This window comes from Fibrobacter sp. UWB16 (assembly GCF_900215325.1).
Lineage (GTDB): Bacteria > Fibrobacterota > Fibrobacteria > Fibrobacterales > Fibrobacteraceae > Fibrobacter.
The window spans coordinates 1,095,761-1,211,103 of sequence record NZ_OCMS01000001.1; the positions used below are offsets into that span (position 1 = coordinate 1,095,761).

97 protein-coding genes and 4 pseudogenes (2 of these 101 running past the window's edge) are annotated in these 115,343 nt (G+C 45.6%); 51 read left to right on the forward strand and 50 right to left on the reverse strand.

The window, feature by feature from the left end; genetic code table 11:
• Positions 1–2,363: the 5' portion of a cell surface protein SprA gene (sprA, locus tag CRN95_RS04485; RefSeq protein ID WP_097020299.1), read on the reverse strand. The gene continues 4,843 nt to the left of window position 1, outside the view; 2,363 of the gene's 7,206 nt are visible here — the first part of the coding sequence; it begins with the start codon at positions 2,361–2,363; its stop codon lies beyond the left edge, outside the window.
• Positions 2,364–2,485: 122 nt separating this feature from the next.
• Positions 2,486–4,378, reverse strand: coding sequence for an AIPR family protein (locus tag CRN95_RS04490; protein ID WP_088631098.1), 1,893 nt, complete (start codon positions 4,376–4,378; stop codon positions 2,486–2,488).
• 253 nt (positions 4,379–4,631) lie between these two features.
• Here CRN95_RS04490 and CRN95_RS04495 point away from each other — a divergent pair, with 253 nt between their 5' ends.
• From CRN95_RS04495 to CRN95_RS04505, 3 genes are all read left to right on the forward strand, one after another.
• Positions 4,632–5,384 (forward strand): leucine-rich repeat domain-containing protein, encoded by a 753-nt coding sequence (locus CRN95_RS04495; protein WP_088631097.1) that lies wholly within the window; start codon positions 4,632–4,634, stop codon positions 5,382–5,384.
• Between the two features lie 152 nt (positions 5,385–5,536).
• Positions 5,537–6,844 carry a S41 family peptidase gene (locus tag CRN95_RS04500; RefSeq protein ID WP_235002874.1) on the forward strand — a complete coding sequence of 436 codons (1,308 nt, stop codon included), beginning with the start codon at positions 5,537–5,539 and terminating at the stop codon, positions 6,842–6,844.
• A complete protein-coding gene (locus CRN95_RS04505) occupies positions 6,793–8,169 on the forward strand; it encodes a S41 family peptidase (RefSeq protein ID WP_097020192.1) in 1,377 nt (458 codons plus the stop codon). The genes CRN95_RS04500 and CRN95_RS04505 overlap by 52 nt, the downstream gene beginning before the upstream one ends.
• Positions 8,170–8,179: 10 nt before the next feature.
• On the opposite strand, the gene CRN95_RS04510 is transcribed toward CRN95_RS04505, so the two are convergent.
• Together CRN95_RS04510 and CRN95_RS04520 are read right to left on the reverse strand one after the other, a co-directional pair.
• Positions 8,180–9,487 (reverse strand): M23 family metallopeptidase, encoded by a 1,308-nt coding sequence (locus CRN95_RS04510; RefSeq protein ID WP_097020193.1) that lies wholly within the window; start codon positions 9,485–9,487, stop codon positions 8,180–8,182.
• Between the two features lie 256 nt (positions 9,488–9,743).
• Positions 9,744–10,556, reverse strand: coding sequence for an FKBP-type peptidyl-prolyl cis-trans isomerase (locus CRN95_RS04520; protein WP_097020195.1), 813 nt, complete (start codon positions 10,554–10,556; stop codon positions 9,744–9,746).
• Positions 10,557–10,684: 128 nt separating this feature from the next.
• Between CRN95_RS04520 and glmS the strand changes: the two genes are divergently transcribed.
• Entirely contained in the window at positions 10,685–12,514 is a 1,830-nt protein-coding gene (glmS, locus tag CRN95_RS04525; RefSeq protein WP_097020196.1) for a glutamine--fructose-6-phosphate transaminase (isomerizing), read from the forward strand.
• Between the two features lie 91 nt (positions 12,515–12,605).
• Here the strand turns inward: glmS and CRN95_RS04530 are convergent, their stop codons facing one another.
• Both CRN95_RS04530 and CRN95_RS04535 read right to left on the reverse strand, forming a co-directional pair.
• Positions 12,606–13,196: a hypothetical protein gene (locus CRN95_RS04530; protein WP_088631091.1), complete on the reverse strand. Its 591-nt coding sequence runs from the start codon at positions 13,194–13,196 to the stop codon at positions 12,606–12,608.
• 383 nt (positions 13,197–13,579) lie between these two features.
• Positions 13,580–17,050 carry a UvrD-helicase domain-containing protein gene (locus CRN95_RS04535; RefSeq protein WP_145993959.1) on the reverse strand — a complete coding sequence of 1,157 codons (3,471 nt, stop codon included), beginning with the start codon at positions 17,048–17,050 and terminating at the stop codon, positions 13,580–13,582.
• A gap of 602 nt (positions 17,051–17,652) precedes the next feature.
• On the opposite strand from CRN95_RS04535, the gene CRN95_RS04540 reads away from it, so the two are divergent.
• Complete coding sequence (locus CRN95_RS04540; RefSeq protein WP_088631089.1) at positions 17,653–19,650, forward strand: ScpA family protein; 1,998 nt, start codon at positions 17,653–17,655, stop codon at positions 19,648–19,650.
• Positions 19,651–19,669: 19 nt separating this feature from the next.
• On the opposite strand, the gene CRN95_RS04545 is transcribed toward CRN95_RS04540, so the two are convergent.
• From CRN95_RS04545 to CRN95_RS04600, 12 genes are all read right to left on the reverse strand, one after another.
• On the reverse strand, positions 19,670–20,518 hold the full coding sequence (locus CRN95_RS04545) for a TIGR02172 family protein (protein ID WP_088631088.1): 849 nt from the start codon (positions 20,516–20,518) through the stop codon (positions 19,670–19,672).
• 11 nt (positions 20,519–20,529) lie between these two features.
• Entirely contained in the window at positions 20,530–21,387 is an 858-nt protein-coding gene (locus tag CRN95_RS04550) for a TIGR02172 family protein (protein WP_088631087.1), read from the reverse strand.
• Between the two features lie 235 nt (positions 21,388–21,622).
• Positions 21,623–22,339, reverse strand: a complete 717-nt coding sequence (locus tag CRN95_RS04555) for a zinc metallopeptidase (protein ID WP_097020198.1) — start codon at positions 22,337–22,339, stop codon at positions 21,623–21,625.
• 223 nt (positions 22,340–22,562) lie between these two features.
• Positions 22,563–23,744: an ABC transporter permease gene (locus CRN95_RS04560; protein WP_088631085.1), complete on the reverse strand. Its 1,182-nt coding sequence runs from the start codon at positions 23,742–23,744 to the stop codon at positions 22,563–22,565.
• Complete coding sequence (locus CRN95_RS04565) at positions 23,741–24,952, reverse strand: ABC transporter permease (protein WP_097020199.1); 1,212 nt, start codon at positions 24,950–24,952, stop codon at positions 23,741–23,743. Before CRN95_RS04565 ends, CRN95_RS04560 begins: the two co-directional genes overlap by 4 nt.
• Before the next feature lie 17 nt (positions 24,953–24,969).
• A complete protein-coding gene (locus CRN95_RS04570; RefSeq protein WP_088631083.1) occupies positions 24,970–25,968 on the reverse strand; it encodes an HlyD family secretion protein in 999 nt (332 codons plus the stop codon).
• The gene (locus CRN95_RS04575; protein ID WP_088631082.1) at positions 25,968–27,737 is read right to left on the reverse strand and encodes a TolC family protein; all 1,770 of its coding nucleotides are present in this window, start codon (positions 27,735–27,737) and stop codon (positions 25,968–25,970) included. The genes CRN95_RS04570 and CRN95_RS04575 overlap by 1 nt, the downstream gene beginning before the upstream one ends.
• Positions 27,738–27,863: 126 nt before the next feature.
• Positions 27,864–29,573 (reverse strand): lamin tail domain-containing protein, encoded by a 1,710-nt coding sequence (locus CRN95_RS04580; protein WP_088631081.1) that lies wholly within the window; start codon positions 29,571–29,573, stop codon positions 27,864–27,866.
• Between the two features lie 33 nt (positions 29,574–29,606).
• The gene (locus CRN95_RS04585) at positions 29,607–30,425 is read right to left on the reverse strand and encodes a polyphosphate polymerase domain-containing protein (protein ID WP_088631080.1); all 819 of its coding nucleotides are present in this window, start codon (positions 30,423–30,425) and stop codon (positions 29,607–29,609) included.
• A gap of 3 nt (positions 30,426–30,428) precedes the next feature.
• The gene (locus CRN95_RS04590; RefSeq protein WP_088631079.1) at positions 30,429–31,826 is read right to left on the reverse strand and encodes a TolC family protein; all 1,398 of its coding nucleotides are present in this window, start codon (positions 31,824–31,826) and stop codon (positions 30,429–30,431) included.
• The gene (locus tag CRN95_RS04595) at positions 31,826–32,935 is read right to left on the reverse strand and encodes an HlyD family secretion protein (RefSeq protein WP_073423609.1); all 1,110 of its coding nucleotides are present in this window, start codon (positions 32,933–32,935) and stop codon (positions 31,826–31,828) included. Before CRN95_RS04595 ends, CRN95_RS04590 begins: the two co-directional genes overlap by 1 nt.
• A gap of 13 nt (positions 32,936–32,948) precedes the next feature.
• A complete protein-coding gene (locus tag CRN95_RS04600; RefSeq protein WP_014545640.1) occupies positions 32,949–33,632 on the reverse strand; it encodes a DUF4956 domain-containing protein in 684 nt (227 codons plus the stop codon).
• Between the two features lie 449 nt (positions 33,633–34,081).
• On the opposite strand from CRN95_RS04600, the gene CRN95_RS04605 reads away from it, so the two are divergent.
• Complete coding sequence (locus tag CRN95_RS04605; RefSeq protein ID WP_097020200.1) at positions 34,082–34,270, forward strand: hypothetical protein; 189 nt, start codon at positions 34,082–34,084, stop codon at positions 34,268–34,270.
• 201 nt (positions 34,271–34,471) lie between these two features.
• Here CRN95_RS04605 and CRN95_RS04610 read toward each other — a convergent pair whose 3' ends face one another.
• From CRN95_RS04610 to CRN95_RS04635, 6 genes are all read right to left on the reverse strand, one after another.
• Complete coding sequence (locus CRN95_RS04610) at positions 34,472–37,165, reverse strand: beta-L-arabinofuranosidase domain-containing protein (protein WP_097020300.1); 2,694 nt, start codon at positions 37,163–37,165, stop codon at positions 34,472–34,474.
• A gap of 171 nt (positions 37,166–37,336) precedes the next feature.
• Positions 37,337–38,011: a hypothetical protein gene (locus tag CRN95_RS04615; RefSeq protein ID WP_097020201.1), complete on the reverse strand. Its 675-nt coding sequence runs from the start codon at positions 38,009–38,011 to the stop codon at positions 37,337–37,339.
• The gene (locus tag CRN95_RS04620; RefSeq protein ID WP_097020202.1) at positions 38,004–38,837 is read right to left on the reverse strand and encodes a TIGR02147 family protein; all 834 of its coding nucleotides are present in this window, start codon (positions 38,835–38,837) and stop codon (positions 38,004–38,006) included. Before CRN95_RS04620 ends, CRN95_RS04615 begins: the two co-directional genes overlap by 8 nt.
• Before the next feature lie 219 nt (positions 38,838–39,056).
• Positions 39,057–40,649, reverse strand: coding sequence for a glycoside hydrolase family 5 protein (locus CRN95_RS04625; RefSeq protein WP_097020203.1), 1,593 nt, complete (start codon positions 40,647–40,649; stop codon positions 39,057–39,059).
• A 219-nt stretch (positions 40,650–40,868) separates the two neighbouring features.
• Complete coding sequence (gene gltA / locus CRN95_RS04630) at positions 40,869–42,368, reverse strand: NADPH-dependent glutamate synthase (protein WP_015731852.1); 1,500 nt, start codon at positions 42,366–42,368, stop codon at positions 40,869–40,871.
• A complete protein-coding gene (locus tag CRN95_RS04635) occupies positions 42,368–43,255 on the reverse strand; it encodes a sulfide/dihydroorotate dehydrogenase-like FAD/NAD-binding protein (protein ID WP_097020204.1) in 888 nt (295 codons plus the stop codon). Before CRN95_RS04635 ends, gltA begins: the two co-directional genes overlap by 1 nt.
• A gap of 155 nt (positions 43,256–43,410) precedes the next feature.
• Between CRN95_RS04635 and CRN95_RS04640 the strand changes: the two genes are divergently transcribed.
• A complete protein-coding gene (locus tag CRN95_RS04640) occupies positions 43,411–43,851 on the forward strand; it encodes an Rrf2 family transcriptional regulator (protein WP_085491169.1) in 441 nt (146 codons plus the stop codon).
• Between the two features lie 34 nt (positions 43,852–43,885).
• Here CRN95_RS04640 and CRN95_RS04645 read toward each other — a convergent pair whose 3' ends face one another.
• Positions 43,886–44,794, reverse strand: coding sequence for a PD-(D/E)XK nuclease family transposase (locus CRN95_RS04645; protein WP_097020205.1), 909 nt, complete (start codon positions 44,792–44,794; stop codon positions 43,886–43,888).
• Positions 44,795–45,516: 722 nt separating this feature from the next.
• Between CRN95_RS04645 and CRN95_RS04650 the strand changes: the two are divergent.
• The 9 genes and pseudogenes from CRN95_RS04650 to CRN95_RS14625 all read left to right on the forward strand — a co-directional run.
• A pseudogene (locus CRN95_RS04650) lies at positions 45,517–46,326 on the forward strand (GTP-binding protein); the annotation flags it as partial.
• A 92-nt stretch (positions 46,327–46,418) separates the two neighbouring features.
• Positions 46,419–47,036, forward strand: coding sequence for a TetR/AcrR family transcriptional regulator (locus CRN95_RS04655; RefSeq protein WP_073053488.1), 618 nt, complete (start codon positions 46,419–46,421; stop codon positions 47,034–47,036).
• Complete coding sequence (locus CRN95_RS04660) at positions 47,033–47,920, forward strand: ABC transporter ATP-binding protein (protein ID WP_097020206.1); 888 nt, start codon at positions 47,033–47,035, stop codon at positions 47,918–47,920. The genes CRN95_RS04655 and CRN95_RS04660 overlap by 4 nt, the downstream gene beginning before the upstream one ends.
• A gap of 13 nt (positions 47,921–47,933) precedes the next feature.
• Complete coding sequence (locus tag CRN95_RS04665) at positions 47,934–48,728, forward strand: ABC transporter permease subunit (RefSeq protein ID WP_035769273.1); 795 nt, start codon at positions 47,934–47,936, stop codon at positions 48,726–48,728.
• Between the two features lie 12 nt (positions 48,729–48,740).
• Complete coding sequence (locus tag CRN95_RS04670; RefSeq protein ID WP_026667057.1) at positions 48,741–49,526, forward strand: ABC transporter permease subunit; 786 nt, start codon at positions 48,741–48,743, stop codon at positions 49,524–49,526.
• 58 nt (positions 49,527–49,584) lie between these two features.
• On the forward strand, positions 49,585–49,947 hold the full coding sequence (locus CRN95_RS04675; protein WP_072831146.1) for a nuclear transport factor 2 family protein: 363 nt from the start codon (positions 49,585–49,587) through the stop codon (positions 49,945–49,947).
• Between the two features lie 478 nt (positions 49,948–50,425).
• Positions 50,426–50,800 (forward strand): annotated as a pseudogene (locus CRN95_RS04680) (class I SAM-dependent methyltransferase); the annotation flags it as partial.
• A complete protein-coding gene (locus CRN95_RS14900) occupies positions 50,799–50,954 on the forward strand; it encodes a hypothetical protein (RefSeq protein WP_170861496.1) in 156 nt (51 codons plus the stop codon). The pseudogene CRN95_RS04680 and the gene CRN95_RS14900, both read left to right, overlap by 2 nt.
• 25 nt (positions 50,955–50,979) lie before the next feature.
• Positions 50,980–51,339: a hypothetical protein gene (locus tag CRN95_RS14625; protein ID WP_145993960.1), complete on the forward strand. Its 360-nt coding sequence runs from the start codon at positions 50,980–50,982 to the stop codon at positions 51,337–51,339.
• 7 nt (positions 51,340–51,346) lie between these two features.
• On the opposite strand, the gene CRN95_RS04685 is transcribed toward CRN95_RS14625, so the two are convergent.
• Positions 51,347–52,456, reverse strand: a complete 1,110-nt coding sequence (locus tag CRN95_RS04685) for a hypothetical protein (RefSeq protein ID WP_097020207.1) — start codon at positions 52,454–52,456, stop codon at positions 51,347–51,349.
• Positions 52,457–52,516: 60 nt separating this feature from the next.
• Here CRN95_RS04685 and CRN95_RS15130 point away from each other — a divergent pair.
• Together CRN95_RS15130 and CRN95_RS04695 are read left to right on the forward strand one after the other, a co-directional pair.
• A pseudogene (locus CRN95_RS15130) lies at positions 52,517–52,624 on the forward strand (KilA-N domain-containing protein); the annotation flags it as partial.
• A 213-nt stretch (positions 52,625–52,837) separates the two neighbouring features.
• Positions 52,838–53,635, forward strand: coding sequence for a KilA-N domain-containing protein (locus CRN95_RS04695; RefSeq protein ID WP_073423624.1), 798 nt, complete (start codon positions 52,838–52,840; stop codon positions 53,633–53,635).
• A gap of 14 nt (positions 53,636–53,649) precedes the next feature.
• On the opposite strand, the gene CRN95_RS04700 is transcribed toward CRN95_RS04695, so the two are convergent.
• The 13 genes from CRN95_RS04700 to CRN95_RS04760 form a co-directional block, all read right to left on the reverse strand.
• Positions 53,650–54,675 carry a tetratricopeptide repeat protein gene (locus CRN95_RS04700; protein WP_097020208.1) on the reverse strand — a complete coding sequence of 342 codons (1,026 nt, stop codon included), beginning with the start codon at positions 54,673–54,675 and terminating at the stop codon, positions 53,650–53,652.
• A gap of 1 nt (position 54,676) precedes the next feature.
• Positions 54,677–55,324 (reverse strand): energy transducer TonB, encoded by a 648-nt coding sequence (locus CRN95_RS04705; protein ID WP_097020209.1) that lies wholly within the window; start codon positions 55,322–55,324, stop codon positions 54,677–54,679.
• A 12-nt stretch (positions 55,325–55,336) separates the two neighbouring features.
• A complete protein-coding gene (locus tag CRN95_RS04710) occupies positions 55,337–55,741 on the reverse strand; it encodes a biopolymer transporter ExbD (protein ID WP_014545652.1) in 405 nt (134 codons plus the stop codon).
• Positions 55,742–55,765: 24 nt separating this feature from the next.
• The gene (locus CRN95_RS04715; protein ID WP_097020210.1) at positions 55,766–56,470 is read right to left on the reverse strand and encodes a MotA/TolQ/ExbB proton channel family protein; all 705 of its coding nucleotides are present in this window, start codon (positions 56,468–56,470) and stop codon (positions 55,766–55,768) included.
• A 48-nt stretch (positions 56,471–56,518) separates the two neighbouring features.
• Entirely contained in the window at positions 56,519–58,099 is a 1,581-nt protein-coding gene (locus CRN95_RS04720) for a MotA/TolQ/ExbB proton channel family protein (protein ID WP_097020211.1), read from the reverse strand.
• Complete coding sequence (locus CRN95_RS04725; protein WP_235002876.1) at positions 58,096–58,905, reverse strand: DUF3450 family protein; 810 nt, start codon at positions 58,903–58,905, stop codon at positions 58,096–58,098. The genes CRN95_RS04720 and CRN95_RS04725 overlap by 4 nt, the downstream gene beginning before the upstream one ends.
• A 114-nt stretch (positions 58,906–59,019) precedes the next feature.
• Positions 59,020–60,747, reverse strand: coding sequence for a hypothetical protein (locus tag CRN95_RS04730; protein WP_235002877.1), 1,728 nt, complete (start codon positions 60,745–60,747; stop codon positions 59,020–59,022).
• A 107-nt stretch (positions 60,748–60,854) separates the two neighbouring features.
• Complete coding sequence (locus tag CRN95_RS04735) at positions 60,855–63,266, reverse strand: TonB-dependent siderophore receptor (protein ID WP_235002878.1); 2,412 nt, start codon at positions 63,264–63,266, stop codon at positions 60,855–60,857.
• Positions 63,267–63,691: 425 nt separating this feature from the next.
• Entirely contained in the window at positions 63,692–65,965 is a 2,274-nt protein-coding gene (locus tag CRN95_RS04740) for a caspase family protein (protein WP_159462273.1), read from the reverse strand.
• 5 nt (positions 65,966–65,970) lie between these two features.
• On the reverse strand, positions 65,971–66,825 hold the full coding sequence (locus CRN95_RS04745) for a hypothetical protein (RefSeq protein WP_097020215.1): 855 nt from the start codon (positions 66,823–66,825) through the stop codon (positions 65,971–65,973).
• Positions 66,825–67,328: an RNA polymerase sigma factor gene (locus tag CRN95_RS04750; protein WP_097020216.1), complete on the reverse strand. Its 504-nt coding sequence runs from the start codon at positions 67,326–67,328 to the stop codon at positions 66,825–66,827. Before CRN95_RS04750 ends, CRN95_RS04745 begins: the two co-directional genes overlap by 1 nt.
• A 53-nt stretch (positions 67,329–67,381) precedes the next feature.
• Complete coding sequence (locus CRN95_RS04755) at positions 67,382–68,092, reverse strand: nitroreductase family protein (protein WP_097020217.1); 711 nt, start codon at positions 68,090–68,092, stop codon at positions 67,382–67,384.
• 50 nt (positions 68,093–68,142) lie between these two features.
• Positions 68,143–68,610 carry a very short patch repair endonuclease gene (locus CRN95_RS04760; RefSeq protein ID WP_235002880.1) on the reverse strand — a complete coding sequence of 156 codons (468 nt, stop codon included), beginning with the start codon at positions 68,608–68,610 and terminating at the stop codon, positions 68,143–68,145.
• A 128-nt stretch (positions 68,611–68,738) separates the two neighbouring features.
• Here CRN95_RS04760 and pepT point away from each other — a divergent pair, with 128 nt between their 5' ends.
• From pepT to CRN95_RS04775, 3 genes are all read left to right on the forward strand, one after another.
• Entirely contained in the window at positions 68,739–69,986 is a 1,248-nt protein-coding gene (gene pepT / locus CRN95_RS04765; RefSeq protein ID WP_097020219.1) for a peptidase T, read from the forward strand.
• 175 nt (positions 69,987–70,161) lie between these two features.
• The gene (locus tag CRN95_RS04770; RefSeq protein WP_235002881.1) at positions 70,162–71,625 is read left to right on the forward strand and encodes an SLC13 family permease; all 1,464 of its coding nucleotides are present in this window, start codon (positions 70,162–70,164) and stop codon (positions 71,623–71,625) included.
• A gap of 64 nt (positions 71,626–71,689) precedes the next feature.
• Positions 71,690–72,445, forward strand: coding sequence for a fibrobacter succinogenes major paralogous domain-containing protein (locus CRN95_RS04775; RefSeq protein ID WP_097020221.1), 756 nt, complete (start codon positions 71,690–71,692; stop codon positions 72,443–72,445).
• A 146-nt stretch (positions 72,446–72,591) separates the two neighbouring features.
• On the opposite strand, the gene CRN95_RS15135 is transcribed toward CRN95_RS04775, so the two are convergent.
• On the reverse strand, positions 72,592–73,536 hold the full coding sequence (locus CRN95_RS15135; protein ID WP_369832964.1) for a transporter: 945 nt from the start codon (positions 73,534–73,536) through the stop codon (positions 72,592–72,594).
• 690 nt (positions 73,537–74,226) lie between these two features.
• Positions 74,227–74,583, reverse strand: a pseudogene (locus tag CRN95_RS15140) (Gfo/Idh/MocA family protein); the annotation flags it as partial.
• A gap of 186 nt (positions 74,584–74,769) precedes the next feature.
• On the opposite strand from CRN95_RS15140, the gene CRN95_RS04785 reads away from it, so the two are divergent.
• Positions 74,770–75,696 carry a ketopantoate reductase family protein gene (locus CRN95_RS04785; RefSeq protein WP_097020223.1) on the forward strand — a complete coding sequence of 309 codons (927 nt, stop codon included), beginning with the start codon at positions 74,770–74,772 and terminating at the stop codon, positions 75,694–75,696.
• Positions 75,697–75,732: 36 nt separating this feature from the next.
• Here the strand turns inward: CRN95_RS04785 and CRN95_RS04790 are convergent, their stop codons facing one another.
• Entirely contained in the window at positions 75,733–76,113 is a 381-nt protein-coding gene (locus CRN95_RS04790; RefSeq protein WP_097020302.1) for a (deoxy)nucleoside triphosphate pyrophosphohydrolase, read from the reverse strand.
• A 285-nt stretch (positions 76,114–76,398) separates the two neighbouring features.
• On the opposite strand from CRN95_RS04790, the gene CRN95_RS04795 reads away from it, so the two are divergent.
• From CRN95_RS04795 to CRN95_RS04805, 3 genes are read left to right on the forward strand one after another with little or no spacing between them, the layout of a single operon-like run.
• Positions 76,399–76,941: a glutathione peroxidase gene (locus tag CRN95_RS04795; RefSeq protein WP_097020224.1), complete on the forward strand. Its 543-nt coding sequence runs from the start codon at positions 76,399–76,401 to the stop codon at positions 76,939–76,941.
• A gap of 8 nt (positions 76,942–76,949) precedes the next feature.
• Positions 76,950–77,387: a MarR family winged helix-turn-helix transcriptional regulator gene (locus CRN95_RS04800; protein ID WP_097020225.1), complete on the forward strand. Its 438-nt coding sequence runs from the start codon at positions 76,950–76,952 to the stop codon at positions 77,385–77,387.
• Positions 77,384–77,950, forward strand: a complete 567-nt coding sequence (locus CRN95_RS04805; protein WP_097020226.1) for a low molecular weight protein-tyrosine-phosphatase — start codon at positions 77,384–77,386, stop codon at positions 77,948–77,950. Before CRN95_RS04800 ends, CRN95_RS04805 begins: the two co-directional genes overlap by 4 nt.
• 94 nt (positions 77,951–78,044) lie before the next feature.
• Here CRN95_RS04805 and CRN95_RS04810 read toward each other — a convergent pair whose 3' ends face one another.
• The 4 genes from CRN95_RS04810 to CRN95_RS04825 all read right to left on the reverse strand — a co-directional run bounded on the left by CRN95_RS04810 (position 78,045) and on the right by CRN95_RS04825 (position 83,074).
• Positions 78,045–79,970, reverse strand: a complete 1,926-nt coding sequence (locus tag CRN95_RS04810; RefSeq protein WP_097020227.1) for a cellulase family glycosylhydrolase — start codon at positions 79,968–79,970, stop codon at positions 78,045–78,047.
• 89 nt (positions 79,971–80,059) lie between these two features.
• Complete coding sequence (locus CRN95_RS04815) at positions 80,060–80,842, reverse strand: co-chaperone YbbN (RefSeq protein ID WP_097020228.1); 783 nt, start codon at positions 80,840–80,842, stop codon at positions 80,060–80,062.
• A gap of 82 nt (positions 80,843–80,924) precedes the next feature.
• Positions 80,925–81,419, reverse strand: coding sequence for a hypothetical protein (locus CRN95_RS04820; protein ID WP_097020229.1), 495 nt, complete (start codon positions 81,417–81,419; stop codon positions 80,925–80,927).
• A gap of 386 nt (positions 81,420–81,805) precedes the next feature.
• Positions 81,806–83,074, reverse strand: coding sequence for a hypothetical protein (locus CRN95_RS04825; protein WP_088631048.1), 1,269 nt, complete (start codon positions 83,072–83,074; stop codon positions 81,806–81,808).
• A gap of 524 nt (positions 83,075–83,598) precedes the next feature.
• Here CRN95_RS04825 and CRN95_RS04830 point away from each other — a divergent pair.
• The 6 genes from CRN95_RS04830 to CRN95_RS04855 are packed head-to-tail and all read left to right on the forward strand — an operon-like array spanning position 83,599 to position 90,572.
• Positions 83,599–85,101, forward strand: a complete 1,503-nt coding sequence (locus CRN95_RS04830) for a PIN domain-containing protein (protein WP_097020230.1) — start codon at positions 83,599–83,601, stop codon at positions 85,099–85,101.
• Positions 85,076–85,453 (forward strand): hypothetical protein, encoded by a 378-nt coding sequence (locus CRN95_RS04835; RefSeq protein WP_088631046.1) that lies wholly within the window; start codon positions 85,076–85,078, stop codon positions 85,451–85,453. The genes CRN95_RS04830 and CRN95_RS04835 overlap by 26 nt, the downstream gene beginning before the upstream one ends.
• A gap of 34 nt (positions 85,454–85,487) precedes the next feature.
• Positions 85,488–86,492: a DNA cytosine methyltransferase gene (locus CRN95_RS04840; RefSeq protein WP_103143259.1), complete on the forward strand. Its 1,005-nt coding sequence runs from the start codon at positions 85,488–85,490 to the stop codon at positions 86,490–86,492.
• Positions 86,489–87,583 carry a DNA cytosine methyltransferase gene (locus CRN95_RS04845; RefSeq protein WP_200816178.1) on the forward strand — a complete coding sequence of 365 codons (1,095 nt, stop codon included), beginning with the start codon at positions 86,489–86,491 and terminating at the stop codon, positions 87,581–87,583. The genes CRN95_RS04840 and CRN95_RS04845 overlap by 4 nt, the downstream gene beginning before the upstream one ends.
• Entirely contained in the window at positions 87,580–89,097 is a 1,518-nt protein-coding gene (locus CRN95_RS04850) for an AAA family ATPase (protein ID WP_088631045.1), read from the forward strand. Before CRN95_RS04845 ends, CRN95_RS04850 begins: the two co-directional genes overlap by 4 nt.
• Positions 89,094–90,572 (forward strand): LlaJI family restriction endonuclease, encoded by a 1,479-nt coding sequence (locus CRN95_RS04855; RefSeq protein ID WP_088631044.1) that lies wholly within the window; start codon positions 89,094–89,096, stop codon positions 90,570–90,572. Before CRN95_RS04850 ends, CRN95_RS04855 begins: the two co-directional genes overlap by 4 nt.
• A 14-nt stretch (positions 90,573–90,586) precedes the next feature.
• Here CRN95_RS04855 and CRN95_RS04860 read toward each other — a convergent pair whose 3' ends face one another.
• The 3 genes from CRN95_RS04860 to CRN95_RS04870 all read right to left on the reverse strand — a co-directional run bounded on the left by CRN95_RS04860 (position 90,587) and on the right by CRN95_RS04870 (position 93,959).
• Positions 90,587–92,263 carry an ATP-binding protein gene (locus tag CRN95_RS04860; RefSeq protein ID WP_200816179.1) on the reverse strand — a complete coding sequence of 559 codons (1,677 nt, stop codon included), beginning with the start codon at positions 92,261–92,263 and terminating at the stop codon, positions 90,587–90,589.
• The gene (locus tag CRN95_RS04865; protein WP_088631043.1) at positions 92,247–93,350 is read right to left on the reverse strand and encodes a DNA cytosine methyltransferase; all 1,104 of its coding nucleotides are present in this window, start codon (positions 93,348–93,350) and stop codon (positions 92,247–92,249) included. The genes CRN95_RS04860 and CRN95_RS04865 overlap by 17 nt, the downstream gene beginning before the upstream one ends.
• 225 nt (positions 93,351–93,575) lie before the next feature.
• Entirely contained in the window at positions 93,576–93,959 is a 384-nt protein-coding gene (locus tag CRN95_RS04870; protein WP_088631042.1) for a hypothetical protein, read from the reverse strand.
• 9 nt (positions 93,960–93,968) lie between these two features.
• Here CRN95_RS04870 and CRN95_RS04875 point away from each other — a divergent pair, with 9 nt between their 5' ends.
• From CRN95_RS04875 to menD, 19 genes are all read left to right on the forward strand, one after another.
• Positions 93,969–94,400 carry a hypothetical protein gene (locus CRN95_RS04875; RefSeq protein ID WP_235002882.1) on the forward strand — a complete coding sequence of 144 codons (432 nt, stop codon included), beginning with the start codon at positions 93,969–93,971 and terminating at the stop codon, positions 94,398–94,400.
• 165 nt (positions 94,401–94,565) lie between these two features.
• Positions 94,566–95,648 carry a YhcG family protein gene (locus CRN95_RS04880; protein ID WP_088631041.1) on the forward strand — a complete coding sequence of 361 codons (1,083 nt, stop codon included), beginning with the start codon at positions 94,566–94,568 and terminating at the stop codon, positions 95,646–95,648.
• Positions 95,649–95,744: 96 nt separating this feature from the next.
• The gene (locus CRN95_RS14630; protein ID WP_141099877.1) at positions 95,745–95,987 is read left to right on the forward strand and encodes a hypothetical protein; all 243 of its coding nucleotides are present in this window, start codon (positions 95,745–95,747) and stop codon (positions 95,985–95,987) included.
• Complete coding sequence (locus CRN95_RS04885; RefSeq protein WP_088631040.1) at positions 95,953–96,288, forward strand: hypothetical protein; 336 nt, start codon at positions 95,953–95,955, stop codon at positions 96,286–96,288. The genes CRN95_RS14630 and CRN95_RS04885 overlap by 35 nt, the downstream gene beginning before the upstream one ends.
• 46 nt (positions 96,289–96,334) lie before the next feature.
• A complete protein-coding gene (locus tag CRN95_RS04890) occupies positions 96,335–97,678 on the forward strand; it encodes a Na+/H+ antiporter NhaC family protein (RefSeq protein ID WP_085491206.1) in 1,344 nt (447 codons plus the stop codon).
• A gap of 156 nt (positions 97,679–97,834) precedes the next feature.
• Positions 97,835–98,275 (forward strand): hypothetical protein, encoded by a 441-nt coding sequence (locus CRN95_RS04895; RefSeq protein ID WP_097020231.1) that lies wholly within the window; start codon positions 97,835–97,837, stop codon positions 98,273–98,275.
• Between the two features lie 119 nt (positions 98,276–98,394).
• A complete protein-coding gene (locus tag CRN95_RS04900) occupies positions 98,395–99,714 on the forward strand; it encodes a UDP-glucose/GDP-mannose dehydrogenase family protein (protein WP_097020232.1) in 1,320 nt (439 codons plus the stop codon).
• 9 nt (positions 99,715–99,723) lie between these two features.
• Entirely contained in the window at positions 99,724–100,812 is a 1,089-nt protein-coding gene (locus tag CRN95_RS04905; protein WP_097020233.1) for an NAD-dependent epimerase/dehydratase family protein, read from the forward strand.
• A 165-nt stretch (positions 100,813–100,977) separates the two neighbouring features.
• Complete coding sequence (locus tag CRN95_RS04910) at positions 100,978–102,099, forward strand: glycosyltransferase (RefSeq protein ID WP_097020234.1); 1,122 nt, start codon at positions 100,978–100,980, stop codon at positions 102,097–102,099.
• A 1-nt stretch (position 102,100) separates the two neighbouring features.
• A complete protein-coding gene (locus tag CRN95_RS04915) occupies positions 102,101–103,153 on the forward strand; it encodes a glycosyltransferase family 1 protein (protein WP_097020235.1) in 1,053 nt (350 codons plus the stop codon).
• Positions 103,138–104,229, forward strand: a complete 1,092-nt coding sequence (locus CRN95_RS04920) for an EpsG family protein (protein WP_097020236.1) — start codon at positions 103,138–103,140, stop codon at positions 104,227–104,229. Before CRN95_RS04915 ends, CRN95_RS04920 begins: the two co-directional genes overlap by 16 nt.
• Before the next feature lie 33 nt (positions 104,230–104,262).
• Complete coding sequence (locus CRN95_RS04925; RefSeq protein ID WP_097020237.1) at positions 104,263–105,246, forward strand: glycosyltransferase; 984 nt, start codon at positions 104,263–104,265, stop codon at positions 105,244–105,246.
• Positions 105,247–105,290: 44 nt separating this feature from the next.
• Positions 105,291–106,208: an ATP-grasp fold amidoligase family protein gene (locus tag CRN95_RS04930; RefSeq protein WP_097020238.1), complete on the forward strand. Its 918-nt coding sequence runs from the start codon at positions 105,291–105,293 to the stop codon at positions 106,206–106,208.
• 1 nt (position 106,209) lies between these two features.
• Entirely contained in the window at positions 106,210–107,379 is a 1,170-nt protein-coding gene (locus tag CRN95_RS04935) for a glycosyltransferase family 4 protein (protein WP_097020239.1), read from the forward strand.
• A gap of 54 nt (positions 107,380–107,433) precedes the next feature.
• Positions 107,434–108,393 (forward strand): glycosyltransferase, encoded by a 960-nt coding sequence (locus CRN95_RS04940; protein WP_097020240.1) that lies wholly within the window; start codon positions 107,434–107,436, stop codon positions 108,391–108,393.
• A 5-nt stretch (positions 108,394–108,398) separates the two neighbouring features.
• Positions 108,399–109,412 (forward strand): polysaccharide pyruvyl transferase family protein, encoded by a 1,014-nt coding sequence (locus CRN95_RS04945; protein ID WP_097020303.1) that lies wholly within the window; start codon positions 108,399–108,401, stop codon positions 109,410–109,412.
• Between the two features lie 6 nt (positions 109,413–109,418).
• Positions 109,419–110,975 carry an oligosaccharide flippase family protein gene (locus CRN95_RS04950; protein WP_097020241.1) on the forward strand — a complete coding sequence of 519 codons (1,557 nt, stop codon included), beginning with the start codon at positions 109,419–109,421 and terminating at the stop codon, positions 110,973–110,975.
• Positions 110,953–111,816: an SDR family NAD(P)-dependent oxidoreductase gene (locus CRN95_RS04955; RefSeq protein WP_097020242.1), complete on the forward strand. Its 864-nt coding sequence runs from the start codon at positions 110,953–110,955 to the stop codon at positions 111,814–111,816. Before CRN95_RS04950 ends, CRN95_RS04955 begins: the two co-directional genes overlap by 23 nt.
• A 2-nt stretch (positions 111,817–111,818) precedes the next feature.
• The gene (menD, locus tag CRN95_RS04960; protein ID WP_097020243.1) at positions 111,819–113,603 is read left to right on the forward strand and encodes a 2-succinyl-5-enolpyruvyl-6-hydroxy-3-cyclohexene-1-carboxylic-acid synthase; all 1,785 of its coding nucleotides are present in this window, start codon (positions 111,819–111,821) and stop codon (positions 113,601–113,603) included.
• Positions 113,604–113,735: 132 nt separating this feature from the next.
• Here menD and CRN95_RS04965 read toward each other — a convergent pair whose 3' ends face one another.
• Positions 113,736–115,109 (reverse strand): CotH kinase family protein, encoded by a 1,374-nt coding sequence (locus CRN95_RS04965; RefSeq protein WP_097020244.1) that lies wholly within the window; start codon positions 115,107–115,109, stop codon positions 113,736–113,738.
• A gap of 153 nt (positions 115,110–115,262) precedes the next feature.
• Here CRN95_RS04965 and CRN95_RS04970 point away from each other — a divergent pair, with 153 nt between their 5' ends.
• Positions 115,263–115,343, forward strand: partial view of a flavodoxin family protein gene (locus CRN95_RS04970; protein WP_097020245.1) — the beginning only. It continues 675 nt past the right edge of the window; the window shows 81 of its 756 coding nt (coding positions 1–81); its start codon is at positions 115,263–115,265; its stop codon lies beyond the right edge, outside the window.

Here is a 115,343-nt window from a genome sequence, read left to right on the forward strand (position 1 = left end):
AGGGCGCGTTCACTCAAAAGTTCAATCTGTCCAAGCTCGTAGTTGACTTCGTAGTCCGTTCCACGGATAAGCGTTGTAGAACCGGCAGTCACCTTTTCAGAACCTGGAGAAATATCCATGCAGTTGCCGCTATTGACAGAATAGCTGGAATTCGGGTCGCGAACACTGAGCATGGAATTACGGCGCTTACCAACAGATTCAAAATAGAAACGGTTCGTATAACGTGAAAGATTGTAAACCGGAAGCCTATAGAGCTGTTCCATAGCGGACGTCGTATCCAAATTGCGGAACGGTTCCAAGCAGTTTTCCTTGGCGCGGCTCATTTTTTCGGATTCGCTAGCCCCATCATACAGCTCCCAACGCCTACAAGGCACCCACATTTCGCCGGTATAGCTACCCGTAGAATCTTTCTTGAATATTGTAGCGTCGTTTATCAGAGGCGTTCCAGTCGTTGAATCAGCAAGGCCAAGCGTTTTCAGATAATTGCCCGAAATACCGGACTTGTTCTTCATGCGGAGCACAAAGCTATTTGCGCTAGCATCCGTAATACCGATGGAATAAACGTTACGAAGCATGAGTTTATCAATGTCCGTAAGTTCTCCGAGCGTTGCGTCCCATTGAATAAGGACGGCATCGCCACCATTACGCAAATCTATCCCCTTACGATCTCCATAACTATAGTTTGCCGCAATAAGCGTATTGCGATTAACGCCATTAATCTTCAGGATACCCGTTTTTTCATCATAGTCGTAGTCAAGGCGGGGAATTTCCACCATGCGGTCTACAACTTTTGTAATGGGCTTACCCTTTATCGGTGTATAAACGACAGAGACATTCTTGATGACATCGTCAGAAGTATTCAAGGAACTGCGCTTATAAAGCTTCAGGTCTTTCACCTTGTAATTCGAGGTGTGTCCACCATCAATAGCCGCTTTGATATAAGCGTCCCTCGCCTCGTGGTTCAAGAAGTAATAGCGGTACGCAAGGAACTGCTTATCCGTAACCTGGAATTCAGTGGTCGATTCATTAGCCTTGATGGAATATTCTTCTTGCTGACCGCCATCCTGGGATGCAATCGTCGTGAGCTTCCAGTCGCCAAGTTTCCAGTCTGCCTTGATACCGAAAAGGCCCTGATGGTTTTCAGAATAACCGGTAAACTCAGTACCCGTAAGCGAGAGGTTTGTCGTACCGGCTTCAACACGCTGCAAGATGTAATCTTCAAATTCGCCCTTGAACGATTCTTCGTAAACGACGCGAACTTCGTTCTGAGATCCGAGGCCTTCATCCACGTTCTTGATTTCAACCGTGATGTACGGTCCTATCTTACCCTCGACCATGAAGCTCGGGTTGTAGTCCAAGGACGGAGACGGCCAAAGACTCGTCTTGGTACTGCCCTCGGCATCGTCCTTTTCGCCATAGCCCTTGAAGCGGATATCCATGGAACCCTTCAGCATGAGTTTCGGCTTGTTAAAACCGAAGTCCTTCATCCAGGCCGGCATGTTCACCGGGATCGTAATATCGAATACAGAGCCGGTCTCGGGCGCTTCGTAACCACCATCGTTCTGGCCGACAAGGCCATTGAGCCAAAGGCGTTTGCGCCCAACATCGTACATGTCCGAAACGTAATCTGCCAGTTCAGGATAATGCGATGTCCAGAGCACCGTCGTATCCGTACGGGATACAGAATTCACGCGCTTTTCAGTCACGTCGATTTCACGGGTGGCCACATCAATATCGTGAGAGAAAATCTGCCCCTTCGAGGTATTCATCAACCCCGGACGCATGCCAATGCCACCCATCGGGAGGAGGCCGTCGAGCGGGGATGTAGACTTGGGCACCGGGATATACTTGATTGCCGGGGTCCATTCCTCTGAAGAAACTTCGCTAGCAGGTTCTACAGGCGTTTCTGCAGCTACCGTACGAGGTTCAGGCGTTGCCACCGGGGCCGCCGAAGACTTCGGCGCCACAGACGAAGACGACTTGGCGACAGAAGAAGACGACAGCTTGATTGCCGCAGAAGACAGAGCGGAACTCGATACAGGTTTCGCGGAGCTCGATGCCGGACTTACAGCGCTCGACACGGGCTTTGACGCAGACGAAACCGCCACAGACGGTTGAGACTCCTGCTTGGACGGCGCGGCACTTGAAGCTGGTGCTGCAGCACTCGATGCAGGCGCAGCACTCGAAGACGACGCTACAGAGGCAGTCGACTTTGGAGCGGGCACATCCTGGAAAAGTTCATCATCAAAAAGAGATTCATACGAGCTAAGCGTCCCATCTTGAGACCAGACGGAACTTACAGCTACAAAGCTGCATGCAGCAAAACCCCAAAGGGCGGATTTAAAAAACTTTCTAAAACGCAACGGTGTACAAAATACAAAAACGGGACGTTCAAAATTACCACCGATAACATAGAAAAAAAGAAACGCACCCATTTTACGGGTGCGCTTCAAAACCGGATTCTAGGCCCTATTTAAAGGATAAACTAGAGGAATACCTCAATGCCACCGCGGCACTTTTCCCAAGCCGGATTCTTCTTGCACAAGAGTTCAATCATCTTGTCGTAAGTAGCCGTGTTGGAGAAGCCCTTCCACAAGCGACGTTCCACAGATTCACCAGAATCCTTGTCGATCGTCGTGATGGTATCGTAGTAGTTCGTGTTGTCCTTGAATTCAGAAATCAAGATGTTCTTCAAGTCATCCGTGTAGATGCGGGAGGCGTACTTGAGGATGGAATCATTGAAATTGAGTTCGTTTTCAACGAGCCATTCGAAGTCCTGAATCGGATTGCCGTAGATGAGCCAGTGACGGAGAGCGAGAGCGACCACGAGGTCCTTCACGGCACTGCGGAAGATGAACTTGTCTTCGAGGCGGCCATTCCACGTGATGCGGGTCAGCGGGTTATCGTCGTTAGCTTCGATAGACACGCCCTTACCCGGAGTCACCTTGCGGATCTTGATCGGGAGACGGCTAAGGAGCTGCCATGCCTTCGTGAAGGCGATGGTCTTACGGACAAAATCTTTTTCCTTTTCAGGGGCAACGCGCACAAACGCACCGAAGCAGCGCTGGTAGAGTGTTTCCTTATCGAAAATGCAGTCGCTGGAGCGGCATTCGCTGAGCTTGCCATCCATCATGAAGAGGGTCTTTGCAAGTTCCGGACGCATGCGGACTTCGAGCTTACGGGTACGGGCCTTGAGACGGACACCGTCCTTATAGACGTAGGTAAAGCCTTCTTCCTGGTAACGCTGCCAAATGAAGAACTGCAAATCGTCTGCAGCACGGAGATGGTAGCTGAACACCGGATTCTGACGGTTGTTAGCCATGGTCACCTGGTTCAAGAAGTTGTCGGCGCCCTGGTACGGCACAACGACCTTCACGAGCACCTGCGGGTTCACCGGGTGCTTGCTCTTCTTGGCATACTGTTCGTACGTGAAGAGGGACTGGGCACCGTTGATGATCTTCGGGCGTTCAATGAAGAGGACCTTCTTGCCATCGCGTTCCTTGAGGCGCAGGTCATCACCCGTGAGGGTCATACCGTTGTGGAGGAACGGGAAGTCATCGACGTTCACGTTCTTGTCGTCATTCCTTTCCATGGTCTGGAAGGCATCGATAAGAGCGGCGTTCGTATGAGTGAGGTTACCGAGGTAAGTACGAATGTTGGAACTGACGATAGCCATGTTGTGCTTGGTCTTGAGGCGCTTACCAAGGGCAACGTGGTAGTCAAAAATCGTGCGGATCGGGCAGAAGCCGAGGAAGAGCTCGCCGTGATCAGATGTGAGGTGGAGCGGTTCGGAGTCCATCTCGATTTCAAGCTTGTCGTCTGCGCTGCGGAAGTCGCGGGTGAGGTCGTCATGTTCGGCAATGATTTCGAGCTTTGCCTTGACGTCAGCCTTCCAGAGCGTGAGCTTTCTGCGCATGTCCTTGAGGGTACGTTCGAGTTCGGAGTCCGTGATGTCGCGGCTTGCGCGAGTGCGGAGCACGGTGATTTCGAGCGTTTCCATGTACGGACGGCTTGCCGGAGCATCGACATCTTCTTCGGCTTCTTCGTCAGAAATCTTGTTGACGGCCCACGGGTCAGCTTCTTCGCGAAGCGAGAGGAAGAACGGATTGGTAGGATCGCTAGTGCGGAACACGGCAATCTGGAGCTGCTTCAGGTCGGCATTCAAGTGTGCAACAACCTTTTCAAGCGGAGTATCTTCGTCCAGGAAGATGAAGAATTCCATAAAGCCCTGTGAATACTGGAAGCCGTGGAAGCATCCATTTTCATCTAGGTTCAGATGCCGGAGTGCCTTAATTCTATCGTTCGGATCGTTAGGGTTTAAGCTCAAGAGGCTAGCGACAAATGCTAAGCGGCGTTCCTGCGATTTTGTTAGTTCCATTTTTTTCCTCAATAATTACACAGAAACCAATATACAATATTATTATATATTGGAATATTCGTAATTTGCACCTTAAAAATAGTTTCAAATCATAATATTTGCGTGCAAAAAAGATAAAACATTTAATTTTTTTTAATAATTTAGCAATTATTTACTGCACAGATGTATAAAAATCTGATTTTTTACATTTTTTTTTGCCAACTTTACGTTTTTTCGGACAAAAAAGCTATGATTTAAACATTAGGAGCTTTTTATGAATTTACTAGATGTTATTGCCAAAGCGAAAGCTGAAAAAGCAAAGACTCTCGACCTTTCCCAGAAGGGCCTGCGTCTCTTGCCCCCGGAACTTTTCGAAATCGAATCCCTCGAGGAACTCAACCTCGACCGCAACTTGCTCGTCGAAATTCCTGACGACATTGGCCTCCTCAAGAACTTGAAGAGCCTCTCCGTAAGTGAAAACGACCTTATGGAACTGCCGGAATCCATCGGCGAACTTACAAAACTTGAAAACCTCTACCTCGGCTACAACAGCCTTTCGGACTTGCCGGAATCTGTTGGCAAGCTCGTGAACCTCCAGACGGTGAACATCGCTAAAAACCAGCTCCTGGACTTGCCGCTCGAAATCGGCAACTGGCAGAAGGTGTTCAAGCTTTCGCTCCACGACAACATGCTCTCCGAAATCCCGCCGACCATCGGCAAGATGAAGAGCCTCGTAAAGCTTTACCTCGACAACAACGAACTTTCGACAATCCCGGCAACGCTCTCGCACCTCGAGAACCTCGAAATTCTCATGGTTTCTGGCAACCGCCTGGGCGCCATCCCGTCCGAATTCAGCAACCTGAAGAGCCTGCGTGAACTCGTGCTCGATGCAAACCAGCTCGCCACCCTCCCGGAAAGCCTTGCCGAATGCGAAAGCCTCCAGACAATTTCCGTGATCGAAAACCCGCTCGAAGGTGGCCTTCCGCGCATTCTCCTCGACAAGAAGGGACTGAGCATCGACCAGTAATTCGGAATTAGGATTTCGGAATTAGGAATTTTGAAATCACGAAATATCGAATTGTCATTCCCGGCATAGACCGGGAATCTCCTTTTTAGGAGCAATCACAAGTCAAACGTTCAAAGGATAAAGTCATGTTTCTCCGAATAATTCTAGCAGCTATGCTCTTGTGCTTACTCGGATGCTCCGACTTTATCCATCCGGTCAAGAGCACTCCAGAACCGGAATCCGAGTACGCCTTCAACTACTGGCTCCTGCAGAAAGTGTACTTGTACGAAGATAGACTCGCCGACTTGCCCAAAGACGGAGATTCCGATTCCATACAGCAACAGCTTTATTCCTTTCTCAAAGACCCATACACAACATACACGCCCCCTTCCAAAAGCGAAGCGGTCATTACCCAGATCAATACAAGCTTGATTGTCGGCGGCGATATCGGGATGCTCTATTACACCTTTAACGAAATCGAACATCCCATATACATCAAACGCGTATATGCCAAAAGTCCTGCGGGTCGAGCCGGAGTTCCTAGATACGGAAACATCATCGAGGCAAACGGCATTGACCTCACTGGGGAGCGCGCCAAAGCCATCTACGATTCCATCGTCGACTACAGTAAGACCATCGATATCCGCGTTGTCTATAACAAGGACACCAATTCGTTCACGCTCCAGAAAGAAACCGTCTACGCACCGACGGTCCTTGTCGACACCTCCTTTTATAATCCAGATAAAGGATATCCAGGCATAATCTTTGTATCGATTGACGGTTTCAAGCCCAAAACTGCAGACCAGGTCTCTGGAACATACGGCGAAATCAAGGCCTACCTGGATTCAACAACTACGGACAAGCGCGTGCGTGTTCTCGACTTGCGAAACAACCCTGGTGGCCACGTCGACCAATGTATCAAGATTGCAGACCTATTCTCAAAGAAGGGCACGCTTTCTTCAAGACGCTGGCGAGCTTTAACAGCGGACGGAGAATCCGCCTACAGGGAATCCACCAACAAGGCTAAAGCAGGCGACATCGGAGAAAACGGCAAATACATTATCCTTGGCAACCGAGGATCTGCAAGCTGCGCCGAAATATTCATTGCGGCAGTCACCGAGACCACCGACATTCCGTTTGTCGGCATGAGAACTTTTGGCAAAGGCATCGGACAGACAAGCTTTAAGACATACGCTGGCGGGCTTGCCAAAATCACCGACCTTGAATTTTTCACGCCTAATGGAAATTCTTACCACGGCAAAGGGATTTATCCCAAGTACGAATGCGAAGGCGCTGTAAACGACACCTGCGCCGCCAAAATTGCAAACAAGCTTTACGGAGTCAAAATTCCCCAAAGCAGCGAGGGGCTAGCCAAGCGTTCGATGGATGCTAAAGAAGAGAAAAAAGAGTTTGAGGGAGGAGCAATAGAATGGGCAGACGAAAAAACTTATTTGAAGTTCTTCGAAAAATCGAAGTTTTAGTTTATACATTCACATTATCATGCTGTCTTATTTTCGCCGCTTGCGATTCTGACAGCGGGACTGTCCCCCTTAACAGTTCGAGCAAAGACACAGCATCAAATGAATTCAAGTACAACTATAACCTACTTGACTATTACTACATCGATAAGAATCTGTATCTAGGCCGTCCAGAAATCTATCTCAACACGGCAACGCCGGAAGAAATGGCCACATACGTCGTTCCCTGGGACTATTATGACATCTACTACATGTATAGTCAAATGAACGACAAGTTCACTAGATACATAGACCCATCGAGATCATACAGTCTTTTCAACACATTAAATTCCTCCGAAGAAAAAATGGGGGCAGGCATCGAAATCGATTCGACGAACACTTCGGGCAAGTACATCATAAGCCAAGTTGCAGAAAATTCTCCAGCCGACAAAGCAGGCCTTAAAGTTGGTGACGAAATCATAGCCATCGAAGGAATCGAAATAACTAACGATATCATTTTCAAGAGACTATCATACGCTGCCGAAGGTGACACCATCAATTACACCATCGTGCGCAATTCCGTTCCCCTTGATTTTTCCGTAGTTCTTGCCCCATACCTGTCCCCCACTGTTGAATTGACTTTCAAGGATTCCATTCCCATCATCAAGATTTTTGAGTTTTCCTCAATAACCTCAAATGATTCAGGGACATCCGAAGAATTCTTGGACGCACTGCGTCAAACGGAAAAGTACAAAGCTACAATCATTGACTTGCAAGACAACGGCGGTGGCGACGGCGATGAATGCATCCCCATGATTACAAACTTCCTCTCCAAAGGAGACACGGCAATCGGAATTATTTCAGCCGATAGGGATTCTATCTTCAATAGACAGGTTTTCGATACCGCTTTTACAATTACCGATGTCGATGGTATTGCAAAAGACCGCTATTTCGTTTTCCTCGCCAACAACATGACTGCAAGTTGCTCTGAACTCATGCTTGCGGGAATCCTCTCCAACAAAAATTATCCTGTTGTCGGAACAACCACTTACGGAAAGGGAATCGGCCAAAGATATATTATCACGCCCTCGCTTTCGATTGCCGCCATTACCAGCAAGAGGGTTGTCGACAAGAACAGGAAATTCTACCACAAATACGGAATTGAGCCAGACTTTGCCATAAGCGACAGAGAATTGGCTATAGAAAAAGCCGTAGAACTTGCCAAGGATATGAATTACGTGCGAACCGCAGGCTACGGATCCGTAAACACCGGAAACTTCGCCAAAACAGCCGTAGAACCCGACACCATGCCAGGGTTCTACTTCATACCGAAAAAGTTTAGCTATTAGAGTTTAGAAGTTACTTCAGCACACGCATACGGACAAGCACGTCCGTGTCATTGACCTTGACCGCCGGCGATGCAAGCGTGAGTTCGATTTCCTTGCGGATATCAGCCACCTGCTTTTTGAGGCGTGCAAGACGGTTGCCTTCGAGCTTCGGTGTTGCAATCATCGTCTTCTTGGCCGGGTTCATCCAGTTGCCACGATTATCCTTGAAGCCCAAGTGCAAGTGCGGGCCCGTGCTGCGGCCAGTAGACCCCACCTTACCGATGACCTGACGCGGAGAGACCTTCGTGCCGACATTCACGCCACGCACGGAGAGGTGCATGTACCAGCTCTCGGTATTGTCCCTGTGGCGGATGGCAATCTTGTTACCGCTCAAATCATCGTAACCCGAAACCGTCACGACACCAGCTGCGACCGCATAAACCGGAGAACCCTTCGGGCTACCGTAGTCGATACCGTGATGCACCGTGCGACGGCCCGTAATCGGGTGGATGCGGGCACCATAAGGGCTCGTGATATGCAAACGGTCAAGCGGGTAACGGAGGCCTTCGAAAATGAGAGCTTCACCCTTTTCAGTGTAATGGGCGTTAAAGGTACTCTTCGGATCAGGGTCTTCGTAGCGGAAAGCTTCATGGTGTCCAACCGTATGTCCGTCAAATTCGGCATAGAGCACCTTGCCGCTAATCCAGATGGAATCCTGATAGAACTTTTCTTCGAGCAAGATACGGAACTTGTCGCCCGGACGAGCGAGCTGGAAAGAGACCTTGCACTGCAAAACGGCGCTCACAACGCCAACCATGCGGCCAGGAATACCGACCTTGTGCAAGATGCCACTCAGCGTGCTGCCATTTTCAAGAGCGCCTTCAAAGACAGACTGGCGAATCGTCACCGGCTTGTCGATACGGCTATAAGTAAAACCAGAATCGGTCTTGCTCAACATGTGGACCGTTGCCGGGTTCGGAGCAAAGCGGAAACGTTGGACATCGCCTGCAGTATCAAGAGCGGCATAGAACACCTGGCCCACACGGAGTGCCGAAAGTTCAACGGAGTCCTGCAAGGCAATCACAATCTTGCCACGTTCCTTTTCGTTGATGTTCATGCGGTAAAGCACCTGGAAGAGTCCATCGCCAGCACGGACCGTGTCGTTTTTCACAAGCCACTTCGAAGTCTCGCCCTGAGCCTTGGTAATCAACGCCTTCAAAGAATCAGCGGCGGCAACAAGCCTTGCATTTTCTTGAGTCAACGCATCAATTTTTTTCTGTTCGTTACATCCGGTAAGTGCAATCGCAACAACACACAGTAAAAAGAAGATTCTAGACATAAACACCCGCTCTTAAAATTTCAAAAGCAAAGATAAAATTTTTACGCCATCAACGAGATGGTGATCCCGCCCCGCAAGGGAAATCGCGTAAGGTGCCCCCGGAATCAAAGCAACCGAGGCGAACGCTGCGAAAATGCTTGCATTTTCATAGCTGAGCCGAAGGGCTTTGTACTTGTACAAATCCGGGGTGACAGCGCAAAAAAATACCCCGCGCGGGTGGGCGCGAGGCATTTAAAATCAAGCGGATTGCTTAAGATTACTGCTGAGCGGCAGCAGCCTTCTTGGCAGCCTTAGCAGGCTTAGCCGGCTTTGCAGGCTTCTGTTCTTCGGCAGGCTTTTCCGGAGCGATCACTTCGAGAAGTTCCATTTCGAACTTGAGGACGGAGTTACCCGGAATAGCACGATTGCCATGCGGACCGTAAGCGAGGTCGCTCGGGATCCATGCGATAACCTTTTCGCCGACCTTCATGAGCTTGAGCATTTCCGTCCAGCCCGGGATTACAGCAGTAACCGGGAATTCGAGCGGCTGGCCACGATCGACAGAGCTGTCGAACTTGGTGCCATCGAGGAGCGTACCAGTGTAGTGAACCTTGACCTTGTCTTCGTCGGTCGGAGTTGCACCTTGACCTTCAGTAACAATCTTGTACTGGAGACCAGATTGCGTAGTCACAACGCCTTCGGCAGTCTTGTTCTGAGCGAGGAATGCTTCGCCTTCAGCCTTGTTCTTGGCAGCTGCGATGCTATCCTTTCTTACCTTTTCGGCCTGACGATCAGCAGAAAGCTTGTTGAGCGTTTCCATAATGACGGAATCGTTCATCAAGAACTTTGCAGAATCGCTATTGTAGCGTTCCTTGAAAGCCTGAATGAAGAGGTCGAGATCGAGATCGATGGAATCGCGAGTCACGAGCTGGTAGCGAGCCTGGTTACCAAAATGAGCACCGAGAGCGTAGCTGTACTTGTCCTTTTCAGTCACAAGTGAGGTCTTTTCGGTAGAAGCAGATTTGCACGGTTCACAACCCGTCATAAGCATGGCAAGAGCGCCAGCTGCAATAAGCATTTTAGTCTTCATTTTTATCCTCTATGAAAAATAGACGTTCTTAAAATAGTAAAACAATCCTAATAAAGCTTACAATTATTTTCTTTTTACCTTTACTTTTAGTATATTTTCCGCTGACAATTGAAATATCAGGAATTATTATGTGCGGAATTATCGGATATAATGGGAAAGGGGAAGCATTGCCAGTCCTCGTTGAAGGTCTTAAAAAAATGGAATACCGAGGCTATGATAGCTCAGGTGTCGCTGTCATCGAAAACGGCCAAATAAAAGTTGTCCGTGCATCCGGGAAAATCAAGGCTCTCGAAGACAAATTAAAAAATACTCCGCTCAAGGGTACTATCGGCATCGCGCACACGCGCTGGGCCACCCATGGCGCCCCCACCGAAACAAACGCCCACCCGCACACAAGCTATGACGGAAAGATTTCGATAGTCCACAACGGCATCATCGAAAACTACGCAAGCCTCAAGGCGAAGCTCATCTCCGAAGGTATAGAATTCAAGTCCGAGACCGATACCGAAGTCGTAGCCCACCTGATTGCACGCTATTACAATGGCGACCTCAAATCCGCCGTACTCAAGGCTCTCAAGCAGATTGAAGGTACATTCGGCCTTGGCGTTGTCTGCAGCGATGAACCGAACGTTTTGATCGGTGCCCGCCGCGGAAGCCCGCTTATCCTCGGTATCGGCAACGAAGGCGATTTCTACCTCGCCAGTGACGTTTCTGCCATCATCAACCACACGCAGAAAGTCGTTTACCTCGATGACAATGACGTTGTCCAAATCAAGGACGGCGGCTACTCCATCGTGAACATGAGCAGCCACGAAGTGCAGCGCGAAGTCCAGGACGTGGAATTTGACGCCGACGCAGTCGCCAAGGGCGGATTCCCGCACTTCATGCTCAAGGAAATTTTCGAACAGCCCGAAGTGCTCCGCAATACCATGCGCGGCCGCTTACTCACCGCCGAAGGTAACGCAAAGCTCGCCGGCCTCGACACGAACATTAAAGAACTCCGTAACATCAACCGCATCATCATCACGGCCTGCGGCACAAGCTACTATGCTGGCATGGTCGGTGAATACATGATCGAAGACTTGGCTGGCGTCCCGGTCGAAGTCGAATACGCTTCGGAATTCCGCTACAGAAACCCGATTATCAAGCCGGGTACGCTCGTCATTGCCATCAGCCAGTCTGGTGAAACCGCAGACACGCTCGCCGCTCTCCGCGAAGCCCAGCAGAAAGGCGCAACAGCACTCGCCATCTGTAACGGCGTTGGTTCGACAATTGCACGCACAAGCGATGGTGGCGTTTACCTGCACGCCGGTCCGGAAATCGGTGTGGCCAGCACCAAGGCATTCACAAGCCAGGTGACCGTGCTCGCCATGATTGCCCTCTTGCTCGGCCGTCAGCGCAGACTCAGCTTTGAAACGGGCGCCGACATCGTGAAGGACCTCTTGGAGCTCCCGGATCTCGTGACCGAAACGCTCAAGCTCTCCGACAGCATCGCCGAAATAGCAAAGACGCTCTGCAAGGCCAACAACTTCTTGTACCTCGGTCGCCACTTCTGCTACCCGGTCGCCATGGAAGGTGCGTTGAAGCTCAAGGAAATCAGCTACATTCACGCCGAAGGCTACCCCGCTGCAGAAATGAAGCATGGCCCGATTGCCCTCATCGACGAAAACATGCCGGTCGTGGTCATCGCCCCGAAGGATTCGCTCTTCGACAAGATTATCAGCAACATCCGCGAAATCAAGGCCCGCGGTGGCAAGGTCATCGCCGTCACGACGGAAGACTGCCACCCGCTCGACGAAATCGCAGACCACATCATCACGGTCCCGAAGACCCGCCCGATGCTCATGCCGATCCTCACCTGCATTCCGCTCCAGTTGCTCGCCTATCACATCGCCGTGTTGCGCGGAAACGACGTGGACCAGCCGAGAAACCTCGCCAAGAGCGTAACGGTGGAGTAAGGGTAATTCGGAATTAGGAATTTCCAAAGCGCAAACCCCTCCCTGACGGGAGGGGCTTTGTGCTATATACAAGCTCACCAGAAAGTCAGATTCAATACCGAGGCAAGAAAAATCCCTTAATACATTCTTTATTACGAACACACACTTGGATATGATTCTTATCTCCAAATTGAGTTCCCGGATAAGCTGGAGCTCCTTCAGTAAATGCACCGCGAGCAGTATCAAAATAAGGAATATCTTCGGCAATATCCCTTAAAGAATGCAAATGTTCTATCAAAAAACAATCCAAATACCTTAGAACTCCACTAGGATTTGGTTTTCCTTTTAAATCCGTATTTTGTGGTATAGGCGCCCCCATTCGCTTTAGATCTATGAGAAATTCAGGATAATCTTTAGAAAGCAATTCAATAAAATGCTTGTCTGTCAAATCAAGACATTTTTCCAGCGTATAGACGACGCCAATTGCAAACGGTTCCTTAAATTTCGGATAATGATTACTAGCCCAATCTAAAGCTCTATCGTAGTTATTTTCCCACACATAGAATCCATGACCAAGCCATTCATAATCATGAGCACTCATGTGAATGCGATTAGGATGAAGAATTAAATCTATCCCCACTTTTTTTTCGCAACCATGAAATCCAATATATAAATTAGGACGGTCCAAGTAGATATCGTCCATAAAAAGGTCTATCCTTTAGGCGTTTGAGCCTGGATACACCTACGATAAAGAGCAGTCATTCTGCCCGTTTTAGTAAGGATACCCGCTCTTTGCAACCGTCGAAGAGCGGCCTCCCTTGAGTGATCCATCGTTTCGATGGCATGTAAAGTGTCTTTTATCAAATTTTCAGTCATAATTATACCTCTATGCCATAAATATACAATAAGGGAGAATAAGCAGTCAAGAGGGCGTAATTTCGGGGAAAAGCACCCTCATACCACCGAAAAAGGCACATTTAGAGAGTTATACCGCAAAAAAGTGCTTATAATTCTCTAAATCTCATATTTTTTAGCACATTTAGAGAATTATAGCGAGGTTTTTGTTGGATAGGGGAGAAAGCACAATCAATTACCAAACCGATTCCAAATCAACTTTTCCTTATATTCGCAAGCAGGGTAATTAGAACACCCAACAAAATAATGTCCATTATAGCCTTTCCGCTTTACAAGAAAACCACCACAATTAGGACACACTTTAGGGCTTGACAATATTGTCACGTCTCTTTGTGTATAGTGACACCGCGGAAAATTAGAGCACCCCACAAAAGTTTTTCCGTCATGTTCAACTTTCAACAAGTCTCCCGTTTTGCAAACTGGACATTTTGTCTGATTTTCGCTTGTTCGTTTTCCTGTTGATTTGAAGAATACTGATGTAGATTCCGAAAATTCCTTAAAAAAAGGCGATGGATTCTTGTTGTCCACAAGAACATAGGTTCTATTTTTTGTTCGAGTAATAGCAACATAAAACAAACGGCGTTCTTCCGCAAATCTATAATCTTCTGCATTTGTAAGGACAAAATTCAAAACAGGATCATCAATTATCTGATTCGGGAAACCGAGTTTGTCATTTCTAAAATTCAGAAGAATAACATTGTCTGCTTCCAATCCCTTTGATTTGTGAACAGAAAGGAATTGTATCGGCAACATCGGATTTTGAATGAACTCTAATGCATCAACACCATTTTTCCTAATTTCTCGGAATAATCCGGTATTTTTTGCTATTTCTATATCGTAATTTGTTCTCCCTAAAAGCAAAACAGAAGAATTCGTTCCAAAATCCAAAGCAATTTTATTGATTATCGTCTGCAAAGCATTTCTCGGATTATCATCGAATCCCCAAAAAACAAGGGGATAATCTAATTTTTTATCAGAGAGTAAACTTTTCTTGAGCTGAAGCGGATTTTGCAAAATAAAACGCGAAGCTTCATCGATCAGCTTTTGCGAATTACGATAAGTTTTCTCAATTTTTAATATTTTCGTTTTTCCAAAATACTTTTCTATACCAGTAAATAACGAGATATCGCTACCGGCAAATCGATATATAGACTGCCAGTCATCCCCCACACAAAATAGCTTCGCTTTTGTTTTATCGACAACCGCTTTCAACAAATTAAATCTAGCCTTCGAAATATCCTGATATTCATCAACGATTACATATTTATACAAAGGAATTTTGCAACCACCATTAACATTTTCTGTAGCATCATTTATCATATCTGAAAAATCAATCGATTTATTTACTATTAAGTATTTTTGATATTCTTCTAATATTACTCTTATTATATTCAAAAAGGTATAGTTTCTTCTTTTTGAGAAACAATTTTCTTCCAACGAAAGCCAATCAGTCCAATTATCAATCGTTTCTACAGTATAATTATTAGATTTAAAAAGCACAATAAATGTTTCGCATAACTGTACAAATTCAGAGAAAAACTTATTCGTTTTAGAAGCATAAACAGTATTGAAAACATCCATGAAGTCTCTTGACTTCAAAGCAATTCCATTGTGTTCTAGAAGTCCTTCAAGTTTTTGCAAGAGTATACCTTCTAAATTATAATACGAATAAGTTTCAATCAGTCTGGTATTATTCTGCTTATGAAACTCCCTTTTCCATTCAATCCCATCTAAATATTTTTGAGCTTCAATAGGAGAAAGCCACGGAACAGTATAATTTCTTGTTATTCCAAAATGTTCCAAATAAATATCGTAATCTTTCAAATAGAAGTCTGGTCTATACCCTTTTCGTAAAGGATCCTGACATTCAAACGGATAGAGTTTTTCATATTCGTAATCAACACCGTTCAAAAAAAGAAAATTTGCGATTTGAACTTCTTCGAGGCTTTTAACTTTTTCATTTTTTAAAGTTGTATGATTCTGCGCTTTCTTTATTTTTTCTTCACGAATATATTTCTCTTGATCATATTTCGACCTTAGCGTTTCTAAGTCTATACTTTTTTCAGCCTCATACAGCTCGCCCAACGACGAATAATCTTCCATATTTTTAGGGATATCAATATAGTACGCAAAATACTCAATTAAATTCTTCACTAATTCAGGATAATTTACAAGCTCTTTCTCAAAAAAATTATGTATAAATCCTTCAAATAGAGATTTATCAAGAACATCAGGCCTTTTTCCAACAGCACATTCGATTATATCAAGTCCCAATTTGTGAAAAGTCATCGATTTAACAGGGATTCCCAACTTTCCCTGAATCCTATCGGTCATTTCTTTAGCAGATTTTTTCGTAAACGAAATAAGCAGAATTTCTTCTGGATTTATATTTTTTACATCACATAGATACTTAACCTTGCCTGCAATCGTTAGCGTTTTTCCACTACCAGCTCCCGCAAGCACAAGAATTCTATTTTCATCAGTTACGACAGCTTCTCTTTGTTGTAAATCCAAAGACTTGCCATCTATGTTGGAAAAAAGAGAATCATACTTTTGGCATTCCTGTTCAACAAACGACTTGTTTGCTTTTTTTATATAATTAGAAAAGTCCCTATAGATTGTTTCAAAAAGCTTTATTTTCTCATATTCTTCATCATTCGATTTCAAATCACAAATTGCAACATCTCGAGACAATTTTTCCCACTTCTGGCGAAACATTTCTCCATCATCATCCGTAACATAATGACTTGTCAAGAAAACAAGTTCATCAAGAAAAACGTTTACACACTGTAAAAGCAATTTGAGATGTTCCTTACGTTTAATTTCTGCATTAGATTCTAAAACAAGCCTTGGAAAAACATCATATTTACTTTTAAATTCTTCCAATTTTGCATATGCTCTTACTTTTGATGAAATCCGACTGTACCCTTGCAATTCAAAATACAATGCTTGGTATTTACGAATAAAAGCATCTTTTTCTTCATCCTGAATATAATGACTAAATAATTCATCAAATTCTACTGAAAAGGCATCAACTTCTTTTAATAACTCTCTACACCTGATTTCCACATTCGATTCTAAAACAAGCCTTGGAAAATTTTCGTATTTACTTTCAAAATCTTCCAATTTTACATATGCTTTTACCTTTGATGAAAGTCGTCTGTACCCTTGCAATTCAAAATACAACGCTTGGTATTTACGAATAAAAGCATCTTTTTCTTCATCCTGAATATAATGACTAAATAATTCATCAAATTCTACTGAAAAGGCATCAACTTCTTTTAATAATTCTCTACACCTGATTTCCACATTTGAGTCTAAAACAAGTCTTGGAAAATTTTTGTACTTCTTCTTAAAATCTTCAAACTTTACGGAATTACCTACTTTTGACGAAATACTACTATATCTTTGCAACTCATGATATAGTGCTTTATACTTAAAAACAAAAGCATCCCGTTCTGCATCCTGAATATAGTGATCAAAGATGTCATCAAATTCAGCAAAAAAAGAATCACATTCTTCTATGAAACTCTCTATTTTTTTTTCAAATTCTTTAGCAAGTCGTCTCCGACGAACTGTGTAAAAAACAACAAACAAAACAAGCAATACAATTACTAAAACATACATGCTTAAAAATTCCAATGGAGGGTTAAAGATTTTTCTTAGCGAGCATTCATCTCTTTTTTATAATAATCAATAGATATCATCATGTATTTTCATATTTATTTACGCACACCCAAATTTATATAAAAACAAACAACAGATAAAACAAATAAAGGACGAAAAAATCCCCTAAGTGCCCCACTTATTTTCCCACATCGTGAAAAAATGGTCTTTTGATCAATGGTAGACGAAATTAGCCGAATAGTTCGAACTATCAAGAAATACTAGACTGTTCAAACGCCAAATAAGAGTAATATGCAATTTTTGCATTTTACTTTTTCAAACAACAACCGGATATTTCCCCAAAAGTGACATTTTTTACGAGATTTTGGGAAATTATCCATCAAAAATAGCCGATAATTCCCCAAATCTCAAAATTTTAGTAAGATTTGGGAAATTATGTATTCAAAAAATGGAAATCGCAAATTGCGATATCCATGCTTTTTTCCAATTATTTTCGATCTTTATTGGACATTTAATGGACATTTTATTGGACTTTTTATTGGACATTATTGGACATTTCCACAATAGCGCATGATAATTCGCCTAGCTCCCCCGTCTAATTTCTATATTATCGTTCAATGGTTGATTCCGAAGTTCTTGAACAAGAAGACTACGAAGTAAAAATCGGTTCGTTTAACGGGCCGATGGATTTGCTCGTCTATCTCGTTCAGAAAAAGGAAATGACGCTGGACCAGATTCCCATTGCAGAAATCGCAGACGACTTTCTCAAATGGGTGAACGAGTATTCCGAAACGGACCTTTCCAAGGCGGGCGACTTCTTGTTCATGGCAAGCCGCTTGATGGCGCTCAAGGTGCAGGAGCTGCTCCCGGCCGAAGAACGCGATCCGGAGATGGAAGAGGAATACAACGAAGACCGCGAAAAGCTCATGAAGGAAATGTTGGAATACCAGCGTTTCAAGCAGGTCGCAAGTGGTCTCCAGGAAATGGAAGCGAAGAACTTCGGAACGTATTCCCGTGGGCGTCTTGAAAAGACGCAGAGCGACGACGATACGCTCGCCGACGCAAACATCTGGCAGCTTTTCCGCGCCTACCAAAAGAGCTTAAAGACAAAGATTTCCGAGACAATCCACCATATTGAATTGGACTACGTGACCATTCAGGACCGTCAGCAGGCCATCAACAACTTCTTGAACGTGCATGGACGTGCGCTTTTTGAAGACTTGCTCGACAACGATTCGCACCCAATTGTCGCGGCGGTGACGTTCATGGCTATGCTCGAAATGATCAAGACGGACGATATCGTTTTCCGTCAGAGTGAACTTTTCGGACCAATCTGGATTTACCGCAAGAAGAACAATCCCGAGTACGCCGATGAAATGGCGCACGAGACCGTGTTCTTCAGCAAGGATCCCGAGGTCAAGGCGGGGCTTGTGGAAACAATCCGCAGCCAGGCAATCGCGCGTTCCAAGGAAAAGAGCGTGGGCGACCTTGCCGCTACGATGCGCGAAGCCGTACTTTGGACGGAACGCGGCAGGAACGTTACGGAAGAAGACCTCAACGCGATGTTGGAAGGTCGCGAAGATATTTCCGAAGTGCAGGACAATCCGTTTGCCGACATGATTGCAGAAGCGGACGCCGCCGAAGGTGCTCAGCAGGCTGCAAGCACCCCCGCTGGAGATGCACAGCAGCCCACAACTTCAGCAGACAACGCAGAAGCCGCGCCAAGTCAAGATTCCGCACCTGCAAATGACAACGCAGCGGCCCCGGTCGAAAATACGGAAGCTGTTTCGGCTCAAGAAGCTGCGCAGTCCGCAACTTTGGAAAGTGCAGAAATGTCCACTAGCGAGGACGATGCCCCTGTACTGAGCAAGAGTTCAATTCCTGAATTCGGCGTGAACGACGATGACGATTCTGAAGAACGCGCCCACACATTTGAGCCGGTCGACGAACCAATCGAAGAACTTGAAGAAGACGAACCCGCCGAAAGTTCGGACGACTCCAGTGCAGAAAGTTCATTCCAAGGTTTGAACGAACAGTCAGTTCAACAGATGAGCGACGAAGAGTTCGCCGCCTTTATGCAGAAGGCACAGGCATTCTACAACAACGCAAGTTCTGCGCAGTCTAGCAATACGCAATCAGCAACAAGCTCAACGCAGTCAGCATCAACAACGGCACAGTCAAGCGTTGCTCAGCCGACCTCCGCGGCATCTCGTAGCACGTCCTCTTACAAGTCCAACGATTCTTACAGCAGTTCCAGCAAGAACTCTTGGGATGAGCTCGCACCGGCAGCAGTTCAAACGGTTCAAGAAGAAGAACCAGAAGAAGACCGTTATTCCTCTTACAGTTTCGGCAACGAAATGACGGACGAGGAATACATCGCCTATTTGAACCGCAGCGCCCGCGCAAGCCGTAAGGAAGAATCGAAGCCGGCGGCAGGTTCCGAGAAGTCCGCAGCATCCACAAGCGCGGCTCCCGAGAAACCCAAGAAAAAGTCCTTCATGCCCGAAGACGATGAAGGCGGAATGACCGATGAAGAATACCAGGCTTATCTCGCCGAACATGGCGACGATGATGACGAAGAAGGCCCCGTTGTCTACGGAGCCGGTAAGGATTAATTCTTCGTTTACCTAAAATTTATCCAAATAATTTAGCGATATACGGGTAGGCTTCATCCGGCAAAGTGAAATGCTTTGCGATATAGAACATATAAGGAATCTTGACTGCTGCAAACGGCAAAATCCGTTTCGTGGCTTCCGCGATTTTCTGCGGGTCCGTCGTTCCCAAATAAGCAGGGAAGAAAATATTCCAATGAGCCAAAAGATTTTCTTTACTCATGTGGAAAACAAGATCCGCCTTTTGCTCATCCATTCTGTGCGTCATGCTCCACAACATCCCCAAATCCCAACCAGGGTCACCATAGCCGAAATCGCCCATATCAATCCAAAGCGTTCGCTTTCCATCGGTAATGACATTGCTGATTTGCAAATCGCCATGAAGACAATACGGAGTATCGGGAACCGTATCGATAAAAGCCAAGGCCTTTTGCTTGTAAAAGTCAGGAACTACAGCCTTTTCAAGATAAAAGCGACGGAATTTTTCCTTTGTTGACACAAGCTTCGTCGTATCTGCTTTCGTCGAATGGAGTTTCTTAGCCATCTCTGCAAAAGTCAAAGAAAGCTCTTGCAAACGACCCGGCTCTTCTGAAATAATTCTCGAAAAAGAGCGTTTGTTCCGGATAAGTTCATATTCAGCACCAAAGCGTTCGCCATCCGTTATCAAGCGAATTGGTTTTGGAGTCGGGACTCCCAAATCAAAAGCTGAGCAAGATGTCAAAAAATCTTTTTTAGCACAGTCCGCTTCGAATCCGGGGTGATAAAGTTTCGCAATCGTATCGCGTGTCTTGTGCGTGTACGAGATTGCAGTCGCACCTTCACCGGTCGCTACATAATCATCCAAATTGATTTTTTCAACTTCTTCAGACATAACAGCCTCTCTTAATAAAACTTTTCGACCAGGGAATGAACCAATCCTGCAAACAACTTCTTATAAGCTTCAGGAGTCGGCATCAAGATTGAACGGATACAAGCATCCAAAGGAGCAAACTTGCCAGCAAGAGCAGTGAAGGCGAAAATGTCCTTATTCCCCGTGTAGGCCTCAGCAAACGCATTCCAGAAGTTTTTCAACTGTTCCTGCGACATGTGGAAAATTTCCTGCGCTGCCGGGAACTGAGAATAAACTTGGCAAGTCATGAAAAAATGCCCTATATCGAACATTGGCGAACCGTGACTAAACCAGCCAAGATCAATCCAATAAGGTTTACCGTCACCAGAAATAATCAAGTTACCCATCTGGAAATCACCATGCAAGCAGGTTTTCTCGTCTTCTATACTCTGAACAAACGCCCGCATTTTTTCTCTATCATCATCTGCAACAAAATCAGACGCATCGATACCCTTCAGGGCAAGATCCTTGCGGCTTGGGAAAAACTCCGTATCGCAAATCGTCGCGTGCAGTTGCAGGCCCAATGAAGCAAGCAACTTAGCCATTTCACTGATACGAGACGGTTCATCGGAGCAAATACGCGAAAGCGATTTCTTCCCCTTAATGATTTCTACAAGCTGACCGTAACCATCCCCCACGCGCACCATATCGAACATACGAGGAGTCGGGATTCCCAAATCAAAGACATGCTGGGCTGCATCACGTTCTTGCTTTACGGTCGCCTCATCACAACGAGGCGGGTTATTCACTTTCAAAAGGAAATCAGGATGACCGGGATGCACATAAGTTTTCCCGTTACCGCCCTCGCCCACCTGCGTCCAGGTACTAATATCAATATTCTGGTATTCCATTTTTGCTCCCTAGAAAATGTTTCTCCTTATAAAGATATCGCTTTTTCTTTAGAAAAGGACAAAAAGAATTTAGCTGATACTCCAAATTATTCAATATTGGCGAGTTATTATTTGATATTGGCGAATTTTGCCGCAAAATCAGTAAAAAAAAAGCCCCGCCGAAGCGAGGCTTAAAGGAGATTCCGGCTCGTCCCCGTCAAGCGAGGACAGGTAGGCCGAAATGACAGATTGATCGTTAATCGTCGCGGCGACCGCCGAGGAGCCCTGCGCGGTATGCCCAGTAGAGCAACTGCAAGATAGACGAGATTGCTGCGGCGACGTACGTGAGGCCTGCGGCAAAAAGCACGCCAGAGACGGTATTGTATTCGCGACCTGCGGCAACAACCTCCATGCGGGCAAGAGCCTTCTTGGCTCGTGCCGAAGCGTCAAATTCTACAGGCACGGTCACAAGCGTAAAGAGCGTTGCAAGAGCAAAGAGCACCACGCCGACAACCGCGAGAGATTGACCAAGCGCCATGCCCATGCCCATAAGCATAATGCCAATAATCACGAGCCACGGTCCAAGATTAGAACCGATGTTTGCGGCAGGCACAATGGCAGAACGGAGCCACAGCGGGAAGTAACCTTCGGCATGCTGGATGGCGTGACCAACTTCGTGAGCGGCAACGCCTGCGGCACTTGCATTGCGGCCGGAATAGACTTCGGGCGACAAGTTAAGCGTCTTGTTCAGCGGATTGTAATGGTCCGAAAGAAAGCCCTGGTGCTTGAGGATTTTCACATCGGTAATGCCCGCTTCCATAAGGATAGCCTTGGCGACATCGGCACCGGTGAGGCCGCTAGAAATTGTGACTTTTTGGCCAGCGGCAAAGCGCTTCTTGACCAACAGGGAAACGGCGCCCGAAAGCACGAGCGTCACCACGAGAATCATCATGTATAAAGGATCGAACATCATAATTTTAGTTCCTTGTTATCAGCAATGTCACTAGATGGGGCAAGCCCCAACCTCTTTGGCTCGGTTATAACCATGCAAGCATGGTTGCCACACTCGCCTTTCGAGGTTGTCTTCGGCATTCGCCTCAGGATGACGACATGCTTTTTTCACTATCCAATTTACAAAAAGAATGGCGAAAGCGACTGTGACTTCGTCACTCTTTTTTGCTTATTATCGGCTGTTTTTACATGTCGCCGGTGGTGAACTTACTCTTGTCGCGCAAATGCGTGAGGAACATGCCCAGCACGAAGTAGATGACCGCCTGGATAGCAAGCAAGTAGAGTTTTGGCGCCACATCGTAAATGTCGCCACCCATCTGTTCAATCGAAAGCCATGCGGGTACGGCAAACGTACTCGGTAGAATATACGAGAGACCCACCATCCAGCTCGGCATCAAATAGCTCGGCCAGCTAAAGTTTGCGAGGAACAAGATTGGGATGGAGAGGTTCAAAAACAGCTGCATGCTCGATTCACGGTGCAAGAACACCTGCGAGAGGCACATGCCAAAGTTGATGACCGAAGCAAGGAACACCACTGCAAAAATCATCATCGGCAAGAGTTCACCACGACGCGGGAAGTCGAACAAGTTGTAAATGAAGCAATGGTAGAACAAGATGAAGCAGCAATAATGCAAGAAGTACGCAAGCGAACGCCCTAAGTAACGGTACGGCATGCTCTCGTTTTCAACTTCGGAATAGCGCTGGTTGCGGCGGAAACGGCGATGCCCGCGAGCGCCACCAAGCACGCAAATTCCAATCACAAGGGACTGTTGCAAAATCAGCACGAGCACACTAGGAACAACATAATTAGAATAGCTTCCCGTGTTGTTGAACATCGTTTGTATCGATAACGGCATCGGGTCGCGCATTGCCATCGCCTTTGCTGAAGGCACCTTCTTGCCAAGCGCAATAGCCTTCACCTTGCTCACTGCACCGACCGTCAATGCACATGTCGAAAACGCCGTTCCAATCGTACCGTGGAGCATCACGTAGGCGCCATGCGTAAAGATGTTTATCTTGGTCGACTTTTTGTTGAGCAAATCATGTTCCATGTTCTCGGGAATGACCATGAAACCGAAAATGTCTTCGCGAGCCATTGCAGATTCGGCTTCGAGCATGTCATTATAGACAGCCTTGACTTCGACCTGTTGCGTTGCCGCAGCCATTCGCGTGAGTTCGCGAGACTTTGCCGAATGATCCAAATCCACTACAGCCACAGGAACTCGCGTGACCGTCTGGTTCACGTATGCCGTCGGGTAGTAGAACGCATAGAGGATGCCGGCAACCACGAGCAACAATACTGCAGCCGGGTCCGTTACAAACAATTTCCATTCTGTCAAAGTAACTTTCAAAAGACGACTAATCATTTGCGCCTCCTGATTTTTTCGAGCAAACCTTTGAACAGCGAATCAACAGTGACAACATCCTCATCTTCAACAACGACAGGAATCTGGGAATCATGCTTTAAGCGGTACTGCCAGCGGAGCAGCATTGTAAAGCTTCCAAACAAAGTCCAGAACAAAGCCATGCCTCCCATAAGCTTGATGACGTTCCAGGATTCGGCCATGCCGACATCGCCAAGGAGCATCATGGATTGCACACGGAGCACGTGAGTGAGCGGGAGTACAAATGCAAAGCAGCGCACCGCAAAAGGCATTGCCATCACGGGGTACGTCTGGCCGGCAAATGCAAAAGCAGGGCCGCCGATCACGCCAGAAACGCCAGTTGCAATACGCATCACGCCAGTCACGCCCACAAAGGCCATGCCCGCGCCAACACAGCAAATCACCATCAAAAGTTGCGCCACGGAGACCATCACAAATTCTTCAAAGCCCATCGGCATAAGCATGCGGTGCGTGTAAGCATAGCAGCCCATGTATTCGAGCCAGAGGATAATCACCGCCGGGACAAATGATGCAATTCCAAGCGTCACCCAGGAACGTTCGGCATAGTTGTAAAATTCACGAACGCGCTTGTCACGAAGCGGGAACGAGGCTATATACACAGCCACGAGCATTCCCGCCAAATGGAACATTGCAGACAAAAGCCCAAGTGCCAAAAATCCCTGGTAATTGCCTTCGATGTTACCGACTGAATGAATCTCCGTCTTGACCGGATCATCGAACGAAGCGGTGAAAAGATCCGAGCCGATACTTGTGATGACCGCACGGATTTCCTTTGTCGCAAACATATTCGTGAGGTAGTTCTGGCCACTAGAATAAACAGGAATCACAGGCGCTTCGAGACGCAAAGCACGGCGTTCCAAATCTGTCGGGAGAACAATAAACGTCTGCAAGTCGCCGCGAATCACCGCATGTTCACATTCGCTCATGTCATGGCAATTCACCTTGACATCGAGCACGGGGCTCGACTGGAGCGCGCGTTCCAAGCGGTCTGCCAATTGGCTATGGTCCTGCTTGAGAATGCCTACCGGAATGTGCTGTACAATTTCATTCGAGAACATTTCCAGCATGAACACGGAAACGCCTACGGGGAGCACCGCAAGAATCATCCACAAGACTAGCTTGTGGCCAAAGTAAATCTTCCCGATTGTCTTTAAAAGACCTTTCAGCACGATAACCTTCTATCTAATTACTGAACATCATCGGCAGGGAGCAAAACGCTCATGCCCGGGCGGAGGTTTTCGACCTTGTGCGTCGGGCGCATGCGGACTTCGAACGTCTTGAGGTCAAAGCCAGAGCTTTCCTTGGAGCTGCGCCATGTAGCATAGTCACCGACAGAAGCGATATAGCTTACGACCATTTCGATGGTCTTGTCGAGAGCCGGGACCTGGAGATAGAACTTTTTGCCTTTAGAAACGTTCTTGAGGTAATCTTCACGGAGGTGGAATACAGCCCAGGAATCATTCAAGTCCGTCACGGCGATAATCGGCATACCGGAACCGACAACTTCACCTTCTTCGGCGAGCTTGAGGGAAACTTCACCGGTAATCGGCGTACGAATCTTGGTTTCTTCGAGATAGGCATCAACTTCGGCGTTGGCACCCTTGGCCTGCATCACGAGAGCGTTTGCTGCGGCCTTGTCTTCGCTACGGGCACCGGCAACAGCCTGGTTGTACTGAGCGCGGGCCGCATCAGCAGCAGACTGGGAAGCCTTCATCTGCGTTTCGGCTTCATCGCGCTTTTGGAGCGGAAGCACACCTTCGTTGTAGAGTTTCTGCACGCGGTTGTAAGTGTTCTTGGCAAGCGTTGCGGCTTCTTGAGCGCGATCAGCCATTGCCTTGAGCGCCGTGATGTCTTCACTGCGAGCGCCATTGCGAGCCTTGCTGGCCTGAGCCTTGGCAGCACCGAGTGCGCCCTGAGCCTGCATCTTCTTTGCTTCGATTTCCGGGCTGCTGATAACAGCAACGAGAGAATCCTTGTTGACCACATCGCCTTCGTGAACGAACAAGCGTTCGATACGGCCCGGGACCTTCCCTGCCACGAGCACGCGGCGGGCTTCCATCTGGCCTTGCAAGAACTGTTCACGCGGTTGCGTTGCAAACTGTTGGAGCTGGGAGATGCCCATAATGACGAGCACAATCAAAGCCAGAACGACAACAACTTTTCCAATCATTTTCAATGCGTTCATTATTTATTCTCCGTTTCTAAATTCTGTTCAACCGGTTGAGTTCCGGTCGGGACTTCACTGGATCCTTCGCTTTGCTCAGGATGACGAGTTGCGGAAGTCGCTTCACTGGATCCTTCGCTCTGCTCAGGATGACGATCTGCAGCAGAGGCTTCACTGGATTCTACACTCTGCTCAGGATGACTAGCGGCGACAGGCTTTTCAACTACAAGCTGCTTAGATACAAGAACTGTACCTGCGGTAGAGACTTCGCCGGCCGCTTCGAGGAGTCCAAGCCATGCAACCACGGCATCGTAATGAGCCTTGAGGTCAGCCACCTGCAAGCGAGAAAGAGCAAGCTCTGCATCGACGACATCAAGACCTGTAGCAAGCCCTGCTTCGTAAGCCTTGTTCTGGCTGCGCAAAGCTTCGTCAGCAAGTTCACGCGTCTTGGCAAGGCTTGCGAGCCTACCCTTTGCATGTTCCAGTTCACGCCAGCGCTTTTCAACCAAAAGCTTCAAATTGTCCATCGTTTCTTCTTCAAGGCTACCCAAAGAACGGTCCATCGCCTTTGCGGAGCTCACCTTAGCGCGGGTATCGCCACCCTTGAAGATATCCCACTGCATCTTGGCGCCAATAGCCCATTCCGGTTCGAGGATTGTCAAGTCCTTGGTGTAAAGTTCCTTGTAGCCAAACAACGCGATTGTCGGGAAATAATCGGCACGGGCAGCGCTAATCGCATTCTGGTTGCGCTTGCGTTCAATGCGGAGCTGACGGAGGCCCGGGTGTTTTTCCATGGCGAGAGCCTTGAATTCATCCATCGAACGGATGTCTTCCGGAGATTCAACAGGCGTTGTCGCGGTGAGGCTAGTGTCCGTGTGCAGCATGCTTGCAAGAGCCATACGGGCAAGAGACTGGTCGCGAAGGGCGTCTTCGTAAGCGTTCTCGGCTTCGGCGAGGGCCACTTCGGCGCGGAGGCGTTCGGTCTTGCTAATTTGGCCGCCCTCTTCGAGCTTCTTGGAACGTTCCAGATGTTCCGCTAAGTCCTTCTTGGTCGTTTCGCGCATGCCGACAAGTTCTTCGCAAAGGCGGAGCGTAAAGTACTTGGTCGCCACATCCATGAGCACGGTGTTCTGCGCCATTTCAAATTCGGCCTTGCGGGCATTCACATTTTCCTTGGCGGCATCATAAGCGGAATAAATCTTGAGACCAGTAAAGATCGGCCACACGACGGTCAAGCGGGCATTAAAGAACCAATCGTCTTGCACCTTCATGTTGAAGTCGGCATCGTTGATGTTCTTGGTCGCTGCAGCGCCATACTTTTCCGCATTTTGCACTGCGGCATCATTTGCGTCTTTGCTATTGACAACACCTTTCCAAATTTCAGCAGACTTGGCATCCACAGCGGCTTTTGCAGATTTATCGTCTAAACCCAGGCTCTTTGCTTGAGCAAGAGCTTCCTGATAAGCCTTGGAGTAGGCCCCATTGTACGTGGAGACATAAGCCTTGGAATAGGCGGCCGCACCCGCGATATCGCTCAAGGGCTGCTGAATGCGCCCAAGGTCGATATTAATGGGATCATTGATTTTGGTAATGCCAGCCGACAGACTCACTGTCGGGAGGAATCGGGCAAAAGCTTCCTTTTCGCCACTTTCGGCAATATCCACTTTAGCCTTTTCAGCTTTGATTTTTGAATTGTTAGCCATGGCCATGTCCAACGCATCCTGTAGAGAAAGCGATGTCGCATTAGCAGCCACGCAACCACTGAGAATAAAAGCAAAGTACCGTTTCATAGCTACAATAATAATACAAAAAGATGACAACAGCTGCAATTCCAAAACGACGCAATTCCCTCATGTAATAAAAAAAGTTCCGACAAAATGTCGGAACTTTTGGCGTAAAACTCAATTTGAGTAAATTTACTTGCCCGGAGTCGGAGCGAGAGCACTCCAGACTGCAGAACCGTAACCCGATGTGGTAAAATCCTTACGGTTCAAGCTCTTGCCCTTACCATCGGTTTCTGTAAGGCCTGCCCAGCGGTCGCTATAAAGCGTAGCATCAGAAATTTCATAATACCACTGCTTTGTGTTATCGGACTTGGTCACGTAAGAATACGGTTTCTTGACGGCAACAGTTTCACCGCGGTTAGAGAGTTTACCTGCATAGAAACGAACCGGAACTGTTTCGGCAATCGAATAACGTGCACGGAGCAAAGCTTCCTTCGCCTTGAGAGAATCGTTAAACAGGACCATCTTGCCACCAGCAGCAATCACATCGCCGGCTGCAAATTCCATGTTCACGCCTTCAATCTTCCAGCCCTGCGGAGTGTTGTTAACGTTTTCAACAAGCGTCACATCCGTTGTTCCCTTGTTCACAAGTTCAAGGAATTCCAGATCGTTCGGGTCATTTTCATTTTCGTGGTAATGGATTTCATTGATGAAAATCGGACCAGCCTTAAGCGCAGAGTTTGCGGCACCCGGAGTTTCCGTAGCCATGGCACCCTGAGCCACCGTACCGCCAGCAACTTCGACAATACCGCTAGACTGCTTACCGGCGAAAATCAGCAAGCTCGTTTCCTTACCCGTGCGAACACCGGCTGCAGCTTCGTACAGATAAATTTCATCACCATTTTCGCTCAAGTAAAGACCTTCACCAAAGACATCGGCAGAAGCGTCGAGGAGCAAATAGCCATTGGCCGGAACAACCGTATTGGCGCCACCGACAGTCCACTTTTTGCCTTTAAGCTTGGATTCAAGTTCCCAACCCTTAATATCGACAGGAGCGGTACCGTAGTTGTAAAGTTCAATCCAGCCTTCAGTTTCATTAAGAACATACGGCTTGATTTCGTTCAAGCGAACCGTAGTTGCATCGAGAACCTGATCATCACCAGAGCACGGGTTGCCATTTTCAACAGCGCTAGCACCCCAAGAGTTCGGGTCCGCTTCGTTACCGGATCCACGATACACAAGGGTACGGCCATTGCCATCGGCAAGACTCGGCCAAGGCGGCAAGTTACTGAATGCAGCACTCACGTCGCCTTCACCGCGAAGTTTCACTTCGACGACATCGCCTTCGTTCACAAGCTTTGCCACAGCATTCGTCTTGGAATCCTTATCCCACGGGCCATAAACTTTACAGCCAGCTGGCAAGTTCGAATAAGTCTGCTTGAACAGAGATACATCATTGGTAACAATAACGTATTCGCCCTTCTTCAAGGAACCATTCGGGAAACTGAAAGACACAGCACCGTCCAAGCGGAGGTTGCTGAGTTGCATGTCCGTAATATCCGGGCCTTTCTTGATATAGACTTCGACCCATTCCAATGCAGAGCCACCCGGCGCATTGTACATGATTTCGGAGACGCCCATATTCGTAATCGTAGAATCGACGACACCTTCGGCACTAGAGCTAGAAAGCACCGGATTCTGATTTTTCGCAGAAGACGACGACCCAGTAGAAATATCAGAAGAAGAGGTCGCGATATCACCACTGCTATTCGGAGTAATTGTCGAAGAACTAGACGGTTCAGAAACCGCATTGACAGGGCTAGTTTCGTCATCGGAGCAGGCTGAGAACAGGCCAAGAGCGGTGACACAAGTGCCTACAGCAAGCCATTTTTTTGTATTCATGAGCGCCTTCCTTTTTTAAATGTTAAACGTATTTTAGAAATTTCCCGCGAGAGAAGTCCAGTACGGGCTCTTGAAACGACGCGGATTTTCGTAAACTCTTTTCCATTCTGCAGCGGCGTTCCCGAACTTGGAGAATGCACCGTGCTTTAAATTCAATGCACGAATCAAGTCGAACATCCAGTACGGCATCTGGGCTGCCGGGCACTTGAGTTCGAGAACGGCATCGGCACCCGGCTGGAAGAATCGCGGGAGCCCCGTGGAGTGCATGTAGTGCGGGTCCACAGTGTAGTCAAAGCCGTTTTCTTCGCGGAAGCGCATGCCGGTGTCAATCGTCACGCGGGAGTATTCTTCGCGAAGGCCAAACCATGCACGCCGCTTGTACTGCGTAAGGAGTCGCGGGTGTGCACCATGGAGTTCCGTCTTGTACAAGAAATCCTTGAGGTACATGCGGTCTTTATCGCTCTTGCACGGCCATTCCTCGGGCTTCATATTCCAGACTTCACCGGGATTGATACCCTTGATCGTTGCACGGCTCTTGTAGCAGATGTTGCGAATCTTACGCTTGACTTCGAAATGGAACGTACCATCCTGAGCGGGGTGTTCACCGTACGTGCGGATACGCATGTTGAAACGGTCCAGGAGCTGTTTCTTTTTCCAGCCGAGGAACGTCCACGTCGGTGTGTCCAGGTAGAGGTTCGTAATCCAGTAGAATCCACCCGGAGTAATCTTGGAATAGTAGTCTTCTTCGCAATACGGCGCCAAGAACGCACCAATCCGGTCCGCCCATTCGACGGGGATATGGTACTTCAGTTCGAAGCGTTCTAGAAGACTAAATCCACGGGCTTCAGCCATAAATTACCTGATTCCTTCACGAAGGTGATTTGCAACATCCTGACGGGCAAGACCACCTGCGTAATCGAGCAAAGCCAAGTAACGTGCAAAGATGTCGTATTCGAGCTTAGCAGCCTTCAAGTCGCTTTCGAGTGCACTTTCACGGGCGCGGAGAAGAAGGAGCGGGTCGGAACCGGCTTTGTGGGCAAACTGTTCCATAAAGCCGCTTGCATTCACTTGTTCGGCATATTCCTTCAAGACCTTCCACTGGTCGATGAGCGTGAGCACTTCTTCGGTGAGGCGGGCGACCTTCTGGTTCACTTCGCGGACTTCGTCCAAGTACTTGCTTTCGGCATCGAGCTTTTCGACCTGTTCACGAAGAGAAGCATCCTTGTTGCTATCGAAGAACGGCAAGCGGAATGCGAGGTTTACAAAGAACTTGTCTGCAGTCTTGCGGTTATCCGTATCCGGGAAAAGCTTCCTTAGCTTATAAGAAGCATCGTATGAAGCGCATTCCCCTTGGACTTTCTTAGTACAAGCCTTAGACATCCACTCTGATTCGAACTCGTCATACCTGGCGCCATTCTTGATGTCCTTGTATTCCAAATCCTTGTACTTTTCCATCAAGGATTCGATCTGGAGCGAATAGCCAATACCGACATGAGAAATGTAGTTGCGGTCCTTGCTGGCGTCCTGCTGAGCCTTGGAAATATCGGAATCGCGCTTGCCCTTGGCGAGAGCCACGAGCGGGAAGTTTTCGTCAACAGTCACGCCATTCTTCAGGAATTCGGCAAGTTCTTCCATCGACGGGAGGAACGTAGAATCCAAATAGACGTTGTCATAATCCGGAGCCCAGCTCAACATCTTGAGTTCGGCATCGCGGAGCGCCGTGCTATCCGAAAGCAGGTTTGCCTTAAGCGAGGCGCTTTTTTCGAGCGAAGTCATCAAGTCTTCGGCATTGAACGAAGCAGAACCGGACTTGAGGTGGAGAACCTCGATACGGTCCTGAATAACCTGCAAAAGCTGCTTGTTGATTTCGTTAATCTTCTGGCGAAGTACATAGCGCACGCCGCGTTCGTAACGGTCGTAAAGGAGGATCGAACGTTCAACGGCAAAAGTAGCCTGCTGGTAATTCTTAACGGCCTCATAGTGTGCCTTGTCGGCAGCGCGTTCGCCAAAAGCTTGCGGAGTCACGCGAAGTTCAAAGTCATGCTTGGCAAAGCTAAAACCGTCCAGCTGGTAACGGAGTTCCACCTTGTCCCAAAGCTTGAGGTTGCGTTCTTTCGATGTCGCCTCAGCGCGCTTTGCAGCAGCCTCGTACCTCGGATCTGCCTTAGCGGATTCGATCAGGCGTTCCCATGTGAGAGGGCTTGCGATTGCCGCCGCAGTCAGTGCGAGCGTTAAAAAGGATACAGTCTTCATTACTTCTTAGCCTTCTGTTGCTGCTTTTCCAAGTTGCGCTTGCTCGTTTCGGTGATGGTCACCATTTCGCCAAGCAAGAACTTATTTTCTTCAGGGATCTTGATGGTCACTTCGCGGCCATAAACCGGAATTTCCGGCATCTTCCACATGCGGGTCGGGAACGGCACGATGCGGCTCGAAAGGCCAACCACTTCGCCAATCACGGCCTTGCCCTTACCGGTAAGAGACGTGACCTTCACGGCTTCGCCGAGGTTCGTGTTTTCGTAAATCTGTTCGTTGATGTAGCCGCGGATAAGCGTCGGGGACTTGTGGGCAAGCGTTACGATCGGAGCAAAGCTCGAGACCTTTTCGCCATCGCGCACGTTCACATCACCGACAACCCAGTTTTCCTTGGCAATTTGGGTGAGTTCCTTCTGCTGCTTGCGAAGTTCGGCAAGTTCCTTGCGGATGTTTGCAGCTTCGGTCTTGCCGCTAGACTTCTGGAGTTTGTTGCTACCGCGGAGGAGGGCAATCTGTTCGTTGGCGCTCCTGGTTGCAACAGCAAGTTCGTTCTTGAGGCTCTTGATGCGCATAGCCATGGCATCGTTGCCATCGGCCTTGGACTTGGAGTTCGAGAGGCTCTTGAGCTTGGCAGAAATAGCCTTGTTGCTTTCGTATTCCGCTTCAAGGTTGCGAATTTCAGCCAAAAGTGTGAGGCGACGAGATTCGAGGTTAGCCTTGACTTCGGCCACCTTCTGGTCGATTTCGGCAGAGCTCAAGTTGCTGCGGCCTTCGAGAGCGTCGAGTTCACGGGTGAGTTCGGCAACGCGGAGCGTAAGGTCCGGACGGTTGATAACCACGATAGTGTCGCCCGGCTTGACTTCCTGGCCCGGAACCACGTAAATCTTGACGATTTCGGTCGGAGACGGAAGGCTGATAATCGTTTCGCTGGATTCGGCAATACCACGGAACATGGCCGCCTTGCCCTGGTAGATAAAGCCGAGCATCACGGCAAACACGACGCATGCCACCCAGGCAATAGAAAGCTTGTGGGTATAGACGTAAGCGACACCCGCATTGTTCTTGTGGGTATTCCAGAAATTGTCGAGAAGATCTTCGAGCTTATTCATTTTTCAAACCTCCTTACATTTCCGTCGTAGCGTCTTGCATCATGAACTGGACATCCGAAATGCCTTCAACCTTCGAAAGGAGCGTGAGGATTTCGGCAGCGGGCTTCGTTGCGCGGAGGCGAATCTGGTAGGCGACATCCAAGCGGGCACCGCCATCGACTTCACGCATCGTAATCAAAATAAACGTCTTCAAGTTGCCCTTCATGATATCTTCAACCTGGCCACGAACCTTGGGTTCGTTCGGGAGAGCAAAGCGGAGCATGCCGTCAAAGAAGTGCTTGGTACCAAGACCCGTGCGAGAGAGGAGGAACGCGACACAGCTGAAAGCGATCGTACCGCCAACTGCAGCACCCCAGGCGTAAACACCGCAACCGATACCAGCGCCGAGAGCGGCGAAGATGAACATGATATCGCGCGGGTCCTTGAAGCTCGTACGGAAACGGACGACCGAGAGAGCACCCATCATGCCAAGACCACGACCAACGTTATCGCCGATAGCCTGCATCACCATGGCAGCGACCACTGCACTGAGCACGATGCCCTGCACAAAGTTTCGCGAGTACGAAAGTCCGAGGAACGTCTTTTCGTAAGTCCATGCAATCGTCGAAGACAGGACGAACGCGAGAATCAAGGTGTATGCAAGCGTAATAATCGTTGCGTTTGTTGAGCTGGACTGGACAGCAAGAAGGTCAAGCATAATAACTCCGTTAATTAATTCTTTTTTTAGCCCGTTTTCCCAAAATCTACTTAAAAACAAGGCTTTCACACTCGCTATTATGTAAATAATGGACTAACAAAAAAATTACAATCCGCTTGTGAATTTCGGATTTGGGCGAATTTCACCCAATTTTTTTATTCCAGGCTGTAGAACCCACGCTAAAAATAATAAAACTAGTTTTTTCATTTCTGAAAAAATTAATTACATGTTGGTTACTCTAACAACGCATTGAGCCAGTCGCAACGTATGTTTATTTTCGGTAACAGAAACGCGGTTTGTAGGCGGCAAATATCAGCTGTTCACGCCGTCTGGTTAATAGAAAGTTACAAAGAAGTCTCCGTGGAGCAATGGCGAACAGAATGGAGTGATTGAAGTATTTCGGAGTTTAAGATTCATCAACACAAGTCCATAAAATTCATATATTCAGGATGCTACCCAATTTAGCAGACACCGTCATCGCCAAATATAGCGGAGACACTTCTGAGATTATTCCTGCGGGAAGATTTTATATGATTAAGAACACGCCTCTTTCTTCTCAAGAGCAAGATTTATTAAAAGAAAAAGGCATTTTTGATTACGGCATTGTGGGCAAAGATAATGATAAAAAATTGAAATAGAAGAGGAATGTTTTACAGCAAGTATTCACATTGATTCGTTAAGTTGTCTTAGCCAAAACAATGATATTGTATTCTTTTTGATTGATCGAGGTCCACCGCTATCACTAAAAACAGCGAATGACTTTCAGAGAAAAGAAGAAATTTAAAGCGTACAAGAAGTCCTCGCGGAGCGAGGACTTCTTGGTGTTAGGAGTGAAATGTCTAAAGACCGTTTTTATTGAACAACGTGTAGCCGCGCACGAGACCGTCTTGGTATAGCCGCACAATGTAATTGCCGTTCTTGAGACCTGCGATATCAATGTTAAATTCGCTTGCACCTGCGGGGAGCATTTGCGTGAGTTTTAGGCGCCCATCCATTGAATAAATTTTTACGTTCATCGTGCGGGAAAGAGCGCTCGGAGATGCGATTTGAAGCGTCTGACGGTCTGCACGCACGCGAAGGCCCTGCTTTACAGCGGCAACCGGCTTGATGCTTATCGGCGGGTCTTCTACAACGGGCTTTGGCTTGTTGCGGAGGAGGCGCACGCTATAGATACCGCCCACCATTCCCGAGCTTGCCGTAAACGAGATGCGCACGATTTTTTTGCCCTTTACCATTTTGTCTGGAATCGGGTAAGTCACGTTCACGAATTCATCTTTTTTCCAGCGGTTCGAAATCGTTTCGGTCACGAGCTTTTCGCCGTCAATCGTGATGTCAAATGTACGCGTGCAGCCTTCGTTACCCCAGTAACGCACCATAAGGCTGAGGGAATCTTCGCTATTCGTCTCGAATTCGTAGCTGATGAGGCCGCCATCGCCGCCAGAACACTTGCCAGCATCGCGGTAGAATTCACCTTGGTGCGTGCCCGAAGTGGAATTTTCGATTTTCATCTTGTGGTCTACTTCTGGCTGCTGCTCGCCCGGAGCGACCTTATCGACAGTCTTTTCGTCAAGCGCCAAGGCTTCTTTTTGCTCTTTTTCAAGGCGGTCGAGAATGCTCGGGTCCGTAAGCACCATCCAGTACATCATGTAACGGGCGTCATGCACTTCGTAGAAGGGCTGCAAAAGCAGGTTTGCGTCTTTTTGCTTTGCGAAGAGGTAAGGCGCCTTGAAGTGCAGCGGTTCGCCCTTCACGGGTTCCACTTTCGAGGGGATATCTTCTTTTTTGCTTGCAAGCATCGGCGCCTGGTCCAGCGATTCCAGCGCACCGGAGGCAATGTGGCTCCAGCGACCATCATCGGCGACAAGGCCGTTCAAGTTAGCCGTACCCGTCTTTGCAGAGAGTACAATCGGACCGTGCAAAAGCGCCACATAATCGGTCACACCCGGCAAGTCTTCGACATGCGTGTACATCGGGTAAAGTACTTCGACGACATCGCCAGACTTCCAGGACTTCCCTGCCGAAACGTAGCTCGACGGCGTCGATTTTTTCACGACGGTATCGCCATTGACAATGACCTTGAATGCACCTTCCTTGACCCAGTACGGATGGCGAATCTGCATGTCGAATTCGCCGCTGCCCGTAATTGTGAACTTGGAACTTTCACCCTTCGGGAAGGCGGTTTCCTGCTTGATTTTTACACTCTTGTCTTTCCAATTCAAGACGGAAGCCGCAAAGAGGTTCACATAAAGCGAATTGCCATCCTTCGTATAAATAAACTGATTGTACTTGGCCGGATTTTCCATGCCCGAACCCACGCAGCACCACATGCCCGCATTGACCTTGGAATACACACGGTAATGACGTGGACGCGCCGGGGTAAAGTAAACATAACCGCCATGCGTCGGGTGAATCGTCGAAAGGATATGGTTGAAAAGGGCGCGTTCGTAGAAGTCGGTGTAATGCGCATCGTGCTTGATGTTGAACAGACGTTCCGTCAACTTGAGCATGTTGTACGTATTACAGGATTCTGGTCCTTCACGTTCTTCGATGAATTTTTTGTGATTGTTGAGCGCCGGGAAATGTTCCGAAATGCTGTTGCCGCCAATGGCGATACTGCGTTTGTTCACGACCGTCTGCCAGAAGAAATCGGAGCCCTTCTGGTACTTTTCATCGCCCGAGAGTTCTGCAATTCGCGCAAAACCCACAACCTTCGGCACCTGCGTATTCGCATGGACGTTCGTCAAGTTGTCATTGCCCTGCGACATCGGATTCAAAAGCCACTGGTGCGACCACTTCTTGGCCGCATTCAGGTACTTTTCGTCTTTCGTGAGCTTGTAGGCGTCGGCGTAAACTTCGGGCATGCCGCCGTGTTCCGTGCCGAGCATCTGTTGCATCTTGGAATCGTTCAGGCCGTTCGTAATTGAAATGCCCCAGTCGCAAAGCGCAAGGAACATCGTCTTTGCCTGTTCATAGCCTGCATAAACGTAAGCGTCACGCAAACCCGCATAAAGCTTGTGGATATTGTACCACGGCACCCAATAGCCGTTTTGTGCGCCAGCATCGCCATTTTTCATCTTGAGCCACATTTGCTTGCCGTTCGGCACGCCGCTAATGTAACCCTTGAAGTTATTGTCCTTGGAATTTTGGTCCTGAATCGTTTTAAGTTCTTTCAAGATGTATTCGAGGCGTTCCTTGACCTGAACGTCATCATTGTCGGCGTAATGCATCGCCAAGGCACTCAGGTAATGCCCCAAAACGTGGCCATCGAGACCCGCCCAGTTCGGGAACTTGCTCGCCTTCGGCTTCATGCCCGCTTCTTCGTAAAAAGGCGCGAGCAAGCGGTCCACATCGTAGCTGAGAAGCGTTTCGACGTTCAAGTCCTGGCGTTCCTTCAAGACGCCATCCAAAAGCTGTACATCCGACAACGCGAACATGTCGGGGTAAAGCACATCCTGTGAAAATCCGAGACCGCACGCAAGCCCCGTCAAGGCGAGCGCCGTGCGAAAATGTTTACCAAACCATCCTAACTTCATAAGAGCCACCTTTTTTTGCGACTTCATCTTTTTTGTCATAAAGGAGATGCCTGCTCGGCGGCAGGCATGACAAGTTCAAAGAAAAAGTACCGTCTCTGCTTAGAAAATAGATTGCAAAGCGGGCGTTAGGTATGGGGTTTGGGCAATTAGTTTTGCTAATTTGACAAAGGGCTAAATTCCAAACGAATCAATATGGACGCTGTTGTCGCCGCAGTTGGTTGTGGATTCGGCGGAAAAATCTTCCAAAAGGGTGTCAAAGACGGCAGACTCGTCAAAATAGGCACAATAGGCTTCGAGGGTTCCGCTTTCATCGCAAGCGCCACTAAATTCATCATTTGCATTTTTGAGTAAGCAAAGATATTTGAACTGTTCGAAAAGGCTGTCGCAACCGCTGCCAAAATTTTCCAATTTTATACTTCTTTCTACGCGATTGTTTGGCCCAATCTTAAACTGGGTAGAATAGTTTTTCTCATCAATTTTACAAAATGCCGAGGCGCCCTTTTCTTCGGAGTACACATCTATTTGGCCCTTATTTTTTCCATCACTCTCTACAACTTCAACTATAGTGTACGATACAGAAGCCACGTTTTCAAAAGTGACACTCAGTACTTCTTCATCTTTAACAATAACACTCTTGTATCTCACAATAAAGATTTCGCCATCAGACGAACTGCTCAAATCACCCTTTGAATCAGGCTCACCAGTAACAGAGCTGCTTGAAGAAACGCCGTTTTCAGCGATTCCCGGACCTGCATTGGGATCCACTGTTCCTGTGGCGTAATTATCATTAGAGCAAGCTGCTAAAACAAGTAAAGGAAGGACTATTAAATAGAGATTCTTAAGCACGGCTCTTCCTCGTTATTTTATTGGTGAGTGGGAAAAATTGAAAGTTTATTCGACAGACCTGATCAAAATTACAACTTTCATTCGCAATAGCAACAACCTTTTTGCAACAAGCCTTGATTTCTTCGACGATTTTATTGTAGGCATCCTGATTCACACTAAGCGTAGCACCGTTAAAGAATCGTTCACTTGTAGAATAGCGGTCTACAGCACGGGCGGCCATAATGGCCATCTCTTTGTGCATGGCGCGGATGGCAATGGGTAGCGCTTCTTTGGAACCGATAACGGTCTGTTCCGTTTGCACATAGTTTTTTTCGCCTTCCTTTTTCAGGAATCCCGCCTTGACAAGAAACTCGAGGACATCGCGGATTTCTTCGGCAGAGACATATTCCTTGCATTCTTCGGCAAGGTCGCGAGGCGTTGCTTCGGGCATCATCGGAGCGAGTTCTCGAATGACCGGGTACTTCCAGGATTCATAATATTGAAACGCATCCTTTTCAACAACGCGAACCTGGTGTTCCAACGCAATACGCTGCATTTCAAGATATGCGGCTCGCTGCGCCTCGTTGTTCTCCGCATTGCAATAAGCGACTAACTGGTAAAAGTATTCCTCTTCGTAATCGACGAGCCCCATCGATTTGGCCACCTGACTTGCCTTGATTTTGCTGAGCTTGCTTTGCCCCATGGAAACGAGCTTCAAAAAATTCGGAGACGAAAAGCCAGCCTTGCGGCAAAATTCACGCCACGAGAACGCTCCGAGACGTTTGCGTTCGTCGTAATAATCCTGCAAATAAAGGTGGTAATCGTGGTACTCAAAAATGGACTTCATAATACACAAAATAAATTTTTACAATACAAAAGTCAATATTTGTATTATACGGGAAATGTTATTTTGCCGTCAGGAAAACAATATTTTCGATTTTTTAGGAGCAGCAAAGTCTATATTATACAAAACGTATAATAGCGGGAAATAAAGGGCTTATGGCTACGAGAAAGCCCCGGCATGGGGGCCGGGGCATGTTCAATAAAAACGCGCAAGTATAGCAATTTAGCGAATCTTGACTTGCAAGACGCTATTTTTGCACTTGGCGATGTAATTGCCTTGGCGGAGACCATGCAGCTGCATTTGGACCTGCCCGGCGGACACGTTATTCGTGGAGCGGACGAGGTTTCCGTTCATATCGAACAGCATAATATCGCCGGATGCATAAAGCGTATTGCCATCGCGGTGGAATTTTACGACATCACCCGCGAGAACAGTCGGCAAAGCGATGGTCACCGAGCTGCTGGACTGAGCAATTTCACTTGAACTTGAAACGGCTACGCTAGAACTGGAGACGACCACGCTCGAGCTAGACTGCGTTTCCGAGCCACCATTGATAAAGTCTTCGACGTGCGTGACGCCATTGTTCACGTAATTGCCGAGGCTATAAACACTGCGCATGGCATTGATAACATCCGTTTCGAGAACCTTGCCCACCGGCGAGCTTTGACGGCGAATGTAAGCCATGTTGTCGTAGCCGGAATTGCTTTCGTTGCCCATATCCCAAAGAATCGGGGTAAGGCCGTACTGCTTAGCCGCCGAGACGACATCCTTGTGCCACTGCACGCGCCCCTGCTTGTGGAGATTCAGGTCGGAGCCGCTCAATTCCGGAGAGCGGACGTTTGCACCGAACTCGCCGACAATGACCGGGTAACCCTTGTTCACGTAATTCGTCTTCATCTTGGCAAACTGTTCCTGCGGATGCACGATGCTCCCGAGCTTGGAATCGACAGAGCCCGCCCAGGCGTTATAACCCGCATTGCGCTTGGGTTCGCTAGCCTTGGTGTAATCGCCATAGTAGTACTGCGGCTGAATCGGTTCGCTGGCGCCCCAGTCCTGTTGGCTCGTCATGAGTGTGTACTGGTACGGATCGTAGTAATGCACTTCGAACATCAAGCGGCCTTCGACCTTGTCTTTCGGGAAGGTGCTTACCGGAGCACTTTTGACCGACTTGTCGATGTCAGTATTGAGGCCCTGGATAATCAAAGTACGGGTTTCGTTGTTGCCACCCGTAGCACGTACTGCGTCAATGAACGTCTGGTAGTAATGCATAAGCGTAGACACATGCTGCGATGTCCACGTGTTCACATTCGGGCCGGGTTCGTTTGCGCCCGCGAAGAGCAAGCATTCGTTGTAATTCTTAAACTTGTTCGCAATCTGCGTCCAGTAAGTCTTCATCTTGTTGTCGATGGTGTTATCGACGCTCGTGCCGATGTTGCTCTGGAACCAGCCACCTTCACCTTCGTGGTGGATGTTCAAAATCGTGTAGAGGCCTGCGCGCATGGCGTAATCAACGACCGTCTTCACGGAATCGAGCCAACTTTCGGTGACCTTGCCACCGCTAGTGTGACTGTCCCAAGCGCAAGGAATACGCACCGTATTGAAGCCTGCCGCCTTCACGGAGTCAAGCAAAGCCTGAGTCGGGAAAGGGTTGCCCCAATTGGTCGGGTCGTTAGGCACTTCCATCGAGTTACCGATGTTGAAGCCCATGCCCATCTTGGCTTGAACTTCTTTTGCTGTTGGAAGTGTGGCTGCGGAAACAGAGCCTGCTAAAAATGCAACGCCACAGGTGATTCCAAGAATTTTAGACCAATCCATAACATCTCCTTAAATAACCTTTCCTTTGAATATAATCAAAAGATTTGGGAAAAGGCGATGTCACAAAAAAGGAAGAATTGACAAAAAGGAACGGGGTTAAAGGCGACCCCGGAACAGAGTCCGGGGTGACAACGCAAAAAAGGATGGCCGAAGCCATCCTCTTTTAAAATGCGTAAGGCGATTCCGGCACGGAGGCCGGAATGACAGTCCAAGCAAGAATTACTTCTTCAGGAATTCGTTGATGCCTGCAGCGGCACGACGACCTTCGCCCATGGCGAGGATCACGGTTGCAGCGCCGAGCACGATGTCACCACCGGCGTAGACCTTTTCCATAAAGGTCTTGTTGGCGGTTGCATCTTCGAGAAGGATGTGACCCTTCTTGTCGACGGAAAGTTCCGGCGTGGTGTTGCTGATAAGCGGGTTAGAACCGTTACCAATAGCAACGAGCACGGTGTCGCATTCGATTTCGAAGCTTGCACCTTCGACCTTGACCGGACGCGGACGGCCCTTTTCGTCGGGTTCGCCGAGTTCGTACTTGTCGACGAGCATGCCACGGACGTGACCGGCTTCGTCGCCAAGAATCTTGGCCGGGTTCTGCAAGACGCAGAATTCGACACCTTCTTCCTGAGCGTGGAGAACTTCTTCCTTACGGGCCGGAAGTTCGTTCATGCTACGACGGTAAATGATGCGGACCTTTTCTGCACCGAGGCGGAGAGCCATACGGGCAGCGTCCATAGCGACGTTACCACCACCGAGGACGACAACGTTCTTGCCCGGCCACATCGGCGTATCGGCATTTTCCTTGTCGTAAGCGCGCATGAGGTTTGCGCGGGTGAGGTATTCGTTAGCTGCGAACACACCGACGAGGTTTTCACCTTCGATGTTCATGAACAACGGAAGACCAGCACCGGTACCGACGAACACAGCGTCAAAGCCATCCTTTTCGATGAGGTCCTTGAGCTTGCGGGTACGGCCAATCACAAAGTTCGTTTCGAACTTCACGCCCATAGCGGCGAGAGATTCAATTTCCTTGTCCACAATCTTCTTCGGAAGACGGAATTCAGGAATACCATAGCGGACCACGCCACCGAGCTTGTGGAAAGCTTCGAAAATGGTCACGTCGTGGCCTTCGCGGCGGACGTCAGCAGCGACGACCAAGCCGGCAGGACCGGAACCGATCACAGCCACCTTCTTGCCCGTTGCTGGCTTAACAGCCGGAACGGAAGCGCCACCGTTGTTGCGTTCATAGTCAGCAGCAAAGCGTTCCAAGCGACCGATTGCGACAGCCTGGTTCACGTCCTTGTGCATCTTGCCCATCGTGCAGTTCATCTGGCACTGGCGTTCCTGCGGGCAAACACGACCGCAGATAGCCGGGAGCAAGCTCGTTTCCTTAATCTTTGCAATAGCAGCCTTGAAGTCGCCTTCGGCAATCTTTGCGATGAAGGCCGGAATGTCGATGTGCACCGGGCAGCTTTCGACACAGAACGGCTTCTTGCAGTTAAGGCAGCGGTTAGCTTCGACGATAGCCTGAGCTTCGGTATACCCCTGAGCCACTTCTTCCATCACGCGTGCGCGATAGGACGGTTCGAGCTGCGGCATCGGCTGGGCCGGAATGGCAGTCTTGTCCTTGGGCTTCAAGGGCTTCGGAAGGGCATTAATCTTTTCAAGTTCCACCTTGGCGGCGGCGTCCAACTGTTCGCGAGTCATATGTTCAGACATTATTTGCTCTCCTTAGCCTTGGCATCAGCCATCTTGTCGATGTTGCACTTGTGACCGTCATTGGCACCGAAGCGGTGCAATGCTTCCTGTTCCTGGGGCTTGAATGCACCCATACGCTGGAGCATGTTGTTCCAGTCGACTTCGTGGCCGTCGAATTCCGGACCATCGACGCAGACGAACTTCGTCTTGCCACCGATAGTGACGCGGCAACCACCGCACATGCCAGTACCATCGACCATGATGCTGTTGAGGCTAACGACAGTCTTCACGCCATACGGCTTGGTGGTAAGGGCGCAGAACTTCATCATGATCGGAGGACCGATAGCGATGACCATGTCCGGCTTGCCCTTGGTGTCTTCGCAAAGTTCCTTAAGCGGTTCGGTCACAAGACCCTTGCGGCCATAAGAACCGTCGTCGGTCATGAAAATGATGTTGTCAGCGAGAGCGGTCATTTCTTCCTTCATGAGGAAGAGGCTTTCGTTACGGGCACCCATGATAATCGTTACCTTGTTGCCAGCAGCCTTGAGAGCCTGGACAATCGGGTGCATCGGGGCAATACCGACACCACCGCAAACGCAGACCACGTGGCCGAAGTTTTCGATATGGGTCGGAGAACCAAGCGGGCCAACCAAGACCGGGATATCGTCACCGACTTCGAACTTGGAAAGTTCGGTCGTCGTCTTGCCAACCGTCTGGAAAATGAGGGTGATAGAACCTTCTTCAGTATCGGCATCGGCGATGGTGAGCGGAACGCGTTCACCGTTGTCCTTGTTCGTCTGGAGGATGATAAATTGTCCTGCCTTACGTTCTTGCGCGATCAGCGGGGCGTGGACGCGGAATTGGAATACCGCGGGAGATAACTGCTTTTTAAAGAGAATTTTTGCCATAATGCGAGGCAATATAGAAATTTTTTTTGACCACTGATAGTAAAAAAATATGTAAAGGGAGGCTGTAGAGCTGAAAAAAGCCAACTAAAGTTGTAGGAAAAAATTTACAATAATTGTAATTATATTTATATTGTAGTTCAAAGGAGTCATGAATCATGAGAGTATCAACGAAAGGTCGATACGCTATTCGCGTTATTATTGATATGGCAGAAAACGGCGAAGCCGAATTCCACCCGCTACACAACCTGGCGGAACGTCAGGGACTTTCCGAAAAATATCTCGAAGCGATTCTTGGAGTCCTCGTAAAGAACAATGTGCTCGAAGGCGCACGCGGCAAAGGCGGCGGCTACAAGCTAGCAAAGCCAGCGGCTGAGCTCACGGTCTGGGAAATCCTGAGTGTCATTGAGACATCCATTAGCCCGGTGGAATGCGTTGCTGACGGGAAAAACGGTTGCGACCGTGCAGACGTCTGCCCGACACTCCCAATGTGGAAGGACTTGGCGAAAATCATCAAGGATTACTTCACGGGAATCACCATCGAGCAATTGGCCCGCAAAGCCCCAAAAATTGCGCGCCCGCTCTGCAACGAAAAATAAAAGAGCGAAATCTAGTCACTTTCCGGACTGAACATCAGCGCTGCGCTCTGCGCTTTTTAATTTCGTCCAGAGAAATACCGGAAATAATAGCGATTTTTTCAATAGGAATATCATTAGCAAGCATCGCATCGACCATTTCAAATCGAGTCTCAATCTTGGCACCAGCCAAACGACATTCTATTTCTTCTTTTGCAATCATTTCTCGCTCCAGTTCGTTCAGAGTGGTTTTGTCCAAGTTTTCGATTTTGATACGGTTCAAGGCGTCGTTGACGATTCCATTTCCAAAGTCAGGAAGCGGTTCGCCCTCATGCGCGTGTTTGAGCACATAGAGCCAGGCGTCAACAGGATCTTTTACCTCGTCTGCGGTTTTATTAAACTTCGGCAGACTTACAATAATATACTTATTTTTGGGGAATAACGTCTCAATGATTCCTCCATCTAACACTTCCTTGCTATAAATAGCCCATTCATCAATGTATTTTTCCATGCAGTACGGCAATTCAAAATCACAAATCCAAATGGATATTGTTTCGGGAATTTCATAACGCCGGTATTCCTTTTCTTCTTTTGTGAGCGTTTTAAATTCTTCTGATTTATCCATTTCATGCTTACCTTTTATAATCAAAAACGCTTTGTACAATATGGTTCGGTCGATAAAGAAACTGTGGTCTGCCTTCTGCATTTCAATATTAAGGAAACGCTTAGAACCCGTAGTTGCGAAAGCATCCAAAATGACTTTCCGCTCTTCGGGAATCATAAATCTTAACGTATGTTCAAACGAGTAATTCAGATTCTTGATTTGGTCGTCGCCTTTCAGGTGCAAGATTCCATCAACGAAGTCCTTGATGGCATCCTTACTGGCGAACAGGCTCTTGAATCCGGTATCGGTTCTCGGGTCGATGTAGGTTTTGCCTTTTAGCTTTTCAGGAATAGATTGATTCATAATTACACCTCCATTAAGTTTGGAGGTTCTAATCTACAATAGAGAATTTTCAAAAAGCGAAACTTTGCAAATTTTGCAAACAACCGTTAGCAAAAACGTTTATTTTGTCAACTATTGATTTCAACACTTCACTAGCAAAAAAGTACAAAGCCTCCCCAAAATTGGCCCAAAATACAAGAATCTATTCAATTTTTCTGATTTTTCCAGCGTCCAACCGCTTGCGAAGCCGCATAAAATAAGGTATTTTCAAAAGTACGTCTTATAGGGGCTCTTTTTGAGCGGAGTTAAAACCTATCTTTGCGCTCGGAGCCTTAGCTCAATCGGTTAGAGCGTCGGACTCATAAAAATTGTGGCACCAGTCTGAAAGGGCTGGATGCGAATGGGAAGAAATCGGTGAAACCTAACCAGCGGTAACGCTGCACGGCAACGCCGAGCCGAGCCAGGGGTACACTCCTGGAAGGTGTAGAGACTAGCGGAGCAGTAGAGCCTGCTTAATGACCGCACAAGCCTCCCACGCCTAAACCCGCAAGGGCATGGCGAAGACATAGTCCACGGAGGTGCGAAAGCATCACGAACGTAAACCCGTTGGTTCCCGGTTCAAGTCCGGGAGGCTCCACTTAAAGAGGATGAGCTGAACAGCTCACCCTCTTTTTGTTTATCTTTAGGGTAAAGCCCTTGGAGGATTTTTATGCCCTTCGGGGCAGTAAAGGGAGGACAATCACATGAAAATAATCAATATTGGAATTCTTGCCCATGTAGACGCTGGAAAGACGACCTTGACGGAGAGCCTGCTATATGCCAGCGGAGCCATTTCAGAACCGGGGAGCGTCGAAAAAGGGACAACGAGGACGGACACCATGTTTTTGGAGCGGCAGCGTGGGATTACCATTCAAGCGGCAGTCACTTCCTTCCAGTGGCACAGATGTAAAGTCAACATTGTGGATACGCCCGGCCACATGGATTTTTTGGCGGAGGTGTACCGCTCTTTGGCTGTTTTAGATGGGGCCATCTTGGTGATCTCCGCTAAAGATGGCGTGCAGGCCCAGACCCGTATTCTGTTCCATGCCCTGCGGAAAATGAACATTCCCACCGTTATCTTTATCAACAAGATCGACCAGGCTGGCGTTGATTTGCAGAGCGTGGTTCAGTCTGTTCGGGATAAGCTCTCCGCCGATATTATCATCAAGCAGACGGTGTCGCTGTCCCCGGAAATAGTCCTGGAGGAAAATACCGACATAGAAGCATGGGATGCGGTCATCAAAAATAACGATAAATTATTGGAAAAGTATATCGCAGGAGAACCAATCAGCCGGGAAAAACTTGTGCGGGAGGAACAGCGGCGGGTTCAAGACGCCTCCCTGTTCCCGGTCTATTATGGCAGCGCCAAAAAGGGCCTTGGCATTCAACCGTTGATGGATGCGGTGACAGGGCTGTTCCAACCGATTGGGGAACAGGGGAGCGCCGCCCTATGCGGCAGCGTTTTCAAGGTTGAGTACACCGATTGCGGCCAGCGGCGTGTCTATCTATTTTTAAAATGATAATTTTAATTACTTGACCGAATCGGTTATTGGTGTTATATTATAAATAACCGATTCGGTTATTTCGTTGAAAGGCAGGGATCAAAGTGGAAAAATTTTTGGCGCTGACGGAAGAAAAGAAAATGACGATCCTGAACGCAGCACTTCAGTGCTTCGGAAAATTTGGTTATGAAAAAGCATCCGTCAATGATATTGCAGTGGCTGCTCATATCTCCAAGGCATCCATGTTTCAGTATTTCGGAAGCAAAAAACAGCTCTATATTTATCTGCTGGAATACTGTAAAAAGGTCATTGAAGAAATATTTGAAAAAGCACATCTGGATTCCAAAACGGATTTGTTCGACAGGATCCTGGCATCCAGCCGCATGGAAATGGAGAGCTTCCAAAATCAGCCCTTCACCCTGCAGTTTATTACCAGCGTCTGGGAAGAAACTTCTCCCGAAGTAGCCGATGCGCTGGTGATTCTGACAGAGGAAGCCTGCAGCTTCAGAAACGATATGGTTCTTCGGGAGGAGGACGCTTTGAAATTCAAAAACCCGGAGGATGCCCGGCCGGTATTTCAGATGCTGCTTCTGATGGGCGAGGGATATGCGGCCCGGTACCGTGGGGCAAATGCTTTTGACTTTGAGACCGTCATGGATGATTTTGAGAAGAACATCGCAATTCTGCGGAAAAATTTTTATAAGGAGGAGTATCTGAAATGAGCGAGCCAATCATTGTTTTGGAAAAGCTGACCAAGCACTATGGGAAACATCGGGGAATTGACGGACTTAGCTTCTCTGTTGACCAGGGCGAGTTTTTCGGCTTCATTGGCCCAAACGGTGCGGGAAAATCCACCACCATCCGCACCCTGATGGGCCTGATCCATCCCAGCGGCGGCAGCGCATCTATTTTCGGCCTGGACTGCCAGACCAAGGCCAGTGTCATTGCCAGAGATGTGGGCTATCTTCCCAGCGAAAACAGCTATTATGAAAACATGAAGGTGCGGGAACTGCTGCAATACAGCGCAGACCTGTACGGCATGAATTGCGAAACGAAAATGTATGAGCTCTCCGAGCGCCTCAATCTGGATCTGACCCGGAAAATCGCAGACCTGTCTCTGGGCAACAAGAAGAAGGTGGGGATCGTGTCTGCCGTCATGACCTCGCCCAAGCTGCTGATCATGGACGAACCCACCAGCGGCTTAGACCCGTTGATCCAGCAGGCTTTCTACGATATTCTGAAGGAGGAGAACAGCCGGGGAACCACCATTTTCTTCTCCTCCCATGTCCTCAGTGAGGTGCAGAAGCTGTGTGACCGGGTGGCGATCTTAAAAGAGGGCAAGCTCGTGGGCATTCAGTCCATCCGAGAGCTGCGGGAAAGCGGCTATAAAAAGGTCAGCCTTACCGCTGAAACGGCCATCCCCCGTGAGTTCTGGGGCCTGCCCGGCATTGCCAACTACACCGAGAGTCCTGACAAGACCTCTGTTTCCTTTATGTATAACGGCAATATCACGGCGATCATTGACAAGCTTCACCTGCTGCATTTGGACGATGTGCTTTTGGAAGAACCCTCTTTGGAGGCGATCTTCCTGCACTACTATGCGTAAGGAGGTGTCAGGCATGGTCATTTTGAAATATGAACTGAGAAGGCATCGAACCTATATCCTGGGCTGGGCCATCGCCTTGGCTGCGTGCATCTTTTTCATGACACCGACTTATTACAGCTTTCTGGATGCGGCCTCCGTGGAACTCTTTGAAACCATGGGCACCACGGACTTTTACAGGAGCGTCGGCGTATCGATGGAATACCTGACCTCTCCGCTGGGTATTTACGGGTTCCTGACCAGCTTTTTCATGATTGCCTCCGGCGTTTTCGGGATGCACTTCGGCATTTCCATTCACACCAGAGAATGTACGGAAGGAACCTCGGAATACCTGTTTACAAAGCCCTTTCCCCGGAAAGCAATTTATTGGGCAAAGGCATGGACGGTGTTTGTCGGCGTGGCGATCGTGGGTGCGGCGTATCTGCTGGCTTCCCTTTTCGCCATGGCAACATTCCGTTCCGGAACTCCTTGGGGAGAGTTTTTCCTGATTGCCCTGTCCCTGACCCTTGTGACGCTGTTCTTCGCTGCAATGGGGCTGATGGTGGGAGTTTTGTTTTCCCGCAACCGCAGTCCGCTGCTGACTGCCGGTTTGGTTGTGTTCGTTGAGTATTGCATTACCAGCTTCTCCAACATCGTCAGTAACCGGGCTATCAGTTTTCTGTCTCCCTACTCGTTCTTCGGAGCCGCCGAGATCTCCAAAGCCGGCTTCTATGACCTCCGGTATCTTGGGTGGTGCGTGCTGCTGTTTGCCTTGTTTTTGGTGCTTTCTTACGGTGTCTTTCTGAAAAAAGACATTCAGTTCCGCAGCTAAGGAGGTGTGAACATGAAAACATTGATTAAAAATGAATTCCGCCAAACCAGAAGACTTTTGCTGATCTGGCTGGGAATCATGCTGCTTCTGTGCGGTTTCTGCTATTTTGAGCTTCTGTCCCTACGGGACAGTCTGGATGAAATGGCAGCGATGGTCAGCCAATTTCCGAGACTGATCATGATCATGTTCGGAGTCAAAGGCGACTTGACGACATCCACCGGCTGGTATGTGTGCATCTATTTCTGGGAGGGACTGCTGGCGTTTCCTTATGCCATGTCTTTGGGACTGTCCTGTGTGGCAAGGGAAAAGAAATTCGGAACATCGGAATACCTGTTCACAAAGCCTGTGAAGCGGAAAACCATTGTTCTGGCGAAGGTGATCGTTTCGGCAGTGAACCTGCTGGTGTTCGCCCTGTTCAGCGGCGTGTGTAATTATTTCACGATCGTTCTTCCTTTGGGCGGTCTGGATCAGCCGGGAGCGGTGCTTTCCACAACGATGGGAATGTTCTTTACCCAGACTCTCTTTTTTGCCCTGGGTCTGCTGTTTTCCAGTGTGCTTCGATCCTATAAGGCTGCGGTGCGGACAGGAACAATTTCCATGCTGGCTGCCTATGGGTTGGCCTTTACTGCCGAGTACACAGGAAATCATTTCCTGGACTACCTGACCCCATTGCGTTATTTTGATGTGTACGAGGTAGCACTGCACGGTTTCCACCTTCCCTATCTCGTCTTAACGATCGTTGTGGCAGGTATTTGTGTCGCAGCTGCCCTGGATCAGTGGAAACGGCGGGAATTGTGATGTTACATGAATCGTGTATCTTGAAAACAGCAGCTAACGATATATGGAGGAAATATTTATGTTACGGCCAAAAGAAATAGTATGTAAATGGGTAGATGCCTTTAACAACCATGATGTAGAGGCAATTATGAGCTTGTACCATGATAACGCAACCAATCATCAGGTGACCAATGATCCCGTGATTGGGATAGATGCAATCCGTGAAATGTTTACAGCAGAATTTGCCACTGCCGATATGACTGCCATTGTAGAGAATATCTTTGAAGATGGACAGTGGGCGATTTTAGAATGGAAGGACCCTCTGGGACTGCGGGGATGCGGCTTCTTCCATGTTGTGAATGGTAAAATTCTGTTTCAGAGAGGATATTGGGATAAGCTGTCTTTTCTGAAGCAGCATAATTTGCCTATTGAATCGTTGTGAAAAGGTGAACAGAGCACGAAGTTGAAGGAAGGGCGAAAATGGAGCGAGGAAGAATTATTGTAATTACAGGCCCTCCGGGAACTGGAAAATCGACAGTATGGATGCCATGGAAGGAATATTCTTCTTCGTCGATGCGGGCGGCTTCCTGAAGCCAAACATACAGGTCGTTGCTCTCTGGGTTACAAGGAAGCTCTGAACCACGCCTCTGACGATACAATGCGTACAAGAGAAAAGAGGGAAAGACCGCTGACAGCATTAAAAAAGATGCAATTTTTTCACAGCATACTTTCCGAACCATGTGTGGTGTATGGCACCGCATTTCTCAGCAACACAATATACCAAGTTCGAGGCGGAGAGTCTATTGAAATAAAAAAATCCGAGGAAGAGAATATCTCTCTGCCTCGGATTTTTCGTTTCATCCCTCAATCGGCTGGTGTAGTACCTTCAATTTCAAGATGTCCCTGTGCGGACACGCCCTTCGGTTGTCGCTTTTGATTACAGCAAAAAAATGATAGAATTGGCTAAAAGACGGCAATCACAATATGCAAAACAAATTGAATTTTGTGTGGCGGATGCGACCGATAGAAAAAGTATATTAGAATTAAAAAGAAATCGAGCCTTTACGAAAGCAGTTTCTAATATGGCAATTATGGATATTACGGATATTGAACCACTTCTTATGGCTGTTTATGAACTGTTGCAGGAAAGCGGAATTTTTGTCTTTGCAACGCAACACCCTTGTTTTGTCACGTTGACTGAAAAATATATGACACCGCACAGTTACTATGATATAGCGATTGAAGGGCAACCGAAAGAGCAGATTTATTATCATCGTTCCATACAAGGTATATATGGATAAAGACTTGGAAAAGCTCATGGAAAAATATAACGTTCCATGCAAAGTCAAGAAAGTCAAAAAGCAAACTTTAGACTTGAATCCTCAAGATAAAGTCATTGACTGCGATTATGTTGACCCGGCTGGTTTTCCCCATTGGGACAAAGATTAAATCTTGAATGTCATAAAGGCCCTTTATGCTAAAGAAATTTCTTTCAGTGTATCTCCTTTTATCTGCTTGTCTTTATGCAACGGATTATGAGTGCATAGAGCTTTATGGAGATTATAGAGTTGTAATTGAAGGGACTAAAAATACAGCGAATCAAGTCAGTACAAAACGTTATTCAAGCTATAAATCCTGCAATCGTGATTTGGAAAATTACCTAAATGGTAAAAAGACTCCTATCGCATACGAGTGCATAGAACTTTATGGGGATTACAGAGTCGTGCTCGAAGGAACTAAAAATCCAGCAAATCAAGTTAGCTCATTGCGTTATACCAGCTATGGGTCTTGCAATAAAGCCTTGAATGAATACTTGTCTAAGCAAAGACAATAATCTGCAACTAGAGCTTCTCCAGCTTGCCGTTTTTTATGTAAAAAACCTCTGTTCCGATGGATTTCCACTTTTGGGCGAAGCCTAGATACTTGGACTTCGCCTTTTCTGTTAGGTCGTAAGGGAACGTCAGCGACTCCACGCAATCGACCGTCACATCGCCGTGAAATTGCAGTTCAAGATAGCTGCTGATGTTGTCGCTGCGGAATTTCGTCATGTCGTTCGTCTGCGTTCCCTTCACTGGCAGCTTGCTTTCATACATGTCGTCGTAGGAAACCGCTTTCGGGTCGGTGACGAGACTGGGCTGGTATCTTTCGCTTAGGCTGTCGCCAGCCGTCCATGTGCAGGTCACTTTGTCCTTCTTGAAACGTACCGCGACATTTCCGTATTGGGTGGCGCGGTTGTGCGTCGTCGCCTCACGTAGCTTGTCATGGTCGAGAAGGTTGCCGTACTTTTCATACTGCCAGATTTTGAGCTGGTTCGATTTTTCAGTAGAACCTAGGTCAAACAGGTTGTGCGCTGCGGAAAGTCTCGAATGGCTCTGCTTGATTGAACCGTCCGCGTTTAGCGACGGGCCGCTATACCCGCCGGAGCTTCCTGTCTCGAAGGTGTTTTTGAAATGGCTGTTGAAAACCTTTTCAAGCAGGTCGTCTTCTATGTGCATCCCCAAGTCGTGCTTCTGGAACAGCTCGCGCATCGTCGCCTCGATTTCTGCGGCGTGTTTCTTTGTCGCCGAGCCGTAGTAATGTCCCTTCTTATATTTCTCGATGGCTGTATCAAGGTGTCCGAGCGTGGGAGGCAACTTGTCGCCCTTGAGGGCGCGAAGGTCGTCGATGCTGATGTTTGTCGAGAACGGGACGCTTGAGCCGGACTTGATGCCAGCCTTGATTTTCTTGAGGCGTTCGAGTCCTTCCTTGTATTCGATTTCCTTCCTTCTCGTTTCCGCTTTCTTGAGCAGTTCCTTGATTTCCGTTTTCGCGGCGTTGTCGCCCTTGGCGATAAGCGCGTCCATTTCGGTCGTGAGCTTCTTGAGGACTGCGGACTTGGGGTGGTTCTTGAGGAATATCTTGATGGAGTCCACGCGGCCAAGTTCCGTTTCCCAGTCGATGAGGCGTTCCACTTCGGCGAGAGCTTTCTGTCTTATAGTGGCTCTTTTTGAGCGAAGTTAAAACTTTAGTAATTCCTATGGCTTTGGGAAAAGCTGTATAATCCCAATTTTAAACCACTCGAATCCGAGTGGTTTAGAAAGGAAGACGGACTCTACGCCTTTACTTTGTCGCCACCCAAAAAAACTCGCCCGTTCTGCAAAGAGAACATAAAAGAGTAGAGTTAAAAATTTCGAACATTCACGGCGGCAAAACCGCCGTTTTTTTTTGCGAACATTTTCAGAAAAATCTTGACAACCATCTCTAAAAGGATTACATTCATTAGTGAACAAATGTTCTAGTGCTCAAATTTTTCAAACACTGTGGTTTTTATGTTTGTCCGCAGGGAGGCGACGATGAAAATAAAGGTTATGGATGCAGAAATTTCCGTACAGAGAATCGGCAATGACGACTACATTTCGTTGACCGACATGGCCCATAGTCAAATGCAAGAACACATCATATTCAAATGGCTGAGCAATAAAAACACCATTGAATATCTAGGAGAATGGGAGTCTTTGTACAACCCGAATTTTAATTATACCGAATTCGGTACAATTAAAAATGCTGCAGGAAGCAACAATTTTGTTCTTTCGGCTAAGCAATGGATACTCTCAACAAATGCTCAAGGAATTGTAGCCAAAACAGGACGATATGGCGGAACTTTTGCACATAGAGATATAGCGTATCATTTCGGAATGTGGATTAGCCCCAGATTTCAACTATTATTGGTTCGCGAATACCAACGCCTCAAAGAAGCTGAACAAGCCAAGTTCGGCTGGTCTGTACGCCGTGAGCTCTCTAAAATCAACTACCACATTCATACGGACACCATCAAACAGAATTTGATCCCGGCAACACTCACAAAACAGCAAGTGAATATGGTTTACGCTAATGAAGCAGATGTTTTAAATGTTGCTTTATTTGGATTTACTGCTAAAGAATGGCGCAATGCGCATGACGATTTGCAAGGCAACGTCCGCGATTATGCAACAGTAAACCAGCTAATTTGCCTTTCGAACATGGAGTCGTTAAATTCAGTTCTGATCAAGGAAGGCTTGCCACAACCAGAGCGGTTGCAAAAACTGAATCAGATTGCGATTTCGCAGATGACCGTGCTAGAATCTATCGGAGAAAATAAACTGCTAAAATAATCCACTGCGGCCATTCACTTTCCGGACTGAATTTCGAGCAAGTCCGCCGTGAGAGTGGCGTCGTCAGGGAAATATTTTAAAGCGACATTCAAGAGGCGCACGGATTCTTCTGTGCGTTTTTGCGCGTGGGCATCGTAGGCCATATTCTTGAAACCAAAGACGGCTTCGGCATTCCCGTTTTTAGCAGCAAGCTCGTAGGCATATTCGGCGCGATCATAGAACTTGGCATCGTATGCGAGGTTTCCCATGAAGATGGCGGCATCGGAAAAAACGGGCTTGATTTGCAAAATGTTATTTAAGATTTCCATGGCGATGTAGGGCTTTTTGTCTTCGGCAAGGACATCGGCAAGCTTGTACATAATTTGCGTGTCGTCAATTTTCACGCTGAGGGCTTCGCGGTAGGCGTTGGCGCTTTCTTCAAAATTCTTGTTCAGGCGGTAAACATCACCAAGATAAACTAAGAAATCGGATTCTTCGGGATGGAGCGTGTAGCCTTCGCGAATTACGGCAACGGCTCGGTCAAAGTCATTCAGAGCAATGTTCGCTTCGGAGAGCTGGTAAACGATGCTGATGTCATTTTTGTCGAGGCGGTAAGCATTTTCGATGGCGCGGAGGGCTCCGACTTTGTCGCCGGTTTTGGAGTAAGCCTCACCGAGGTAAAGCCAGCCGGAAATGTTATCGGGGTCGAGTTTGAGCGCACGGTGGTAAACGGCAATGCATTCCGGGAATTGTTTTAAGCGGAAGTAGACGCTAGCCATATTGAAAAGTGCGGGTGCAAAATTGCCTTCGGAATAGTCCACAGCCTTGCGGTAGGCGGCGGCCGCCTCGGGATATTTGTCCATCTGGTAATAGCTATTGGCGATGTTGAAACTCACGGCAACGGGATCGGCGCCGCGGTCTTCGGCCTTGCGGTACAAGAGGATAGCTTGCTTGAATTTTCCACTGCGATAAAGGGCGTTTGCGCGTTCCATCAAGTCAAAAGACGATTGCGCCGCAAACGACGAAATTACAAAAAGCAAAACAAGAATAAACACTTTCATACTAGTCTCTAAACTTCACTTCGAAGGGTTGTTCCATGCCACAGAAAGCAACGGCTTTGCCGTCCTTTTCAGCAGGGGCAAAAGTCATACGAGCAATAGCATCCTTCCCCGCTTGCGCAAGTCCAGAGCCTGCGGGAGACTCTTCGATGACTTTGATATCATACGCACGACCGCCAACATCCACACAGAAACTGAGGCGGAGCATGGCATCTATTTCGCGGTCACGGATTTGCGGCGGCACCTGAAAATTCGGCATGGAGCGATTTTCGGGCTTTTTATCGACATCGCCTTTTTCAGTGGAAAGTGCGCCACCACGGAAATCAGCAACGAGTTCGCTGTTAATGGCAGCCCCAGCGGTACCAGAAACAGCGCCAAGAGCCATGGCAAAACGCGGTCCCGCTTTGGGCGAGCGAGAATTCGACTTTTGGCGGTTTGGCTTGCGTGCCGTGCGTTTTTTCTCAATCTTCTTTTCGACTTCTTCAACTTTTTTCACGGAGACTTCGGTCTTGACGAATTTCTTTTCGTAGAAGATTTTACCCGTCAAGAACAAGTTCGCCATCGTCACGGAGAATACGAGAACCAAGCTCGCAAGAATCGCCGCGAGAAGGATTGTAAAACGCTTTAAAAACTTTTTTATAAACTTTTGCATTATTCCACTCAGTTACTCTGCTTGGGCGGCGATGGAGACTTTCTTGACTCCGGCCAAATTGCACATATCAATAACCTGAACGAGCACGCCAGTTTCGGATTCCTTGTCGGCAATCACGACGGCTTCGCGGTCGGGCGCTTTCGCAAGAGACTGTTTCAAGATGTCTTGCAGGCTCGCCAAATCCACCTGGCGTTCATTCATGTGAATCGTCCCTTCGCGCGTGATGGCAATGAGCAAATTTTCTTTTTCAAGTTGGCTCGCCGATTGCGCCTGCGGTTTCGTCACATCCACACCCGTTTCGCGAGTGAACGACGACGTCACCACAAAAAAGATGAGCAAGATGAACACGATATCCATCAGCGGACCCATTTCAATGCCCACGTCTTTCTGTTTTCTTCTCGGTAAATTAAATTCCATAACAAATCCTTTAGATTGCTTCGCCTACGGCTCGCAATGACGTTGTCCAGCTCGGGTTGCAAAATAGTTGTCGATTACCGTTGCGCCAAGTTCCATTTCCTGCTTCAAGATTTCAATGCGTTCGTCCAAACGCTGTTTCATAAGAGTCAGCGGGAACGCAATCAAGAGCCCGCTCTGCGTCGAAATCAAGGCTTCTGAAATTCCATCCGCCATCAGCACCGGGTTCTGGTTTCCGTACAACGTGATTACCTCAAAAGTCGAGACCATTCCCGTGACCGTTCCAAGCAGGCCCAAGAGCGGAGCGGCTGCAGCCATCACAGAAACTATGTGGTTTCCTTGTTCCATGTAGCGCACACTTTTCATCATGCGTACTTGCATGTAATCGCGAAATTCGTCATAATTTTTTTGCGCAATTTCAATCGCGTAAGAAAGTTCTCTTGAAAGAAATCCACCGCGTTTGCGAAGGTTTGTCAAAGTCGTCTGCACACGCTGTTCATCAGAGGAAGATTCGATTCCAGCAACAGTTCTTTCGCCGGTCAAACCGCGCTGCATACGCCTCACGACTTTAGTGATATCCTTTCTGAAAAAATCGCTACCGATGCGAAACCAGCTCGAGAAAAGGAAATAGAATCCAACAACGCCCGACAAGAGGATGGGTAGCATCACCACGCCACCCGCCTCGTACGTATTCCGCAGGGATTCTATGAATATGTAATGAAAATCAGTCATAATTCATTCAGATGAGATTGCCGCGTTTTCAACTCGCAATGACGTATTTTACTTACTTTCCTTTCCAAAGACTTTATTCATAAGCGAAGTGCTTTGCACGTAAAGTTCGCTGGTGATTTTTTCAATCTTTTCGCTCAAAAGGCCATGCAAAATCATCACAGGGATTGCAATGACAAGACCCATTTCCGTCGTGACAAGAGCTTCAGAAATGCCCCCCGCAAGCACGCGAGCATCATTCGTCCCGACTTCGGTAATCACGGTAAAGAGCGTAATGATACCCGTCACCGTACCAAGCAAGCCCAAGAGCGGAGCAATCGTTCCCATCGCAGCCAGAAGGCCCATGCGGCGTTCCAATTTCGGCTGTTCACGGAGCAAAGCTTCTTGCAGGGAGCGTTCCGCATTTTCACGCGTATCGTTCACCTTGTTGAGCACAGCAAACAGCACCATCGCAAGGCTCGTCTCTTTCTTAAGGCAAAGATTGGCAGCTTCTTCGTACTTTTTCTCAGCGACAAGCGCATCCATCTTCTTGGTGAAGCGACGACCGAGATGACCGCGATAAGAAAGCATCACGAAACGTTCTAGGAACAAGAGGAGCGCAATGATCGCCACGAGCATTAGCGGATACATCACGATACCGCCCTTCTTGAAGAACAATTTAAATTCTTCGGTCCAAGTGAGTTCCTTCGTATCGGTGATAGAATTTTTGATGGCCTTATTCTGCAGCACATCCAATGGAATCGCGATAGTAGCCTGCGCGTCCGTTGCGTTACCTGACACCGCCCCAGCCTGGTTCACGGCAGCCTTGATGTTTGCCGCCATTTCCGTAGGCAGATTTGCATTCCATTCAAAGACCTTGCCCTGCAAAGCACCAGAGCGCAATAGCGCCTGCACATCGCCATTGTCGTTTGCAACTTCGCCGAGGAACACCGTTCCCAAGCGCAAACGATTCACGTTCACATCCGGGCGCGTACCGACCTGCGAAAGTTCAGCACCGTAAGACTGCGTGTAAGTGACTTCGTGACGGGCAAGCAAATCTGCCATATAGCCCTGCACCGCAGCAATTGTATTCGGCACTTTCTTTTCGGCTTCGGCACTGGCGCGTTTCAAGTTCAAAAGGCGCTTGTTCATTCCGACCGGATAATCGCCCGCCACATCGCCAAGCGTCTTTTCAATCGAAAGCTTCACTTGCGTGTTGAGCGCATCGAATGCAATTTCTTCGCTCTTGGACTTTTCTTCCGCTTCTTCGGTGACATTTTTGTTTGCCATCACTTCTTCGGTGACGCGGCCAAGATCTGTCGAGAGTTTGGAATAGCGACCATCCAGTTCACGCGTTTTATTCTGGTGTTCTTCGGTCAGCTGCGATTCGGCATACCGGTTGCTCCAATGCTTGGCATCAAGCTTTTCAAGGGAATCGGCTTTTTGCATGCGGATGCGGGTAAGCGTTTCAACTTCGCGCTGCAAATTGCGCACTTCGACTTGCAACAAGGAATCCTTAATGCGGGCTTCGTCTTCGGCGCTTTTCTTGTCGCTCGACCACGGCCAAGCAAATGCGGATGAGGCGAGCATTAAAACGATGACTAGATATTTCACTGGATTCTTCACTTCGTTCAGAATGACGTTTGGATTCATCTCACGCCTCCCACAACAGACAAACTTACAGGCAATTTTACAATCTGAGGTGGCTTTTTCGCCTGTTTCACGTCAATGGCAAGTTTCACGGCAGCGCGTTCCTCAAGATTCAATTCTTCATTCCATTCGTAAACAACTTTATTGTTTTCCAGCTTACGTTCCAGGCGACCGTAAGAGGCTCCGTTTTCATCGACATAGACCATCCACTGGTTCCCTATGCGAAGAATCGTTGCGTTTACAATTTCGCCATTTTTGCGAGTGAGCGGGCTATTGACTACAGAAACTTCATCGCCAAACTTGATTTCTTCATTCACGAGCGACTTCATGCGAGAAAATGCTTCTTCTTCGGTCACGTTTCCGCTTTCGATTTCACGAGTCAATGATTTTGCACGGTCAAGGCGCTTATCGCGTTCCCATGGGAGCGTCTGCGCAATTTGCGTTTCGAGTTGTTTGCAAATTTTGGCAAGTTCACTGCGCAAGGCGCGGCGTTTTGCGGCCACGTTATCGCTTTTGTTCTTTGCGCGGGCCTGTTTGTTGCGCTCCTGCTGGAGGCTTGATGCCACCTTGCGAATCTTAGCATTCAAGCTATCGATTTCCAGATTACGGCGTTCCACATCGGCCTTGTAGCGCTGTTCAAGCAACTGGCGATGTGATGCATCTGCACGTAGCATCGAATCCGTCGATGCGATTCGAGTGTTCAGATTTTGAATTTCAGAATTCAGCTTTTCCTTCTGCATTTTCAGATCGCGAATTTCAGACTCGTAGTCTGCAAAAGCTAGACCCGAAAGCGAGAAAATAAGGATCACAAAAGGCAATATATTCAATCGTTTCATAACTATTCCAAATAGGTTGTCTCTAAATTACATTATTTAAACACCTGGACCCACCAAAAGTGTCACCGTGTTTGAGAAAATTTTCAACTATTTGCATTCTACACGACCATCCTTGACACTGCACCAGTTTTCACAAATTTTTGGTTCTGCACCCAAGCCATAACACACATTCTCGACTTCGCGTTTCAAAACACTAGATTTTAATTCCTGGAGATAATAACGGCTCACAAGTGCGGACTTACACTGTTCGTACTCATCCAAATTCCAGCCACGATCCGCGCACCACAGCCACAGATATTCCTTGCAATTGGTCTTTTTCGGATTTTCTAGGCATTCGTTTTCAAGCGCAGAACAATCCGCAATTTTGTTACTTTCAAAATTACTTGCCACACAGTAGCGCTTAAGGCCATCGGCATATGCATTTGCCTTTGCTTTTTCACTGATGGAATCCGGCAAGAACAGAGACCACTTCGTCGTATCCAGCATCATTGCCGCCTTTACGTTTGATGCATAACACGCCTTCACATGTCTATTATAAACGGAATCCCGATAATACAAGGGAGCCTTTTCATTAGCACCTTGCAAGCCCTGTAAAGAAACATCTTCATCCGGCATTCCAGAGCAAGCCACATCCTGATAAAGCCTACAGGCTCGAGAATCCCAGCTATCGGCATTATCGCCTTCTGTATCCTTGCAATTACTCCAAGCTATATGTGAAAAGCCTACAGCATCACCACTAACTTCTATGTTAATTGTCGTTTTTGCCATTCCACAAAATACGCCCATTCCATTTTTAACATTAGACTTTGGAACAACACGCGAATCCGATACAGACTGTTTTACCTTTTCCACATAATCAACATACGCATCATCGGTCGAATAAAGGTCTACCGAAATTGTCCCTATCGGGAGCATCATATTCATCAGATAAAGAGTGTCAAGAGTCTTGTTGCCTGCGACTGAGCGATTCGATGAAAAGCCCAGATTTTGCTGTTCTTCCAGAGGATCGTGCATGGCAATTCCCCTATACCCCTCTTCATCGGCATCTTTCATTCCTTTGAACATCTGATTCATCGTGGTATTTTGCGATTCACCGCCTCTTATGTCGTAGTTCATAATCGAAAGAACGCCTCGTACTGTTTTATCATAATCCAAAGCGGCCTTCACAAATTCCATATCCATCGGATATTCCAAAAAGCTCACATAGAACAAATTAGATTCACTGCGATTTTCTTGCCACACATAACCACCCTTCTGTTGCGGCACATTCATACCCTTGACGGTCACTCGATTCGGAATCGTTGCGATTGCCTTATAGGTTGATTGCACAGTATGGCCTGCACTATCCCATTTAAATGAGGCGCTTAGCTCATATGATTCGCCAGAAATTCCGTAAAACATGTAAGGTGTATAAAAGCAATTCGGGTTCGATGATTTGGGTTTAAGAACCGCAGTTGTATCCAGTTCTTTAGCTTCTCCGCCGAACACAAATCGTCCGCTAACAGTCACATTTGCGCTATCGTAAAACGCAAAATCTTGCGATGAAGTTTCGTCGAGCTGATAGACTTTTGAGAAACAGACATAAGGATTTCCGTGCGCCATCACGTATCCGTACGTATAAACGCCCGTATAGACTTCGCGCTCTTCGGGATAGTATTCCCATGGGCCATGAAAATCGCAGGCAACGAGCAAAACAGACGAGAGAATCCAGACGAGAGACGAAAGGAATCGCCTACAAGATCCATTGGAGATCGCATCACCATTATCGAGACTCGCAATGACACCAGCATTATTACGTTTAAAAAAATCACTCATAACATATCCTCAAAAATTCAACTAAGTTCTAAGCTCTACCAAATAAAACATTACTGGATCCTTCAGCCCTACAGGCTTCAGGATGACATTCTCTCGTTGTCTCTCGTCTAAAAGTAGTATTCATAATTCAGCATAATCGGTAAAAAGGGGAACTGAGAAATCGAAGTCTTTTTCGGCGGGTTCTTGCGCGTATCGTAGAACGTAAAGAACATGTTGTCGTGATCGGTCAAGTTGATAATTGTCCAGCTGAAATTCCACTTGCCTTCGCGACCGATATCAATCGCTTTCAAGTCAATTCTGAAATAATCCGTCTGGCGTCCCGCATTGCGGCTTCCTGGTAGCACGACAACTTCATCAGAATATTTTTGCGATCCGATTTCCTGTTGCAAATAATATCCCTTGTATTCGCTAATCGGCATGCCCGATGAATACTTGAGAGCAAGCGATGAACGGAAATAGCGACCCTTTTTCTTGTGTTGCCATAAAGCATCTTCGTCACCTTTCCAGTTAATGCCCAAATCCATCTTCAACGCATAGGGCTGATGCCAACTCGGGAAATAAGGTTTGGATCCATCATTGGCTCGAGCAACACTTATACTTTGGCTCCAGTTGATTCCACCAAACCACCAGCCTTTATCTTTACGCAACGAAAGTTCATAACCGAAAGAATAGCCATCCGCCGTGCCAAAATTATCTGCCAGCACAAGACTCTTAGAAGAATTATCACTCGTGTCTGATTTCATAGCAAACGTGTTCAAGTTATTTTGAGTTTTATAATAAACGCCTGCGGTAAAATCATAACCTTCAAAAAGATCGCGTTGGCTATATTCCGCAGCAAAGAGCCACGATGAAGCCGGCTTGATATGCTTGCCACTCGTCGTTGTCGTTGCCGGGTAATAGAATTCGTTTAACGTTTCCTGATCGGTATAGACGATTGAATTCATGTACTGCAAATAATAGCCGCCATAAAGTTCTAAAGATTTCGTATCGTCAAGATTAATCGTTAGCGATGCACGCGGTTCAATGCCGAAATGTTCCGCAGCCGATTGATAATTGAAACGCAAACCATATTGCAATAACAAATCTGGCGAAATTTTCCAAGCATCCTGCGCATAGGCTACATGGTGGAAAGCCTCTTCGATATCGGCCACACCAATGGACGCCATCTTTTCCTGATAACGTTCATAAACGTATTCCAACTCGTAGCCAAACGTAAACGTGTGCTTATCGATACCGCGATAATTCAGCCATTGCTTACCTGCAAACGTGTAAAGGAGCATTTCAATCGACATCAAGTCGCTCACCTTCATCGTCTGATAGAACTGGCTATAGGCAAATGTGGCATTGTATTCCCAGTCACCATCAATGCGGTGGTAAATGCCAAGCGGAATGGCAACATTGCCCCAGTCCATATAAAGCGGGTCGAATTCAAGTTTATCCTTGCCAATATAAAAACTGAGTTTCATTCGCGTATCTTTGGAGAAATCGTACATAAACGTTCCCTGCAAATCCGTGAATTCATAATCCAGATCCAAATCCAAGAGGCCAATCGCATTGCACAAGTCGAGAATGTAGCCGATGTAAGTTGTACGACCTGCAAGCACCCAACGCGCTGGACCTTTATGGCCTTCGGTATGGAGCTGTGCTGCAAACGTACTGATTTTGACACTCGACTTGCTAAACCATTCTTCGACAGAATCCTGGCCACCCGCGCGACCTTCCATTTTGAGCACAGAGCTTAAGCGGTTGCCATACTGCGCCGGGAACCCGCTCTTGTAGAACTGTACATCGTCAATGCCTTCAACGAGAAACGTGCTGAAAAGTCCAAAGAAATGCACTGGAGAATAAACGACAGCGTTATCGAACAAGAAGAGATTCTGGTCGGCAGCGCCGCCGCGCACATAAATCTTGGAACTAAAATCGGAACTTGCGACAACGCCCGGGAGCGCCTGAATGCTCTTGATGACATCGGCTTCAGCAAGGCCCGGCATGCGCTTGATGGACTTTGCGGAAACGACTGATTCACCCGGCTTGCGTTTGGGGCGACGACGCAACTGCACCACGACTTTTTTGAGTTCGGTCACCTTGGAATTTGTGCCGCCCGAAGCAAGAAGCTTTTCTACATCAACATCGGAGGAATCCGACGAAGACTTCACTGAATCCTTCGACTCCGCTTGCGCGTCACTCACAATGGCACCCGCACCTCCGTTCGAAATCGTTTCTTCAACCGTGACTGCGTCGGGGCCAAGCGTTTTGCTGAATGAGCTATCGTTACCGAAATACAGGAGTTCATAACATTTTTCCTTCTCGGCACCAGAAGTATCCGAATTCGTCACGCAAATGTTCCAAAGCGTATCGGCAGGGAGAACAACGCTAAAAGGCGTCCCCACGGTCGTCTGCAAAGCCTCGCCCGTTTCAAGAATTTCAACATTCAGCTTTTCGTGAGCTTCAAACGAGTCATCCTGAACAATTCCATTGAAGATAATACTTTCGTGGGCTGCGGCAAACGCAACCATCATCGACAAAAAAACAACAATTCGCAGCATAAAATTCATTACAATTTCGGTTCCTTTCCCCAATGGAACACCTCAAGGTACAAAAAGTGTTACCACATAATAGAGAAATTTAAAAATTTATAGTAAACCCAAATTTTTCATATAAAAGGAGATGCCCTCCCCATACGCGGATCATGATCACATAAGTGCTAGTTGCATTCAAGGCGAGTGTCGCGACAGGCTGCTTGCAGACTGTCATGATTGAGCCGAAGATGCTGACGCAAAGCGTCAAAGCACTAAGTGATCAAAGAGCTCAGTGGCGGGCATGACAAACTATTATAGGAAATGCCCGCGCGATGGCGGGCATGACAGCAGATAATAGGAGATTCCCGATTATCCCCGTCAAGCGAGGACAGGCGCGAGGACAGGCATCGGGGATGACAAAGTAACTAGAATCGTCCGACGGTAAGGCCTGCGTAGAATCCCGGCCACCAGCGACCTTTATGGTCTTTGTAGCTCACGTCATCGTGATAATCGCCAAGCGGCTTGAGCAACAACTTGTTCAGATAGCCCTCGCTCGTCAAGTTCAGCGTGCCACCCACCGAGAGGCCGAAACCTGGGAACACCTGATAAACATAGCCGACGCGACCGCGATGGTGGTATCCAGACTTCCAATCATCTTCGTCCACTCCAAATTTATCGTAGACGTTGAAGAAGGTGTATTCCAATTCCCAATGGCTACCGTACTTTCCGAACTGGGTACCAACACCCACACCGTGTTCATAGAACTTTTCGAATTCCTTAAAGATATGCCCTTTCTTGAAGAATGTCGCCCATTCAATGTTGGTATAGAAGTAGGCAGTACCCAAATGAAGGGATCCTCCAAGTGCACCCATTTCGTTCATGTAAGGGGTTGCGCTCCATACGCCGTTTCCGATAATATTGACGATACCCACCGGAGACTTTTCGCAATGCGCACAGATATTGACAATACCCCACTGGCGACCCTTTTCATTCGTGGCATAGTTGACAACACCAATTTGCACCTTTTCGTTAACGTGAGAAGCATTTACCCCCGCAGCCACCTGAACTTTCGACTTTGTCGCATAATTGACACCAGCAACCGCTTGGCTTTTTGTAGTTTGTGCAACATTCACGCCTGCAGTCACCTGCAAATCCGTAGCCTTCGCATAGTTCACACCGGCAGAGACCTGCAAACCATTAAGCGTATCGACCGCTATATTCACAATACCAATCTGTGCACCCGAAGATTTGTCCTTAGAAATATTTACGGTAGAACTAACCTGCGCTCCATCAAAAGACCCTGCGTAGTTAGCCACAGAAGAAAGCTGAGCGCCTTCAAAATGATCTTTTGCCACGTTCGCTATCGTTGTTGCCTGCAAACCGTGCATTTCCTTTTGGGCAATGTTCGCAATCAAGCTCACTTGCGTACCCAGCATGTAATCCTTCGTGCGAGCGACAAACAAGCCCAACTGCAAGCCCTTACGCGGATCGCTATCCGTATCCACGAAGTTAAACGTCGTACGGAACTTACCGTTATGATCCAGGGAATCAAGCGAGCAAGCAATCGTATCGCCGCCCGGGCAACTTCTATTGCCGCCAATTTCACCGCGGAACACCGTCTGTTCAGCCATAACACTCTTGAAATTGCTAATCGAAATCTTTTCGCGTTTGCCGTTCACCAAAGCAACCGTTGCACCCATGTAATCCATCTTCTGCTGGAGATTCACCGTGTAGTTACCGGCCGGGAGGCCAAGGCTCATCGCATGTCCCTGCTTTTTATTGAGTTCTGCGACGAGTTCGCCATCAGCATCGCGAATGTAAAGGCGACCACCCACGCTTTCGTCCAAATCGAGGCCTGCGCTTGTTGCACGCAAATCGGTCATCACCACGTCACCCGTACCCGCAAGATTCATGTCGCGGCTCGGATGCTGAGCGCCACCCAGCGTTGTTTCCGTTTTCTGGAGCGTTTCGTTAAATGCAAACTGGTACGCTTCCGAGAGCGTCACGCGGCCATCGTTGCTCAAGTCGCCTGCGCCACGGAGACCGCTCACAAGCGAATGCGTAAAGAACGAGCCCTTGAGTTTATCGCTTTCCTGGCTAGATTCATCTTGCGTGCTGCTCGTGATAAACGCATAGCCCTTCATGTCACTGCTCTGATCGACCATAAAAGCAGGCACCGCCTTACCACCTTTCACGCGGGTAATTGCACCAGAACCGCAAGCATCAATCACTGCAATCTTTACATCGGCACTGAGCGCGTCAATGCGATTGCGCAAGTCCTTCCAGGCATACGTTTCTTCGCCCAAACGGAGACCCTTTTCGTCGGCGTGACCGCTGTAATAGACAAGCACTTCGTCGCGGCCGTTAGACGCTTTATCCTGCAAAATTTTTGCATCGAGATTCGCAAATTCCTTTTGCAAAGCAACAACAGACGGTTCCTTCACGAGTATCACGTTCTGCGGAAGCACGCCACCCATTTCCTTAAGCACTTTGGCAAACGAACGGGCATCACTTTCCGCATAGCGAAGCATTGGACGGCCAGCACCACCGTTATTGGCACTCACGGCCACAACGTAGCGATTGATACGGCCCTCTGTCGTCGCATTTGCGGCATTCGCATTAGATGCAAGAACCAACAAAATGAGCATAAACGCAAAAGACAAACCAGACAACACCCCAAAAGCCTTATTCGAAATCATAAACATTATTTACCCGCCTTCTTGAGAGTAAAACCAATCACCTTCACGTCGCTTCTCTTAAGCAACTTATCGACATCATTTTCTTCAACCGCAAACTCCTTGGGAGAAGTCACGAAGAAGAACTTTTCAAAGTACGGAGCATCATCAAGCTTGTACGCAAACGGGAGAGAATTCATCTTGCCCGGAGCAAGTTCAATCGCCTTCACGCCATCGCCCATGTGGAGAGTCAGAGCGCCATTGCCGTCCATGCTAAAAAGGAGTCCAAAGCATTTTTCAGGAACGGCATAGCGCAACTGAATTTCATCACCTTCGCCGACAGAATCAAGATCGTTCAGCTGGACAATCCCGACAGGCGTCTTCTTCCAGACTTCCATGCGGGCGTCAAGTCCCTTGATTCGCGTATCAGACTGGGTTTCGGCAAGAGCAACCTGCGTATTTTGCGAGCCATTAACATTAGCAACATCGCTACCCACGCGTTCGTTCATCACGGAAGTTTCGCTTTGGGCAAAGAACGCCACCAATGCAACTGCAAAAACGAACATCGCCGCAGCCGCAAATTTCACGAGCGTGAAGCGCACCGCATTTTTCGCAGCATTTTTTGCAGCATTTTTCGCAGCATTCCCGGCGGCACCCGTTCCAAGATTCGCGCGACCTTCCTCAGCAACATCCGTTGCATCGGCGATTCGTTCGGCAAGCGTTTCAAACGGCAACTTGCTCAAAATCGCCTTGTTGTCTTCACGGAGCATTTTTACGCGATTTGCAAATACCGCATCATTCGCTTCAAGCTCGCGAAGCTTACTCATTTCTTCTTCCGGCAAGTCGCCAGTCAGGAATCGTTCTAATTTCCAATCGGGAATCATCACTGAACCTCCAGAGTTTTAACTTTGGCCTGTAACCCGCGCAAACGCTTGCGCACACCGCTTACCGAGAGCCCCACTTCACGGGCAGTCTCTTCGAGCGTCATTCCATCGACAAAATGGAGGACTGCCATTGTGCGGCTAGATTCGGGTTCCTTAGAAAAGAGCTTTGCCAGCACATTTTTCGTTTCGTAATCGTCATGCTCGTCTTCGGCACAGGCGATGCTCAAAAGCAGGCTAGAAGAATCTACGTCAAGTCCACGACGGCGCTTGTCACGAATGCGGTTGAGGCAAAGTCTTGTTGCCGTATTCCACAAAAGGCTGCTCGGCGACTCCATATCCAGACGTTCCGATGCAGAGTAAATCCGCAAAAAAACATCTTGCATGAGGTCGCTAGCTTCAGCGTCATCGCGAAGAAGTTGCAGGCAGCGCCTATAGACCATAGGCGCGTACTTCTCGTAAATCTTTGCAAATCCTGCTTTTTTTAAGGGTTCTAGGCTTTTCACGTTTATGTAACACCGGAGGTATTCAAAAGTGTTACCATAAAATTTAAAAATTTTTAAATCGTGTCTGAACTGCGCAAAGTTTGCATGGAACGGCGGAAAATTTCCTTGCCAGAGCCAATTTCAAAGAAATACTTGAAAATTCCAAGATCGACCTTGCTAAAAAAGCCCAAACGCGGCTTTGCAAAAACACGGCCACTTTCATCAACGCTAAATTTAGCCTTGAACTGGTTCAAAGCCGACGGCGCAAGCATCACATAGTCAATCCCCTTCTTGAACCAGTCGGGAGATTTATCGTAATCCGGCGCGATTCGCGTCACAGGCTTCATCGGGTGCTGCACGCCCTGCGTCTCGCCATTGCCAATCGCAATCACGAGTTCCAGCTTTTCGCCATCGTCAATTTCAATCGTCGGAGTCTTCTTGAACGTAAGCCCGACCACGCAAGTATTGAGCCCAATCATCTGCGCCAAAAGCACAATATCCGCCGTCGCATACCCCACGCGTTCATCGAGCGAAGCTTCGCACCCCGCCACAGACTTTTGCCCCGCAATCGCAATGTAATTTTTCACATTTCGAAACGAGCCGTAATGCGCCAAGCGACCGCTAAATGCCACATCGTCATTTAAAACAAGCTGCATGTGGAGTGCAAAATTTTCATTCAACCGACGAATCCGCGACTGCAATTCTTCGACTTGCTCCTTAGTCAAAGGCGTCGAAGCATACCTACGCACAGAATGTCGTGCTAAAACAGCCTCTTCAATAGTCATAAATTCTCCTTCTCAAAAGCTCCCAAAAATTACTATTCTAAACTACAATTTTACAGCTCAATTGTCTCGTCATCGCTCTTGATAAAATCAATTAAGCGCTCCAACGTGAGGGCTGCCCCCATATTCCCCGCATCGGCAACACCTTCCGCCCGCAAGGAGCACTCCCAGACAATCGCCACGCGATACCCCAAGAGCGAAAGTTCATGTTGCGTTTTAATATCGCGCACAATGTTGCGGTCAAACTTGTCGTTCCAAAATGCAGAATTCGACTTCGGACGGCTCGTGAGCTTGCAACCGTGCTGGTGCCAGAAACACCCGTTCACAAAAATCGCAACCCCATACCTTTGTACGAAAATATCCGGCGTCCCCGGCAAATCCCGACGGTGAAGCCGATAGCGGAACCCAGCCTCAAAAAGCGCCTTGCGCACAATCATCTCGGGCTTTGTATCCTCCGAATGGACCGCCTGCATCATCTGCGAGCGGGTCATCGGCTTGCGAGCCCTGCGCCTTTTAGCCACCCTTTTCTTGGCACTCGTTTTTTTTGAAACTTTATCCACTATCGTGTTCCCAATTACGTTAAAAAAGATAAATTTAATTGCGTAACAACAGTGTAATTTATTTTGATTTTTTTAATAGCAGGCACAAAATGAAAGTTCAAGACCGCTTTTTAAAATACGTGAGCTTCACCACCACCTCCGACGAAGAGAGCGAAAGTTGCCCGAGCACCAAGCAACAACTTGAACTCGCCAAGTTCTTGACCGAGGAACTTGAACAAATTGGGCTTTCACAAGTGAAGATGGATGAGAACGGCTACGTCTACGGACTCCTGCCCGCCACCGAAGGCCGCGAAAGCGACACGCCTATTGGATTCATTAGCCACATGGACACGTCACCGGACTTTTCGGGCGTGAATCCAAAACCGCAAATCATCGAAGATTACGATGGTGAAGATGTACCCCTCAAGGGCTCGGGAGCTGTGCTCAAGGTCGAAGACTTCCCCACGCTCAAATGGCTCAAGGGCCGCACGCTCATCACGACCGACGGCACAACGCTCCTCGGCGCCGACGACAAGGCTGGCATCGCCGAAATCGTGACCGCCATGGAAGAGCTCATCGAAATCGACCGCCACGCTGAAAGCCGCGGTTACGAGAACCTCTCAGGCCACGGAGACATCTGGGTCTGCTTCACTCCAGACGAAGAAATCGGACGCGGCGCCGACCGTCTGGACTTGAGCTATTTCACGGCAAAATACGCCTACACCGTCGACGGCGGATACGAAGGCGACATCGCTTACGAGAACTTCAACGCCGCAAGCGCGACCTTCAAGATTCACGGCAAGGGAGTGCATCCCGGCGAAGCCAAGGGCATCATGAAGAACGCAAGCCTCATGGCCGTCGAAATTGCGATGGCGCTCCCCGAAAACGAAACACCCGCCACCACCGAAGGCCGCGAAGGATTCTACCACCTGACCGACATGCAAGGCGACGTGACCGAAGCGACACTCAGCTACATCGTCCGCGACCACGACCAGACGCGATTTGAAGAACGCCAGGAATTCCTACGCGAAATCGCCAAAAAGTTTAACGAAAAATTCGGCGAAGGCACCGTTGAGCTCGAGCTCAAGCATTCCTACAGCAACATGCTGCAGATTATTGAAAAAACGCCCGAAGTCCTTGAACGCGCCCGCACAGCCATCGCCGCCGAAAACATCACACCGGTAAGCGACCCTGTGCGCGGCGGCACCGACGGCGCCAAGCTCAGCTTTATGGGACTCCCCTGCCCAAATCTCGGCACGGGCGGCTACGGCTACCACGGCCCCTTCGAACACGTAACCGTCGAAGGCATGGAAACAGTCGTCCGCATCATCAAGAGAATCGCCACCAGCAGGGGTTAAAAGCCCCGAAATCATTCCAATTTGAAATAATTAGCCGTTTGAAATCCTTGTAATATTATTATAGATTTCCCCAATGGAGGGAAGAATGTTACAAGGTTTACTTTCTTTTGAACTATTGGGACTCTCGGGGAATGCGTGGTTTACAATAGCTGTAATCCTTGCCCTATTTGCATCCATGATGTTTTCAAAATTGCGCACCGACCTCATCTTTGTCGCCGCCATGGCCGCACTATATATAAGTGGCGTTCTTGACGTCAAGGGTGCTTTTGGTGGATTCTGTGCACCATCCGTCCTCGTCATTGGCGTCCTTTTCGCAGTCATTGCAGGTCTCAATCAGACAGGCGTTTTGAACTGGATTGTCAAGCACCTGATGGGCACCCCAAAAACTCTCACGGGAGCCATCACGCGCCTCATGCTCCCCGTCGCCCTTTTAAGTTCCCTCCTCACCAACACGACCATCGTTGCCTTGTTCATCAACATCGTGAAGATTTGGTCCAAAAAGCTCGGCATTTCGCCGTCCAAGCTTTTGATCCCGCTCAGTTACGCATCTGGAATGGGCGGCATCTGCACCTTGATCGGAACTCCGCCAAACCTCATTATTTCAGGGCTCTACACCGACGCGACCGGCATCCATCTCGGGATTTTCACGACAACGATTTGCGGGCTATTCTGCCTCGCGGTTGGCATTTTGTCTGTCATCGCACTGCAGAAGCTCCTCCCCGAACGCAAGTCCCCGTTAAGCGGGCTCAGCGATGACGAAATGACACTCGAACTCTGCGTGCCCTCAAAGCATAACTTTATCGGCATGACTTTGCGAGAAATCTACGACAGCAATCCGCGCGGTTTCGAGAAAGACAAGAACGGCATTCTCGCCATCCGCCGTTTCGATAACGAAGTCGAAGTTGCTACCCCCGATTCCATCATCATGGGCGCAGACCACATCATCGTATCGGGCAAGGCGGAGCAACTCCAGTGGATTTGCAACAACCTCAACTTGAAAAACGAGCATCTGGAAGGCATCATTGAAAACGCAGCCGTCGGAAAAAAATTTGGAAAGAAAACCATTATTTCCGCAGCCATCATGATTGCCATGGTGCTCCTTTCGGCATTTAACATAATGCCGTTACTTTCGTCTTGCTTACTCGCTGCCGCAGCCATGATCCTTTTCCGTTGCTGTTCAAGCACGCAAGCAATGAACGCCATCAACTGGGAAATCATCATCGTTTTTGCAGGAAGCATTTGCCTTGGCAAAGCGCTTGAAATCACCGGTGTCGCCTCAAAAATCGCAAACAGCATTTTGAGCGTGAGCGGAAGCAACCCCTACATCACGCTCGCCATCATGTGCGTTGTCGCAACCTTCATCACCGAATTTATCAGCAACACGGCAGCCGCAGCATTGTTCTGCCCCATTGCATTGAGCGCCGCGAGCGCCCTTGGCGTGAACCAGCTCACATTCTGTATCGCACTCATGATCGCCGCAAGCAGTAGTTTTGCTACCCCGATTGGCTCCCCCACCCACATGCTCGTTTACGGCCCGGGCGGTTACCATTTTACAGATTTTGTCAAAATAGGCCTTCCGATGAATTTTATCATCCTAGCCGCAAATATATTTATAACAACTTTGATTTTTCCCTTTTAATAATATAAGTTAAAGTTATCAGTTTCATCAAAAAAGATTATACATTAAACATACGGAGGTTCATATGCATATTTCATTCATCATATTCAATATCTTTGTTCTCATTGTCATCGTCGTCGCTGCATACGCACTAGGGCGTAGAATCAGCAAAGAAACCAAGCAGAACGCGCCAGAAGCTTTGAACAACACGCCTTACGACGACTGCATCAAGGAAAACGAAGCCAAGTTCAAGTACGGAACATTCACGGACGCCCGCGATGGCGAAACGTACCGCACCATTCAAATCGGAAACCAGGTCTGGATGGCAGAAAACCTGCGTTTCAAGACCGAAGGTAGCTACGCTCCGAACAACGATGAATCGAACGTTGCAAAGTTCGGTCGTTTGTACACATGGACAAAGGCTCTTGACATTCCTGATGAATACGTTGAACAATCTCCGGCAAAAGACATCGAGATGTACAACAAAATCAAGGACAAGAACTACAAGGGCATTGCCCCAGAAGGTTGGCATATTCCGAGCAACAAGGAATGGGAACAGCTCCTCAGCAATCTTGACGCAAAGTCCGATGGTGGTGAGTTGCGCGGCAAATTCATGTGGAAGAACAAGGGCAAGGATACGTTCGGATTCTTTGCGCTCCCGGCGGGTTACCGCTTTGACAACGGCAACTTCTGCCATTTCAGCAGACGCGCCCGTTTCTGGAGCAAGGATGAATACGGCAAGGCTAATGCATTCCGCCTGAGCATTACCAACAATTCCGTTGATATCGAAGGCGTGTACAGATCCGACGCTCTCTCGATCCGCTGTGTGAAGAACGTGTAATAGTCGCGTTCTCTCGTCATCCTGAGCGTAGCGAAGGATCCAGTCAAGTCTCGATAAAACAATTCATTTAACGTAAAAGTCCCTCACGAGTATTCGTGAGGGCTTTTTGTGTTTTTGTAAGTGCGTTTCCGTTCCGAGGAGGGGCGTTAGTTGGATGAATCGTTGCCGTGAACGTAACTGACAAAAGCAAAGCGTTTGCTGTCGGGAGCCCAGGAATTGACATTGATAGTTCCTTGACCGCCGAAGAGTTTAAGAATCGTTTGCGGTGCAGACCAAGAATCTGCAGGGGATGCGCAATTCGATTCTACAGGGAGTGCGCGGCGCATCAAGCGGAGTTCAACATTTTTGTTAGGCACATGTTCGCCCGGGCGCACATCCGTTTCTGTGTACGCCACCATCACAACCTTTTGACGGTCCGGCGAAATATGCGGGAACCAGGTATTCCAATGCAAGTCATGCGTCATCTGCGTTTGTTCAGAGCCATCCGCCTTCATGCAGAATGCCTGCATGCGTCCAGAGCGCTCAGAATTAAACCAAATATATTCGCCATTGCAATCATACTCGGGGCCATCATTCAACCCGAAAGCAGTCGTGAGGCGAGTTTCGTTACCGCCCGCCGCCGGAATTGTGTAAATGTCATACGAGCCGTTGCGTTCGGCACAGTACGCAAGCGTTTTTCCGTCCGGCGTGATTCCATGCAAATAGCTTGGCGCAAGGGGCGTCACCAATCGCGGTTCGCGGCCATCAAAATAAATCTTGTAAATGCGGGAAAGGCCGTCTTCTTTGGTGTGGTGGCTCACGTAAACGCCACTACCATCCGGATCAAGAACGTGGTCGTTATTGCAGTTGTCCACATAATGACTTTCGATTTTTGCCACCTCGCCTGTTGCAAGCGCATACTTGAAAATGCGACCATTGCTATTGTACGTAAGGAATGTTCCGTCTGCACTCCAGTTCGGCGCTTCAATCACGCAGTCGAATTCCTTGAGAACTTTTGCTTCGCCAGTTTCGATATCGAACACTTGCAAAATAGACTTGTCGCCGTTACGATTCCACGTTTCACCTGGAGAAATTTCAAACGTGTAACTCACGCCAAACTGCTCGCGAATCTTGTCCATGAGCGTCATGAATTCCATCGTTTTGGCATGCGTCATTTCCGGGCGCTCCCAAACGACGGAGTACGCCGGGCCGTCGCAAATTTCGTGCCGGAATTGCGCGGGATTTTCAATCGCTTCCTTGCATGCGAGAACTTCGTATTCGTAACAGTTGCAGAGGCGCGGAGGTTCAACAGTTTCAACAACATTTCCGGCATCATCAAGCAATTCCAGTTTCACCATATCATTCAAGTTCTGCACACGGATTTGCCCAGCCGTTCCGTAAATCACGCCCTCGTTATGCGTCGGCGAGACCATTGATGTCTTAAGATATGCTTTTTGGCCGTTTTCGTACGTGAGATTTATCCAGTCGCTCGCATCCACGCCCGTCTTGAACTTGACGCATTTGCTATCCATCGATGTAATTCCGTTGCGAACAACTTTTCCATCAGCATCAATACGCTCGCCGAGGAACAAGTCCGCAAACGTAAGGCTATAAATGCCGATATCCAAAAGAGCTCCGCCCGCAAGCGCAGGGTCATGCATACGGTCCCTATCGCTAAGTTTCATCGAGAAATCAGCTTCAACCGATTCAACATTTCCAATGCGACCGTCGCGAATCCAGCTACGAATCGTCTCTAGCGCAGGCAAGAATCGCGTCCACATCGCCTCGCACAAGAAAACGCCCTTATCATGCGCTAGGGAAATCACTTCAGAGGCGAGTTTTGCATTCGCCGTAAAAGCCTTCTCAACCAAGATATTTCGGCCATGTTCAATACAAAGTTTTGCAAATTCATGATGATGCGAATGCGGTGTCGCAATATAAATCAAATCGATTGCGGAATCCGCAACAAGTTCCTCGTAACTGCCATACGCTTTTTCAAAGCCATATTCCTTAGCAAAAGCAGTCGCCTTTTCCAAATCGCGGGATGCCACGGCGTAGCATTCTACGCCCATCCCCTGATTTTCCAAAGTTTTTACAGCAGCGGCCATCTTTGTCGCAATATGACCGCACCCAAGAATCGCAAACTTCAAATTTTTCATACCATAAATATAAATCGCTCGCGCCCAAAACCGCCAAAAAAAATTTGCACCCCCTGTTTACCGCTGTAGCCGAATAAAATCAAACCCGTTTTTCAGTTGCCGCCCACATTCAAGTCTGTCATGCCCGCCACCGCGCGGGCTTCACCCTCACCGTCAAACGCTCTAGAATTTGATATATTTCTCACCATGAAGCAGATTGAAACAGTTGCAGTTGTGGGTCTCGGGGCTGTCGGCGCCGTTGTAGCAGAACAGCTCTTGAGCGTTCTCGGGAACAAGCTTTATTGCGTGATGGACGCCGAACGCAAGGCGCGATACCAAGCAAGCGGAATCGTCATCAACGGGAAAAAGGCGGACTTCAACTTTGTCACGCCGGACGAAGTCCCGGTCGTTGACCTTGTGATTTTTGCGACCAAGAATTTGCAATTCAACGAAGCGCTAGCAGAAGCGAAAAATGCAGTCGGACCGAACACAGCGTTACTTTCGCTTTTGAACGGAGTGCATTCCGAAACAGAAATCGAACGCGTTTACGGTACTGAAAAGACGTTGTACGGATTCATCGTCAATTTGCAGTCCATCAACAAGCACGGGAACATTGACTGCGCTGGCCGAGGCATCATTCTCTTTGGCGAAAAAGACAACCACCGTTCCGAACGTATCGAAGCCATCCACCAGCTTTTTGAAACAGCGCACATCGTGCACAAGATTCCAGAAAACATCCGCTTGGAAATGTGGAAAAAACTCTTGATGAACACGGTGTTCAATTCAATCGGAGCCATTTGCCGTTCGACATTTGCGGGTTTCAATTTCCCGGTGATGCAATCGCTTGTGCGTAAAATCGGGAACGAAGTCATTCAAGTAGCAAACGCCGAAGGCTTTGCGCTTACAAACGACGACCTAGAAGAAAACCTGCGACTCACATGCAACTACACGCCGCTCGGCAAGTGTTCCATGCTGCAGGATATCGAGGCCGGACGCAAAACGGAGAACGCGTATTTCTGCGGAACCATCACTAAGCTCGGGAAGGCTCACGGGATTCCGACGCCCTACTGCGAATTCTTAGGCGAACTCCTCGAAGGGACCGAGCTCGCGAGAAGTCTCATTAAGGAAAGCTAGACAAGATGGCGATCCCGGAATAAATCCGGGATGACTCTACAAAAGATGCTTTACGACTTCCACGTCAGCGGGGAGCCAGTTGACTGTGTTTAGATTTTCACGGTCAAGCCATTTGGCGTCTTCATGTTCCAGGAGTTTCGGCTTGCAGCCTGCAGCGAGCGAGCAATAAAAGCAATGCATCGTCAGGTGAAATTTCGGGTAATCGTATTCCACAGTGCAAATTTTTTCGCCAACATTTACCTTAACAGCAAGCTCTTCCTGAAGTTCGCGAACGAGCGCCTGTTCCGGAGTTTCACCCGGTTCCATCTTGCCGCCCGGAAATTCCCAGCCATCTTTTTGGTCGCCATACCCACGTTGCGTGGCAAAAATGCACCCGCCATCCGTGATAACACCCGCGACAACTTCTATAGATTTCATGGTGTAAAATGTAGAAAAAGCAATGTCCACAGCGTCATTCTGAGCCATTTATGGCGAAGAATCCAGTAAAAAATTTAAACGCTTTCTAGACTTAACTGGATCTCTCGCTACGCTCGGGATGACGAAAATGCAGGTTTTCTTTGCAGTCAGGATGACATTCCATTTGCGGAAAATCACATAAAAACCAAATTATAACTTACTTTTTTCCGCCAACTATTGACTTTTTAAATTAAATTTTATAAAATTTAATTGTACAAAACAAAACAGTGTATATGGAGAAAAAATATGACAATCTACGACTTCACACTTACCGACGGTAAAGGCAACGAAGTTCCGCTCTCAAAATTCAAGGGCGAAGTCATGCTCATCGTGAACACGGCAACCGGTTGCGGATTCACCCCGCACTACAAGCCGATTGAACAGATGTACACGGACTTCCACGACAAGGGCTTCGAAGTCATCGACATTCCGTGCAACCAGTTCATGAACCAGACCCCAGGCTCTGACGAAGAAATCCATGAATTCTGTACGCTCAAGTACGGCACCACCTTCCCGCAGATGAAAAAGTCTGACGTGAACGGCCCCAACGAGCTCCCGCTTTACACCTACCTGAAATCCAAAATAGGCTTTGAAGGTTTCGGATTCAGCGTCAAGGCGGCAGCAATGGCCATGCTTCTGAAGAAGATCGACAAGGATTACAAGAACAATCCTGATATCAAGTGGAACTTCACAAAGTTCGTCATCGACCGCGCAGGCAACGTTGTCGCCCGTTTTGAACCCACTGCCAAAATGGAGGACGTACGTTCTTGCGTTGAAAAGCTACTTTAGGAGGTGCAATGATTTGTCCTCAACTAAAACTTGAAAATCAACTATGCTTTCCGTTGTATGCAGTATCCAAGGAAATCACGCGTCGTTACGCGCCATTCCTGGAGCCGCTCGACCTCACCTACACGCAGTACATCGTGATGCTCGTGCTGTGGGAAGAGAAAAAGTGCAACGTCACTGAACTCGGACAAAAGCTCTACCTCGATTCGGGAACGCTCACACCGCTCCTGAAAAAGCTCGAGAGCAAAGGCTACATCACGCGAACCCGCGAAGCAAGTGATGAGCGTTGCCTTTCTGTAAGCCTGACCGATGAAGGTGAAAAGTTGCAGCACAAAGCAGCGAGCGTTCCTAAGTCCATGGCAAGTTGTGTAAATTTGTCAGAAGACGAAGCAAAGTCGCTTTACTGCACGCTTTACAAAATCTTGGAAAGCCTTAGGAAAGACGCATGATAAAAATCTTGTTCGTATGTCACGGGAACATTTGCCGTAGCCCGATGGCAGAATTTGTAATGAAAAAGTTGGTACGCGACATTAGTTCGTCCGCAAAACAAGTCACGACGAACACAGCGTTAACCGCCGCAGACTTCGAGATAGCATCTGCAGCGACAAGCACCGAAGAAATCGGAAATCCGGTGTACCCGCCCGCAAGACGCATGCTCGCCAGTCATGGCATCGACTGCAGCGGGAAAACGGCACGCCAGATGACCATCGCCGACTACAATCATTACGACTACATCGTGCTCATGGATCAAAATAACCTGCGGAATCTCCGTTGGATTTTACCCCGTGACATTTACGAACGAGAACTCGCACAGCATCAAGAAGCCCGAGAACCTGCACAGAAACAAGATGCGCGTGATTCCCGAGCTCACAAAGTTTCACTCCTCATGGATTGGGCGGGCAAAAACTGCGACGTTGCAGATCCCTGGTACACAGGCGATTTCGACACCACCTGGCAAGACGTCAACGAAGGCTGTACCGCCTTGCTACAGCACATTTTGAAAAATTCATAGACTCCTCATAGACTCCTACAAAGAAGCCGGCTCCATAAGGAACCGGCTTTTTGGCGCAAGTTTTAAACAAACTTTAGCAAATAAAGTTTTTAACCTATTTCACCGAAATTCGCAACATTTTTCCGCCCGTTTGAGGCTTTGCAATGTAGGTTCCAGGGCGCTTCACCGTAGCTGAAATTTTTGAGCGCAAACTTTCGGAGCCGAACGCCTTCAATTTTGCAACAAGGCGACCTTGCATATCGAACACATCATAACTAGCCTCATGCAGAACAGCGTGCATCGCAGGCTTTCCAATCGCAATCGTCTTTTCGCTTTCAAAGTTCAGCCAGTCGATATTGACGTAGTTTCCGACAATTTCAAGCTTGAGCACATGTTCGCCCGCCGAAAGACTCACCTTCCCGGCAGCGACCGTCGAATACGTTTCCCAGTCCGCGCCTTGCGGGAACGCGACATTGTCCAAGGCGACCTTGCCATCGACATACAGCTTCATGCCCGTATTTTCCGAAGAAGTCGCATAGCGGACTGAAACCGCATAATCTTCTTTTTCAGCAACTTTCACAGTGTACTCAAGCCATTCGCCCTCTTGCGTGTAACCAACGGCATAGCCATTGCCGGCCTTCACGATATCAACAGCGTCTTCGCGATATTCACCACCCTTGTTGTCATCATCCAAATCAAGATAAGCCTTGCCCGAACCGCCTACATCGTAATTTTCGACTTCGACTTTACCAGGAATCTCCATAGCCGTATCCTTGTAAGGGGCTTGCGGAATAATCGGCGTGATATACACACGATAGCCATACTTTGTATTCGTGATATTTACAGGCACCGTAATCTTTCCGCCACTAACATCGTAATCCTTATTTGATACAGTCGTGGTCGAAGGAACCGCCTTGTCCTTATTTTCCCATACAACATATTCAACAGAGACATTTACCTGACTGCCAAATTCTGCAGGGATGCCCGAAATATTCACATTCACATCGCCCTTGGTGTTGCCGCCAAGCACGATACTTGCAAAGCCCTTCTTCTTGTCGAGAGCGGCAAAACCGTCCACGCCATCGCTCTTGTCGTTCGGCGGGGTCACTTTAGCCATGTAACCGCTCATGTCGCCATACCACTTATAAAGCCACCAGCCGCCACCACGTTCATTGTCCTTGGTGAGAAGGCTCCCCAAACGACCTGGAAGCGGCACAAACCACCAGGAAATCATTGCGCTTTCGACGCCATGACGTTCAAACTTTGCAATAAACGGCACCGACAAACCCGGGCAACCTTCTTCGGAATGCTCCGTCGAAGAATATTCGTTGATGCTCAGCGGACGCGGAGTCACGTTATACTTTTTTTCAAGCGCGCGGTAGGTTTCGACAGCTCCAACAAAGCCACCACTCCCCCACTGGTGCCAGCTCACGACATCGGGCAAGCAGTTATTCTGTGCACAATACTTGATAAACGCTTCCATTTGCGAAGCGTGGTAGAATGAGTACGAAGGGCCGATAATCTTTGCACCAGGGTCCATCTGCCGAATCAAATCGTAAGTCTGTTTCCAGAGACCGGAATTGAAGTCGATATTCGATTTCCAAGTGTCATTCGGCTCGTTCCAGATTTCGTAACCGTCAAAATTCTTGTTGTTTGATTTAAGCTTGTCGTTGATGACCGATTTTACTTCATTTTTCCAGTGATCCATATTCTGGAACTTGTACGGCCATCCCGGCAAAACGTCAGCAAGGCGAATCTGAATTTTCGCACCAATGCTTTCGACACGGGGAGCCACAAGGAAAGCCCCACCAATCGGCTGTTGGCGACCGTTACCGCTGCGCGCCGGAGAAAGGAACACGTTCGGCTTGAGTGGGGCGACATCACGCTCGATATTGCTCGGAAGACTCTCAGTAAGGCCATAAAGCGAGCCCGTCGCCACATGCGTCACCGGCTTGATGCTATCGCCAAGACTTACACCCAGATTCACCGCGGCCTGAGAAGCAGAAACCGCCAAAAATAAAAAGAGAAATTTGTTTTTCATACCACATCCTTTTTACCACAATAAAAAATACCCCCATAAAGGGGGCATTTCACAGCAATTTGAGCGTTTTTATTGTCGGAATGACAAAACTACTTGCAAGTAAAACCTTGCAATTCAAGCCCAGCGCGCATTTCGCCGTAAGTCGAAGTGCGCTTCATGTCCATAGCCTTCATAAACCGGCAATCGTTGTCGATATGCATCTGGAAACCCGTCATCGTCGGGGTCACCTCGCCCTTGCCACTTGCACGGATATGTTCCATCATTTGGTCGCGCTTGTCAAACTGTTCCGGCGGCACAAACACATCCGTCACGATATCGACATTCTCAATTTCTGAATCGCCGAACACAAACGAAATCGTCACAAGATTCTTGAGTCCATTGAACTGGCCATCAACCTTGCAGACAAGATTCTTGTGCGCATTCTTCTTTTTCGATTTGTTCTTCGCCTTTTGCGCAGCACTTGGCTTTGGGGTGTAATCCAAAGCGCTCAGAAGTTCAGGCTCCTTGACGACGCCCACGCGCTGGTTGATAATGCGACCGTCCTTGATGAAAAAGAACGTCGGAAACGCCTGAATCGGGAGCGTATTCTTGATTTTCTCGATATTAGGCTCGTCAATCCCGATAGACGCAATCTTGATATCGCTGTAATTTTTCGCAATACCGATAAGCGTCGGAATCATGACAAGGCACGGTGGGCAGCTCGTTGACGAGACTTCAAGAATCACAGGCTTCTTGGAATGCAGAATTTCCTTTTCAAAATTATCATCGTTGATTTTAACGATTTTAATATCTTCGGATGCCCCTGCCGCGAGAACCGCAGACACAACAAAGATAGTGACCTTCATCGCCAAATTTTTTCTAAAACCGATCATTTTCGTTTCCCTAGGTTTGATGATAAGATATAAAAAAAGCCGACCCTACGGCCGACTTTTCCATCCATTCTAAGGATTTAGATTACTTTGCGCAACCCGTGCCGAGAGTCCCCATCATCACACTCACACACTGGGCTTCTATCGCCGCCGCTTCTGCACTGCCTGCCGGATATTCAAGGCATTCGCCAAAGACACCCGGGACATCGCAAGAGACCATCGCGCCCATTGCCGGAGTATCAGTAGTGGGCGTGCCTGTAGCAGGCGTATCAGTTGCAGGAGGATTCGTGGCCGGAGCTGCATTTTCGCAACCCGCCACAGGATTGCCCAAAGTCTGCATATCCCACTGAGCGCCATTGCATTGAGCCAATTCAGAATAATCCGTGACAGCGACAGTTGCGCACTTGTTCACAGTCTGGGAACAAGTGTAGTTGTTATCCAGATCAAAGAACTTATCAACACTCGCCGGGAGCGTATCCTGTTTCGGGCCTGCGGCCGGAGCGTTGGGAGAACTGTCGTCGCTACAGGCTACAAACGAAGCCATAGCAATGGCAGCAATAGGAAGAATCAATTTTCTCATAATGTGTACTCCTTAAATAATTTGTAGGGATAAACTACAAAAAAATACGAACAAAAAACAACAGATAAAGTGTTGAAATTTGTATTCAGATATCAAGCAGATTAATTTGGTCACCAGTGGTGATACATTTCAACTAGCCATCCAACAACACCCACAAGAAGGTGGATGCGCCCCATCGCGGATGCACGTACGGGCCATAAGGCCTATGCCGACTGTCACGGGGATTTTCGAAATCTCAGGCAAAATGCGCAGAAGCGTATCTACACACTTGCACACCAACAATATAAGTTACCAAAAGACCGCTGTCAAGATGTTTTGAGTATTGATGCAAAAAGCCCCCTTCCATCCGGCGGGTGGAAGGGGTGCTGCCGTTCAGATTTCACGATCTAATTTTCTAGCATGAACGCGCATAGTTGATTGATGACGGCTCTACCAGAACCATGGTATACGTCACCCAAGGCTTCCTTATCGCCTCCGCGTCTGTAGTTGTCAGCGACATCCGAAATCGATTCTGCAAAATCATCAAAATCCATATTTCCAGCATCTTCTAGAATACGATGAAGAGCGCTTATATAACATCCTGCTACTTTCGGCTTAATGCCGTTTTCGTCAACCATCCAATCCCTAAAATCTAATTCAGATTGACTTGCCCTCACTCTAGTCCTCGCGCGTTGCGCCTGAGTTGAGTTCCTTGTAGCAGCAGTCTGGGCAGGACGCGGTGCTAGTGCATGACGCGCGCCATATTGAATACCAACTTCAAAATCGCCCGTTGGGTCTACCTCATTTATATCAAAACCTGGCTTCATCGCGATTTTTGACAAAAATTCTTCGTACATGCTACCATATATTTCATGGTATTTCTTCATTGCATATTTCTGCAACTGTTCAGACTCACCAATGTCATTTAACCTTACATGTACGCGCAACTGTTGCAGGTTTCTTTTAGGAGTCAAGATGAAGTTCATAGGGCAGGTTAGGCGGAGGAAATGCGCTTTAAGCAATTCTTTCCCATATTCGTCAACTTCAATATCTCTAGCATAAAAGCTTCCGGAAGGATCCTCGTGAAGTGTCCAATCTTCATATTCATCCCGCGGGAAATAATCCTCGCAGATATCTGAGATTTTAGCCAATCTTTCTCCATCCCATATATCAGTTCCCGCGTTCATGATATGGGAAATTTTATACCCCGCATTGGCAATATACGGATCTTTCCCAGCCAATGATATCGCCGCCTTATCCCGTTCAGATCGTTGGCTCCGTCCAAAACGGGCAGGGAAATTTCGGGAAATCATCGTTTCTTTAAAGTCTTCATAACTGGGAACGTAGCGGTCATAAGCCATCTTGAAGAAATAAGCGGTAAAGAAATTGTCCGTATAGAAGAACCTATACGTATCGTTGGTGACGATATTGTAAAAACCTCTTCGCAAGTCGCGGTCCCAGTCGCGGCCGTTCCCGAACGTTCTTATTGCAAAAAGAGCATTAGGTTCTTCAACGTATCTTTTCAGAAGGTCCCACCATGCTCTAACATATTCTACCGGGATAAGCTTAGGCGCGACGAAAGCATCCCAAAATTCAGCAATGGTTTCTGAGGAACCTACTTCAATATCTGGAATTCTAGGTTCACGAATTGCGTTGAGTTTTTCTTGTAAAGTCATAAGGTAGGTTTCTTTTTTTTATTTATCGTATCAATTGGGAATTATGTAAAGGAAATTGTATTAAGCGCTATACCGCTGAAGTACCTCTGCACATTCGCACACCAACAATATAGATTACCGAAAGTTTATCGTCAAAAAGCTCCAATCATCCAAAGCTCAATTTCATCACAATACACCTTGCAACTTACTACCATTGCATCTCAAATCCAAAGAATCTAAATTCTTCTACAAGAAAAAATGAACATGTTCAATGCATCACTTTCATGGATCAAGAGCAAACATACAAGAAGGGAATATTATTGTTTTAATAGAAAAATCCAGTTAAATAAAAAAGACCCAAGCAATTATTAGATCAAAAATAGCGATTCCTCAAAAATGTCAAAATACGTCATTTTTAATATGTATATTTGATTTTACAGGAAATTCAGCCCTATTGCGCATTATATAGGAATAGGATATTTTAAAAAAGAACAGTAAAAAGAATAAGAAAACAATGCGTAAAAAAAAAAGAACAAGGAGGAAGTATGAAGGTCTTGCTAGATACAAACATCATCATTCACAGAGAAGCTAGTCATGTAGAGAACCAGGATATCGGCACTCTCTTCAAATGGCTAGATCGCACCCACTGCGAAAAAATCGTCCATTCTAAATCAATCGAAAAAATTCTCAAGAACAAAAACGCCACAACCGTTAAGTCATTCAAGGCAAAAATTCAGAACTACGAAATTCTGCAAAATCCTTCGCCTATTGCAGAAGAGGTCCTCGTCGTGTCCAAAAAGATGGACACAACCGAAAATGACTCCGTAGACACCATTTTGCTTAACGAAGTCTTCTGCGATCGTGTTGACTTGCTAATTACCGAAGACAAAAAGATTCATGCAAAAGCTGCCGCTCTAAATATTTCAGATAAAGTCTTCAACATAGACCGCTTCCTAGAAAAGGTTTTCTCCGAGAATCCGGAATTGGTCAACTACAAGGTCTTGAATGTTCAAAAGGTTCCTTTTGGAAAGATTGATTTGAACGACCCCTTCTTTCAGTCCTTAAAAGATGATTATGAGGGTTTCGATAAATGGTTTCTGCGGAAATATGACGAAGCCGCTTATATTACCATAAATTCGAACAACGGAAAATTGCTCTCATTCCTTTATGTCAAGAAAGAAGATGAATCGGAAAACTACGCCGACATCACGCCTCCGTTGCCGCCCAAGAAGCGCTTAAAGGTCGGGACTTTCAAAGTTATTAGTAACGGTTTTAGACTTGGCGAAAGATTTTTGAAGATAATCTTTGACAACGCCTTAAAAAACAAGGTCGAAGAAATCTATGTAACGATTTTCGATAGGACCGACGAGCAGAAGCGGTTAATTGCCCTTATGGAAAAGTGGGGCTTTGTCTATTGGGAGAAGAAGGGCGGCGAGAGAGTATATGTTCGTGACTTCAACCCGAATTTTTTCATAGAAGATGTTTGCAAGACCTATCCCTACATTTCAAAAAATCGCGATACATTTATAGTCCCCATTTATCCCGACTACCATACGGAACTGCTACCCGACTCCATTCTCAATACGGAATCGCCGAGCGATTTTGTGGAAGATTCGCCCCATCGGAATAGTATTTCGAAGGTGTATGTATCGCGAGCCTATGAACCGCACCCCAAGATTGGGGACCTTCTTGTGTTCTATCGAACGGGTGGATTATACAAAAGCGTCATTACCACAATCGGTATTGTAACTGAAATTAAGGAAAATTTCAGCAATAAAGAAGAATTTGTTACTTACTGCAGCAAGGGTAGCGTATTCCCAGAGAAAGAACTCGAGAAAATGTGGGATTATCGCCATCAAAGACCTTTTGTGGTGAGCTTTCTTTATGTATATTCTTTCCCAAATAGAATAAACATGAGCAAGTTGATTGACATGGGCATCTTTAACGGAGTCAATGACGCACCCCGCGGTTTTAGGTTAATTTCTAAAAACCAGTTTGAAAGCATTTTAAAGGAGACCGCCAGTGAAGGCCGTTTTATTGTCGATTAAGCCTGAATTCGCTCACAAGATTTTTGAGGGCTCAAAAAAGTATGAGTTCCGCAAGCAGGTCTTCAAGGATTTGTCCATAAAGAAGGTCATCGTGTATTCTTCATCACCAGAACAGAAGGTTATCGGAGAATTTGAAATCGAGACAATCTTGGATGGTACGCCCGACAAAATCTGGATTCAAACTAGACTATATTCAGGGATTTCTCAAGAGTTCTTCGAGAGTTACTTTGAAGGTCGAGACAAGGCTTATGCAATCAAGGTGGCCTCAACCAAAAGATACTCCAAGCACAAATCCCTTGCCGATTTCAACATTCATACTGCACCGCAATCTTTTGCGTATGTGAATGTGTGATTTTACAAATATTTTGCCGGACACTTAGAGAAACATGCCTAAAAAAAAATTGCATATTACAATTGGAACTAGTTTTAGTGGAATTGGAGCACCTGAACAAGCGCTAAAGAAATTGGGTGTAAACGAAAAAATTTTATTCGCAGGAGATATTGATCCTTTTTGTAAACAAGCCTTTTTTGCCAATTATCAAATAAGTGAATCTGATTGGCATTCTGATGTTCGTAATTTTTCAGCAACACGTTTTGCAGGTCAATTGGATTTATTTGTTGGAGGGAGTCCATGTCAATCCTTTTCTGTAATGGGAAAAAGAAAAGGGTTAGAAGAAGCTCGAGGTACACTTTTTTATGAGTACGCAAGAATTGTATCAGAAGCAAAGCCAAAAGTTTTTATATATGAAAATGTCACAGGGATGTTAAATCATGATCATGGACAAACATGGAATGTAATTTCAGGAATATTTGACAGTCTTGGATATGATTGGAAACTTTGGGTTTTGAATGCTAAAGATTTCGGTCTTCCGCAGAATCGTAGGCGCATTTTTGTAATCGGATTTGAAAAAAAATACAAAGAATGGTTTAATAAGTTAAAGGAACCTGAAAAAATAAACTTAAATGAGGATATGAAATTTTTTTTGGATAAATCGGTACCTAATAAGTACTATTTACCAGAAAAAGGCTTTAACCGTGTTATTGATCCAAATCAATCTAAACATGTTGCTTTAAATGGCAAAATTGCACGGTGTCAAGTAGCCTGTCAACAATACAATTGGTTTGGCGATATGCGTTTTGAATCCCAAATTCCCAAACGTATTGAAGACGATCCAAGAATTTACAAAGGGGTTTATCAGGGAACACGAGGCATAGCGAGGACGTTAACGCCACGAGAATGTTTACGATTAATGGGTTTTCCTGAAGATTTCAAAATTGTAGTAAACGACATGCAGACATACCGACAAGCTGGAAATTCAATGGCTGTAAATGTTATGGAAAATGTTATAAAAAGTATCCTAAAGACCGGAATATTTGGAGATTTTAGATGAAAAACATATTGAAGGTCGCATCAGTTTTTAGTGGAATTGGAGCTCCAGAGTTTGCTCTTAAAAGAAGCGGTATTCCGCATAAACTTGTATTTGCATGTGATAACGGAGAAATTGATTTATTAAAGTCTGATGAAGAAATTCTTGAAAACCTAAAGGGATTATCGTTCTCAGAAAGGCGAACTTACATAGCTTCCCTTTTACCCAAAAGAACAAATCATGTAAAAAAATCTTTCTTAGCAAATTATGATCTCGACGAAAAGCATTTTCATCATAATGTAAAGTTACTTGACGGAACTGAATACAAAAATAAAGTTGATTTATTTATTGGAGGGAGTCCTTGTCAAAGTTTCACACTATTAGGATACCAAAAAGGATTAGAAGAAGCTCGCGGAACTTTATTTTATGAATTTGCAAGATTGATTAAAGAAATAGAACCTAAAGCCTTTATATATGAAAATGTTCAGGGACTTGTAAAACATGATGGTGGCAAAACTTGGGATGTTGTCCAACGAGTATTCGCATCTTTGGGCTATACAATCCATTATCAAATTATGGACGCTGTAAACTATGGAATTCCTCAAAAAAGACGTCGTATTTTTGTAGTAGGTTTTAAAAGAGGTGGGGAAAATTTCGAATTTCCCCCAATTAAGGAATTAAATTACACTCTTCAAGACTTTTTGCTGGAAAACACACCTGAAGGAAATTTCACATCAAATAATGGCGAAATTTGTATTAAGCATGCAAAAGGTGAAATTCCAGAAAAATATTATTTATCAGAAAAAATTTTACCCGGAATTTTAAGTGAAGGTTCTGGAGGATTTTCTATGAAGCCAGAAATCGACCTAAAAATAGCCCGCCCATTGATGCGCACGATGCATAAAATGCATCGTGCGGGAGAAGATAATTACGTAACAACAAACGGTAGAATTCGGCGGCTTATACCAAGAGAATGTCTGCGACTGATGGGATTCACAGACGATTTCAAGCAAGTCGTATCAGATTGTCAAATGTATCAACAAGCAGGTAATTCTATGGTAGTCGACGTTATGATGGCTCTAATAAAGGAAGTTAAAAGGAATATCAAAATATGAGTGAACAATTTGATCTAAATATTGCAGGACATAGCGCAACATTAAAAATAGAACCAACTGGTTCTAAGGATACAGGCATTTTCTTTCCACCAGAATTAATAGATTTTTTGGGAGGAATGGAAAACTTGTCTTTTATCATTTACAAGGATGATTGTATAGCAGCAATGGCAAGCATTATTGCATCCTTGCCATTATATTCGAATAAAGGCGGAGAAAAGATAAGTCATGATTCTCCATCTGAAGTTTGTTCATCTTATATGAAAATGATAAATGAATTCTTTGGTCAGAATAAAACAACCATATACAAAGATTTCAAGCCATCAGAAACTACACAGTCCCGTAGATATCTTTACGGACTTGACAAGGGTAATTTTTCCATACGAAAATTTTTAATTGCAAACTATTCAACACTTTCTTTTTTAAAGGATGATAAGAATCAATTTCATTTAAGAATAAAAACAAATGTAGTTCAATTCAAGCAAAATCCGTTGCCAGAAGGGAACGCCGCTATCGATATTGATGACGTTAGAGTAAATTTCCAAGCACCGCAAAATCAGTTGATTAAGCAAAAAATTATTTTTGGCGCACCCGGAACGGGAAAATCTCATCAGCTAGAGGAATATTGTAAAACCTATTTCTGCGACAGTGAGATATCTAATAGTGCTGAGGAAATTGGGAAACGTTATGAACGTGCTACTTTTTACCCCAATTATAGCTTCGCTCAGTTCGTCGGAACATATAAGCCTGTTCAAAATACTGAAAAAGGAAAGGAATCTGAGATTCTGTATAAGTATATCCCGGGGCCGTTCTTGCGAATCCTAGTAAAGGCACTGCAAAATCCTGAACAAAATTTTCTTCTCATTATTGAAGAAATCAATCGAGCTAACGTTGCTGCTGTTTTTGGAGATGTATTCCAACTTCTTGACCGTAAAAATGGCGTCAGTGAATACCCTATTGCCGCAAGTGAAGATATCAAGAAATACTTAAAAGACAACGGAATTGACCATTGTGATGAGTTGAGAATCCCCAACAACATGTATATCTGGGCAACAATGAACAGTGCCGACCAGGGAGTATTCCCTATGGATACTGCATTCAAACGCCGTTGGGAATTCGAGTACATTGGTATCAACGAGAAAGAAGACGATATGAAGAATTACGAAATACCAATGCAAAAAAAAGAAGAAAGTTCTCGTGAATGGATGAACTGGAATGAACTCCGTCATAAAATAAATGATAGGTTGACAGATCTAAAAATCAACGAAGACAAATTGCTTGGTCCCTATTTTATTTCTGAAGAAAAACTGAAGTTAGTTGAAGGTAGAAAAGTAGAAAATGCTGAAGAATTTGTAAAATTCTTCAAGAGCAAGGTGCTGATGTACCTCTTTGAAGATGCTGTAAAGATGCGTCCTAGAGACCTTTTTGATGAAAATACAATTAGCAGGTTACGATTCTCGGATATCTGCGAAAAGTTCGATGAAATCGGTCAAAGAATTTTCAATTTTACCAAATGACAGAAGAAAAACCATCCCTATTTCAAGAATTGAAACGGTACACCCCAAGAGAGATTAGGGAACTTTTGGGATGTACCTCTGAAAATGTAAAAGCTTACATAAACACACTACGAAAATACGGAATCGTAAAGATTGTCAAGAACGAAAGTCTAGATTTTGCAGACTTGAATAATGACGACCTTGTTATAGCGGATTCTGCAGAAGAGGTGTTGGGAGCATGCTACAAATTTGATTTTGTAGGCGTAGTTGCTGTAAAAAATAAGGTGATTCTCTGCTATCCTAAATACACCTCAAGTACTGATGAAAAAAAAATTCGAGATGAATTGAAATTGGCAATAAAAGCCATTCGCAAATATGATTCTAAAGGCGAATTGGTTCATTTGCATAATAGAGACGATAAAGGCGAGTATAACAAATTGGCCTTGTCATTGCATATTTTGCAGGATTATTTCGAGAATGGCGTTTATACGAATATTCAAGAAATTATAGAAACTAATGGCGAAGGAGAAATCGATTGGGATCGAACGATTAACGAAACATTCGCCTACATCAAGAACAATCGTCCTTATTATCTTGAACTAAAAACACGCTTATCACAAAACGATGATTTAGATTATTTCAAGCGATTGCATGAATGTATCGTTACGCAATGCTCCAAATATCTCAAAGAATTAGATGTATTAGATTTCTTTGACATACCGGAAGTTCTTTTAAGCGAATCGGATTTGAAAGACTTTGGCGATACGGACTATATTCTTTACCGTTTGGAACGAGAAATAGCAAATCAGTTTGTCACAAAGAAACAGAACCTACTAAAAACGCTATATACATTTGTCGCCACATCTGGAACGAGTTCGCAGGAAAATTCTTATAGTCTTTATGGCACTAACTGCATGAACTTGATTTGGGAAAAAGCCTGCGGACAGATATTTGGGAACATTCATGATCAAGTCGAATCAGAAATAAAGAAACCTCAATGGTACTTGAACGGCGGTCATTATGAAACAAAATCTCTAATTCCGGATATCATAACCAAATGTGAAATTAATGACAGGAATGTATTTTGCATACTAGATGGGAAATATTATCTGGTTAAAACGTCCGAGAATATTTCAGGAAATCCCGGCGTCCAAGATGTTGTAAAGCAATTCGCCTACCATGAATCTTTCCACGATTACCTTTGCGAACAGAATTGCAAATGTGTTTTTAATGCTTTCTTATTTCCACTTTTTGATGCAGATGGTTCTCCAGAAAAGGAAATTCTTATCCGCGGTTTTGTGACTATGCTAAAATGGGGCGTTGAACAACTTGTCCCAATATATCTTGTTTTCTTAAAGCCTGAGTTCGTGTGGATGAATTATATTAACGGATCCATTCAGAAGCCGGCGCTGATCGAAGCGATGAAACGCATTCGATTAGAAGATGTTTTTAGAAATGTGTTGAAATATCCAGATACCTTGCAGTATATGGAATAAAATTAAATCAAAAACTAGGGCTTGCTAGATATCTTTAATAGATTTTTGATCCTTGCTTTTATATTCTCAAAACATACGTTCAACCGTAGTTTTGCCACATCAGTTAATCTAGATGTGTGGGCAACGGCGTCGCGAATAGGGGTGTACTCAATGCAGTCTCGTAGTAAAGTTGACTTTTTTTGTTTGTCTTTTTCGGTGTCAGCTATATAAGCTAGCTGTTCCATTCCGCAATACGATAAATCGTTGTCGTCATGTCGAATTTGTATGCTTAAATTCGCTTTATCTTTCTTTGCTTGATAGCCTTCCTTCCAATTTTTTATGTCATTTTTTAAACTATCTGGATATGCAATCTTTTGGGTAGTAATATACTTTCGCAGTAGATTTTCCGCTAGAAAACAATCTCCATATGATTCGTAATTATAGACGGCATCGGGTTTTAACTCATTAATCCAAGAATTGACCCTATCTTTATCTTCGGTAGACGTTGTTTTGTCGAAATGAACGTAATCATCAGTAATGGCGTCATATAGCTCCTCAGACTTTCGCTGTCTTGGAGGTATTTTTTTATTGTCGGAATCACCTGTTTTTCGATTGGCTCGACGTAAATCATCCCATTCTTCAATTATCTTCGCCATGATATCTTTTTTCAATACATCTAAAAGTGAATTGAATTTAGGATCGTCTGGAACAACTCCTTCTCGACTACTAGTAAAACGATCTGTATCATCGTCAAGTTCGTTGAAATGGATTTGACCATAAAGGTAACTTTCTACAATTCGAGTTGATGGAATATGACTCAAAATATTCTTTTCACGAAGTCTTCCATTAACAAAAAGGTCAACTGTTGCCTTTTCGTCTGAAGTTCTAATTTTTAGTTTCGAAGGCGTATCAACAGAAGCGATAAACCCGGACACAGTCACGGATTCTGTGTATATTAAACGATGAGTGATTAAGCTTTTTGACTTTCGAATCGCTTTTTCAAAAGCATCATTATCATTATCATGGTTTATCAACCATAAGAACTGAGTATCATTTATTAATGGCTCCAAATCAACCATTGAAATTTCTTTTCCATTAACGCTTATATTAAAAGAAGGATCAAACAATGAAAATCTGAAGTCAAGAGCAATAAGTTGACGTAAATAATCAATGCGATTTTTTATGCCGTCATTCATCCCATTGAAAATAATTATAGTCCCATGAGAGAGTTTTTTGTTTTCTTTTAGCAAATCGGAATTTAACGGCGTAAGATTGTAATCATTGGGAGTTATGTCATCTTTAATTGCCTGATCTAGACGAGCATTGTCTATTGTTCCTCCCGTCAAGCTTGACTTTTGTGTTTTGGTAACGATGGAGATGCTTTTTGCGCAAGAAAGCAATGCCAACTTGCCAATACCCTTTCGTCCGATAAATGGACGTCTTGTTGGAGAGCAACTTTTTCCATCTTTTCTTTTAGAATATCCGATTTTTAGGAACTTATTTTGAAAATCGTCTGGCGTCATTCCAACACCATCATCTTGAACGACTAATTGGTTCTTTTCTCTGTCTATGTATATGTGGACATTTTTTGCGTCCGCATCCCATGAGTTAGATATAGCCTCGCCTATAACGGTTATAAGGCTTCGGTACAAATTTCTTCCTAAATGATTTAGAACACTTAAGGAAATGTTGAATTTATAGTTTTCCATCATGAGCCTCGCATTGTTTTAAATGCTGCTTTATACTTTTCCCAATAATTTCCCCTAATTTTGGGGGGACAGCGTTCCCTATATATCTGGACGCTAAAGTCGTTGATACAGATTTTTCATCTACAAAAAATTGATAATTTCTTGGGAACGTCTGTATCAAAGCGGCTTCCCGAAGAGATATTGCTCTATCTTGTTCGGGATGTCCAAATCGTCCATTTCCTAAACCAGTACACTGTGTAGTCATTGTTGGAGCAGGTTTATTCCAATCCATACGACCATATACACTACCGAAGGTTTTTCCACTATTCTTTTTATGACATTTTAGCTGAAGTTCTTTAGGCCAATCAGACCAACTTCCATTTGTAGGAGTTGCTTTTATTCGTTGAATATTCAAAGGTGTTAATGCTCGTGCTTTGTGTAAAGCATCATTTGGGTCCCTTTCTCCAGCTTCGATTGGCGGCAAATTTCCAATCACATCCTTTACGGTTACATAATTTTCTGCAGTGTGTGTTGGGGGGATTAATTCAATTTTTCCTTTTTTTGATGCTAATAAAACCAAACGTTTTCTTGTTTGAGGAATACCATAATCGGGACAAAAGACAACCTTATAGCTTACATTATACTCGTTACGTTCCAAGGTTTCGATAAAACGTTGAAAAACATGTTCCAATTTGAATTTCAAAATTTGCGGAACATTTTCCATAGTGACAATGTCGGGTTGAACTTCTTCCACTAGTCGTCCGAATTCATCTAGTAAACTGTACTTATTTGGGTCTTTATTTTTGTTTTTAAATGCATATGAAGAAAATGGCTGGCAAGGAGCACACCCCGCAAGAACTCGAATTGCACCTTTACTATAAGTATTGTTTATTTCTTCGGCTGTTACTTTGCGAATATCTTCATATCGAAATTCAGCATTGTTGTTGTGATGATATGCATATTGGCAAGTATAGTCTAGATCATACCCGGCTTTAATTTTAAAGCCTTGGCTTTTTAATCCAAAACTTAGGCCTCCTATCCCGCAAAACAGATCAACAACTTCTATAGGAGGGGATTTCTTTTTTGCAGAACTCTTGCGTGATTTAGCCATATAAATAAAAATACCAAAATAAATTTATGCACATTCAATATTGGAGTGAAAAAAAGCATAAATATAGTTAATTTTTTTCGCATTCGCGTTAGGGATAGTGACCCCTTGGGGCGGAGACGCGCCATGCGTGACGCCGTTGCAAGAGCGGCACGAGGGTACCGCAGGTGCACACGGGCTGCCTTGCAATATAGCCCGACCCGGCGAGAAGCCGGGGAACGCTCATGTTTAATCTGAACTTTCCCAATATATTCTTGGCAACTCATAGCCTTCATGACTGATTTCGCATCCATCAATGTTTTCCAGCCCCGATTTCATTTCTTTATCCAGTTTTTCGAGTTGCATATTGACATTCGATAAAAAGTCCTCGTCGCCGTAGTCACCAGCCTCTAGATAGTCAACAGCCTTTGCGTAGATATGCGCCACACGCAGGGCCTTGTAGGCTTTTTTGTACACGGCTAGGACTCCCTTTGAATGTGGGGCGAAATACATGTCTTCGTTCCGCGCCCATGCAACCCACTTTTTGTTTTTCTGTTTTACGTATATGTTCCTGATGCACTCTGCGATTTCTTCAATATACATTTCGTGGTATTCAAAAGCCCCGCCGGACATATTACCTCCATGTTGAAAATTTGTTCCATTTTGATGGTTCCTTGTGTACAATTTATACGCCCGAAATATGTCGGTCAAGCCCCCTCTCTGCGTGAGGCCTACTACCCGTATATAAACGGGAGCATTGAGTCCGAAAAAACGGGATACGCTCTTCAAAAAACGGGAATTGCTCTCCAAAAAATGGAAATCGCATCTATTGTATTAAATTCAGGTTTTGGGAAGACAATAAAAGAAAAAATGAAAAAAATCATTGATGAAATAGATGAAAATCAAGTAATTGCAGCAAAGGATATTATGAAAATTTTAGCGTGTAAGCCAACAGCCGCAACAGAGATGATTAAACGAATGCGCTCGCTGAATCTTTTAAAGAAAATAGAAGGAGTAGGACCAGGTCGTTATTCCTTAAATTTTCTCTCAATAACCACACCGAAGGACTTGTAAAATTTTCTTACTCCCCTAGCCAACATTTTTGATTTTAGGTACATTAATGCAGTACGTGATTCTCTGTCAAATGGAGAATCGCGTCTTTTTTTATTCCGAAAATTCTGAATAAGGGGACGCCTCTAACATCAACCGGCCGCAAATTGTGACCACATGGAGGCTAATATGGCTAAAAATAAAGAGAATGTCCCTGCAAAAGCGGTGGAATCGTTGTTCAATAAAATATCCCCTCTTATTACGCAATCTCGTAAAATGATTGCAACGACCATCAATACTGCTGAAGTCTGCACCAAATTCAAGATAGGCCAATATATAGTCGAAGATGAACAAAAAGGCAAAAGCCGAGCGGCATATGGGAAACAAGTACTCATTCATCTATCTGCCAGACTGATAGAAAAACATGGGGAAGGTTGGTCCGTTGAAACATTAACGCTCTGTAGAAAATTTTTCAATGTATATTCGAATTTCGTAAACGGTGTTTACGAAATTGAGGGCGAATATAAATTCACACTTTCTTGGTCGCATTACCTAGTGCTCATGCGCATCAAGAATGATGATGAACGCCGTTTTTACGAGATAGAGGCTACTTCCGGGAACTGGTCTGTTCGCGAGTTGCAGCGGCAGTATGGTTCAAGTCTGTATGAACGCCTTGCGTTGAGCCGGGACAAGGAACAGGTTGCCCGCTTATCGCGAGTCGGCAACATGGTGGAGAAGCCGGAGGATATCATCAAGAACCCGGTGACGCTTGAGTTTGTCGGTTTGAAACCGGATGCATCGTATTCGGAATCGAACTTGGAATCCGCTATCATTAACAAGCTGCAAGAATTCCTGCTCGAACTGGGGAAAGGATTCCTGTTCGAAGCACGACAAAAACGATTCTCATTTGATGAGGATGACTACTATGTAGACTTGGTTTTGTACAATCGCCTGCTGCAATGCTATGTACTCGTTGACTTAAAAGTCGACAAATTGACCCATCAAGATCTTGGCCAAATGCAGATGTACGTAAACTACTATGATCGTTATGTAAAGCAGAATTTCGAAAAGCCGACTATCGGCATTTTACTTTGCAAAGAGAAGAAGGATACCCTTGTGAGGTTGACGTTACCCGAAAATGCAAATATTTATGCATCCGCTTATGAGTTGTATCTGCCGGACAAGAAACTTTTGCAAGCGAAGGTCAAAGAATGGGTAAATGAATTCGAAACGCAAGATGGTAGGACACCCCAATTGTCAGCCAACGGATGACAAATTGAAACATATCGAAATCGAAAAAAAACATATTGTATATACAGTTGTATTGACACTAGCATATACATTTTTCTATAATAAAGAGGACTTTAGATGAATATTACGAAACACGCTTTTGAGAGAATGCGTGAAAGAGGCTTTAATGTAGAAATGCTTGCGAAAGTTCTACGGAAAAAGAACTTGGTACGGATTTCATCAGATAGAGAAGGTGTATCTAAAATCGTTTCTGAAGTAGACAATCGTTTTTGGACATTGTTTGTATCCGACGACCTAAAAACTTTAATAACCGTAAGGAGAGCACATGAAGACGAAGAAAGAAAAGCACGAGAAGATTAAATTACCTAAGGGTTTCAAACTAGTTGACGATTTTCTTTCCAAAGAAGAAATAGATAGACTAGAGAACGACACAACCATAAAAGATCCAATAATTATTACCGGCGGACACGAGTCGGAAACTCTCGAAGAATCCATCGCCCGCATTAGCCGTGCCATTGCAGAGGCAAAAGAAGAAAAAAAGATGTATTCCATAAGACTCAAGGTCAAGACTGTTGACGCGATCAAGCGCAAAGCTGCAGCCGCAGGGATTCCGTATCAGACCTACGTGAATGTTCTGCTTGACAAGGCGGCTTTCGCTTAAAGCTTTATAGCCTCCCTCCTCCCCCCACTTTTCTATCTTTCACGTCATGCAAAACGAAAACTCTCAAGAAAAGATCAAGGGCAACCCGATTGCCCTTTTGCCTATCGCCGTGTTCCTGGTACTTTATCTGGGTCTCGGCATCACGTTTGAATATGTCCTCAAGATCCCGATGGGATTTTACAACATCCCGATTGTCGCAGCATTCCTGGTGGCAATTTTCGTGGCTTGTGTGCAAAACCGCAAGCTGAATTTCGACCATAAGATGAACGTGATGGCAGGCGCACTTGGCGACCGCAACATTTTCTTGATGATCCTGATTTTCCTTTGCGCGGGCATTTTCGCGGGGATTCTCGGGCGCTCAAGCGCCTCAGCGGCGGCATACTTACTCTTGGATTTCATTCCGGCGCAATTCGCGGTGGTAGTGCTGTTCGTTGTCGCGGCGTTTGTCTCTACGGCGATGGGTACGTCTGTTGGCACAATTGCAGTGGTCTCCCCGATTGCGGTCGAAGTCGCACAGATGGCGGGCTTTGGCGTTCCATTCTGCGTAGCGACGGTGATTGGCGGCGCGATGTTTGGCGACAACTTGAGCTTTATTTCGGATACGACGATTGCGGCAACATCTACGCAGGGTTGCAAGATGAAGGATAAGTTCCGTGTGAACTTTCTGGTGGCTGCCCCGGCGGCACTTCTCGCGATTATCATTATCACGGCAATTTCGTTTGTGACCAAGGCAAATACGGTTGCCGAAAACTCCTACAATCTCGTACAACTTATTCCGTATGTTCTCGTATTGGTACTTGCGCTCACGGGCATCAATGTTTTTGCGGTTTTGCTCATCGGCATTGTTGCAGCGTCCATCATCATGGTAGGTTCCGGCACGCTCGACATGATCGGCCTTTTGCAGAACATCGGTAACGGCATTTCGGGAATGTACGAGACGATTCTCGTGGCGGTTTTGGTGAGCGCTTTGTGCGGGCTCATTCGCATTCATGGTGGGTTCGCGGCCCTGTTGGACTTTATCCATAAAGTGTTCAAGGGACACCGCAGCGGTCAAGTGGGCGTTGGCCTCTTGGTGAGCGCACTCGACATTGCTACAGCAAACAACACAGTCGCCATCGTGATGGCAGGCCCCATCGCAAAGCAGATGGGCGACGAATACAGAATCTCGCCGAAAAAGACAGCTTCGCTTCTGGACATATTCAGCTGCGTGGTGCAAGGAATTTTGCCTTACGGCGCACAGATGCTCGTAGCGCTTGCCGCCATTTCGACAGCTATCCCAAACGCAAACATCAGCGCGTTTGACCTCATTCCCTACATGTTCTATCCATTCTTGTTACTTGTCAGCGTACTCATATTCATTGCAATTTCTCCGCGCAAGAACAAGCACTAACTTTAACAAAGTTTTGCGCCAACGATCCCCGCTTTCGCGGGGATTTTTTGTTTCCATATTCCAATTTAGACCACATCTCAACTACTCCTCGTTTATGTTACTTTGTAGTTTACAATTGAGGCGGTAAAACGTCTCAGAATAAACTAGGAGGCAATCATGAAAAACTTTAAAATTATGGCAGCAGTCATGCTCGCATTGATGGTTACAACATCGTTCGCAGCACGAATAGTCAAATCGAAACTGGGCGATATCGAAATCACCAACGCAAAGGACGGTGGGAAAGTTTTCTGCACAGCAGAATTCAATGACGAACTGACAATTGTCAAAGAAGCCGAAACTAAAGTCCTCGTCAAAGGGCGATGCGGAATGGGCTGGGTCGATAAATCAAAAGTTGAATATGTCGCCAAGGCGCAGGACAAGGTCATTATTTTTGACGAAATCCCGTTATTAGATTGGCACGACAATCCAATGGGTACTGGTATTTTGATCGACGACATTGAAGATTTTGACATCGCACAGATTGATCGCGATTTCAAAGAATACCTGACATACACTATGGATCGTGAGCAAACAGAAATACGAAATGGAGAGAACTGAGCTCACGCATCAGCGCTGCCCTGCGGGGCAGCGTTTTTTTGTTCTTCCTCAAACGCAGTCTTACGATTTTATTACTTTTTCTTTTGATAAACAGAAGAGAATTTCACAAGGATTTATTTATGAATATTGCTATTGTCGGTACCGGTTACGTTGGTCTTGTTAGCGGCACGTGCTTTGCCGAAATGGGTGTCAACGTGACTTGCGTTGATGTGAACCAGGCCAAGATCGAATCTCTCCAGAAGGGAGAAATCCCTATATACGAACCAGGTCTCGATGAAATGGTGCTCAGGAACCAGCGCGAAGGCCGCCTCAACTTCACGACCGATCTCGCAAGCGTTCTCGACAATGTCGAAATGGTATTCAGCGCCGTGGGTACGCCCCCCGACGAAGACGGTTCCGCCGACTTGCAGTATGTGCTCGCTGTGGCCCGCACGTTCGGCCAGAACATCAAGAAGTACACCGTTCTCGTGACCAAGTCTACAGTCCCTGTCGGCACAGCCAAGAAGGTCAAGGCAGCCATCCAGGAAGAACTCGACAAGCGTGGCGTGAACGTCCCGTTCGACGTGGCCAGCAACCCGGAATTTTTGAAAGAAGGCTCCGCCATTACGGACTTCATGAAACCGGACCGCGTTGTCGTGGGTGTCGAAAGCGAACAGGCCAAGGAACTCATGACCCGCCTCTACCGCCCGATGATGCTCAACAACTTCCGCGTGATTTTCACGGACATCCCGAGCGCCGAAATGATCAAGTACGCCGCGAACTCCATGCTCGCGACCCGCATCAGTTTCATGAACGACATCGCAAACCTTTGCGAACTCGTAGGCGCCGACGTGAACATGGTCCGTAAGGGCATCGGCAGTGACACCCGTATCGGCTCAAAGTTCCTCTACCCGGGCTGCGGATACGGTGGAAGCTGCTTCCCGAAGGACGTGAAGGCACTCATCAAGACCGCCGAAAAGAACGGCTACAAGATGGGCGTTCTCAAGGCTGTCGAAGAAGTCAATGAATACCAGAAGACAGTCCTTTTCAACAAACTCGCAAAGCGTTTCGGCGGCGAAGCCAACCTCAAGGGCAAGACGATTGCCATGTGGGGCCTCGCCTTCAAGCCGGAAACGGACGACATGCGCGAAGCGACCGCACTCGTACTTATCGACAAGCTCACAAAGGCTGGCGCTATAGTTAGAGCCTATGACCCGGTTGCCATGAACGAATGCAAGCGCCGCGTGGGCGACATCGTCACCTACTGCAACGACATGTACGAAGCATTGCTCGACGCAGACGCCCTCCTCCTCGTGACCGAATGGAAGCAGTTCCGCATGCCGAGCTTCGGCGTGATGAAGAAGTCGATGAAGAACGCCCTCATCATCGACGGCCGTAACATCTACGACGCTAAGGAACTCGCCGACGCCGGTTTTGAATACAGCGCTATCGGTTGCTAAGGAATAGCCATGCTTGATAAAAACGTTATTCTCAATGGAAAGGCCGTCCTTGTTACGGGTGCGGCAGGATTTATCGGTTGCAACCTCTGCAAGAAGTTGCTCAACGACTATAACTGCTCCGAACTCGTCGGGCTCGATTCCATCACAGACTACTACGACGTAAACATCAAGCACGAGCGTCTCAAGGAAATCGAGGCTCTCGCGACAACAACTGGCAAAAAGTGGACATTTATCAAGGCGAACCTCGCCGACAAGGCTGCAATCGACAGCCTGTTCGAGAAGTACCACTTCGCCGTCGTCGTGAACCTCGCCGCCCAGGCAGGCGTCCGCTATTCCATCACAAACCCGGATGCCTACATCCAGAGCAACCTCATCGGATTCTACAACATCCTGGAAGCATGCCGCAAGGGCGCCGAAAAAGGCGAAGTCGAGCACCTCGTGTACGCGAGCTCCTCCAGCGTGTACGGCAGCAACAAGAAGATCCCGTACTCCACCGACGACAAAGTCGATAACCCGGTCTCGCTGTATGCCGCCACCAAGAAGAGCAACGAGCTCATGGCGCACGCCTACAGCAAGCTCTACAACATTCCGAGCACGGGGCTGCGCTTCTTTACCGTTTACGGCCCCGCTGGCCGCCCTGACATGGCCTACTTCGGATTCACCAACAAGCTCAAGGCCGGCAAGACCATCCAGATTTTCAACTACGGCAAGTGCAAGCGCGACTTCACGTTCGTCGATGACATTGTCGAAGGCGTCGTGCGCGTGATGCAGCACGCCCCCGAAAAGCAAAACGGCGAAGACGGCCTCCCCCTCCCGCCGTACAAGGTCTACAACATCGGCAACAACCACCCAGAAAACCTGCTCGACTTCGTGACGATTCTCCAAGAAGAGCTCGTCCGCGCGAAGGTTCTCCCCGCCGATTACGACTTCGAGGCCCACAAGGAACTCGTGCCCATGCAGCCCGGTGACGTGCCCGTAACCTACGCAGACACGACCGCCCTGGAGAATGATTTCGGATTCAAGCCCGCAACACCTCTCCGCGAAGGTCTGAGAAAGTTTGCAGAGTGGTACGCAACGTATTACGGGAAGGGAGAGTAACGGATATAGTAGCGGACAAACCGATAATAAAATTGAATATCGCGGTAGCAAAAAGACCGTCGGTTACTATATTGTGTTACTAATAATAACCCGGAATGAGTGTAAACGATGAAAATTTCTAAGTTTACAGTCTCGATTGAGATTTGACCTATTGGAATTTTGCACGTGAAAAAAGTATTGCATATATCGAAGTACTACTATCCCTTTACAGGTGGCATAGAACAGGTCGCCAGAGACGCCGTTCGCGCCTTGCAGGGAAAATTCGAGCAAAAAATTCTTTGTTTTGAACACGACAATAGCGAAAACCAGAATGTCGTTGATGAAGTCGAAGTCATTCGCTGTAAATGCCAGTGCAAAATTTTTTCGCAATCCATTTCTCTAGAGATGGGTCGTAAGTTCAAGGACCTGCTGAAGACGTTCAAGCCGGATTACATTGTATTCCATTATCCGAACCCCTTCTTTGCAAGCATTCTTTTAAGAAATATCCCCAAAGAAACCAAGCTGATCCTCTACTGGCATCTGGACATCACCCGCCAAAAGATCCTTGGCAAAATTTTCCATCTGCAAAACCTGGCCCTACTTAAAAGGGCGGATAAAATTATTGCGACAAGCCCCAATTACATCGAGGGCAGCAAATACTTGTCACAATACAGATCTAAATGCCAAGTCATTCCGAACTGCATTGACGAGAACCGTCTTGCGAAGACACCCAAAGCAGTCGAACTTGCAGAAAAAATCAAGCAAGAGAACAAGGGCAAGACGATTTGCCTGTCTGTTGGACGACTCGTGCCATACAAGGGATACAGCGATCTCATAAAGTCCGCAAAGAAACTGGACGAAAACTTCGTTTTCTACATCATAGGCGATGGAGAAAAGAGAAAAGCCCTGTTAAGCCAAAGCAAAAACTGCCCTACGGTCAAGTTCCTAGGGAAACTCACAGACGACGAGCTTAAGGCATACTATTTGGCCGCCGACATTTTCTGCTTCCCGTCAATCACCAAGAACGAAGCATTCGGAATCGCTCTTGCCGAAGCCATGTACTTTGGTCTGCCCTCCATTACATACACAATTCCTGGAAGTGGCGTAAACTACGTGTCATTGAATGGCGAAACAGGACTGGAAGTGCCAAACAGAGATGTCGACGCATACGCAAATGCAGTCAAGGAACTTGCGGCTAACAAGAACAAGAGAAAGCAACTTGGAGATAAAGCATTTAACCGTGTTATAGACAAATTTTTATACAAAGAATTTAAAAGCAATTTCGTTAATATAATGGAAATAAAATAGGATGACACGTTATTGTATTAACGGCACATTTCTTAGTGAAAAAAGAACGGGGATTTTTCGATTTGCAGAAGAAATAATCAAAGCCCTCGATTCTTTAGTAGGCGATAATCTTGATATAGTTTTAATAGTCCCCAAACACACATTAATTCCTTTTTCGCTCAAGAATATACGTATTCTTGAATATGGTTTTTTAAAGGGGATTCCATGGGAGCAAACTTTTTTCGCCTTCTACGCATTAATTCATAGAAGAATTCCCATCAACTTGTGTAATGTCACACCATTGTTGGTTCCAAGAGGATATTCAGTCATTCATGACATCAGTTACAAAGTTAACCCTCAGTATTTTTCGCACTGGTACGGGTTGTTGTCAAGAAAGTGGCATTGTTTGAATTATTGGATCATAACACACTTTGCTAGACATATTTTCACAGTATCAGGCTATTCAAAAAAAGAAATAGAAAAAATATATAAGACCAAACCAAGCCAAACTACAGTCATTCCCAATGGATGGCAACATATGCTTTATGTTGAGCCAGCCAACGACGATGTTTTTTCAAAATACCAACTCGAAAAGAATAACTATTTTCTTAGTCTTTCAACCATTGCTCCAAACAAAAATTTAGGTTGGGTTCTACAAACCGCCAAAAATAATCCCCATCAAAATTTTGCCATAGCCGGATCATTAAATCCCACACGTTTTGGTTCAAATTTAAATCTAAATGAACTCCGCAATGTAAAGTTTTTGGGATACATCAGCGATAATGAATTTGTCTCTTTAGCAAAAAATAGCAAAGCATTCATTTTTCCCTCTTTCTACGAAGGCTTCGGTTTACCACCATTGGAAGCTATGGCCGTTGGAGCCAAAGTCATTGTATCAAACATTGAAGTTTTGAAAGACATTTTTGAAGATTCCGCACATTATATCGAGCCCCATATAACAAATACCAACTTGAACGACATTTTAAGCAAAGACGTATCTTCCCCAAGCAACACACTAAAGAAATTCAATTGGATTGAAAGCGCTAGGAAAATGAAAGAATGCTTCCGTACTTGATAACCTTTACACTATCTCTGGTTGCATATAGCTTTGCTATTAGGTCTCTCAATCGAAGACTGCGTTTATTACTTATTGTTATTTCTATTTTATTGCCAGCAACGCTAGCGGGCTTACACGATCCATCTTTGGGGCTGGACTGGTATGGCTATGGGATTGACATTTGGGAAATAGCAACGAACATACACAGCTTTAATTCATTTTTGCAGTATTACCCGGCTATAGAACCTGGCTACAAGTTGCTGAATTATGCGATTTCATTCATATCATCAGATTATCACGTTTTCTTTTTCTTCCACCAACTTATATTAGCTTCAATCGCCGTATTTGTAGCTTATTTCAATAGGAATCATAAATATTCAGAAATAATACTGATTTTCTATTTTCTCTACATGTACAATACATCAATCAATATCATAAGACAATCATTGGCACTTATGATGTTTTTGTTGGCATACACACTGTGGGATTCACACTATCGGAAAAGCTCATATTCAATATTTGGCATTTCCCTATTTTTTCACACATCAGCCGTTTTCGCATTTCCGATATACATAGTATCAGCGTTCAAGCACGTCCTAAGAAAATATCGAGTATTCATTATAACAGCAATTATTTGGACTGCTTACTACACAATAAATTCGTACACTTACATTCTTACCCAACTAATAGATTTGAATATTTTTTCTGGGCACTATATTGGGTATGCAGATCAAGTTGGAGAAGTTTCAATCCACAAAACCGATATTGCATTTCAAGCAGGAATTATAATACTGTTATTTTGCCTGCCCTCAAAAGCAAAAAACAAGGAAATATGTTTTCAGATATCTATATTGGCCTTAATGGCTATTACTCTAAATCTTTTTGGCAATATTACTGATATCGCATTCCGAGTAGCACATTATTTTATTCTTCCCATTGCTATTCTTATGCCAAGAGTTTCACGTTCTCTCAAAGTCAACCAAATTGCGTGTATAATTTTTGCAATTTTATTGGCATCAAGATTTCTATACTTCGTATTCTCTGGGGGCGCGGAAAATACCGTACCCTACAAATCGATGCTTTTAGGCATATAAATTCAAGCAACACTTCACATTGGGAATTGTTCTATGTATAAAATTGTATATGTTCTAGTATGCTCAGACAAGGACTTATATTGCGAGCAATGCATATTGTCTATCATGAGTGTAAAAAAAAATTCCCCTGAATCGCCAATAACTCTATTAATTGATGATCTCACAAAAAATTGTATAGAACATCATACATCCAAAAAACAAATTTTCGAACTTGTCGATGAACTTATTTCTGTTCCGCGTCCTCAAAATTTTTCAGGAATGGAAACTAGCCGTTACTTGAAAACCAAAATGAGAGAATTCGTCCAAGGAGATTTTCTCTACATAGACAGTGACACCATCATATGTAGTCCGCTATACGAAATCGAAGACATAGCAATCGAACTTGGAGCAGTCCTTGATCAACATACAAGTCTTTCACAAAGCACCCATGCCATAATTTCAAAACAACACATAAAAAAGGTATCCTCATTAAATGAATTAGCCCAATATGAAAAATACTTTAATGGAGGAGTTCTATGGGTTCGCGACACAGAATCTAATCATAAGTTTTTTAACGACTGGCACAACAATTGGTTACATTCACGCTCCAAAGGAATTAAAACCGACATGCCAGCCCTAGCCTTAGCAAATTATCAAAATAATTTTTCCATACAAGAATTAGATGGTGTATGGAACTGTCAAATTTGGTTTGGAGCAAATTATCTACCCAAAGCAAAAATAATCCATTATTTCACTAGCATAGACACGTTCTCAGGAGGATACGGTGTATTCTCTGTTGATTTACCAAAAAAAATCAATTCAGGTGAAAAATTAGACAAACACGATTGGGAATTAATTCAAAATGCCCGCAATGCATTCCCAACCCCAAATGCGATTATAGTAGGTTCCGATTACGAAATATACCGGTCTTCTCTATGTGGTGTTCTACGAGCTCTATACAGAAAAAAAAGACTATTTAATCTATTTGAGAAAATTCTTTATCTAATAAGAATACTACGAGCTAAATTCATTATCTAAGCAATAAATCATTAAAATACCACTTTTACAAACTGATCAAGAATATGAAAATTACAACATTTATCAGAAAAGTTTATCGTCGTTTGCACCTATATGGATGGTTTAACTTTTTACCAGACGCTCTAGACATAAAGCTTCTTTATTTAGCTCATATGGGTAAATTGCCCAATCTTAAAAAGCCACAAACTTTTAATGAAAAATTGAACTGGCTCAAATTAAATGACCATAATCCGCTTTATACAACTTTGGTGGATAAATACGCTGTAAAAGAATGGGTCGCAAAAAAAATTGGAGAACAATATGTTATTCCAACTCTTGGCGTTTGGAATAATTTTGATGATATAGATTTCAGCAAACTGCCTAATCAATTTGTGTTAAAATGCACCCATGATTCTGCAGGGCTAATTATATGCAAAGACAAATCCCAGCTTGATAAAAAAAAGGTGCGAAATAAATTAAGTAAATGCTTAAAGCGAAATTTCTACTATATAGCTCGTGAGTGGCCTTACAAACACGTACCACCACGCATTATTGCCGAGCAATATATGGAAGACATCCAAGATGGCGAACTACGGGATTACAAATTTCACACATTCAATGGTGAGCCCAAATTTATCCTAATCGCATCAAACCGCCACATAAAAGAAAAGAAACGATTTGATTATTTTGACATGGATTTCAATCATATCAATCTACAAGATATAAGTACACCAAATTCAGCTATTAACTATCCTCATAAGCCAAAAAATTTTGAATTGATGAAGAAATTTTGCCGAATATTAGCAAAAGACATTCCCGCTGTTAGAGTCGATTTTTACGAAGTAAATGGTCAACTTTATTTTGGAGAAATGACATTCTTTGATGACGGCGGCTTTATGCAAGCAAAGCCCACAACATGGGAAAAAGAATGGGGTGATTTAATAGACCTTTCCACAATCAAAAAAGATAATTCAGATTATTAATATGAAAATCGTCATTTACGCATGGTCTTTAGATAATGGCGGAGCAGAAAGAGTCGCATCATTGTGGGCAAACGGATTTGCTGAACAAGGACACAAAGTCAGCATAGTTCTAGACTCCTTATTCACACCTATCAAATACAAGGTGTCCCCAAATGTCGCAATAATTCGACAATACCACCCCCAAAAAGCAATACCATCCAAACTGTTCAAATTCATTCTCAAAAAACATTTCCTAAGCAATTTACTAGAAAAAATTTGGTACCGAGTTCCTCAAAATATCAGAAAAATATTTCTTGCAAACACACTACAAAAAGAGAATCCTGATGTTATAATAACCGTTTTGCCAGCATATTACAAAAGAATAAAAGATGCGTTAAACGCAATTGGCAAAAACACCCCAATTATTGTAACAGATCACAACCCTTACGAACGTCCTGAATACGCACCTTTATCCGTCGAACGGATAAAGGAAAAATTTACAGATAGTTACAATTATGATTTCTTGACAGTTTTAACAGAAGCAGACAAACTCGTTCTACAAAAAAGAATGGATTCGTCATTCATGAAGAAAGTTTACGTTCTTCCAAATCCACTAACATACACGCCACAAGTAAAGATTCCCCCAAAAGAAAAAACAATACTCGCAGCAGGAAGATTAGACGACTGGCATTACAAAGGATTTGATTTACTATTACAAGCATGGTCGAACATTCATCGTAGCTTTCCTGATTGGAAATTAAAAATAGCAGGCGGTAACGACAAATCGACTCTATTAAAAATTTGCAAAAAATTAAAAATAGAAGATAGAGTTGATTTTCTAGGTTTTGTTGATATAAAAAAGGAATACGAAAAAGCCGAGATATTTGTATTAAGTAGCCGATATGAAGGTTTCGGAATGGTCCTTACAGAAGCAATGAGCCAAGGTTGCGCATGCATAGCCTGTGACTACAAAGGACGACAGCGAGAAATCATCGAAAACGACAATCAAGGCGTAATTTGCCCAACGGACAACGAAGAAGAAATAGCAAAAGCAATCTCTAACATTATCTCCAACCGCCAATATCGACAAAAGTTGCAAGAAAACGCAATTCTACGATCTAAATATTATGAGCTGCCCAATATTATGGCTCGCTGGAACGATATTTTTGAAAGAATGGGGTTGATTAATTAATAAAAACTATATTTAAACTTATTATAGATCCTCCCAAAACATCCATCATCAAAAATGAACCAAAGCAAAATAAAAGTCAGCGTTATAGTAGCAGTCTACCAAGTCGAGAAATACATCCACAAATGCCTTGACAGTATTCAAAAGCAAACTCTTAACGGTTTTGAAGTTTTGCTTATTGATGATGGAAGCAAGGATAATTCAGGAAACATCTGTGATGAATACGCCCAAAAAGATGGTCGTTTTCGTGTAATACATAAAGAGAATGGCGGAGTCAGCACAGCTAGACAAGTTGGGCTCAACAATGCAATCGGGGAATATGTAATACATGTCGACCCTGATGATTGGATTGAAAAGAACATGTTGGAGGACTTGTATAACGAAGCCACAGCAAGCAACTCAGACATGGTTGTATGCGATTATTATCAAGAAATCAACGGAAAAAGTTCTTATATAAAGCAAGTTCCTAATTTACAATCAAACAAATACTATTTCTACGATTTAATAAATAAACTTCACGGCAGTTGTTGGAATAAACTCACTAGACGTTCATGCTTTTCAAAATACAATATTTCCTTCTTTCCACAAATGATCATGTGGGAAGACTTATTTATTAATTTACAGTTAATAGAGCAACCTATCAAAATTTCATATTTACCGCACGCTTATTATCATTACGATGAATCAACAAATGCAAGCAGTGCAGTTCGTTCATGGTCAAGAAAAAAGCTAACATCCCAAATAATTTTAATCGATTGGCTTGAAAAAAAGAACGATCCTGTTATAGCAAAAGAAAATTTTGAACTAAAGAAGAGCGCAAAAAAAACAGCCTTTTTCGTAAAGGAAATTGGTAGTAAGGAATTTCGCAGTCTCTATCCAGAAACAAACGACTCATACACATTCAGAATTAAAGAAATTGGCCATTTTGATTTTTTCATGTACTTGGCAATACACTTTTCGCTTAGATTAGCAAGAAGTCTAAACACAATAAAAGATAAGTTTAAACATTGGATTTAGTATCGATGAAAATTGGAATTCTAACACTACCGTTACAAGACAACTATGGAGGCCTGTTGCAAAACTTTGCTTTACAAAAAGCTTTGCTGCAGATGGGACATGACGTTACAACCATTGACTATATGAAGACGCCCATTCCTCCTCTTTGGAGATATATAAAATCCTGGATAAAGACCATACTCCTTCTGTGCATTGGGAAACGTAGAAAATTTATAAAATACACCCATGTAGGAACACGAAATCCGCAAAATGAAAAATTCGTCTCATTACATATAAATAAAACTAAGACCTACTTCACATACAATACTGAAATTCTTAAGCAAAACGAAATTGACACAATCATCGTCGGTTCAGATCAAGTTTGGCGTCCCAAATACAATTATCGAATAGAAAACGCATTCCTAGACTTTTGTAAGGATCAAAGCAACCTAAAGCGAATTGCTTACGCAGCATCTTTCGGGGTTGATGAATGGGAATTCACGGCATGGCAAACAAAAAAATGCGCTATGCTTGCAAAAAAATTTGACGCTATAAGCGTTCGTGAAGAATCAGGCAAAGCACTTTGTAATAAGTACCTTGAAATTGAAGCAACAACCGTATTGGATCCCACACTATTGCTCAGCAAAGAAACCTATTGCGAATTATGTAAAAACGTTCCTATCAAAAAAGAAAAATTTCTTGCCGCTTACGTTTTAGACAAAAACGAAGCAACATACAAAGAATGTGAATCCATTGCAAAAGAAAGCAATCTAACACTAAAATTTTTCGAGGCAGATACAAAAGCCTCGTTAAGCGTCCCAGAGTGGTTATCTATGTTCCGTGATGCGTCTTATGTAGTCACAGACTCGTTCCATGGAACCGTTTTTTCTATAATCTTTGGCAAAAAATTCAAATGTTTATATAACAAAAGCCGAGGTTCCGCTCGATTCGAGTCCTTGCTCAAAATATATGAATCTGGCAGGCTAGACGAAATGCGCGAATTCTCGTTAAATTGGCTAAAAAAAGTATTGGAGAAATAATCCATAATGACATCTTCTAATTCAAATAGCAAACGTGTGGCAAAAAACACTCTCCTTTTGTACATGCGGATGTTTTTCACAATGGGTGTTAGCTTATTTACAAGCCGCATCGTGCTAAACACATTAGGTGTAGAAGATTATGGTTTGTACAATGTCGTTGGCGGCATTGTCGTTTTACTCGCTTTTTTAAACGGGGCAATGAGTAGTGCAACACAACGTTATTTAAATGTTGCATTAGGAAAAAATGACCAAAATGAACTGAATAAAATTATCAGAAATGCCTTATGTTTACATCTAGTTGTTGCACTTATAATCATCTTTGTTGCAGAAACATTTGGCTTATATTTTGTAAACACATTCATGAATATTCCTGAACCACGTATGGAAATTGCAAACTGGGTTTATCAGTTTTCAATTTTTTCATTTGTTGCGTCTGTAATTTCAGTACCCTTTACAGCAAGCATCATCGCCCATGAAAAAATGTCTGCATTTGCTTGGATGGCTATTTTTGATGTATCTGCAAAATTAGCTATTGTCTTTTCCTTAACATTCATTGAATATGACAAATTATTCATTTATGCATTGCTGCTCTTTATTCAATCATGCATCACCCAGTATATCTATTTTATGTATTGCCGACGAAATTTTGAGGAATGTAGAATAAAAGAGTTTTCTATAGACAAAAGTCTTTTAAAAAAAATGACATCATTTTCATCGTGGTCCATTGTAGGTAGTCTTGGATATCTAATTCATACACAAGGAATAGCTATTGTAATCAATGTCTTTTTTGGAGTAAGCGTTAATGCCGCTCAAGGAATATCAAATCAAGTTAATGGGATTGTTAAGCAGTTTGTCTCTAACTTTTTAATGGCATTCAATCCCCAAGTTGTAAAAACATATGCTGCAGGTGAACTCACAGAAATGCACAAGCTCATTTTAAGAGGCTGTAAAGTTGCATGTTTAATGGTCGCCTTTTTTGTTGTGCCCTTGATTTTAGAGGCTCCAACAATATTAAAGTTATGGTTAGGTTTTGTCCCAAATTACGCTGTTATTTTCGTCCGTTTAATTTTACTTTTGACCCTTTTCGATGCGTTCACAGGCCTTTTAGCATCAGCAAAAGGAGCTACTGGAGATATAAAAAGTTACCAAATCGTATTGACAACAATTGGATTAACCCACTTACCCTTGGTATGGATCTGTTTTAAGCTGGGATGGGAACCTTATTGGGCCCAAATAGTCTATTTATTCATCATTATTGCTCTGCAAATTGTTAGAATTTGGTTTGTTTGCAATGCTGTAAAGCTGTCAATAATTTATTTTTACAAAGAGGTAATTTTGCGTTGCTCAATTGTAATATTATCAGCGACGATTTTGCCTTTATATATGCATTTTGCATTACCAAATTGCACATTAAGCAGTATGGCAGTATGCGCTACAAGCGTCATATTGCTAATACTATTTTCCTTGGGTATTGGATTCAATAAAAACGAACGAGAGCATCTCATAAAAATCATCACTAACAAAATTAAACGGAAACACAATGGATCTCAAATCAATTGCTAAGAAAACTCTGAACTATATGCGAGGCAAACGCATTGTTTATGTAGAGAAGGTCTGTCGTCCATACGAAATACAAGTAAAGTCGAATGACCGATTCAAGGGACAGGTAGCCATTGTCACAGGTGCGTCTGGAGTCATTGGTCGAGCAATCGCTTATAGACTTGCTGCAGAAGGATCCCTAGTTTATGTATGCGGTACAAAAATTGAAAAAGTAAATTCAATTGTCAATGAGATTTCCAAAGATGGTTTTGCAGCAAAAGCTTTAACATTTAGTTTACTAGATGAGCAAGCCATTATTAATTCGTTTAAATCTGTAATAGAAGAAAGCGGTAAGATAGACCTACTTGTCTGCTGTGCCGGAGGAGGTGCAAGAGACGAAATGCATCCGTTAATAGATCAAAGCTCCGCTGTAATCGATTCTGTACTTAACGTAAATCTTCGTGGTTCGATTCTTTGCAGCCGTGAAGCCCTAAAATATATGTCCCAAGCTCAATCGGGTAACATAATTTTGGTATCCTCCACCGTTGGTGTGCGCGGTATGAAATATTATTCAGAATATGCAGCCGCAAAAGCCGGAATAATTGCATTTATGCAGTCCATCGCTATGGAATATGGGCAAAATCATATTAGGGTAAATTGCGTAACCCCAGGAATTGTCGAAAGAGGGACAATTGACGATATAAAGTTAGAACGTATCCATAGGACAAACTGGCTTAATGACTACGGAAAACCCGAAGATATTGCAGGAATGGTTGCTTACCTCAACTCAGATGAGGCCTCTTTTATTACAGGGCAGAATTTCATTGTAGATGGTGGTAGAAGTCTCGGCCTCAAAGGAGCATAATTATGTTTTCAGAAAAAAGAAATGTTTTACAGTTACTTTCGTTATTGAAAGCGCACAACATATCTAAATTCGTTGTTTCTCCTGGAAGCAGACACATTCCCATTGTAATTTCAATGGAATGTGATCCGTTTTTCAAGTTATATTCTGTCGTAGACGAACGTAGTGCCTCTTTTTTTGCAATTGGTTTGATGCAAAGTACTAAAGAGCCTGTCGGCATTATCTGCACATCAGGGACCGCATCTGCTAACTACTGTTCAGCAATCAATGAATGTTTATATCAGGAACTGCCTCTGCTTATAATAACAGCTGATAGAGAAGAGGCTCTTAGGGATCAACACGAAGACCAAATGATCCGTCAATCCAATATGTATGTAAACATAGCTAAGATGGTCGCCAATTTACCATTAGTCAATACAGAACGAGACGCCTGGTTCAACAATAGGTTGATCAACGAAGCTCTATTGGAGTTAAATCATCATGGGTGCGGTCCTGTACAAATAAATATTCCCATTCCAGAGCACATGGATTCGTTTACAACACAAGCTCTTCCGCAAGAACGGAAAATATCTCGATTCGATTTAGATTCAATTAATTGGCAAAATATATCGCAACGGCTAACAAATAAGAAGGTCGTTATTGTTTGTGGTGAAGGTTTTGTTCCAACAAAAAATCAATTGAATGATTTGGAATTATTTGCAAAAAAATATGATTCCGTTATCCTTTCAGATAAAATGAGCAACTGTCATACCGCAAACAGCATTGAGAATGCATTTGCCATATTGCAGGCGCTCTCAGGAAAAGATTTAACAGAAATTGCACCCGACATCATTATTTCCATTCGTGCAAATTTTTCATTCAACCCGGAGCTAAAAGGTCTTGTCAAAAATCTTCGTACAAAAGGTTTTAAAATACAGAACTGGTTTGTTCATCAAAGTGGACGCGTTGTTGATCCCTATCAAGGTTTGCTGACTGATATCTTTGAAATGGATGAATTCACATTCTTCAGAAATGTTGCTTTACAAAAAAATGATGAAAAAGAAGAATCCGACTATTCTGAATCTTGGAAAGTTATTTCCGAATCCATTGAAGAGCCTAAATTTGAATTTGGACATTTGAAAAGTGTCGGGGAATTTCTAAAAAGGATTCCTAAAAACAGCGTACTACACCTAGCTAATAGCAATTCCGTCAGAATGGCGCAATTATACAACGTAGATTCCTCTGTAGAAATTCATTGTAACAGAGGAACTGATGGTATAGATGGTTGTATGTCTTCTGCAGTGGGTTTTGCAAGTAATTCAGCAAAGTTGAATTACTTGATGATTGGAGATTTAACATTTTTCTATGATATGAACGCTCTGTGGAATCCGCAATTGAGAAAGAACCTAAGAATATTATTGGACAACAATGGTGGCGGAGCAATTATGCATATGCCCCAAAGACCACAATTTGCGCTAGATTTGTTGCCTAATTATATATCAGCATGTCACAACGCAAGTGCCAAAGCCTGGGCCGAAGATCGAGGCTTTAAATACTACTCTGCAAGGAATGCTGAGGAATTGCAAAATGGGGTGGATGCACTTACCGATGTTAATGTAGAAGGTCCGATACTTCTTGAGGTATTTACCAACCTTTTTGACGATGTAAAATGTTTAAAAGAATATTACGCTCAAATCGACAGAAATAAGCTTGATAAAAGCCTTACAACTCGTTCTAAACAAGTTATAAGAAAGGTCTGTTCGATCTTAGGAATAGACCCTCAAAAAATAAAGAACGCAATACACAAATAAAGAGGAAAACACCAGCATACCGAGGCTCTTCTAGGGGAATATACGACCCTAGAATCCTAACCACGCGGGCCTTTAGTTGGTGTTTTCACTTTATACAATAGCGGGAAAATATTCGACCACGTCAAGATCTTATTACCTTAAATTAAGGTCAATCCATTCCATTCTTTTTATAATCCATTCTTTCAAGTCATCAACAACTTCTTTATAAGACGAATATGATTTGGAAAAAATTTCATCATCAACTTTCTTTAGAATGTTCCATCGCTTAAAATTATTTGATGAAACTTTTTCTAATCTAGCATAGGCGGCGTCAATAGAATCAGCAACGGATTCAATCACAGCATAACTATCCTTCCATCTTTTTTTTATTTGCGCTCGAGCTTTTGAATCTTGATATAAATAATAATGCCAATAATTTCGAACACGCCACCCTTCTATCAAGTTAACACTTTCATCATCATAATTTCCATAAGCCAAATCAAAATCCCATACAGGTCCCATTTTTATTTTTTCACCTTTACACCAAGTAAAATACACACTTGTATAAAAATTCGCATCAGGATTTTTTGCTAATTCCTGAACCCAATAATGTTTAGCCACCTCATCAACATCAATCCACGCTTCAACGTTATTATCCACTCCAGACTCAAGCGTCTTCAAAAACATTTCAAAGTCTTCAATATGCTTCTGCACAGTATCCAAAATTTCATCAGATGCATTTTTCGGCTCATGCACCCTAAAAGCTTTACCCTTACCATTTTCAGTTAAAACATCCGAAAAAACGACCTGTTCCCCTGTTTTATACTTTCCATCAACTTCTACTATATACGAATAATCATCATTTGGAATATTTACTCTGTTCTTTCCAATCTTTATTGTCTCCGTCAACAAATACACACCCAAATACTTTCCGTTTAAATACAACTCAGCAAATTCGCACCGCGGTGCATAATAAGCCCCAAGAGCAGCAGACAAACGATACGAAATAAAATTCCGCATCAAAGACTTGTCATAATAATTTGCAATAAGCGCCCAGTCCTTGTCTTTGGGCATACCCAGTACCGACTGTTTCTTTTCAAATTCTATTTTATAGCTTTTCTTGGGAACATCGGTCCAACTTGTATTCCCTCTTCCCCTTATCGTCAAATCCATTATTTCACTTTCGGATTCGTTCTCTCCCCAGATTTGTAGCTTAGCAGGGATTTCGGTTTCGCGATCGTTGATCGCTTGGCGATATTCAGTTTCAATCACAACGCGCGGAACGCCTGCATAGGGGTATTCCTTGTCATCAGGCTTAAACGAACTCGGATAGGTGCTCTTTGAAGAGCCCTCGCTTACCAAAGAGGTTCTCACGCTCAAAGAAAGATCATCATCTGCAAGTTCCGCTTGACCTTCGGCTTCTACATCTAGGACTTTATTGCTACAGGCGCAAAAAGAAGCTATCCACAAAAAGGTACTTAGAAAAACAAAAAGCGAAACAAGCCTGTTATGGAATCCCCTATTCATATCCAACCTTACCAAGCATACCCAAAATTAGCTTTTTAGTAGGGAATTTCAAAGGTATCAAATTAAAAAGGTTATTGTAATACATCAAACATTCAACCAGAATCACACAAGTAGTGGAACAATCCCCTCCACAATTTTTCTAAATTTGCGCGCATGGCAGAAAAAAAGAAAATTCTCGTAATGGTCGCTAGCCCGAAAAGGGAACGCAGTGGAACCCTCATCCCGACGAAGGCT

What these genes read in the sequence shown, in the direction of transcription:
- CRN95_RS04490 (WP_088631098.1), bottom strand. Translation starts at nt 4,378, where the DNA reads ATGGAACTAACAAAATCGCAGGAACGCCGCTTAGCATTTGTCGCTAGC.
- CRN95_RS04495 (WP_088631097.1), top strand. Translation starts at nt 4,632, where the DNA reads ATGAATTTACTAGATGTTATTGCCAAAGCGAAAGCTGAAAAAGCAAAG.
- CRN95_RS04500 (WP_235002874.1), top strand. Translation starts at nt 5,537, where the DNA reads ATGCTCTTGTGCTTACTCGGATGCTCCGACTTTATCCATCCGGTCAAG.
- CRN95_RS04505 (WP_097020192.1), top strand. Translation starts at nt 6,793, where the DNA reads ATGGGCAGACGAAAAAACTTATTTGAAGTTCTTCGAAAAATCGAAGTT.
- CRN95_RS04510 (WP_097020193.1), bottom strand. Translation starts at nt 9,487, where the DNA reads ATGTCTAGAATCTTCTTTTTACTGTGTGTTGTTGCGATTGCACTTACC.
- CRN95_RS04520 (WP_097020195.1), bottom strand. Translation starts at nt 10,556, where the DNA reads ATGAAGACTAAAATGCTTATTGCAGCTGGCGCTCTTGCCATGCTTATG.
- glmS (WP_097020196.1), top strand. Translation starts at nt 10,685, where the DNA reads ATGTGCGGAATTATCGGATATAATGGGAAAGGGGAAGCATTGCCAGTC.
- CRN95_RS04530 (WP_088631091.1), bottom strand. Translation starts at nt 13,196, where the DNA reads ATGGACGATATCTACTTGGACCGTCCTAATTTATATATTGGATTTCAT.
- CRN95_RS04540 (WP_088631089.1), top strand. Translation starts at nt 17,653, where the DNA reads ATGGTTGATTCCGAAGTTCTTGAACAAGAAGACTACGAAGTAAAAATC.
- CRN95_RS04545 (WP_088631088.1), bottom strand. Translation starts at nt 20,518, where the DNA reads ATGTCTGAAGAAGTTGAAAAAATCAATTTGGATGATTATGTAGCGACC.
- CRN95_RS04550 (WP_088631087.1), bottom strand. Translation starts at nt 21,387, where the DNA reads ATGGAATACCAGAATATTGATATTAGTACCTGGACGCAGGTGGGCGAG.
- CRN95_RS04555 (WP_097020198.1), bottom strand. Translation starts at nt 22,339, where the DNA reads ATGATGTTCGATCCTTTATACATGATGATTCTCGTGGTGACGCTCGTG.
- CRN95_RS04560 (WP_088631085.1), bottom strand. Translation starts at nt 23,744, where the DNA reads ATGATTAGTCGTCTTTTGAAAGTTACTTTGACAGAATGGAAATTGTTT.
- CRN95_RS04570 (WP_088631083.1), bottom strand. Translation starts at nt 25,968, where the DNA reads ATGAACGCATTGAAAATGATTGGAAAAGTTGTTGTCGTTCTGGCTTTG.
- CRN95_RS04575 (WP_088631082.1), bottom strand. Translation starts at nt 27,737, where the DNA reads ATGAAACGGTACTTTGCTTTTATTCTCAGTGGTTGCGTGGCTGCTAAT.
- CRN95_RS04580 (WP_088631081.1), bottom strand. Translation starts at nt 29,573, where the DNA reads ATGAATACAAAAAAATGGCTTGCTGTAGGCACTTGTGTCACCGCTCTT.
- CRN95_RS04585 (WP_088631080.1), bottom strand. Translation starts at nt 30,425, where the DNA reads ATGGCTGAAGCCCGTGGATTTAGTCTTCTAGAACGCTTCGAACTGAAG.
- CRN95_RS04590 (WP_088631079.1), bottom strand. Translation starts at nt 31,826, where the DNA reads ATGAAGACTGTATCCTTTTTAACGCTCGCACTGACTGCGGCGGCAATC.
- CRN95_RS04595 (WP_073423609.1), bottom strand. Translation starts at nt 32,935, where the DNA reads ATGAATAAGCTCGAAGATCTTCTCGACAATTTCTGGAATACCCACAAG.
- CRN95_RS04600 (WP_014545640.1), bottom strand. Translation starts at nt 33,632, where the DNA reads ATGCTTGACCTTCTTGCTGTCCAGTCCAGCTCAACAAACGCAACGATT.
- CRN95_RS04605 (WP_097020200.1), top strand. Translation starts at nt 34,082, where the DNA reads ATGCTACCCAATTTAGCAGACACCGTCATCGCCAAATATAGCGGAGAC.
- CRN95_RS04610 (WP_097020300.1), bottom strand. Translation starts at nt 37,165, where the DNA reads ATGAAGTTAGGATGGTTTGGTAAACATTTTCGCACGGCGCTCGCCTTG.
- CRN95_RS04620 (WP_097020202.1), bottom strand. Translation starts at nt 38,837, where the DNA reads ATGAAGTCCATTTTTGAGTACCACGATTACCACCTTTATTTGCAGGAT.
- CRN95_RS04625 (WP_097020203.1), bottom strand. Translation starts at nt 40,649, where the DNA reads ATGGATTGGTCTAAAATTCTTGGAATCACCTGTGGCGTTGCATTTTTA.
- gltA (WP_015731852.1), bottom strand. Translation starts at nt 42,368, where the DNA reads ATGTCTGAACATATGACTCGCGAACAGTTGGACGCCGCCGCCAAGGTG.
- CRN95_RS04635 (WP_097020204.1), bottom strand. Translation starts at nt 43,255, where the DNA reads ATGGCAAAAATTCTCTTTAAAAAGCAGTTATCTCCCGCGGTATTCCAA.
- CRN95_RS04640 (WP_085491169.1), top strand. Translation starts at nt 43,411, where the DNA reads ATGAGAGTATCAACGAAAGGTCGATACGCTATTCGCGTTATTATTGAT.
- CRN95_RS04645 (WP_097020205.1), bottom strand. Translation starts at nt 44,794, where the DNA reads ATGAATCAATCTATTCCTGAAAAGCTAAAAGGCAAAACCTACATCGAC.
- CRN95_RS04660 (WP_097020206.1), top strand. Translation starts at nt 47,033, where the DNA reads ATGAGCGAGCCAATCATTGTTTTGGAAAAGCTGACCAAGCACTATGGG.
- CRN95_RS04665 (WP_035769273.1), top strand. Translation starts at nt 47,934, where the DNA reads ATGGTCATTTTGAAATATGAACTGAGAAGGCATCGAACCTATATCCTG.
- CRN95_RS04670 (WP_026667057.1), top strand. Translation starts at nt 48,741, where the DNA reads ATGAAAACATTGATTAAAAATGAATTCCGCCAAACCAGAAGACTTTTG.
- CRN95_RS04675 (WP_072831146.1), top strand. Translation starts at nt 49,585, where the DNA reads ATGTTACGGCCAAAAGAAATAGTATGTAAATGGGTAGATGCCTTTAAC.
- CRN95_RS14900 (WP_170861496.1), top strand. Translation starts at nt 50,799, where the DNA reads ATGGATAAAGACTTGGAAAAGCTCATGGAAAAATATAACGTTCCATGC.
- CRN95_RS14625 (WP_145993960.1), top strand. Translation starts at nt 50,980, where the DNA reads ATGCTAAAGAAATTTCTTTCAGTGTATCTCCTTTTATCTGCTTGTCTT.
- CRN95_RS04695 (WP_073423624.1), top strand. Translation starts at nt 52,838, where the DNA reads ATGAAAATAAAGGTTATGGATGCAGAAATTTCCGTACAGAGAATCGGC.
- CRN95_RS04700 (WP_097020208.1), bottom strand. Translation starts at nt 54,675, where the DNA reads ATGAAAGTGTTTATTCTTGTTTTGCTTTTTGTAATTTCGTCGTTTGCG.
- CRN95_RS04705 (WP_097020209.1), bottom strand. Translation starts at nt 55,324, where the DNA reads ATGCAAAAGTTTATAAAAAAGTTTTTAAAGCGTTTTACAATCCTTCTC.
- CRN95_RS04710 (WP_014545652.1), bottom strand. Translation starts at nt 55,741, where the DNA reads ATGGAATTTAATTTACCGAGAAGAAAACAGAAAGACGTGGGCATTGAA.
- CRN95_RS04715 (WP_097020210.1), bottom strand. Translation starts at nt 56,470, where the DNA reads ATGACTGATTTTCATTACATATTCATAGAATCCCTGCGGAATACGTAC.
- CRN95_RS04720 (WP_097020211.1), bottom strand. Translation starts at nt 58,099, where the DNA reads ATGAATCCAAACGTCATTCTGAACGAAGTGAAGAATCCAGTGAAATAT.
- CRN95_RS04730 (WP_235002877.1), bottom strand. Translation starts at nt 60,747, where the DNA reads ATGAGTGATTTTTTTAAACGTAATAATGCTGGTGTCATTGCGAGTCTC.
- CRN95_RS04735 (WP_235002878.1), bottom strand. Translation starts at nt 63,266, where the DNA reads ATGATGGTTGCGTTTGCCGCAGCCCACGAAAGTATTATCTTCAATGGA.
- CRN95_RS04740 (WP_159462273.1), bottom strand. Translation starts at nt 65,965, where the DNA reads ATGATTTCGAATAAGGCTTTTGGGGTGTTGTCTGGTTTGTCTTTTGCG.
- CRN95_RS04745 (WP_097020215.1), bottom strand. Translation starts at nt 66,825, where the DNA reads ATGATTCCCGATTGGAAATTAGAACGATTCCTGACTGGCGACTTGCCG.
- CRN95_RS04755 (WP_097020217.1), bottom strand. Translation starts at nt 68,092, where the DNA reads ATGACTATTGAAGAGGCTGTTTTAGCACGACATTCTGTGCGTAGGTAT.
- pepT (WP_097020219.1), top strand. Translation starts at nt 68,739, where the DNA reads ATGAAAGTTCAAGACCGCTTTTTAAAATACGTGAGCTTCACCACCACC.
- CRN95_RS04770 (WP_235002881.1), top strand. Translation starts at nt 70,162, where the DNA reads ATGATGTTTTCAAAATTGCGCACCGACCTCATCTTTGTCGCCGCCATG.
- CRN95_RS04775 (WP_097020221.1), top strand. Translation starts at nt 71,690, where the DNA reads ATGCATATTTCATTCATCATATTCAATATCTTTGTTCTCATTGTCATC.
- CRN95_RS04785 (WP_097020223.1), top strand. Translation starts at nt 74,770, where the DNA reads ATGAAGCAGATTGAAACAGTTGCAGTTGTGGGTCTCGGGGCTGTCGGC.
- CRN95_RS04790 (WP_097020302.1), bottom strand. Translation starts at nt 76,113, where the DNA reads ATGAAATCTATAGAAGTTGTCGCGGGTGTTATCACGGATGGCGGGTGC.
- CRN95_RS04795 (WP_097020224.1), top strand. Translation starts at nt 76,399, where the DNA reads ATGACAATCTACGACTTCACACTTACCGACGGTAAAGGCAACGAAGTT.
- CRN95_RS04800 (WP_097020225.1), top strand. Translation starts at nt 76,950, where the DNA reads ATGATTTGTCCTCAACTAAAACTTGAAAATCAACTATGCTTTCCGTTG.
- CRN95_RS04805 (WP_097020226.1), top strand. Translation starts at nt 77,384, where the DNA reads ATGATAAAAATCTTGTTCGTATGTCACGGGAACATTTGCCGTAGCCCG.
- CRN95_RS04810 (WP_097020227.1), bottom strand. Translation starts at nt 79,970, where the DNA reads ATGAAAAACAAATTTCTCTTTTTATTTTTGGCGGTTTCTGCTTCTCAG.
- CRN95_RS04815 (WP_097020228.1), bottom strand. Translation starts at nt 80,842, where the DNA reads ATGATCGGTTTTAGAAAAAATTTGGCGATGAAGGTCACTATCTTTGTT.
- CRN95_RS04820 (WP_097020229.1), bottom strand. Translation starts at nt 81,419, where the DNA reads ATGAGAAAATTGATTCTTCCTATTGCTGCCATTGCTATGGCTTCGTTT.
- CRN95_RS04825 (WP_088631048.1), bottom strand. Translation starts at nt 83,074, where the DNA reads ATGACTTTACAAGAAAAACTCAACGCAATTCGTGAACCTAGAATTCCA.
- CRN95_RS04830 (WP_097020230.1), top strand. Translation starts at nt 83,599, where the DNA reads ATGAAGGTCTTGCTAGATACAAACATCATCATTCACAGAGAAGCTAGT.
- CRN95_RS04840 (WP_103143259.1), top strand. Translation starts at nt 85,488, where the DNA reads ATGCCTAAAAAAAAATTGCATATTACAATTGGAACTAGTTTTAGTGGA.
- CRN95_RS04845 (WP_200816178.1), top strand. Translation starts at nt 86,489, where the DNA reads ATGAAAAACATATTGAAGGTCGCATCAGTTTTTAGTGGAATTGGAGCT.
- CRN95_RS04850 (WP_088631045.1), top strand. Translation starts at nt 87,580, where the DNA reads ATGAGTGAACAATTTGATCTAAATATTGCAGGACATAGCGCAACATTA.
- CRN95_RS04855 (WP_088631044.1), top strand. Translation starts at nt 89,094, where the DNA reads ATGACAGAAGAAAAACCATCCCTATTTCAAGAATTGAAACGGTACACC.
- CRN95_RS04860 (WP_200816179.1), bottom strand. Translation starts at nt 92,263, where the DNA reads ATGATGGAAAACTATAAATTCAACATTTCCTTAAGTGTTCTAAATCAT.
- CRN95_RS04865 (WP_088631043.1), bottom strand. Translation starts at nt 93,350, where the DNA reads ATGGCTAAATCACGCAAGAGTTCTGCAAAAAAGAAATCCCCTCCTATA.
- CRN95_RS04870 (WP_088631042.1), bottom strand. Translation starts at nt 93,959, where the DNA reads ATGTCCGGCGGGGCTTTTGAATACCACGAAATGTATATTGAAGAAATC.
- CRN95_RS04875 (WP_235002882.1), top strand. Translation starts at nt 93,969, where the DNA reads ATGTTGAAAATTTGTTCCATTTTGATGGTTCCTTGTGTACAATTTATA.
- CRN95_RS04880 (WP_088631041.1), top strand. Translation starts at nt 94,566, where the DNA reads ATGGCTAAAAATAAAGAGAATGTCCCTGCAAAAGCGGTGGAATCGTTG.
- CRN95_RS14630 (WP_141099877.1), top strand. Translation starts at nt 95,745, where the DNA reads ATGAATATTACGAAACACGCTTTTGAGAGAATGCGTGAAAGAGGCTTT.
- CRN95_RS04885 (WP_088631040.1), top strand. Translation starts at nt 95,953, where the DNA reads ATGAAGACGAAGAAAGAAAAGCACGAGAAGATTAAATTACCTAAGGGT.
- CRN95_RS04890 (WP_085491206.1), top strand. Translation starts at nt 96,335, where the DNA reads ATGCAAAACGAAAACTCTCAAGAAAAGATCAAGGGCAACCCGATTGCC.
- CRN95_RS04895 (WP_097020231.1), top strand. Translation starts at nt 97,835, where the DNA reads ATGAAAAACTTTAAAATTATGGCAGCAGTCATGCTCGCATTGATGGTT.
- CRN95_RS04900 (WP_097020232.1), top strand. Translation starts at nt 98,395, where the DNA reads ATGAATATTGCTATTGTCGGTACCGGTTACGTTGGTCTTGTTAGCGGC.
- CRN95_RS04905 (WP_097020233.1), top strand. Translation starts at nt 99,724, where the DNA reads ATGCTTGATAAAAACGTTATTCTCAATGGAAAGGCCGTCCTTGTTACG.
- CRN95_RS04915 (WP_097020235.1), top strand. Translation starts at nt 102,101, where the DNA reads ATGACACGTTATTGTATTAACGGCACATTTCTTAGTGAAAAAAGAACG.
- CRN95_RS04920 (WP_097020236.1), top strand. Translation starts at nt 103,138, where the DNA reads ATGCTTCCGTACTTGATAACCTTTACACTATCTCTGGTTGCATATAGC.
- CRN95_RS04925 (WP_097020237.1), top strand. Translation starts at nt 104,263, where the DNA reads ATGTATAAAATTGTATATGTTCTAGTATGCTCAGACAAGGACTTATAT.
- CRN95_RS04930 (WP_097020238.1), top strand. Translation starts at nt 105,291, where the DNA reads ATGAAAATTACAACATTTATCAGAAAAGTTTATCGTCGTTTGCACCTA.
- CRN95_RS04935 (WP_097020239.1), top strand. Translation starts at nt 106,210, where the DNA reads ATGAAAATCGTCATTTACGCATGGTCTTTAGATAATGGCGGAGCAGAA.
- CRN95_RS04940 (WP_097020240.1), top strand. Translation starts at nt 107,434, where the DNA reads ATGAACCAAAGCAAAATAAAAGTCAGCGTTATAGTAGCAGTCTACCAA.
- CRN95_RS04945 (WP_097020303.1), top strand. Translation starts at nt 108,399, where the DNA reads ATGAAAATTGGAATTCTAACACTACCGTTACAAGACAACTATGGAGGC.
- CRN95_RS04950 (WP_097020241.1), top strand. Translation starts at nt 109,419, where the DNA reads ATGACATCTTCTAATTCAAATAGCAAACGTGTGGCAAAAAACACTCTC.
- CRN95_RS04955 (WP_097020242.1), top strand. Translation starts at nt 110,953, where the DNA reads ATGGATCTCAAATCAATTGCTAAGAAAACTCTGAACTATATGCGAGGC.
- menD (WP_097020243.1), top strand. Translation starts at nt 111,819, where the DNA reads ATGTTTTCAGAAAAAAGAAATGTTTTACAGTTACTTTCGTTATTGAAA.
- CRN95_RS04965 (WP_097020244.1), bottom strand. Translation starts at nt 115,109, where the DNA reads ATGAATAGGGGATTCCATAACAGGCTTGTTTCGCTTTTTGTTTTTCTA.